The following is a 115,343-nucleotide window of genomic DNA, read 5'->3' on the forward strand; positions in this document are numbered from 1 at the left end:
CTCAAATTTAAGGGATGTACCACCAATTGGCGCTTCTAGTATGACGATCGTCGACAGCCGTTGGGGGAATGCCGAAAAGGTGGCTCATTTTTATACCGCCAATACCAATGTCCTACCAAGTAATAGTCTTCGTGTGCAGCTGAATGCGCTGCATATCCGTTTGGACGATGAAAACACCCGGAGTTTTGCAGCGAACACCCTAGTACCGATCAGCCACCGCTCGACGTTGAAATTAGCCAAGGGGACACTGTCGAAAACAAATGTTCGGTTAATTGAATCCGGTGTCACTGTCAGCGGACTGGTATGGGCGAGAACCAATCTAGTGTATGATGCGGCCAAGCTTTATGCAAGAGGTTATGTGGAAGGTAATTCCGATGCCTATCGTTTTCGTCCAGACAACAATTATGCATTCCCGAACCTCAATACCGAATACTGGAATTTTGGCACCACCACCCCGAAAGGGCACGACTACCATACTGTGGACCCTTGTAAGCGGGTGTATCCCGAACTGACCTGGCGGTCGCCACTGGAAAATAGCGCTTCTGCGGAAGAGTTTTCGAGACTCGGTCGGAATGCCAACCGCAGAACTGCATCCACCGCTGTTGCCGATGGTTTGAGACAAAGTATGATCTGGAATGGCAGTCAGCGGGTCAATCCGGCCTATCCCGACAATAATCTGATTCTTTCAGATTACGGATACCGTGACTCCGGCGGAGTCCGGCAGCAACGTCTGACGGCAACGTTCAGTAATGGCGGGTCCTTTCGCTATAAAAGTGGTACTTATGATCGCGCAAGCAGCGGGGCCAGAATTTTGTATGCAGAGATCAACAGAGGGAAAATTGAAGATTTCAGTATTCAGCAGGTGAATTTCAGCCAGGGTAACACTATCCGTTGTGTGCGTAATATTATCAATAATTAGCTGCTCACCGAACAAACTTTCACCGCAATGTTATGGCAAGAACGTAAACCAACAAAAGAGACCGAGTGTCTCTTTTGTTGGTTACAGTAGCCACATTTATCTGGTTATTGAATACTTTTGATTGAATTTTCGTTGATTATATATTGGATGAAGCTGTTCAATTTGGCGACTGAAACATCGCCTATTTTATTTAATTTTCTGAGTTCATGGGGTGAATAAAATAGGAGGTCTTCCAAGGTGTTGATGCCATGCCAATTTAATTTTTTAACTAGACTAGGGCCAAGTTTGTTTGCATAATATGCAAGTTCCGTTTTCAGTTCCGCAGATTTGAAGAGCTGAATATCGTGGAAGACTCCGCTGAGGTATTCAAAGATTTTATATTGTGTATGGTAATCAAGTGTATTTAACAAAACAGTTTTCTTGATTTTTTTATGGATGATGTCTATTTTAATCGATGTTGGATTTTTTGGTTTTGCCATAACGTGCAATTTTGAGGATTCAATATGGTGTAAGCTGGTGTCAATCAACTGGGCTCAATATAGTCAATGCGCGCAATAGGATAGTTCATGTGATTATTTATTCAGTATTCATTTTTACAGATTTTTTGTTCCAGATGAGAATTAGTTATCTTTTGTATTGACGCCGCTAAGTAGAAAGACATACCTGCATTATTATCGATTACGATAGCAGAAGGTGATAGATCCATCAGGTAAAGGCATCGTGAAAATGGTAATACGTACTGGAAAAGAAGTATCGATTAGTACTGTTTATCTGTTTTTATGTTGGATTAAAAAAAAAGGACGGCCACATACTGCCATCCCTTTTCACAAATAAACTTAATTGATACTAGATACTCGGGTGATGTATTTGAAAAAGCAATTGAGCTAACCCAGAGCACGCGTATGTGATTGTAAAAGTAGCGCTTTAATTCTGAGGTTTTGTTTACGTATTTATTCAATCGTTTTTTCTGATTATAAAAATATAAACCGGATTATAAAAATATAAATTCCTAAAGCATTGATACCTTCCATAAGTCTTGGTCTAATCTCGATAACGCTAATCCGCTATTCAAAAACGAAATTCGCAAACCAGTGCTGTAGGGACCCGTTCCCAGGTAAGTCTGGCGACATTAGTCATGCAGCTACATTCGGCTGCGGGTACCTTTATCAATCAGAAGCAAATGTCTGATCTTTTTAAAAAGCACAACCTCGAGTTGTTATGGCGGGGATCTATGCATCAGTAAGCGGAAATAGAGGTCAAAAGAGTACAGTTTATTACAGCTGAAAAGGTATATTTACCTTATGGAGTTTGTACTTTCAATCGTTATCGCCACTATTTTTATTTTTTTGGCTTCGTTGCATTTTTTCTGGCTGCTCGGTGGACATTGGGGAATGAACGTTGCTGTTCCGACAGATCTGAATGGCAGAAGGATATTTAATCCCACCCGGGTAGGCACTTTGCTGGTAGTCGTCGGACTATTGATTTTTGCGTTTGTAAATCTATGTGCCATCGGAGTTTTGGATGTTCCGTTAGACGCAAAGTATATCCGCTACGGAATGTCTATGATCAGTGGTATTTTCCTGCTCCGATTTATTGGCGATATGAAGTTTGTCGGCATCTTTAAGAAGTACAGAAAGTCTTCTTTTGCAGTAAGAGATACCTATTTTTATAGCCCATTATGTCTTTTTTTGTCGGTCTCTAATGGCTTTTTGGCGTTTGTATTATGAGAAAAGACAAGTGCTTTTTCTTAAGGTAGTTGGACGTGCAATCGTCTGGCAAATAGCTGGAGGTTGATCGATAACATTATTGGATAAACTACTTTAAGACCTTTTCACATGGTCTTAAAGTAGCCATTCGATTTAGCGAAATTAGTGATTGTCGGTATACAACCAGACCACTTTCTGTTGGGACTCATGCTGTTGGCCGATAATGTCACTATAGAGATCTGGCCTTCGAGCTTTTATGTAACGATATCCACCGGCTTGAATCAGTTTTTCGGGCGTAATGGTGGCTATTGTAAAACTATCTTCAAATGTACAGCATTCAGTCAGAATATCCCCGAAAGGATCTAGGATCATGGAACATCCGTTTTTTAACTGATCGTCATCCATGCCGATGGGGTTTGAAAAAACAACATAGAGCGCATTGTCATAGGCCCGGGCTGGCAGCCATTTCATCAGCCAGCTGCATCCTTTCATTCCGTCAAATTCTAAGCGTAAGCTTGTTGGATCGTTTTCGCGATTTTGCCAAAGCTGCGGATCAACAAAACCTGCGCCAGGTCGGGAAGAAGGGGTACACATGGTTACATGGGGCATAAAGATGATATCGGCACCCAATAATTTTGTTGCGCGCACATTTTCGATGACATTATTATCATAACAGATTAAAATACCACATTTCCAACCGTGAATTTCAAAAATAGTATAGGCTTGCCCTGCTTGCAAATGGGGGTTTATAAAGGGGTGGAGCTTGCGATGCTTTGCAATTAGGCCATTTTTGTCTACACAGATATAAGGTTTGTATAGGTTGTCGTCCTCATCCTTTTCAAACAGGCCCGCGAGGATAGTGATGTCGTATTTAGCGGCTATTGAAATCAGCTTTTGTGTACTTTCACCGTCTGGGACAAGCTCGGCGATCGCAAGCATTTGTTGTTTATTTAAATTTCGGGCAAAGGTATACCCCGTTATGGAGCATTCGTGAAATGCAATTACCTCAGCACCCTGTGCAGCGGCCTCTTGCGCAAGTCGTTCTATAATGGCTAGGTTATAAGCCTTGTCCGCACTCTTGTGCTCAAATTGTGCCGTAGCAATTTTTAAGTTGTCCATATTTCTTGAATTGATCTATAGACAAAGCTACAGGCTAGGCCTTAGCTGAAATTGTATAAACCCGACATTTCAGTAGATGCGTTTTTAAATTCCATAAAGTTGATTGCGAGCCGATTTGTACTATTTAAATATTCCGAAGGTGTGATGCCGGTATATTTTTTAAATGCCCTGATGAGGTGGGACTGATCAAAATATCCACTTTCGTGGCTGATCGTTGTTAAGCTCGTTTCAGCTGATTTGCTGCGTAGCAATTTCAAAAAGGAGTGGAATTGGACAATATTGCCAAATTTTTTTGGGCTCATTCCAACCTGTTCCGCAAATATTCTTTCCATATGCCGTTCGGTGTAACCGCTGTATTGCACAATTTGTCCTACGGTAACCAATCCCCTTTGCGCTGTGATATGTTGCAGAATTGCAGGGAGTGGTCCCCGATTTGGATACTTCTGCCGGACGGCATATGCATAAAAGAAGGTATTTAATGCATGTACTTTTTCAGTTGAGGACTTCGCGCGTATCAGGCTGTCATATAGTCTGATAACAGATGGTCCAAATACATCTTGCGTAACAATAATTTGATCTTTTAGTGCATGGGCAGCGATACCGAGTAACTTATAGAGCCCGTCGGGTTGGAAGACAATAATAACAAATGAAGTCTGTGTCAGCAGGGCGAGATCTTGGAAATGACTGATCTGACCATACAAAAATGAAGCGGGGAGCTGCTGACTTTCGTTGATGGACAGGTGGCCTTCATTAAGAAGAAAGACCATTCCAGTGTTCCCATCGGAAAATAACCGCAGTTTTTTATGCTGATTACTACCACTTTCCAAAAAAAGATAGTGCTTGATGTAGGGCGATAAAATTTCTGGAGGAAATAGCTGCATGATCTGATCGGTAATTGACTGCACTCAAATGTACATATTTTCGCAAGCTTTTCTTTACCAATTTACTCAATTTTTAGTGGAAGAAAAGATAGTTGAAAATAAAGTCTACTAATATTGTAGATTTTATTTTATGTTTACTATATTTGTTTTATCAACCTAGGAGATAAGCTTGCCTTTCTTACAAGCCACATCTTCCGCACGTAATGATCACAATGTTTAACTTAATTCATTATTTATGAACTGCAAATTTTATCTTAACCCTTCCCAATCGAGCGCAAGTCTGCGCAACTGTAAATCCTTTTGTTCTGATTTCAATAAGCGAATGTGTAGCTGCGGTTAAAGGAAAGTATTTCTTTCCATAAAAGCAGCTTTTCTGACAAGTAATCAATTGGCGTTGGCACTTGTAAATATTCACTGTTAAAATTTTACCTATGAAAAATAGCGTATGGAAGTACGCCGTGGCGATTTTTTTGTCACATGGTTTGCTATTGCCTGCATTTTCGCAGCAATCTGAGCCACTTATTAACGCGACCTTAAAAGGTATTGTATTGGATTCGATTACCAATCGACCTATTGAAGGCGTTACCATAAAGCTCGAAGGTGTTACCCATCAAGTAAAGACCGATGCGTCGGGAAGATTTCAGTTTGTCACGGGGCAAAGACTTCCGTTGACATTCTCAACTTCATTTTTGGGATACAAGGGTCGAAAGATAACCGCACGGGAGGCACAGATTCAGATCTTGCTTCAACCTAGCGTTTCTGATCTGGATGAAGTGGTCGTCGTAGGCTACGGTGTACAAAAGCGAAGAAATGTAACGGGAGCAGTTGCCAAGATAGACGCTGCCGAAGTCAACAAAATTCCGGTAGCAAGTTTTGATGCCCAGTTGCAGGGCAAGCTTTCCGGTGTGCAGGTTTCCACCAACTCGGGTGTCCCCGGCGAAAGTATCTTCCTGCGGGTTCGCGGAACGACATCCATCAATTCCAGTAGCGATCCCCTGTATATTATTGATGGCGTATTCTTAAATAATACTTCCCTCCAAAATATCGGGCTTGGTGGACGGACCAGTTCGCCACTTACGGATATCAACCCAGCAGATATCGAGTCTATTGAAGTACTGAAGGATGCTTCTGCAACCGCGATTTATGGCTCCCGGGGTGCCAATGGTGTCATCATCATTACCACAAAAAAAGGGAGCTATGGTAGCCGTACCAAAATCGACCTCAACCTGCAGGGGGGCTGGGCCGAAGCCAATAAATCCTTGTTGCCAAAATTGGCGACAGGTCCCGAAACGGCGACCCTCGCCAACGAGTGGTGGATAAACTCCGGATTGGACAATCCGGCATTGAAACAGACTTTCGCCAACAGGCCTTATCGTCCAGTTTCGGAAGGGGGGAAAGGAAATCCTGAAGATCAGCCTACCTATGATCGCCTTGGTTTCCTGTTGCGTCATGGGAAGCTGCAGGATTATAACATCGGTATCCAGGGGGGCGGCGACAAATCGAGGTTTTATATTGGCGCTGGCTACACGGGACAGGAAGCTTTTATTAAGGTCATCGACTTCTCCCGTACCAATCTCAAGTTTAATTTCGACCATCAGATCAGTAATCGTGTCAAGATCGGCCTAACAAATAATTTTTCCAGAACCTACCGCAATCAGGCACGTACAGGTGATGGTCCTCAGGTAAGTCTTTTCAATTCGGCCATTTCTTCGGCAACGAATGTTCCGATATTCAATACCGATGGATCACTCAATGGTACCGATAATACCTATACACTGGTGGACAACTACGATGTCAATACCACAAGTCTGCGTTATGTAGGAAGTGCTTTTGCGGAAATTGATCTTGTGAAGGGACTGAAATTCAAATCCAGTTTTAGTGCCGACTATAACCTATACGATGAATCACAATACTGGAACAGTAAAACCAGTATCGGTATCGCGAATAACAATCAGGCGACCTCGGGAATATCGAGAAATGCTACCTGGATAAACGAACAAACCCTGACGTACCAGAATACCTTCGGCAAACATAGCCTGAATGCTATTTTGGGAAACACCTTGCAGAGCAACGTACTTGATTACAAATACCTGGAGGGGAATGGTTTTGCCAATGATTCCTTTAAACAGATATCATCCGCTGCAAATATCATTGCATCCGACAATTGGACTAAATATACGATTGCTTCCTTTTTTGGAAGAGTAGGCTACAGCTATGCGGATCGGTATTTTGCAGAGGCAACCCTGCGGGCAGATGGCTCGTCCAAGTTCGGTACGAACAACCGATGGGGCTATTTTCCGGCTTTTTCGGTAGGCTGGCGGATTAGCCAAGAAGCCTTTTTGGTCGAACAAACCTGGTTAAACGACCTGAAAATTAGGGCTTCTTATGGATTGACGGGCAATCAGGCTGGAATCAGCAACTTCGCCGCCAGAGGTCTTTGGTCGGGCAATGAAAAATATGCCGACAGCTATGGCAAGGTGTTGCCAAGTACAGGTCCTTTCCAGTTGGGGAACGAAAATTTGCGCTGGGAGAAAACAGCGCAGGCAGATCTTGGGCTGGATGTGGCGCTATTCAAAAACCGCCTGTCCATTACCGTAGATCTTTATCATAAATATACCTCCGATCTACTCCTCGAACGACCTATTGTCGGCAGTTCTGGTTTTTCAAAATACTGGGCCAATGTGGGTGAGATCAGCAACAAAGGCTATGAGGTGTTGATCAACTCGCTCAACGTGAAAACAAAAGACTTTGCCTGGAATACAAGTTTTAACATTTCGGGAAATACGAATAAAATCGAAAAACTGCCCACGCAGATCACCCAGTATACCCGCGATTGGGTGATCCTGAAAGAAGGTTATTCGCTCAACTCATTCTGGCTTTACGAACAGCTGTCGGTCGATCCACAGACCGGAAAAGCTGTGTTTGACGGACAGCTGAGCGATGGTTCTTTGCCTACTTCGGCACGTAAAGTTTTTCGGAATGCTTATCCCAAGTTTTATGGGGGGATAGGCAATACCTTTACCTATAAAAACTTTGACCTGGGTGTAGACTTTAGTTTCCAATATGGTAACTATGCCGTTAACCTTAACCGCTACTTCAGGGAGCGTAATCCGAGCAGCGGTGGCGTATTTCAAAATGTGCTGAACAGATGGCAACAGCCCGGTGATATTACCGATGTGCCCCGCCTGACATCCGAAGGGCTCAACTATACCATCGATGCCAATAGCCGCTATCTGGAGGACGCTTCATTTTTAAAGCTCAGACAGCTGTCTTTTGGTTATAAATTGCCGAAAGAGCTGGTCGAGCGGGCAAAATTGACTGCTGCACGTATCTATTTTGTAGGGTCTAATCTCTTTGTGTGGAGCAAATACACCGGTGATCCTGAATCGAATGTGACCAGTAATCCAAACGCACAGGGGATAGGATCGTTCGGAACGCCACCACAACCGCGTACCTTTCAACTCGGTCTCAATGTCACCCTGTAAACGTTAACCTTAATCTGTAAAGCTCATGAAAAAAATTACATATTTCCTTTTTCCGCTTCTTGTCTTACAACTCAGTAGCTGCAGCTCGTTTTTGGAGGTGGAGCCCAAGAATTCAGTGTCTGATGAAGTGACCATCGTCGACGGGAGTTCTGCAGCAACAGCCGTGCGCGGTATTTACTCGGCACTTCGGTCCAACGATTACTATGGCTATAGTTTTCAGCTGCTAGGATTCTTTTCGGCAGACAACATCGTGTATCGGGGTAGCCAAACTGTCCATCAGACCTTGACCAATCATACGGTAAAATCTGATCTCGCTGTGCTGGCTACGTCATGGAACCAGATTTATGCCACTATCAACAGGGCCAACCATGTGATCACCAAAGTGCCTAACCTGGCGCTTACGACCACTTTTACTGAGGCCTACCGAAACCAGCTTGTTGGGGAGGCCTATTTCGTGCGTGCATTGGCCTATTTTGATCTGGCCAGAACCTGGGGTGGTGTACAGATCGTGTTGCAGCCGACCACTTCGGCCAGCAGCCTACCGCAGGTAAAAAGAAGCTCCTTGACTGACACCTACGCGCAGGTGTTGCAGGACCTGCAAAAGGCCGAACAGCTATTGCCCAATGAAACTAATCGCATCCGAGCGACCAAGAAGACTGCACGAGCGCTGCTGGCAAGATTCTACCTTTATCAGAAAAACTGGTCTGAAGCGATAAAATATGCCTCGTATATTATTGATGATAATACCAATTATAGTTTGGTGAGCCCATATCGCTCGTTTTATGCCAACAATACCTCCAATACCAAAGAATCGGTCTTTGAATTGGTCTATGATATCAACAATACCAGCGGTCAGGCAAGTCAATGGTTGTCGGGTAATAATGGGGGAACTGCCTGGATCAGACCTTCGCAGGCCATCTACGACCTGCTGGTAGATCCTGCTGTTGGTGGGGATCGTACGGCATTGGTATCCAAGACCTCTTCGTCCACAGATCCGAATATCCTGATCGGCAATCTGTATTACCGAACAGACCGTACCGATCCCGTTTTTTTGATCCGTACGGCCGAGCTCTACCTCATCCGCGCCGAAGCATTGGCGCAGCGGAATGGATCTGGCGATCTGACAGCGGCTTTGGCCGACTTAAATGCCATACGCTTACGCGCCAACATTAAACCCTTGCAAGGTCTCGGAGCGGCAGCGCTCCTGCAGGCCGTGGAAGATGAAAATCGCGTTGAATTTGCCCTGGAAAACCATCGTTGGTACGATCTGTTGCGGACAGGACGCGCGCAACAGGTGCTCAATATTTCCTCTGTGAATAGGCTACTGCTGCCTATACCGTACGCTCAGGTTTCGATAGACCCGGATCTACAGCAAAATCCAGGTTTGGATTGATCGGATGACTCACGTGTTTTTTTCCATTAAATCGTATTGAAATGACAACATTTGCAGACTCTCATTTTTTTAAGCGCTATCGCTCAGCTATTTTATACATCGGCCTGATCTTCTTTTTGATACTCAGTATCCCATACGACCCTAATCTTTTTACGGGGAGTTCATTTGCGGACCTGTTTTCATTGGAGAACTGGTTTGGATTGGCGACTTACCGCACTTCTTTTGTCGCCGAAAGCCCTTTCGTCGGTAGCGATGTGCGCGGATACTACAACTGGGCAATTGCCCTGGCGCTCGCACTCTTGCTATTTTGGGCCTTTGGCCGTAAAATCCGGCAGACTTTTAAGGCCGATGACGATCGTGTATTTTACTGGCTCCGCGTACTGTTGCGTTATCGTTTAGCATTGGCCATTATTTTTATAGGCCTTGTCAAAATCGTCCCTATACAACTTCCGGAGCCGACTATTAGCGAATTGCATACCGAATACGGTGATTTCCTGCTCTGGAAGCTCTATTATCTTACAAACGGTATTTCAACTGCTGGATATCTGCCTGTAATTGGCGCGCTGGAGATCTTTGGCGGACTATTTTTACTGAACCGACGCACGGCAATCATCGGTTCGGGATTACTCATCGCTTTATTGCTCAATGTTGTTATCGTCAACTATGTGTACGAAATCGGTGAACAGGTGTATAGTTCCTTTTTACTATTGCTTGCGGTCGTTATTTTCTTGTACGACTGGCCCCGTTTTTATCAGCTCCTGATCAAAAAGGCAGCGACTGTTCCCGATGGTTTTTGGCCTGTCTATGGCCGCAGGCTTGCTGGAATCCGCCCTTATCTGCAGGTCTTGTTCCTGCTGCTGATCGCTGTATTTAGCGTGCAGGCTTACCTGAGCTGGAAGAATTCCGATTACCCATTCCCCGATGAAAAGGGATTAGAAGGAGCAGCAGGCGTATACAATGTAAAAGACTTCGTCTGGAAAGGCGATACTATTCCGTATTCGCTGAGCGATACATTGCGATGGAAGGATGTCGTATTTGAAAAATGGAATACGCTCAGCATCCGTGGAAACCGTTCTGTAAAGGTCGATAGTCTCAAACCACGTATCGCTTTCAACCGCGAGCGTAACTACGAATACCTTGGTAATGGTGGCCGCGAATTCTTTGGCTATACGAGCAAGCAGGGAACTGATAAGCGCACAACCACAATCAAACTTACCGGAAAAGTGAGTAAAGGTCACACTTTTGCTTTTGTGGTCAATCGCCCAGACAAGCGTACGCTGATCCTTGATGGTATCAACCAGCTGGGCGACTCATTGCATGTACGGCTGGAGAAAGTGAACAAGAAATATCTGTTGCAGGAAGGCCGCAGAAAACCGATCCGTATTTATTAACGATTCAAATTTAGACTAAGTTTATGGCAACCATTCAATATTTGGAAAGCATTCCTACCAGCCAGCAGGAGCAGGGTTGGAAGTACTGGGAGAAAGTAGGATTTAGATTCACCTTTATTTTCTTTATCCTGATGGTGGTACCGCTGGATGGGGACTGGTACGAAAAAGTATTTAAACCAGAATCATTATATGATTGGATGGCAACGATCGCCGGTGGGGCGCGCACAGGTTGGATAGAAATAGACAGCGAAAGTGGCAAATGGGGTTTCGCATCGTATACGTCTTGGTGGCTCAATGGCCTGATAGCGGTGCTGGGTGCTTCCATCTGGACGATATTGGCCCGAAATAGTAAGGTGCAGCGCTATGATGCGCTGTACTATTGGTTGCGGGTATTGGTACGCTACCGCATTGCACTGGGGCTGATCGCTTTCGGATTTATCAAGTTCTTTCCCATGCAGATGCCATTTCCATCCCTTGCCAATCTGAATACCGATATCGGTGAATATGCCCCCTTTAAGTTGTATTGGCAAATCGTCGGTGTATCCTATAAATATGAGATCTTTTTAGGCTTTTTGGAGATAGCGGCGGGAAGCCTGCTCTTCTTTCGACCCACGGTCGTCATAGGAGCCATTATCAATGCTGGAGTCCTCTTTAACATTGCCCACGCCAATATTGCCTACGATGGAGCAGTTCATGTATACAGCTCATATTTTGTATTGCTTTCCCTTTTTCTATTGCTGCAGTATCTGCCTGCAATCTGGAAGCTTTTTATCCGGCGCGAACCAGTAAGTACCTATTACTATGTGCCCAAGTTTGTCAGGAAGTGGAATAAGCCATTTTACTTTGGCCTAAAGGCGACCATTGTGATCCTGTTTATTTTCGTTTACGGCTTTTATCGCTATGAGCGATTCTATGATGAAGGGCGTCTAAAAGAACCTGTACTTCCTGGGCTAGCAAAAGCTGCAGGACATTATGAGGTTTCGAGTTTTCTTTTGAATGGAAAGTCTCAGGCTTATTCACCTGCCGATTCAGTACGTTGGCATGAGGCCTTTTTCGAACGTTATTCGACCTTGGTCTACAAAGTCAATAAAGCCAATTCGATCGATCTTGGCAATGGTACCCCGGCTTTAAATGATGTGCTCAAAACTTACGAGTTTACAGGCCGGGCCGGAGGGAAGAACTACCTCTACTATGAAATAGACTCGACAGAACACGCATTGTATCTGATCGATAAAAATCAGAAATTCAGTAAGGAACAACGTAAGAAACTAGATGAAAAACTAGATGTGGGACTGAAAGCCCTGTATGGAAAAGCGCAGGGCGATAGCCTCCATGTGCTGAAATGGGCTTACGAACGACCAACAGCCGAACAGATCAAACTCAAGGGGCTGGATGCCAGTGGCAATAACCTCGAAATTACCCTCAATCGCGTTAAAGAATCCTATCTCACCGGTAAGGAATGGTATATGAAAAATACACTCTTTACTTACTAATTGTCTAAAAAATGAATGTTATGAATAGAAGATCATTTATCCACCGTTCAGCTGTACTTTTTACCCTTGCTTCGGCAGGTCAGGGCGTATCCTGTTTTGGAAATACCAATAATTTTGCGAATGGCTACAGCATCAGGCAGTTCGAAGATGAAGGCCTGGCACAGTTTTCCTATGCGATTTTGGCCGATAAGAAAATTGTACTTGTGGACCCTGCCCGCGATCCGAGGCCTTATTATGCTTATGCAAAGGAGCAGGGAGCGAAAATCATTGCGGTTGTCGAAACACATCCCCACGCTGATTTTGTGAGTTCCCATCTGGAGATTCATCAGGATCTGAAAGTTCCCGTTTATGTCAGCAAGCTTGTGCGTGCGACCTATCCCCACCATACTTTTGACGATGGCGATACCTTAAAGATTTCGGACCGAGTTGTGTTGCATGCCATCAATACAGCCGGACATTCACCAGATAGCATATCTGTTTTGCTAAAAGAAAATGGTCGCGATGTGGCGATCTTTTCGGGGGATGCGGTATTGATTGGTGGAGTTGGAAGGCCCGATCTGCGCGAGTATTCGGGAGAACAGGCTACGCAGCGCGAAAAACTGGCGCGGCAGCTCTACCACACCGTCCATGATATCTATGCAACGTTAGGCGATCAGGTGCTTTTGTATCCAGCTCATGGCGCTGGATCACTCTGCGGAAATGCAATAAAGGGTGCTAAGCAAAGTACCATTGGCGCTGAAAGAACCCATAATTTGGCCTTTCAGCAAAAATCGGAAGAAGCGTTTGTCCAGCAGATTCTGGCAGACCGTCCGCCTGTTCCGATCTACTTCCCCTATAATGTAGCATTGAATCGTCGGGGAGCAAAGCCATTATTGGCTTCTTTGTCGGGTATTTCAGTGGTTTCGGCAGCGGCGGTGCCCCAGGCGCTGAGCACTGTCCTCGATACCCGCCCCGCTTCAGAATTTAAGGCGTCACATTTTCCGGAGGCCATTAATATTCCCGAACGTAGCAAGTCAGAATCTTGGGTAGGGACTTTTATTGAACCGAAAGACGGCTTTTATCTTGTTGTCGATACCAAAGAACAGGGGCAGGTACAGCTTGAAAAGCTGGCTAAAATTGGCTATGAACAGTTTGTTAAAGGTGTCGTGTTGTATGGGGATTTCGCGGGACAGCCTTCGACAGCTTTTGATCAGGCTGCATTTGACAGGGCGCAAGAGCAATATTTTATAGTGGATGTACGTACGGCCGAGGAAGCTAAGACTGGACCAGTTTTCAAAGGAGCACATAACATTCCGCTGGCTGAATTGAAGGCACATATTGCCGAACTACCCGTGGATAAACCTATCGTTGTGCACTGCGCTTCGGGTTATCGCTCGGCCATTGCAAGCAGCCTCATCAGTGAATGGGCGCCAAAAGCGCAGGTCTGGGATATCGGTGAACATATTAAAAGCTACAAGCAATCGGTGAATTAACAAGAGGATTACACTTAAATGCATATATGATATGAAAGATTTAAAATTATTGGCTAGCATGTTATTAGCAGTGGCGGTGTTGCTCAATGTGACCAACTGCCAATCCAGGCAGGATACGAAGGAAGCCGTAAAAAATAGTCAGGTTTCGTTTAAAAAGCAAGAAGGGGTTCGCTTTAAGCAGGAACTTGAAAGCCTAAATAAAACGAACAAAGTGCAGGTACAAATTCCCGACAATCCGCGGATCGTCTATGCGACCGAACAGGATGTGCTGGAGCTTGAAAACGGTATTGTCCTTTTTGGATGGCCCAGCTGTCCCTGGTTTCGGAATGCCATAACGCCGCTGCTGGAATTTGCCCAGGAGGAAAAAGCGGCTATTTATTACCTCAATATTCACGATATCCGGGATCTTAAGGAGAAAGATAAGGACGGTAAAGTGATCACGACCAAGGCCGGTAGCCCGGGTTATGAAGCTATTTTGGCAAAATTTCACGACATCCTAAATCCTTATACAGCTGTGGGAATTGATTCCATTAAACGGATTTCTTCGCCGACGGTATTATTTATTGAAAAAGGTAAAGGTGTGCATAAGGTTGTTTCTACGGTCGTATCGCAGACCGATCCGAAAATCAAGCTTGATAGTATACAGCGACAGGAGTTAAAGCAACGGTATCGCGCATATTTTTTGGATGAACATATTATATAAATGATATTTCTTATAAAGTTGTTTGATAGGATTGTATATGAGTTCTAAAGATGGGGGCGGCCCGGAGAATAAATACTTTCAATGCAGGTAAAAGTTTGTATCCAAGGGCATAAGTTGTAGTAAGGGAATCAGTAGCTGAAAAAGCCATAAGGATACATTGTGTAAACATTATCGTAAATTAAATGGATAACATATGAAAAAAATAATCAATCTTGGACTTTTAGCGTTTGTTTTAACGACATTTACAATCTCCTGCGGATCTGCAGGTAAAAAAAAGGATAATAGCAAATCGTTGTCCGATTCTACTTCGTCAAAGCGTTCAAAAAAGGAACAACCCAATACAGGCTGCGACTAGGAGTGATTAAAAACTAGCTTATGCGAAAATTTGATGCAATTATTATTGGTTCGGGACCAAATGGACTGGCGGCAGCCATTACCTTTCAGCTGCAGGGGCTGAGCACGCTGCTAATTGAAGGTGCCGATACAATCGGTGGGGGAATGCGAACCAAGGAACTTACAATTCCGGGCTTCAAACATGACGTCTGTTCGGCAATTCATCCCATGGCTATGGCATCGCCATTTTTCAGGAGTTTGCCTTTGGAAGCATTTGGGCTATCTTTTGTTAAGCCTGAGTATGCGGCGGCACACCCATTGGAAGAGGGGGAAACTGGAATTCTTTACCATAGTCTTGCGGCAACGGTAAAGGGATTGGGGGCGGATGGCGAAAGCTATCGTAAGCTGGTAGAAAAGGTTGTGACACGTTGGGATAGCCTTGCGGCCGATATTATGGGACCATTATCCTTTCCGAAGCACCCTTTGTCTTTAGTCTCATTTGGGATGGATGCACTTCAGCCGGCAAGCTGGACGGCGAAGCGCTTCACTTCCGCGCAGGCACAGGCTTTATGGGCAGGCATGGCGGCACATGGAATTCAGCCACTAAGCAATTGGACAACTTCGGCAATTGCCATAGTGTTAGCTGCTGTAGGTAATAAATATGGCTGGCAAATTCCAATAGGCGGTTCGCAGTCTATTGCTGATGCCTTATTAAGTTATTATCAATCGCTGGGCGGGGAGATCCAAAAGGGCTTTTGGGTAGAGGACATTCGCGATCTACCATCCCATAAAGTCCTAATCTGTGATATCACGCCTCCGCAGTTGTTGCAGCTCAAAGGTATAGGTCTTTCTAGCGGCTACCGCAGGCGCCTCGAAGGCTTTAGGCAGGGAATGGGGGTGTTTAAAGTTGATTGGGCATTGTCTGAAAAGACGCCTTTTAAAGATCCGCGTTGCCAACAGGCCGCTACCGTACATTTGGGAAATACCTATGCCGAAATTGCGGAAAGCGAGCGGTTGAGCCATCTTGGAAAGAAAGTGGATAAGCCTTTTGTGCTGTTTGCACAACAGAGTGCCTTTGATTCCAGTCGTGCTCCCGAAGGAAAGCATACGGGATGGGCATATTGCCATGTCCCCAATGGAAGTAAGATTGATTATACTGAAGCGATCGAAAATCAAATTGAGCGCTTTGCGCCAGGTTTTAAAGAAACCATTCTGGCCAAGCATACCTTTTCTCCTACGGAGCTCGAAGCATACAATCCAAATTATATCGGCGGTGATATCAATGGCGGTATTATGGATATTTCGCAGCTGTACAGTAGGCCCATTTTGGCCCTAAATCCGTATCGAACCTCTGTTGACACGATTTATCTCTGTTCATCATCGACACCTCCAGGGGGCGGGGTGCATGGCATGTGTGGGTATCATGCTGCACGGACAGCGCTCAAAGAACATTTCGGCTTGTCGGTATAAACATCTTTTAAATATTTTTTATAAAAAATAAAATTGTAGGGTCGTATTTAATTTCGGCAGCATTTTTGCTAAGTAGAGCTACGAAAACACCCCAAATAATATGTTACATTAGGCCAAGATCATTTCTTGGCCTTTTGTCTTTCTAATTTGGACATATTTACCAAATGTTCTCCCATTTTCTGGTGTGTTTTTTTCAGTTATAGAAAAGCCCTGTCGGTCGGCGATATTTCATCCATTTTTCGATTTTAAAAAATAGGAGATAAGCTTAATTAAGTTCACTGAGATACAATTTTGAACAAACGTTTGCGTTTATGCGCCTATTGTATTTACTGATAATTCTACTTAACATCGTTATACGATTTGATGAAAAGAGGGGATTTTTACAGCATGTGAATTACTTTTAATACATGCTTTGCCATTGCCCTCCCTAAATATGATAGGTTATGAACCAAAATGATCAAGCAGATCTTGACTTAGTTGAAAGACTCAAATCTGGGGATACTTCAGCATTTAGGACCATATATTTAAAATATGTGGATAAGCTATTTTTGTTCGGTATGAATATTATCAAAGAGGAGGAAGATTGTACCGATACCATACAGGATGTCTTTGTATGGCTTTGGGAGAACCACGAAGAACTGACCATCTCACATTTAAAAAGCTACCTGTATGCTGCAGTTAAGTATAAGCTGACCCGAAAAATCCTGACAAGTCGCAGAAGAGAAGAAATACTCAATCACCGACCAGCGATAATCGATGTGGTCGAAGACGAAAGTCTTGCCCTCAAGGAATTGCAGGCTGTGATCCATGACTTTATTCGCACCTTGCCACCAAAGGCACGAGAAGTATTCGTGTTAAGTCGCGAAGATTACCTACCCCATCATGATATCGCTGAACAGCTCGGCATTTCCGAAAATACGGTACGGAATCACCTTGCTGTATCGCTCAGAAAACTAAGGGTTTACCTTTCTAAAAATTTTTATTGGACATTTTTTTTATTTTTTTTTCATTAAGACTAGTACATCCGCCGTCTTCATGTCCCTTAGTTATAAAATAAGGGGAAATTGGATTCATGAAAGATCTAACGAAGGAATTGCTGGAAATTTTGAAACGTATTGATGCGGGGGTAGCATCGGAGGATGACCTGCGTCAATATCATCAATGGTGTGAGATGCAGCAGAACCATAATCGAAGTGATTCTCTGGCTGCATTGGATCCTATTCAGAAGGATCGCCTTTTGGAGGTGATTGCAGGAAAAACTTTTAAGAAGAAAAGATCAATTACCAGTATCCGTGCTGTGGCTACGCTCGCAGCTTCCTTACTCTGCGTTATTGCAGCCGGTTTGTGGTTATATCAACGAAATAGCACGCTAAGTGATCATAACCTAGCAATAACCCATATGAAAATGCCGTCTGTTCAAAAAGGAACGATCCTGGTCATGGATAATGGGGATCAAATTGATCTCGAAAAACAGGGACAAGGATTGATCGCCGGGGGCACAGATTCGGAGATTTCTAAAAGTAACGACAGTTCCCTTGTCTATAGTAATAGGTTAAATGCGGCTTCTAATATCCCGGTTTTCAATACGTTGATGACCGCAAGAGGACATCAGTATCAACTCACCTTGGCCGATGGCTCCAAAGTCTGGTTGAATGCTTCATCCTCACTGCGTTTTCCTGTTAATTTCGCGGGGCAAAAGCAGCGTAAGGTGATTCTCGAAGGCGAGGCCTATTTTGAAGTTGCCAAAAACCCGGAAGTTCCCTTCGTTGTTGTGACTGATAAACAGGAAATCAAGGTATTGGGCACCCATTTTAATGTCAAAAGCGATCAAAATGCCAGCAGTAGCATGACGACATTATTAGAAGGGTCGGTCATGGTTAATAATAGTGTGAAATTAGTGCCTGGGGAGCAGCTTGTTGCTTCCAGTAGTGGGCTCAGCAAGCGGCGAGTTAATGTGGAGGATGTGATTGCCTGGAAAAACGGTTTTTTCAATTTTGAAGGTAAACAAATTCCAGAAATTATGGATGAACTTGCCCGCTGGTATGATTTTGAAGTCCGTTATGTCGGCACGGTACCGAAGGATAAAGTTGATGCGACCATATCGCGCAAAAAACGTGTGGACGAGGTTCTTGATCTTCTCGAAATGACCGGTTTAGCGAAATTTTCCAAAAGTGGAAACACAATTGTAGTGACACAAACAAAATAATAAATAACACATTCCTAAAAAATGCAAATTATGATACAGCATCGGGCCTTTGGCAATACTTCCTAAAAATCTACAAAAATAGGGGAAAAGAGCGTGAAAGTGTTGCAACCACCTCCACGCTTAGAATTATTGGAAATAGGTTCTGATAATCAATGATTATAGGAACCATAAACATGCTTAAATTTATGAATTTTAATCAACAAGCACAAAACCTGTGCCGCTGGACTATGCCTTCTAGTGTCAAAAAAGTAGTTCCAGCCTTTTTGCTGCTCTTTAGCAGTCAGTTACATGTGACGGCTAATGCGCAACGCATATCACTAAATTTGAATAAAGTTACCTTTCGGGAAGCGGTGGAGTCGATCAAGAAACAGAGTGGCTACGAGCTGGTGCTTGTACAGACACATCTTGGGGATACACATCCTGTGTCGCTAAACCTACAGAATAAAGGCCTGCGTGAAAGTCTGGAAGCCCTGACCAGGGATCAGCCCGTAGGTTATGAGATCAAAGGCAATACCATTGTGCTGCACCGTAAGAAACAACCTGCGGTAAACGCTGAACAGAATCAACAGCAAGAAACGATCAAGGGCAAAGTGCTGGATGCGAGTGGATCCCCGTTGAGTGGCGTGACGATCAAAGTGAAAGGTTCGGCGAAAGTAACACAAACAGACAACGCGGGTAATTTTAGCATCGAAGCAAAGGATGGAGCTATCTTGGTTATTAGCTCTGTCGGCTTCTCTACATCGGAAGTTGTCGCAACAAGTCAATCTCCTTTGACCGTCAATCTGAAAAAGGAGGATAATGCTTTGAATGAGGTTGTTGTTGTGGGGTATGGTACGCAAAAACGGAAGAGTTTGACGGGGGCGGTGGCATCGGTCAAAATGAGCGATGTGAACAATGCAACGAATACCAACTTTGCGCAGGGGCTTGCCGGAAGGGCTGCCGGTGTCAATGTCGTGCAAACATCGGGGCAACCTGGAGCGGGTGTGTCGGTGCAGATCCGGAGTAACGCATCGTTTGCTTCGATGGGGCCATTATATATCGTGGATGGTGTTATCATCAATGACGATGCGGGCGAACCCACGACAAATACAAGATATGGTTCGGGGGGTGTGAACCGTTCACCATTAAATTTTATCAATCCTAATGATATTGAGAACATTGACATTTTGAAAGATGCGAGTGCGACCGCAATCTATGGTGCCCGGGCTGCCGGTGGTGTGGTGCTGATCACGACAAAAAAAGGGAAGCAGGGGCTGCCGACAATTCAATATGACTTTAGTCATGCTGTTCAAAAGTCGTTAAAATACTACGATATCCTTGGGACCAAGGACTATATGACGGAACGTAACCGCATTCTTCGCGAAAAATGGATGCTGGATAATAAGATAGGTCCCTATGGAAATGTCGATCCAAATTCGGTCGGTGCTTTTGTGCCTAAATACACGCAGGATCAGATCGATAAACAGACTGTGTATCCAAGTGCGATTGACGCGATCATGCGTACGGGAAACACACAGCAGCACAACCTGTCCATGTCTGGCTCCAGCAATAAGACTAATTATTATGTGTCTGGAAACTATATGAACCAGGAAGGTGTGCTCCGCAATTCCGATTATTCGCGGTATTCGGGTAAATTCAATCTGGATCAGGGAATCGGTGAAAATATTAAGGTAGGAGTGAATGTGATCGCTACGGGCTCCAAAGCCAACAACGGTAGTATGGGGGATGGCGTATACGAAAATTCCGGTATGATTGGGGCGGCTTTTTACTATCCACCTACGATGCCGTTTCAAGACGAACAGGGGAATTATCCAATCAATCCCGATTACCAAAATACGCCCAATCCGATGTCGTTTCTAACGATTACGGACCTGACAAAGTCTAACCGCTGGTTAACTTCGGCTTTTGCGGAATGGAAGATTTTTGAAGGACTGACTGCAAAAGCTAGTTTTAGCTACGATCAGAGTACTGCCAAACGGAGCTTGTATTATCCGCGGACCTTTTTATATGGAGCGCGGGCTGAAGGTATGGCTGGCGTATTCGAAACAAATGCCTCTTCACAATTACGGGAATATACGTTGAATTACGCAAAGGATATTGGTAAGGGGCACCTGACGGCATTGCTCGGACATTCGTACCAGATTTCGGAACGCGATGGACTCAATACAGGAAATGATCATTTTCCAACCGATAACTTCCTTTATTACAATCTCGGACTTGGTACTGCCCAAAGACCTTATTTAGGTAGTTTTAAAGATGCAAATAGAATTTGGAAATCCTATTTCGCCCGTGTTGTCTATGAGTATGATGGCAAATATATTTTGTCGGGTACAGTGCGTAAAGACGGCGCATCCCATTTTGCGGCCAACAAAAAATGGGGAACATTTCCAGGGATATCTGCCGCATGGGTAGTGTCCGAAGAGGAATTTATCAAGGCAATTCCAGTCATAAGCTTCCTGAAATTACGTGCAGGTTATGGGGCTGTTGGTAATTCGGCAATCGGAGGTAGTGCATTTGAATACTATGACAACAATTCGCCTTATGTGATCGGTGGTGTCAACCTACCCGGTGTTAAGTTATCGCAGATCAGTAACCCCAACCTGACTTGGGAAACACAGACAGAATTTAACCTTGGTTTGGACTTCGGTTTTGTAAAGGGGCGTATTAGCGGTAGTTTTGATTATTTCAACCGTCAGTTTACGGATCTCCTGAGCACCATTAATCTGAACTCAGACTATGTGGTGCGTGAGGCAAGCATAAACGCAGGAAAGACACGTAGCCAGGGCTGGGAGGTAAATCTACAGACCAAAAACTTTGTACAGCAGGATGGCTTCAACTGGAATACGACAATAAATTTTTCCCACTATAAAAACTATTGGGTAAGTCGGGCGCCTGAAGCACTCAAGTCCCTGCCGCGTTATGAAGCCGAAAAAGGAAACTTTAACGCAGGCTATGGTTATTTGTCGGATGGGATCTACAATCCGGCAACGATGTCTGCACCGAGCTGGATGCCTGGAATTTTGCCCGGTGAAATTATCATAAAAGATGTCAATGGTTATGATGACAACGGAAACCTAACTGGAAAACCTGACGGCAAATTGTCTACCGCTGATATGGTGCAGTTACACACGAATAATGATCCGACAGGTAATGGTCGTCCCGTGCCGAACTATAGTTTCGGGATGAACAATCAGTTTAGCTATAAAAACTTTGATCTTTCGGTATATGTTTATGGCTTAATTCAGAAAAAAATCAATCGTGATTATTCCAACAATTCCGATGTGTATGCGAAACTAGGTGCCTATGGCTGGAATGTTCTTTCGGTAGCGAAAGATCGTTGGGCATATGACCATACCGATGGTACCATGCCGACAGGTTTGAACGGCAATTACAGCAGCTATGCCAGCAGTTCTGATTTTTGGGTAGAAAATGGAAACTTTCTCCGTGTGCGAGATATCACATTAGGCTATCGACTTCCGCTATCACTTATTCAAAAGCAAAAAACTGTTAAAAACATGCGGGTGTACCTAAATGTCCAAAATCCGTTTATCATTACAAACTACAGGGGAGTAGATCCAGAATTACAAAATCTATATGCATATCCAATGACAAGATCCTTTACCGTGGGCGCAAGTGTTGGATTTTAAAAAGACAAATATCATGATTACAAGAAGAAAATATATAAAACTGGTAGCTGCACTTATGGTGGCCGGGGCACTAACATCCTGCGAAAAAGCATTGGAAGAAGTCACTTACGATAAATTCAGTGAGACATCATTTTACAAAACAAAAGAAGATGCCAAATTAGCTGTTACGGCGGTATATTCTACGTTGAATCCTGATGATGGGTATAGTATCTGGGGCTGCGGTCTCGGGGGTATTGTACCGCAGTCGAGCGCGACGACAGATGAGCTCATCTGTTCATGGGGCTGGCCAGGCTGGCCTATGTTCAACAATCTGAATCTTTCTGAAACTTTTCCGGGCGATGCACTCTTCGTTTTCTATAACAATCTTATGCCGGCAGTGACCAATGCAACGATTGTAATGGATAGGCTTTCGGGCATGACCATCGATGACAAAGTGAAGCAGACTTACATTGGTGAGGTAAAAGCGCTGCGGGCACATTATTCTTGGATTCTGTATAGCTACTATGGACCAGTGCCTTTAAGATTGGATGCTGTAGCAGCTGCGGATCCCAATTCGCCACCAATTGCCCGGCCTACAAAAGCCGAAATGGTTGCCCAAATCGAAAAGGACTATAAAGAAGCCCTAGAAGTACTGCCTTTGGCGAGTGCATTGCCATCCTCAGAATATGGACGTTTTACGAAAGATGCCTGTATGATGGGACTGATAAAGCTGTATATGCAGGAAAAACGCTGGGATGATGTGATCAAGTATGGGCGGGAACTGCAAAAATTAGGACATTCGCTCAAAGCTAATTATGCCGATATCTTTACAATCGAGAATAATGGTGACAACAAGGAAGTTATTTTTGCGATACCGACCCGTATAGATGCCAAGAGCGCCAACTTATGGTTAGCACATGCCCTTCCTGGAAATTATGCCGACCCGACCGGCGTGGCATTGACCCAATGGGGCGGATATAAAATGCCGTGGAAGACCTACGATAAGTTTGAAAGCAATGACAAGCGTAAGCAGCGCCTACTGACCAAATGGACAACAACGGATGGTACAACCTATGATGCACGTGCTAACGGCGTAATTGGTGCGATACCAATGAAATATGGTGTTGATCCGAGTGCGACAGGTGAGAAGCATGGGGTTAATATCGTGGTATGGCGGTATTCGGATGTGTTGCTGTCAATGGCCGAAGCGATCAATGAATTGTCAGGTCCAACCCAAGAAGCCTATGATCTGGTGAAGACAGTACGTGAACGTGCTGGTTTGGCGGCATGGAGTCAAAATCTGACGAAAGATCAGTTCCGCAAAAAAATGATGGATGAGCGTCTTTATGAATTCTGGTGCGAAGGTGGGATCCGACGGGAGGACCTGATCCGCTGGGGGACATATATTGAGCGTGCGAAAGCGGATGGTTCTCAGTTTGCGAAACCCGAATTTGTGCTTTGGCCGATTCCGCGTAAGGCGATTAATGAAACGAATGGGGTAATTAAACAAAATCCGGGTTATAATTAATCCGGGTTGTAATAATCTAGGTGTAATTAATCCCGGTTATAGTGAATAAAAACAGACCATCAAGGTCTTTCTTCAAGGCGCCAATGTTCAGCTGCTGAGCTTGGCGCTTTTTTTTTAAAACAACTTACTATGCATAAACTATTTTTCATTTTTAGTTTTTTTTTAATTGTTATTTCCGACTCGCTGCTAACGTCAAATGCACAGGCACAAATTGTGGACTACAAGAAAGAAGGGATCGTCAGAATATTGCCAAAAGAAATCGACAGTGTATTGGACAATCCGGGGATAGGCTTTATGACTTTTCAGCGATTTAATGGAGATAGCTTAAACCGCGACCTGACCTGGACGGAGGGCAAGCCAATAGCATATCAAGGTGAGGTTCGGAACCTGAAAAATAAGGATTATCCAAATACCACAATCGCATACTTCCGTTTGTATTGGCGCTTTTTAGAGCCCAAGCAGGGAAAATTCAACTGGGCATTGATCGATGAAGCTTTAAAAACCGCACATCAACGAGGGCAGACCTTACTTTTACGGATCGCACCCTATGGGGAGGGCGAGGATAAAGGCAATGATGTACCTGACTGGTATCGTACAATGGTCGGTAAGAAAAATGAGTGGTTTGTGGATTCTGCGGGCTGGCGGGTTGACCCCGAAGATGCCCGCTACGCAAAATACTTTGGAAATATGATTACGAAACTCGCGCAACGCTATGATGGGCATCCTGATCTGGAAGCGGTCGATCTATCTATTGTGGGTTTTTGGGGCGAGGGCCGGGGTACGATAGAGCTATCTAAGGCTACGCGTGAAAGCCTGGTCGATGCGTACACCGATAATTTTAAGGAAACCCCCTTAATCACCTTATTGACCGATCGTAAAACCCAACAATATACTCTTTCAAAAAGACCTGTGGGCTGGCGTATCGATTGTTTGGGTGATTTGGGCGGTTTTGACGACAACTGGTCCCATATGTACGACTATTATCCACAGGGAATTGTTGGTTTCGGTATGCAGGATGCCTGGAGAAAGGCCCCAATAAGTCTGGAGGTCTGCTGGGTTATGCAGAAGTGGAAAGATGAGGGCTGGGATATCGATTATATCATCGATCAGTCGCTGAAATGGCATATTTCAAGTTTCAATGCGAAGTCTTCGGCCATCCCAAGCGAATGGTGGCCCCATGTGAATAGATGGCTCAATAAGATGGGCTACCGCTTTGTGCTTAAAAGGATGACTTATCCAAAGGAGGTGGTCCGCGGACAAAAAATGGATTTTAGCTCATGGTGGGAAAACAAAGGAGTAGCGCCGCTGTATAAAAAGCAATTTTCATTGGCTATACGGCTTAAGAATGAGCAAGGGGAGATTAGTCGGCTTACTGATGCAGACTTGACAACATGGTTGCCTGGAGACATTCTGTATGACAAGGATATTTTTATTCCTTATGAATTAAAAACTGGAAGATATAACGTGGAGGTGGGGATAGTCGACCATAATACAGGTGAGGCAAAAGTTCGTCTTGCTATCGCTGGGCGAACTGCCGACGGATGGTATGCGATGGGCAACGTTGATGTTTTGTAAAGAGAATAATGTGTAATTATCTGTTTATGTGATTTTGTTTAAATATATTATTAGTAGATCTTTATGGTTTATTTTTTTTTGATTTTTGCCATTTTGTCAGTTGCGTGCTTAGGCACTCCATAGATCTTACAGGAGTGATGTAATTCGAAAAAAATAGCGTTTGTAACTAGAGCTATCCTACACTTTCTCACAGGATAATGCGATCTGTTTGTGCGTTATCTTGACCAATAAGATAAGAGGGTTCGCCTACTTCGTTGCATTTGTCTGCTGAGCGCCTCGATTTAGCTTCTGCGAGGATGGATTAGGATATTGTTTTTGACGTGGCAATGTCGATGGTACGCTATTATTTTTTAAGGATGTCGGTATGGCTCGATTTGGAAATTATGAGCCGTACAACAAATAGATTAGTGCGGTTTTATTTCTGTAAAATTTTCTAATTGTTTATATACAGAGTTTTGTGTGTTTTATATCAATTAAAAGTGCAGATTGCATTTTGCCTCATAAAGGTAGTTAAGGTCGCTTTTGAAAATCGATATGTGGGATGAAAGGATCAAATGATTGTGGAAAAAAATCCATAAATTAGGGGAACTAAACAAGCTGTTTTATGAATGTAAAATTTATCCTAAGAGCTTTCTTACTATTTACGCTTTGCCTGATCCATGTAATCGGTCATACCCAGGAAAGCAACAACAATAAGAAATTGTGGGCAAAATCAATTTTGAATCAAAAGGCACCGAAACTGGAGGTGGAGCAATGGCTGACTGATATGCCTGAAACAAAGGATAAGTTTATCCTCATTGATTTTTGGGCTACCTGGTGTGGACCTTGCCGGAAAGTAATTCCCGAACTCAACGAGTGGCATAAGAAGTATGGTGATAAACTCGTGATCATTGGCCTTTCGGATGAGAAAGCAGAAGTCATTAAAAAGGCAAAGGAAATTAAGATAGACTATTTCTCAGCGATCGATACGAAAGGGAAGTTGAAGAAACAGCTCGAAGTACAGGGAATTCCACATTGTATTTTAGTGGATCCGGATGGCATTGTACGTTGGGAAGGTTTTCCTACGTTAGAGGGGCATGAGCTTACCGATGATGTTGTTGTTGATATCATCAAAAAGTATTCGAGGAAGCGTGGGAGATTCAAAGATAACAGTCCATATTTTCTGCGACAGGAAGAAGTGATGTTGGCTGGATTGTAAAAAGTCTTCCATATGCCAGACTGATAAATCGTCCGATTTTTTGCGCTACTTGGGTATGGAATGGATAAAAAAAAGTGTAACGGTTGCCCGTTACACTTCGCAAGAAGATAAATAAATTATCTTCTTGTGTGTTTACTTAATTATGCGATACGTACGTTAACTGCATTAACGCCTTTTTTACCATTTTCTACATCAAATGTTACACTGTCATTTTCGCGTACTTCGTTGATTAAACCAGATACGTGTACGAAAATGTCGTCTCCACCACCAGCAGGCGTGATAAAACCAAAACCTTTTGTTTGGTTGAAGAATTTAATAGTTCCTTCTTGCATTGTTTTATAAATTATATTAAAGTAATCTGTACTGCACTATTGTGATAAATGAATATGAACAATAGTTAATCGATTTTTGCAAGAAATAGGAATTGATTTTAATGATCTTGGATTGACTCAAGTCCAAAAAGGTCTTTACCTCCGTTTTGCTAACAAAAAAGCTTCTGAAAATGCGAAAACTGAGTGTTAAGTATAACTTGACAATTTCAGATAAGCAAAGGCGGAGCCGATTATAAGACAAATTTAAGTATAAAATATTGATATATACAGTGTTTTGTTATTTTTTATGAAATAAATCCTATGCAGGCTCTGTGTTAGCCTAATAGCTACACGATATAGTCGCAAAATTACATTAAACCCGATAAGTAAAAGCATTGATATTCATACCGGCGCCAACAGATGCAAATAGGATGATATCGCCTTCTTGCAGGGATTGATTGTCTAATTGACCACGGGCAATGAGATCATAGAGCGTAGGAATGGTTGCCACGCTGCTATTTCCTAATGTATGGATGGTCATTGGCATAATATCGGGCGGGGGTACTTTACCGTATAGTGCATAGAATCTCATCAGAATGGCTTCGTCCATCTTCTCGTTGGCCTGGTGGATCAATATTTTTTTGATTGCCGTGATATCAATATCCGCTTTTTGAAGGCAAGCCTGCATGGCTAAAGGAACTTTGCTGAGTGCAAACTCATAGATTTTACGTCCTTTCATTTTAATATACCGTATATCGGGGTTCTGCTCTTGTTGATAAGAGCTCCCGAAATTGAGATAGTTCGCTTCTTCAAGCGCATAAGTAGCACTTTCATGTGATAGGAGCCCTTGCTCTGTCGTAGTGGCTTCGATGATTACGGCGCCAGCGCCATCCGCATAGATCATCGAATCTCTGTCAAAAGGATCGACAACACGCGACAAGGTTTCTGCGCCAATGACCATACAGCGTTTTGCCATCCCTGATTTTATGAAAGCGTTGGCATGCAATACGCCTTCGTTCCAACCGGGACAACCAAATAACAGATCATAAGCCACACATTTTGGATTGCTGATCCCGAGCTTTTTCTTCACTCTGCTTGCTAAACTTGGGACCGTATCCGACTGAATTTTACCATGTGGAATATCGCCATAATTGTGGGCTACAATTATATAATCCAATGTTTCGGCATCAATGCCTGCATCGTCAATCGCAAGTTGGCCAGCCTTAAAAGCCAGATCTGAAGCCACCTGGTTAGGGTTGGCGTAACGACGTTCCTCAATGCCGGTAATTGCCTTAAATTTTTCAATGACCGAAGCCGGCTGATTGAAAGGCAGTCCGTTTTCATCTAAAAAAAGATGGTCCTTAAAGTATGCGTTCTTTATGCGATTCGAAGGGATGAAACTGCCCGAACCAATGATCCTAATGTTCATAATTTTTGCTCTGTACCCAAATGAAAGGGCGTAAATGTGTTAAATATATCGACGATCATCCCCTTATGCTATGCTGATTCCTTGTGGTCGTATACATTCACATTTTTAGTGGCTTGTTTCCTTCTTGCCTTCAATTTACTAAATATTATCGGGATGGTGCTAATTTTCTTTCTCGCACCAGTCTAACAATGGCTTGTATAGGCTCTGGATATCTTTGTTTTTACTTTCCTTATAAACACGGAACAATTCAGCATTAAATTCATCTGCTTTGGGAAATCCTTTTTTATTGACCATCATATCGTTGACGTTTTCAACAATCTGGCCAAAAAGATCATGATCATCTCCAAACTTATCGTAACAATATAAGATGAAAAGTCCCCAGGTTAAATACTCATCAAATACTTTTACCGGACTTGGATAATGAACCGTACTTTTGTTTTCTACATCGACCCATAAGTCCCTATTATTGAATATTGTATCAATCTGTTTTTTGTTTTTTTCGCTCAATGGACCCACGTAGTTGTGGTCTATCTCCGTAAAAATAATGCGTGTATTGAGTGCTTTTTTGAATTTGGGGCTCCAGGATTCGTCTTCGCGGAGGGTGGGTAAAAAAAGCAAAATTTCTTTGAAACCTTTGTACTTGAAGGTGTGGGTCGCATTCATCCCGGCAATCAGCGGGGAAGTCAATACACGATAGCTATTGATTGTATAATCGAATTTCTTTTCTAACCATTCTTTTTGCTCGGCAATCGAAGCATACTCCTCATATGCTGTACGAAGGCTGTCGTAGTAGGCTTGATGCTGTTTGTAGAATGCGCGGTATCCTGTCTGTCTGGCAAATTCTTCCAGCTCTTTTTTATAGCCGGGAATGGGATTAGATTTGATCTGATGTTTTCCGACCCCTTTTGCTGGAAAAATATAGATGTTTGTCGGCATTAGTTCATCCTTCTTGAATCTAAAGCCATAGACATTGGCCGCCAGGAGGAAATAGTTGGTAAGATTCTCCCGTAGTTGCTGGTCAAATTTCTTTACGATAGGCAGATTGGAAAATGGGGTAAAATGCGATTTGACCTCTTCAAAATACGCCGTATTCTGTTTGGTCATGTTCGGATTTTCTTTTCCAAAATTCGTTATTGCAAAGATAATATAGATGAGTTCCTGTGCCTCATTGATTTCAATAGTTGTCTTGCCGTCATTTTGGGCAATATAGGCTTTGCTGAAATCGACATCCTTCTCTTGGCAAAGGGCTATATTTAGGGTTAAGACAAAACTGGTTAAAATTAAAAAGATGTTTCTTTTCATAGTATTGTTGATTTCATGCGATTATTGATGGATACCGTAAATACGACATTCTTACTTCAGTTGATTACGTTGTTGTTTCGGATTGGGTAATTTCATTATTCGATGAAATATTCCAGAATGCAATTATAGGGAGATTTCTGCTTGTTTTATAATAAAATTTGCTCAAACAGGAATGATTTTTTAAGGTGAAGCGGTTGTGTATTCGATTCGTTCAATTTGATATTGAGCTTAACTTAATACTGAGGAAATCTTTCGCTTTTATGTTTAATAGCGCACTATATGGGCTGGTTTGAGCGAAAAATTTCGTCGCATCTTTCCGGTGTCAGCAACAGTCTTAAGGGTAGACACGCACTGGCACAGAATTCTGTGCTATTAAAATTTATCGAGTGAGACGCAGAACTTTTATGAAAAATTCCCTGGGAAAGGCAATTACAGCCGGTCTGTGAGGAATTTCTATCAGTGAAGAAATGTTATGTCAGGTTATCAATCATAAAAGATTGGTACCTGATTCGTACCTTATTCGCCCCTTGTTCGGAAGCAAGCAGATATTTTACAAATTTTGACCAGCTTTCGACCAGACCCTAAACAGGAATTTTCTGGTGAAAAGCTGGTCAATAATTGTTGCAAGTCTGTTCATCTCCGAAGGTGGTACGAACACAATACGAACGCAAGCCGAAGACATTAGCCCACGACATAAAAAAACAACGGGTTAGCCTGCAGCAAAAAGTGTATTGGATTGGAAAAGCTCCGATAGAATTGAAGCCTTCATCTGGCGCCCTTTTTGAGCGTTAGATGAAGGCTTCATGTTTTAGTTAAATAGATATGCTGCAGGATTTCGCTGCGAAAAAGAATACAGCGAGCCATACAAGTCCTTTGGCCAGAAAGAAGAGAAATGCTCCAATTCCGGCACGCTTAAGCCATTTAGATTTGTTATCTTTTTGCTCCATTTATGGGATTAAACACGAACACTCCAATTTTAGTTCGCACTGGCAATAGGAGTGAATACTTCGCCAAAGTTATAAAAAGTTTGGTTTGCAATCTCTACTGCGCGATCATAAGTGGCAGGATCTTCTGAATATTTGTTTAATACGGCTGTAAAACCAGCCCACATCTCACGGCTATTTTCGCCATAACCTTCGAAGAAAGAAGTTCCTTTGGTAACGCCATATTTGTTGAGCATCTGCACGATATACGGACCACCCATGATTGAACCTTCCAAAACATATAATGATGCAAGTGCTTCCTGTACATTTGCTACAGCTGGAGCATTTGCTTCCGGCAGGTTATCTACGTTGCCACCCAGAGCTTCGATGTCGCTTTTGATGTAAGATGAGTTGCGGCGTTCGGCCAAATCTAGCAATACTTCTGCGGTTACAAAAGGAGCGATATTATCTTCTACGGCGCGGAAATAAGCATAAAAGCCTTTCAATACTTCGGCGTAATCTGCTTCTGAACGAATATTTTTCAATTGGCGCACGATCGTTCCTTCTACGTTTTGGTGAGCTGCGTGCGTTTGCTCTTTGATATGTTGACTTAACATGTTTCTATTTTTATTTATAACGATTCTATACAAAGATTCGTATTTATTTCCACAAATTTATGCTGTTTTCTGCTTTATCATCTATGAAAAATGGTTTTAATTTAAACATAAGTATGATAAAATCCAGCTGCAATAAGTTTTTTACTTTAACCTAAAGTTTGTTTTAAGTAGCAAATTTTCGTCTGCTGGCATCGAAAAATTAGTAGCCGACGAAATTGCTGTGCGGTTTTCGTCTTTTACAATGTCCTTTAGCGCTGCTGCAAGCCAGGCTTCCTTTGGATCCCCGGGATGGCGGGAGGTTTCTACCGGAGCTAAGGCCAGGTCGACGGGTATGCCATCAAAATAATCACACCAGCCATTGGCATTCCGGATGAGAAATGAAGCTAGGTATACATCGAAATCTCCTATGTGGACTGAAAAAAAACCTACGGGTTTGCCAAATGTCTGCTGACCGATGAGGCGTATGGGAATATAAGGTTTGAAACTGCTGATCAGGAGTTCACTTGCCGAAGCCGTGCGTTCTGATACAATGCATGACAGCTGCTGTAATGAATTGAATTGTCCCTTTTTGATAAAGTAATGTGTATTGGCTTTTTCACTATAATCCACATCGGCGAGGGTGGCAGGGCGGCCTTTGTATTGGACCACTTTGCCATTGGCATCCAGATAGGGTTGTTTAAGGAGTAGGTTTGCTTTGCCTTGCTGTACATTCGGATGGAATTGCTCGCTGAACATAACTTTTTTATCCAGTTTGGCTGGACTAATGAGGTTGGCTAAATATTCTGCGGTCTCCACATAACCACCGCCGTTATGACGTAGATCGAGGATGAGATGTGTAACTTGCTTTTGCGCCAGTTCGGCTGCAAGCTGATCAAGTTCGGCCTTCACTGTCTGGAGCTGGGGAAAGGAGGGAATGTAAACATAAGCAATCCGTTTGTTTCCCGCAGACCAGTAGGACAGGTGTGTAGCATACCTGTAGGTTGTTTCTATACTGGCCATGTGACCACTACTTTTCTTGTCGTTACGACGACGCTCCAAATATGAATATTTGGGTTTATTGGGAATGGTCGACAATTCGTAAGGTCTATCTTTCTTGTGTAAAGCGTATTGGCTGAGGGCAAAAAGTGCCCGCTCATAAGCCGTTTGTTCGGGGTCTATCTGTGCATATTTCGTCCGCGGATCAAATGTGGTATATGAAGGGAGAGATTCCTGCCAGCGGTATAGCTGTTTGGCATACAGGTAGATTGAGTCGAGCGTCAATTCCTTTTTTGTTCCTGTTTTTGGACTAATAAGTTCATCGGGCAGAGTTGTTGTTTTACTGCCGTTCTGACAAGCTGTTATAGCAGTTATTGTAACTAATAGACCAACTATTTGGCGGATTCGACTCATTATTTGATGCGCATTTTGTTCCTCATCCCTGTAGTTGATTCGCTACAAAATGGATAATTATCTGAAATTTAATACTTTTTTACTTTTTTATTTAATATCAAAGCCTAATTTTGTGCCAATTTATTTAATTTTTGATGCCTCCGCTACTGTGGAGTATTCAAAATGTCCCAAAGGTATCCCCTTTGGGATTTTTTATTTTAGGGCAATACAGGTCGCTCTGTTTTGCTTGGCACACTGGATAAACTTTCCAAAAAAGCCAAGATATTTTCCTGTTCTTTACTGCTCAATCGGACATTTTGGATATGCGGCGATAAGGTGCCATTGATCTGTTGTCCCGCCTTTTGGGGCATGCCCTGACTCAGCAGGTTGATCAGTTCAGCTAAGCTCGAAATACTACCATTGTGCAGGTAGGGTGCAGTATGGATCACATTGCGCAGACCCGGCGTGCGAAATTTACCTTTGTCTGTTTCCAGTCCTGTTGCCTCAAAGCGACCATTGTCCAAGGCACCTTTGCTGGTAACAGCATAACCCAGGTTATGAAAATCAAGATCGGTAAAGAAGGCACCATTATGGCAGTTGATGCATTTCCCTTTTGTGCGAAACAGATGGAGGCCTTCGAGCTGTGCATCGTTTAATGCCAGGTAATTTCCTTTGATAAAACGGTCAAAGGCGGTTTCACCACTGCTAATTGATCTTGAATACGCTGCTATGGCATCCAGCAATCCTTCGACGCTCATCGTCTGGCTCGAGTAAGCCGCCTCATATAAACTGAGGTAGCCTGGTATAGCTTGCAGCTTAGCGGGTAAAGCAGCTGTATTGCCGCCCATTTCGATGGGGGAGTTGATGGCTTCGGCAATCTGCTCTCGATAAGTCATTGCGCGGCCATCGTGGAAGAGTTTGCCTTCCAGGTACCAGACATTTTCCATAGAAGGTGTATTGCGGTGATGCAGTGCGATACCATCTGCCGTTGTTTTTTGGTCGATCCAGTAGGTGTCCGGATTATGACATGAAGCGCAAGTCTTCATACCATTACCGGTGCGGGGGTCGAAAAATAAGGCTTTGCCAAGTGCTATTAGCTCGGCCTTATCTTTCGATGGGTTTTCGGGTAAAGCGGCCAGTTCACGTACCTTGATAGTGTTGTACCAAGTGGCAGCTGGCCATTGCGTTAACGATTTACTATATTGTTGACGTAAGGTTTCTTCTGGGAAAGTAGGAGCTGTAGGCTCTTCTGGGACAGAAGCGCTCTTGTTGCAACTGCATACTGCCAGTGCCGCGAAACATGCTGTTATTAAAGGTTTTGTACGATAGCGAAAATATGCGGCCAAAAATATCTTAGGCAAGGTATTAATTAATTTAAAGAGATGTTAAAATCACCTTCTGATAATAAGTTCCCGTTTTTATCCATCATCTTCAAGGATTTAATTGCGTTTCCCTGTACAGATACGGGAATGGATAGCTTTATCGTCATCGTTGCAACATCAAAGACTACATTGTTGATAGTATATTCGTTATTGAGGTTATCAATCGCTATAAAATGGTCAAAATCTGCCTTGAAATAAAGTTCATAAGTCTCTTTACTGTTTATGTTCAGCACCAGGTCGCCGCCCTTTTTGCCAGTATAATCCTGCCATTTTATGACATTGTATAATGTTGGTAAGAATACCTCAAAAGCATCGGTGAGTTTCGTGTAACGTCCGGAGATCAGTTTGATGTGGTATTTGCCTGGTTTGAGATCTTCAGGAGTATTAAATTGTGCAATGAAAGATGTTGGAGGTTGAGAAAAAGAAAGTAAGGTCTCTTTTCCATCCTTATCGACCAGATAGCCCTTGGTTTGCGCCTCGTCTGGCAAAATATTTTCTCCTCGTACTACCAAATCCTCATTTTTTGGGTAACTAAGGTAATATTTGCCTTCAAGCAGATTCATTTCTGCCTGTACCAGCGGCTGGTTGTACTGGAATACCAATGTATAATTTTTGCTGGAACCATCTTGTGCCCGCACAATATAGGTAATTGGTTTGTCGAATTGTAACTGTATTGCTGTCCCAGATGCAGGAGTAATTGTCGCTAATTCCGAAATTTTAATAGTGGGCGTAATGCTTTCGGGCTGCTCCACCAAGGGTGGCCAATATAAGATAATCTGGTCATTCACAATACTGGCTGACAAGGTTTTGCCATCAGCATCCTGAATGCTAAAGGATTCGATGTCGTTGTAGGGTAGGCTGGGGTATTCGGTTTTACAGGACCAGCATGTTAATGCTAGCATAAAAATAGCTAGAAATTGAATGATATGTATTTGTTTTTTCAAAAATGAGTGTTGCATAATTTTTTTTGGTTAAAAAATCGTTATGCGGATGATGATTAGGTTATAAAGATCCGCAACCCATCCACCAGGTTGCGGAATCTTTCATTCATTAAATAGGAAGGACTATAATGCCTTAACTTCGATATTGGTATCTGCTTTTACTTGTAATTGACCTGCCACTACTTGTTGGCCAACATTTGTAAAATTAATTAACTTAACAGCATACGAAGCTCCGGAAGAATTTCCGACCAACACTGTCAAAGGTTGGATTGCTTGGTTTGCATGGCTATCTAAATCATATTCATACCATTCGCCACTACCCTGTGATGATACTGGAGTCGCTGTTGCCCAATCTGATGCTGTAACGGAAGCGATGTCTTTTGCTACCGTTCTGATCGAATAAGATCCATTAGCCTTGATTGAACCATTTACATGGCTAAAGAATGCAACTTGGCCAGAGCTACTTAAGCTTTGTGCACCTGTAGCAAGGTCGACATAGACTGCAGGCCAAGTTGCTGCAGCTGCTGGGCTCCACCATTGACCTACAACAGTGTAGTTACTATTTGCTTTAGCTTGGGTCAGCGCCAAAGGAGCTGCTGCTGATTCTGTTGTTGGGGCTCCTGCCCATACTGCTGCCGATAGCACAGTCACGGCCATCGCTGATTTTAAGATAGTTTTGATGTTTGAGTTCATATTGAGATCTCCTCTTGTTTTAATTTATTTAATTTTGATGCCACCATGGCATACTGTGGATGCTTGTTTATGATTCCGTTATTGTACTTGGAGACAACTGTGTCTTTACAACATTGGCCCAGTCTTTAAATTGGAATTTGATCTGTAAGTTATCAAAGGTTCCGATTGGAAGATTTGTTGGTAAGGAAACAGTCATTTCGGTACGGTTATAAGATTTAATGGTCAATGGATAATCCTTTCCATTGAGTGTCATAATAACAGCTGTCGGATCTAAAATCACTTTATCTAAGTTGGCTTTAATGGTCCAGTCTTTATTTTTTGCCAAATTTAGACCCGATAAGCTAACAATTACATCCGGTTGACGATATGTAATTTTGAGCGGATTGGCTAATGTAATGGTATGGTTGATGTTGGTCACCTCTACATCATAAGTGCCTGCTTTAATATCGGATGGAATGCGGTTTTCCCGTTCGGTACCCGTATAGCTTAATTGGTATCCAATCACCGAAACTTTCAAGCTATTGGGCGTAGCCATCTTAAATCGCTCCTTGGTTTCTTGATTGATCAATGCAATACTCACCAATGAAGGATTGGTATGCATAAAGGTTCCATTAATGGCTGGAAAAGCACCTCCAGGGCCTTTTGTAAGCGAAATAGAAGATGTCGATGCAAAAGTCGCTTCAAAAGATGGTGTACTTTGTAATTCAATCTTTAAGCTATAGGTTCTTGTGGTACCTGTAGCGGACTTTACAGTATACGTCTGTTTTTTTTCATCTGTTTTAACAGGTAAAATTTCTTCGGCTATACTCGCTCCATTGGAGAGTTTAATGCTCGGATCTATCACCAATAGCCCATAGTAATAAGGGACATATACCGTAATGGTATTGGCCTCATTGTCGATGGCTCCATAAATAACTTCATCATTTGGAAGATTGGTGACTTTGTATTCCAGTATTTTATCTGCTGGAAGTAAGGCTAGTTCTTCCGTTTTGGTGCAGCGGGTTAGCAGCAATCCTACAAAAAGGAAGCTTAAAATGCTGTATATTCTTTTCATGTTAGTTTAGTGTCTAATAAGTAAGCTATGCTTATTTTTTTAGTTAGTGATTGTAAATTTGGTACTGCCAGCTTTGGCAAGTACATATTGGAAAGAAAAGTAGGGTGTTGGTGAATCTTTAAACCAATCTTTTGGATCCAAGAGGTCTTTATAGATACTTTGTATCTTGATCTTGGCATAGTTTCCCTGGGCTGTACGGACGATCAATGTATTGCTTTCAATTGGATAGCAAACGTGTTTTTTGTTTTCCGCTCCACCACCTTTGATTACGCCATCAAAATCATATAAATACCAACCCAAGCCTTCACCAAAAGCTCCTGAATCATCCGTACCATATGCTTTTTCACCTTTGCGGAACTCGGCATCTGAAGGGATATCGATTACATCTTCGAACTTTTTCTTGACAATTAGGATACCGCCTTTCCCTGGACCACCTTTTCCAAATCCGTTTGCTGTATTGTTGCAATTGATAAAACTGCGGTATATTTCTGAGCAAGAGATATCCCATCGTGCGGTTAGTTTATAATCCGGTGTCACAGCTTTGTTCTGTTCCAGGCTGTAATATATTGGTGATTGCGCCGTGGTTGGTGCACTTCCAGCAGGTAAGTCTTCGCCAAAATTCTTAACAGTAATCAAGCGGTTGAACATAGCTTCTGGTGCAACAGGATCTGGTTCAGGCTCTACTACTGTGGGCTCGCTTTTGCTACAGGACCCCAACACAATTAAAAATGCCAATACCGGTATGAATTTTAATAGGTTGCTGCGTTTCTTTATTTTCATTGTTACTAGTTTTTTTGTGTTAGTTGATACTTTGTCCCTTTTCTATACATGTAGTAGGGTTGTTAGTATCTTATTTTTATTTAAATTTATTCTAAATAATAGTAAAGATAAAATCTTTTGCTGATAAAGTGTGTATGAAAATTGGTATTTAATATATTTTTTTCGGTTTTTGATTTTTGGTTAACAAAAGCCGCTGGAATTTTAACCAGCTGCTATGTTGATACTATTTAAATTCTTGGTAATCGATGGAGTAGAAAACATAATTATCTGACGCAATTGCTTTATTAGGCGTTTCATCCGAGTATACGTTATTGACTCTAAATTTAAAATATGGCTTTCCATCTTTTGAAAGAATAAACGTACGGTCCTTAACAGCTATAACATGGTGTGTAGTCATATTATAACCTGCCCATCCAATACCAGTAGAACCTATTACAATTCCAGCTTTGTTGTCGGTCAATGCTACAAATTGATCAGCTGAATTGACGGTCTCATAAGCCTTATCTATATAGGATAGTGTAAATGATTTCGTGGTGTTTGCAATCACATCCATGACGCGTTGTTGTGCTATAAGGGTCAATGGAGCATCAGTCGTTTGTAGTCCATCGTTCTCTTTAAAATCAAAATAATAGGTTTGCGCAGCAGTTGTTGTTGCTTTTCCATCTTCATCGATTGTAAATTGTTTGAAGTTACGAAGTGAGTAGGTATTGCCTGTACGCTTGATTGTTCCTTGTGAATTGATGGTTTTGGAAACCTTTGTTAAATCAACAGTTTCACCGTCTTTGACCATAACCTTAGCTTGGTATTCCGGCTCGACTTGCTCCACCTTATCATCATCCTTGCTACAAGAAGTAAAACCTAAACTCAATGCACATAATAGTGCTGCTGTTGTAAATAATCTATTCATCTTTAGTTTAATTGTGTAATTTTTCCTTATTATAATGTGTTTGTATTTAAATCTTTGCTACCATCCTGCTGTACATAATATTTAAATGTATAGTATGGAGCAGGCCAATTGAGGTTGGTTACCGCCGCTGGATTTCCCTTATAGGCATTGATCAGCTGTAATTTGGCATATTTGCCATCGGGTAAGCGAATCGCATAGGTACGATTGGGGAGCGCCTGCATAATATGGGTGCTCAAACTATAGCGAAACCAGCCATCCGAACCATCGGTTGCTGCCCAGCCAATTTTGTTTACTTCACTTTTATTAAACTCTTCATCCGAAGGGGCTACAGTGACACTCTGATAGGCTTGTCGCAGTAAAACCACAGCGGTATTATTTGCCTGGCCGCCATAACCCGGATTGTATTCATGCTGGGAATTGTTCACATAGATCTCTGAATTATAAGGACCTGTAAAGGCAATATCCCAATCTTTTGTTTTAAGCCACTGCGCAGAATCGGCTTTGGTCTTAACCCATATTTGCTTTTGATCTTTAAAACGAAAAAGAAATATAAAAAATGGTCTTTGCTCTTTTCCTTCAGTACCTTCGCCCATGGCTGCATCGGTATCGCCAGCAAGATCTTTGATCAAGGTACTTTTGCCATCTTCTAATCCGATCGTATAGTCTCTGTCTTTCCCACAGGATACGACTGTCAATAATAATAGTGCTGAAAAAATACAACGGCCAATCTTGTGAAAGGAAAGCCAGATGCTACATTCTCCAATAATCATGCGAATCGTTCTCATCTTTTATCTTGTACTTTGTGTGCTAAATTCTTGTTCATTAGTCCTTATTATTCTTTTATCCAACGGTAGCTCACGCCGCCCATAATAACCCGCCCAGGTTGCCCAAGTAAATAACGGCTTGTAAAATTGAATAAATTGTCACCGATCAGACGCAGTGTCAATCTGCGGTTCATCAGACTCTTTTCTACCGTCATATTCACCAGTGTGTGATAGGGGATAAAGATGTCATATTTGTCGATAAACTGGTTGCCATTATATTCCTGAAAAGGTGTAGCACTTCTGAAATTGACACGCGCATTGACATTGACGCCCCAGGGTTTATATTCATATTGGGCTTTTGCATTGAACATGTGTCTCGAACGGTCCTCAATACCCCAATAATCCGATTTCTTACTCTGGCGATATTCGCCCGTAGCGGGATCGTTGATCTGGTTATAGGGATAACTTCCCTTGGCAATACTATCCAAAACACTCAGGTCTTTGGCAATCAGGTATTGATAGCCCATCGACAATTGCAGATCTTTGGTCGCCTGATAGGTCAATGAAACTTCAAAACCTTTGTTCATGGCTTTGGGCAGGTTGCGGTAGCTATAGATCTGTGCTACTTTGGTCCCGTTACCTACACTGACTGTGTTGATCTGATTGTTGATCCGATGGTAGAAGACCGAGAAATCGGCCTGAAATCTATTGGACGGACTCCAGGTAAGTCCAATATTGTTTGAAATGCTGGTTTCGGCTTTGAGGTTACCCGCCACCAAATTGAGCATATAACTGTTTTTATAACTCAGCTCTCCGGCTTGATCCATGGCTGCAATCACATCGGCTACGCGCTCTGAACCGACGACCAAATAGTTGGCTGCTGGATTGAAAAAGACCTGATAGCGCATCTTATAGTCGGGTGCCTTAAATCCTGCTCCGATACCACCTTTGATCAAAAGCTTAGGGCTGAGATGATATTGCAGGCCGAAACTTGGACTCAGATGGCCATTGTAGACATTGGTCTGATCGTAGCGTAGACCCAGCGTCGTCAATAAGCGGTCTACAGGTTTCCATTCGGTCTGCAAATAGGCGAATGCGCTGTTCAAAGAGCGCTTGGCATCCAGATCCTGGTTGTCCATCAGTTCAAGACTACCACCTATACCACCGGTAAGTTTGACCTGCTGTGCGGGGCTATACGCAAATTGCTGTTCAATGCGGTGTACATTTTGACCAAATTGCTCGGCACTTGCAACAATACCTTGTTGCAACCATTGTGCGGCAATCTGGGAGTGGAAACGCGAGAAATAGTAACGCGTCATACTGCGCAGTCCCGACTCGAAATTATGGTCGTAACTCGCCGAAAGATTGATGTCCTGATCTTTTTGTTTATCCTGTAGTGTGGCCGATTCGGACCATGCATTGATCATTTCAGATTCTCGGGCTGCATAACGCCCTGTAACGCCCAAAGTGCCATTTTTGCTTGTACGATAACGCACTCGCCCCTGGAAACTATAGTTGGTATAGGGCGGAAAAGTGGTACTCTTGGAGTCCAGATACTGCTTGTCGGTATTAAAACCATCCGTGCGGTAGTAATTGCCCGAAAAGACGGCGCTCCCGCGTTGATTAGCAAAAGGTGTTTCGGCTTCCAGCGTTGCACCAACGGTATTGAGACTGCCATAAAGAAGCGATGCCTGTGCCTGTGGTGTGATTGCACCATGGCGCGTAATGATATTGATCGCACCACCTAATGCGTCACTGCCGTATAAGCAGGAGGATGCGCCTTTGATGATTTCGATACGTTCGATGTTGGTCACCGAGATACGGGACAGGTCAAAATTGCCACTGTTGCGCCCCAGCATGGGTTGACCGTCTACAAGGACCATCACGTAGTTGCTGCTGAATCCCTGGATCTGTACACCGACGGCTCGGGAGCCCCCGGCAATATCGTTGACGATAGCTATACCCGTCTGTTCTTTTAGAACTTCATCCAGTCGGCGGCTGCCCATAAGCTCAATTTCACGTTTGGTGATGACTTTAACGGGCATGGCGGCATTTTCGGCCTTAACGAGATTGTCTACAGCCTGCGCTTTACCCTGCACATCAACTACATCCATCTGCCTTTCTTCAGCTTTTAACACAATGTTCAACTGCTGATTTTTGTCTTCCAAATTGATAACTTGGCGGTATTGCTGATAACCCATAGCCTGTACCTGTAATTCGTAGCGTCCAGCATAGAGCTGAGTGAATTGAAATCTTGCTGCAGTATCTGTTTTAAAAGCATATTTGTCCGGATAAAGATATACGGTCGCATTGGCTACGCCTTTATTGGATTCGTTTTTCAATACACCGGAGATTTTCCATTTTTCCTGTGCTTGCAGGGTATAAACCTGGCAGGCACATAAGGCGATCAGGGTGCTTGTTCGAATAGATGATATGCTTCTAAACACTATTTTTATTTTTACTAATTCTAAATAATGTTACAAAAAACGGTAATCCCTCTGAATTTTTCTCTATGCAAAATGTCATAAATTCTATTTAATCCGTTTTTTGCAGACTGAAAAGCAGTGTATTTTAAGGGGTATATTGTTGTTTATTAGTATTTTATACTTCTTTTTACGTTGTGGTGTGCTATTCTAAAAGATTCGGTATAATTTGTATTTAGACTGATTATTGATTTGTTTTGTACTCAAGTTGAAAGGCGAGATGCGAAAACCATTCCTGGAAATCCGCTATCGCTATCATGGAGATAATGAATTACGATGAGTAGATTTTATGTTGTTATACTGTGTTTTGTGATGCAAATCGGTGGATGGGCGACGGCACAGCAGAGAATCATTACGTTAAACAGTTCGTTGACCGAAACGATCTACGGACTGGGAGTAGGCGAGCGCATGGTCGCTACCGATGTGACAAGTATATCGCCCAAAGCGGCTGCAGCCTTGCCGAGGGTAAGCAAAAATCGGTCGGTTTCGGCCGAAGGTCTGTTATCTTTTAAACCGAGCATCGTCATTGCGAATGAAGGCGATGTATCCAAATCGGTCATTCAGCAAATCCGTGCGGCTGGTGTGAAGTTCGTCTCCATTAAACCAAACTATTCTGTTCCGGGGGCGCTTCGTTACATCCAGGAGGTCGCAGATGCCATCGGTGAATCTGCCGCCGGTAAAAATCTGGTTTCCCGCACGAAAGTAAGCTTGGATCATACCATGGAATTAGTAAAGAAGGAAAATCAGGGTAAAGCAGCTCCCAAAGTATTGTTTTTATATGCGCGTGGTACAGGTACCATGAGTGTGGCAGGTAAGGGCAGTAGCCTGGATGCGATGATTAATCTGGCTGGTGGTAAAAATGCGGTTCAGGAATTTTCGGATTTCAAACCCTATACGACGGAAGCGCTGGTGCAGGCCAATCCAGATATTGTGTTGCTATTTGATTTTGGCGCGAGTAGTCTTGGCGGAGAGGATGCTATCCTCAAATTGCCGGGCATGCGTATTACGAATGCGGGTAAAAACGGCCGTATCTTGGTGATGAATGCCTCACTACTGGTAAATTTCAGTAACCGGCTGCCAGACGCAATCTTAGAATTGCACCGTGGATTTGGAAAAGTGATGGATTCAAAATAAAGCCGGTGCAAAAGAAACAGAAATTTATCCTATTGGCTTTGGGCCTGGTATTGGGTGTTGTAAGTATTGTTGCCTTGGGGATGGGGGCCTACCATATTCCGTCCGCTGACATCTTAACGATGTTGACGCAAAAATTGCACTTGGGAAGTGCCGAAGCTGTGCACAATATGCAAGGAGATGTTCTTTTTGAGATTCGTATGCCGCGTCTTTTGCTCGGGCTTTTGGTGGGGGCAGCACTTGGTATATCGGGTGCTGCGATCCAGGGTATATTTCGCAACCCATTGGCAGAGCCCGGATTGATCGGGATTTCTTCTGGAGCGTCCCTTTTTGCAGTACTGATCATTGCCTTTGAAACTTTTCTCTTCACCTCTTTAGCGGCCTGGATTGGATATTATATATTGGCTTTTGGTGCTTTTGTGGGCGCTGGTTTAACCGCTTTTTTGGTTTACCGTATCGCCAGTAAAAATGGCCGTCCAAATGTGACGACGATGTTGTTGGCGGGTATTGCCATCAATGCCTTTGCTGGTGCGTTGACGGGTTTGATGACTTATATGTCGACGGAGCAACAATTGCGTACCATCACATTTTGGATGCTGGGCAGTCTTGGCGGGGCTACTTGGGATAACCTAAGGGCGTTGGCTCCCTTTATTTTGATCCCGGTGCTGATCTTGCCTTTTTTTGGAAAGTCATTGAACGCTTTTTCACTCGGGGAGTTGCAGGCGGATCTTTTGGGTATGCGTACCGATCGCGTCAAACGCTGGGTGGTTGTCTTATCCACGCTTGCTGTGGGAGCATCCGTTGCGGTGTCGGGCATTATTGGTTTTGTGGGATTGATTGTTCCACATACAGTTCGCCTGATGGGTGGGGCGGATCACCGATTTGTGCTTCCTGGTTCATTACTATTAGGGGCACTGGTGTTGACATTGGCAGACGTGATTGCCCGGGTCGCCGTGGCACCCATCGAATTGCCCATTGGCGTGATTACAGCTTTACTGGGTACACCGGTATTCTTGTATATTTTAATCAAAGATAAATAGTCTTTAGGCAGAGGCTTAAAAAATAATCGCATTATGCTACGTGTAGAGAAGATCAACTACGAAGTGAACGGACGAAAGCTCCTAAAGGATATTACCTTTCAGGTGCGCAAAGGGGAAATTCTGGCAATCCTAGGAGCCAATGGCGCTGGTAAATCGACGCTGATGGGGGTGCTTTGTGGTGAAAAGAAGCCGGATTCGGGAGCTGTTCATCTCAATGGCAAGGCGCTGTCGGCGTACGAGCCTGCGACTTTGGCCAAATGCAGGGCTTTACTGAGTCAACAGCAGCAGATGACATTGAGTTTTAGTGTAGAAGAGATTGTGCTGATGGGACGGTATCCGCATTATAAGAATAGCCCCAAGCAACATGACTATAAGATCGTGGCCGAAACCATGGAACTTTGTGGGGTATCTGCTTTTGCTGAACGGGATTTTTTGAGCCTTTCTGGTGGTGAACAGCAGCGTGTTCATCTTGCGCGGATCCTGGCGCAGATATGGGATAATCCGGATGCGTTGTTGTTATTGGATGAACCGATTTCGGCATTGGATCTGCACTATCAGCAGAAAGTACTGGCCATTGCACGGGCACTTGCCCGAAAAGGATTTATGGTGGTGCTGATTGTGCACGATGTCAATTTTGCCGCCATGTATGCCGATCGTATTTTAATGCTCAAAAATGGCCGAAAGCTCTTTCATGGTACCCCGGTGGAAGTATTGGCCCAAAAGGAGATCTATACCATCTTTTCGGTTGAGTCCAATGTCATTATGAATCCAAGAACATTGAAACCTTATGTTCAGTTGGAGGAAATGGATATTGACTTGGATTAGACATGTTATTTAGAAAGATTATAAATAATTTTAGAATACCATCTTATTTCGTTAATTTTAACTGCTTCAGGCTTATTTAGGATTTGTAATCATGTTGGTGAAAAGTAAAATAGTAGAGTTGGCAGATTGGCTTTTTGAAGAAGAAATTCCGGATGGCTATGTTCCCGACAAACCTTTGGTCGAAAATAGGATATCCATATCCAAAGATCCTGTCCATATGGAGAATTTTCAGCTATCGACTTCAGGATTGTTTATCTTGCATTCGAAAATGCAGTTTGATAGGCCAGTGCAGGTGCTTACGGAGATCGAGGGCGAGACCATAACCAGCCAGTTTATCTTTTTTAAGCCGACAGATAGCAAGTTGCCTTACGGCATGAGCCGGCATAATATACGCTACATTCCTTCGGTAAAATCCATTCATGAAGTGGAACCTGGTATTGAATACACGTATTTTATAGCCGTTATTTCCAAAGAGTATTACCTCAATCTGATCAAACGCGATTCGTTATTGCATCAGCAATTTGTGCATGAGATCGAAAAGGGAGAGTATGTGTCGTTTTCGGAGGAGGATCTGATGGCAACCTACGAGATGCAGCATACCATAACTGAGCTGATTGAATCTAAAAAGAAAGGGGAGATCCGTCGATTACATACCGAGTCACGTGTTGTTGAGCTGCTGATGTATCAGTTTGAGCAATACAATGAGAAAACGGAAAGCACTGATTCGCTCTTTCATGAGGAGGATGTGCAGCGACTGGAGATGGCGCGACAGATTCTTGAACAGCGTATTGCCAATCCACCGACGCAAAAAGAACTGGCAGCAGAGGTGCTGACGAGTGAAAGTAAACTACGTAAGGACTTTAAGGAATATTTTTCAGTGACCATTCACGACTACCTCACACGGGTGCGTATGGAAAAAGCCAAAAGTTATCTGCTCGAAGATAAAATGACGGTCTATGAGGTGGCGCTGTTGACGGGCTATGGTCATCAGAATAATTTTAGCAGTGCATTTAAAAAATATTATGGGATCTCGCCAGGTGAACTCAAAATGTAATGGTGAATTCAAAATGTCATAAAACTTTTTTATAATCTGTTTTTTTGGATCGGAAAGATCAGGTCATCTGTGATTGCATAACTTTGATACGCTGTAGATAATTCCCGACTGTCTAGCCCTGTAAACTTACTAAATGCAGGCAGGATAATTTGATGATCAGAAACCATAAAACAGGGTAAGCGTAACTGCCGTCTCGGTGGTATGACAAGACTGACTCCTGGATGCAGATGGCCGCTAATCCTGAAGGAAGATTGATCTTCCGCATCGATGGGGTGGTGTTTAAATTGTATCTGCTGCAGTTCAAAAATTTCGTCATGTTGGTGGATGTTAAATCGATCGGTCATTTGTTTCGACAGGCGATCATGGTTTCCTTTGACCAAGTGGAGAAGAAGGGTTGGATATCTTGTTTTGAATTGTTCCAATAGCAGCACTTCTTGATTGATACCTGCATGAACCAAATCTCCAACAACAATAACCTGAACGGGTTGATAATAATCCACTAGGCGCTCGAGTCGATTGAGATCGGCTATTGTGGTGTCCATGGGGATTGCAATACCGTGCTTTCTGAAATGTGCTGCTTTGCCCAGATGCAGATCGGATAGAATCAATGTTTTTTCTGATTTCCAAAATATAGAGCGTTGATTGTTAAGGATTAATTGCTGCTTATTAAAGGTAATTGTTTGCTCTTTGATCTTCATTTTCTACGTTTCTTTTTTTGCATGTTGGCCTTTTCCATCCGTTGGATACGCTCGATCAGTGCTTCACTCGACAGCGACTGCCGCAGGCTATCGACCTTGATCGGAAAGCTCAGTGGCGTGTACTCTTCGACAAAGGTATAACGTATTTTACTATTGTTTATCCTGTCGAATGCTTTTATTAAACGATATTCTTCCAATTGTTGGTTGAACACTTCGCTAAAAGCTTGTTTGAGGAGTAGGTTGCTCGGGTCGTGCTCCATTAATACCTTGAAAATAATTCCGGATGAAGCCTGTAGGGATTTGTTGTTTTGCTGTGTACCCGGATAATTTTGAACCACCAATCCCGAAATGACAGCAATATCTCTAAATTTACGGCTGGCCATTTCTGCGGAGTTGATGCTGCTGATCACATCTTCCATCAGATTTTTACGGCTCAAGACCTCTTCGAGCTGTGATTGGCTCAGTTGGATGTCCTTGTCGGAATAGAGTTCAAAACCATAATCATTCATGGCCATGGAAAAACTGATGGGGTACAATTTGCTGATGCGATAGGCGACGAGCGCCGCCATGACCTCATGGATCAGTCTACCCTCCAAAGGGTAGAAAAAGAGATGATGTCCTTCTCTTGTTTTGATATGTTCGACAAGAAATTCCGCTTCGCTAGGCACGGCCGAAAGTTCGGTCTGTTTTTCGATCAATGGTGCTAGGAAATGAAGCTCTTTTTCACTGGAAGAAGCTCCTGTTGCTGCAGCCAATTTTTTACGAAGGAAATGGCTTAAATTGGACGATAAGGGGAGTCTGCCCCCGAGCCAGCTTGGAGTAATGGCTTTACCCGACGAGTTTCTTACGAATACGGTCATTTCCTTGACCATCACAAGTTCCAGGACACGTCCCGCAAGAATAAATCGCTCGCCTTTTTTGAGTTTACTGATAAAATATTCTTCGATCATGCCGATATAACCACCGGAGAGGAACTTCACGCGCATCATGGCGTCCCCTACAATAGCGCCTATATTGAGTCGATGCAGAAGTGCCAGGCGACGATTTTTGATGATCCATTTACCTTCTTCATCTTGGATAACCTTGTGAAATTCTTCGTAGCGTTTGCCAATTTTTCCCCCTGCGGTAATAAAATACATGCACCATTGCCATTCTTCCGGATCCATATAGCGAAAGGCATGGGTATTGGCGACGATCGCATGCAGTTCTTCCGAACGAAATCCCCCACCCAGCGCGATGGTTACCATGAATTGAACAAGCACATCGAAAGTTTGAACCATAGGATCCCGGTTTTCGATCGTCTGCGTTTTTACGGCCTCCTTCAGTGCGGCGACCTCGATGAGCTCCAGGGAGTGCGTAGGGACGAAATAAATCGTAGAGGTTTCGAAAGGGCTATGGCCGCTTCTTCCAGCGCGTTGCATAAACCGGGCTACACCTTTACTCGAGCCAATCTGGATGACTGTATCAACGGGTTTGAAATCTACCCCTAAGTCCAAGGAAGAGGTCGACACGACTGCTTTAAGTTTGCCGCTGCTGAGATTATCTTCGATCCATTCGCGGATATTGGCATCAATAGAGCTGTGGTGTAAGGCGATTTGTCCGGCAAAATCTGGATGTGCCTGTAAAAGGAGCTGATACCACATTTCGCTTTGGCTGCGTGTGTTGGTAAATAGGATTGTGCTTTTGCTCTGGAGTATAATGGGGACGACCTGGTCCGCTAGGTTGCCACCAAGGTGTCCTGCCCAGGGCAATAGTTCCACTTTGCTGGGGTAAATTGGTTTGATCGCTATCTTCTTTTTCTCTTTAGCGACAATTTGGATACGTTTTTTTTCTGTTGGCAACAGAACCTCCATAGCTTCCTCGAGATTGCCTATGGTGGCAGTGATCCCCCAAACGCGCATCTTTTTATAGTGCGATTTGAGGAAGGCGAGCGCCAGTTCGACCATAACACCACGTTTGTTGCCCATCAGTTCATGCCATTCGTCCACGGTGATACACCGGAGATTTTTGAAATACTTATCCCGTTGTTTTTGTGCGAGCAGCAAATGAAGACTTTCGGGTGTGACGAGCAGAATATCGGGCATCGATCGCGTCTGTTGCGCTTTTACTTTCGGATTGGTGTCGCCATTGCGAACCTGAACGACCCAGTCCAGCCCAATATCGTCTATGGCCTTTTGCATTGCTCGTGCAAGATCTTTAGCCAATGAGCGTAAGGGTGTTACCCAAAGTAGCTTCAAACCCTTTTGGTGCTGATCCGGGTTATTAAGAAAGTCTATCAGTACCGCCATAAATAACGAAAAGGTTTTTCCAAATCCTGTTGGTGCAATAACTAGTCCGCTATATCCCTGCGCGTATTTCTCCCAGGCCTTGGTCTGAAAGCTAAAGGGAACATTTCCCTGGGATTCGAAATAATTGTTGACAATTCGAAATCCTTCACTATGTGCTATCTTCTCGTTCACGCTGTTTTATCGTCTCAAATTTTTATTGAATCAATTGTTTTATATCGTCAAGGGTGTCGATCTCTGCCGCTGTTTTGTCCTTTCGCCAGCGTAAAATCCTTGGGAAGCGTAATGCTACGCCAGATTTGTGTCTTTTGCTGTATCCTATCCCTTCAAAGGCAATCTCAAAGACAAGTTCGGGTCTAACCGTTCGTACGGGGCCAAATTTTTCCAGTGAATTTTGTTTGACAAACCGGCTTACTTCAAGGATTTCCTTGTCTGTAAGCCCCGAATAGGCTTTAGCGATCGTGACCAACTGATCTCCATCTTTTACGGCAAAGGTATAATCTGTGTAATGTGCACTCCGGCGACCGCTACCTTTTTGTGCGTAGATGAGTACAGCATCTATACTCATCGGATTGACTTTCCACTTCCACCAGCCTCCTTTTTTGCGACCGGCGTAATAAGGTGAGTCCATTTTCTTGAGCATGATGCCCTCACTGTTAAGCTCGCGTGCTGCAGTTTGGATTTGTTGAAGGGCTGTCCAGTCCTCGGCATGTATCAACGGTGATAGTTTTAATACGGTACGCGGATTGGCTGCATGAAGTTCTTCCAGCTGTACACGCCTGTATGCAAGTGGCTCCTGGCGGAGATCTATTCCATTCAGTTCCAAGAGATCATAAAGGTAGACTGCAATAGGTACTTCCTCACGCAAAGCTTTTGGGATTGTTTTGCGATTGATCCGTTTTTGTAGTTCTGAAAAATTAAGTACACGATCGTCTTTAACCGCGAGAATCTCCCCATCAAGCACAAAGCTTCCGCTCCATTGACTGAGCGCCGTAGTAATTTCGGGAAACTGGGCTGTAACAAGTTCTTCCCCGCGTGACCAGATGTGTATGTCCCCGCTGCGCTTGATAAGCTGACCGCGTATTCCATCCCATTTATATTCGATTTGCCATGTCTTAATTGGACCTAGTTCTTCTGGTTCTTTTTCAATAGGATAGGCGAGGCAGAAAGGATAAGGTTTGGATAAGTTGGTGTCACTATATGTGCCACGAATAAGTTTTTCAAATTCGACTTCATGTGGATTCCAATCGCCCATGATGCTGTGCGCTACCGCACTCGCCTCAGTACCTGTATATTGAGCAAGGGCATTGATTAAGCCTTTTGCTGAAATGCCCAAACGGAAGCTTCCGCCCAGAAGTTTGTTAAAAATAAAGCGCTCGACGGTGCTTAGCCCGTTCCAGGATCGAAGAACGAAAGCTTTTTTCTCTGCAATGGATGCATTTTGTAAGGCAATGATTTCATCCATCCAGTCGCTAAGGCTTTTTTCTATCAGTTGCGATGCCGATGGCAAAAGTAGAGCCAAGGTTTCGGATAGATCACCTACGGCAGCATAGGATTCAATAAATAACCATTCGGGAATTTCTGTTATTTCTAAAGTCCAGTTTTTGAGGTCTTTAACCGCGATACTCCGTTTCGGTCTTTTCCCTGTCATCAAAGCGAGAAACCAAAGTTTATCTTTTTCAGAGGCTTCCCTGAAAAAATGCAAAACAGCCTCTTTTTTCAAATTGGTCTTGTTGCTGCTGTCGAGAGCATGTATCAATGTTGCAAATTCTTTCATAAGCTATCTTAAGTCGTTTGGACTTGGGGATCTTCTTCATCACCATACTGTGTGGTGACCTCTTCCGCTTCAATGCCGATTTCATTGAGATATTTGGCAAAGGTAGCTGTTTGCCCGTGGGTCACATATACTTTTTCGGCCGAACTGCCACGTACTGCCTGCAATAAACCTGACCAGTCGGCGTGGTCACTGATCGCAAAACCAGCATCTGCGCTGCGCCATCGTCGCGCCCCACGGATTTGCATCCAGCCCGAACAGATGGCATAGGCAACATTGGGTATTTTTTGAAGGAGCTGGCTGTCCAGCAGTGCTGGCGGAAGCAATACAATCTGCTTGTCTAGTTCTTTTGGAGCTGATTTTACGTCCGCAATCTGATAGGGTGGTAGTTTTATACCTGCCTGGCTGTAGGCCTCATTTAATTTAGCAATACTGTAATGTACATATACTGGACCCATTTCATGTACAGCATTTAGAATACGCTGCGATTTTCCAAGCGAATACCCTATAAATACGGATGTCTTATGATTGCTTTGGTTGTTCTTAATCCAAGATTGCAGTCGTTCATTTTGTACCGCTACAGACTCCCATCGATAAATCGGAAGACCGAAAGTACTTTCTGTAATGAGCTCATGGCATTTCATCGGCTCAAATGGTGTACATAAGCCATCCTCCTGAATTTTGTAATCGCCAGTAAATACGACGACTTTACCTTTGTACTCCAGGCGAATCTGGGCAGAACCAATGATATGTCCGGCGGGGTGCAGGGAAACTCTGACACCATTGATGTGGACAGGTTCATTGTAAGCGATTCCCTGGATTTGAATATCTGGACCGATCCGGCTCCGAAGAATATTGACTGTGAAATGATGACAGAGGTACTTCTTCATTCCCCAGTGGGCATGATCTGCATGGCCATGAGAAATAACAGCCAAATCAACAGGCTTCCATGGGTCGAGATAAAACTTACCGGGAATGCAGTATATGCCTTTTGATGTAAAACGTATCATATTTGTTAAAACAGGCTTTGACAGACTAAAGTTTTACTTATTTCATGCGCTTTTTTTTGCCAGCGGTTTTCCGCAATTCGATTGGTGGTATTCAGTTAATTTTTTTAGATTTGTTAACCTTGATGCTAAGTTTTAATACACTATGATATTAATTGTTGATGATAATCCGGATAATATTTACTCTTTGCAAAAATTACTGGAATCCAAAAATTTTAAAGTTGATACCGCTCAATCAGGGGAAGAAGCTTTAAAAAAGATCTTAAAATATAATTATGCATTAATCATATTGGATGTTCAGATGCCAGATATGGATGGCTTTGAAGTCGCTGAAAATATAGCGGGATTTAGCAAAACAAAGGAAACTCCGATCATATTTTTGTCTGCTGTAAATACGGATAAACGCTTTATCACCAAGGGTTATGATTCGGGGGGATTGGATTATGTGACCAAGCCTGTGGATCCCGACATCCTGATGTTGAAAGTTAAGACATTTTATCGGTTGTATGAACAGACCCAAGCGCTTAAAGATATTCAACAAACTTTGGAACTTGAGGTAGAACGTCGCAAGCAGGCACAGCAGGAACTGCGGTCTAAGGTGGACTATTTGCATACGCTTTTGGAGTCTTTGCCTCAAATTGCTTTTACCTGTGACAGTGCAGGAAATATTGATTTTGTGAATGGACGCTGGTTTCAGTTTTCTGATGATGCCTCAAAATTCCCACAGATCTATCCCGGCGATCAATCAATCGAAAAAGAGCTTCAGGCGAGTCTTCGTTCTGGAGAACCCTTGGAAATGGAAGTACGTATTCAAAGGAGGCCATGTGGGGAATACCTATATCAGCTTTTGCGTGTGTGGCCAATTTTGGAGAATGGAGCGAGTAAGTGGGTCGGGACTTTTACAGATATCGATGCACAAAAAAAAGCGGAAAAGGAAAAAGATGAGTTCCTGAGTATCGCGAGTCACGAGTTGAAAACACCTTTAACAAGTATTAAAGCCTATATGCAATTGCTCGACCGGAAACTTAAGTTGGAGGAGGAAAGTGCTGAGGCAAAGTATGTTACCCGGGTTCAGGGCCAAGTTGACAAACTCAACAGTCTTATTTCTGATCTTTTGGATCTGTCAAAGATCGATAATGGGAAGCTGCTGATCAATAAAAAGGTATTTTCTCTCGAGCATATGGTCAAGAGTGCCGTGGACTCCATTGTTCAAACGCATGACCAAAGCAGCATGAAGCTTTTCCGGCAAGGGGATATTACCGACATACAGATTTATGGTGATGAGATCCGTCTAGAGCAGGTATTGGTCAATTTTTTGACGAATGCATATAAATATGCTGCGGGAACGGAAAAAGTAATTGTTGACTGCTCTATTGTAGACAGCAACGTGAAAATAAGTGTAATAGATTTTGGGATCGGTATTCCAGAAGAGAAGCAAGGTGATGTGTTTGAGAAATTTTATCGTGTGGAAGAAACGTCGTTCGATTTTCAGGGGCTTGGGATAGGACTTTATATCTGTGCTGAAATTATTCGCGCCCATCATGGAACCATTGCTGTTGAAAGTTCGGGTGGACAAGGGGCGACATTTTATTTTACCTTACCTTTAAATTTACCTCTAGATGCCAAATAGCAAGACACTCAATAATCTAACGGTCGGAATAGGTTTTTCCTTAGTCATATTGCTGATAAGTTCTACTGCATCTTATGTTGGTATTCAGGAACAAAATAAATACCGTGAGGAGCTTGGTGTGACAAGGAAGATTATCAGTACATCCAATAATTTACTCAATGCATTACAAGGAGCTGAGACAGGAAATCGGGGTTTTCTTCTGACCGGAAAGGAAAGCTATTTAGAACCTTTTAATAAAGCATTAGAAAGCTTGCCCACAGAATTAAAGGCTATAGAGACGCTGACCAGGATGGATCCGGTGCAAAAAGTTCGTGTTGATAGTCTGTTAACTGCTGCGCAATGGCGAATAGAAGTCTTAAAGGGGGCCGTCGCTACTAAAAGAAACGGTGGTGTGGTTAGCTTGGCTCAGTTGGATGTTAGTAAATCGGCTATGGATAAATGTCGCACGATTATTAATGACATTATCCAAAATGAAGATGATACAATCAATCAGAAATCTACCAATCTGGACAATTCGTCGTTTATCACGACACTTTTTATCGTTATCAGTGCATTGCTTTCTCTCATTATTACCAGTTATTTTTATTTCAGGTTACGGGCAGATTTCAAAAAGCGCGCTTTGCTAGAAAAATCGCTTCGTGACAAGGATGAAGCGATTTCAAGACGATTAAATCTAGTTCAAAAAATAACCAATCGCATCGCATTGGGGGAATATGACGTCAAAGCAGAAGAGGTAGAGGATGATGATTTGGGAGCAATAGCCAAATCGGTCAACCGAATGTCCAAATCGTTGAAGAAATCTTTTGACCAACTTAAAGATAACGACTGGTTGCATGCCGGTTATGCAAAACTCTATACAGGGTTGGTGGGGAATAAGAGTGAAGAAACGATTGCGGTCGATTCTATCAAAACCCTGATCGGATATATAGGGGCTGTTAGTGGTGCAATCTATATCTTTAATGATGAAAGGTTGGAGCTGGCAGGAACGTATGGACTGGATAAACAGGTACAAAAATATTTTTTACCTGGCGAAGGATATATCGGTCAGGTATTTACGGATCGTGAACCAAAGACCTTGAATAATTTAAATACGGCAGACTATCTCGTGAGTTTTGCCAACGGAAAAATCAATGTACCTCATATTCAGCTTTTACCAATGCTGGTTGATGATCAGGTGCTGGGTGTATTGGAGGTTGGTCAAATGGAGAGTTTTACTGCAGTGGAAAAGACATTTTTGACTGAATGTTCCCGACAGATTGGGATTGCCCTAGTTTCAGCAAAAGGAAGGGCGAAAATCCAGACCTTATTGGAGGAAACTCAGGTGCAGTCTGAAGAGCTATTAACGCAACATGCCGAGCTTGAAAGCTTAAATACTGAATTGGAGGCGCAAACATTGCGTTTGCAATCTTCGGAGGAGGAACTTAGAGTGCAGCATGAGGAACTGATGCAGTCCAATCAAGAGCTGGAGGAGCGCTCGCGTTTGCTTGAAGATAAGAATCTGATGATTGCGGAACGGAATCAGGAGATCCAACAAAAAGCTGAGGAGCTGGCACTAAGTACCAAATATAAGTCGGAATTTTTGGCTAATATGTCCCACGAACTGCGTACGCCGCTCAACTCGATCTTGTTATTGTCGCGCTTATTGTCCGAGAATGTGGAGGAAAATCTGAATTCAGATCAGATTGAGTCAGCCAAAGTTATACAAAGTTCGGGAACAAGTTTGCTCACATTGATTGATGAGATTCTGGACCTTTCCAAAATTGAATCGGGTAAGATGATCTTGGAATATACAAGGTTGAACCTGAATGATATTTTGGCGGATTTGAATAGTCTGTTTTCGCCTGTTGTACAGGAAAAGGGTTTAATTTTCAGAACAAGTATCAGTGATTCGGTTAACCGGAGCTTTCAAGGTGATCGTTTGCGGATAGATCAAGTACTACGGAATCTAATTTCTAATGCCATTAAATTTACCAAAGAAGGTGAAGTGCGTCTAGATATTTACGAAGATTCCCAAGATATGGGTAAGCTGGTGTTCGCTGTAGTCGATTCGGGTATAGGTATTCCGCTTGATAAACAAAAAATCATTTTTGAAGCTTTTCAACAGGCGGATGGATCAACCAGAAGAAAATTTGGTGGTACAGGACTGGGGCTGTCGATTAGCCGGGAGATTGCACGTCTCTTGGGTGGAGAGATCAAGTTGGAGAGTGAAGAAGGGAAAGGCAGTACATTTTTGTTTATTATTCCAAAAGATAAAGTCGAGGTCGGTGAGCTATTAACCAAGGAAGAGCAGCTCGTTGAAGAGATTTCTTCGGAGGTGGAGGAGGTCAATGAAATCGTTAAAGAGGAAACTTACAATCCGCTTACGATTCGCATTCCGGAGGAGGTGCCGGATGACAGGGATACAATTAAGGACGGTGATAAAGTGATATTGATTGTCGAGGATGATGTTAATTTTGCCAAGGCGCTATTGAAATATACGCACACACAAAATTATAAGGGGGTTGTTGTTGTACGTGGGGACCAAGCGCTACCCGCTGCACAAAAATATCGTCCTGTTGCCGTTTTATTGGACATCCAATTACCAGTAATGGATGGATGGGCCGTGATGGATCAATTGAAGGGAAATAAGGAAATACGACATATCCCTGTGCATATCATGTCCTCGCTCGAGGTGAAAAAAGAAAGTTTATTAAAGGGGGCAATTGATTTTATCAATAAGCCTGTTGCCTTGGAGCAAATGACAAGCGTATTTCAAAAGATTGAATCTGCGCTAAGCCGTTCACCCAAGAAGGTGCTTATCGTTGAAGAGAATCCAAAACATGCAAGTGCATTGTCTTATTTTTTAAGTAGTTTTAATATTTCACTTGAAGTAAAAGACAATGTCGAAGATAGTATTACAGCTTTGCGCACAGCCGATGTAGATTGTGTGATTTTGGATATGGGAGTACCGGATGAAATGGGCTACCATACGTTGGAAGCAATCAAACAGCATGAAGGTCTTGAAAATTTGCCCATCATCATCTTTACCGGCAAGAACCTGTCTAAATCTGAGGAACTTAAGATTAAGAAATATGCCGATTCGGTTGTGGTGAAAACAGCACATTCCTATCAACGGATTCTGGATGAAGTTGGCCTGTTTTTGCATTTAATAGAAGTAAATAATTCAGATGAGGCGGGGAGAAAAAACAATGGTCTTGGTACGTTGACCGATGTGCTGAAAGGTAAGAATGTACTTGTTGCAGACGATGATGTTCGTAATATCTTTTCCATGACAAAAGCTTTGGAGAAATTTCAGGTGAAGGTCATTCCAGCAATGGATGGTAGAGAGGCCCTGGAGGTACTTGCTTCGGCTGAATCTATTGATATCGTACTGATGGATATGATGATGCCCGAAATGGACGGTTATGAGACCATCAAAAATATTCGACAAAATGCAAAATATGCAGGACTACCAATCATTGCTGTAACAGCGAAGTCGATGATCGGAGATCGCGAAAAATGCATTCAGGCCGGGGCGTCCGATTATATTTCCAAGCCAGTGGATATTGATCAGCTGTTGTCTTTATTGCGTGTGTGGCTATATGAAAATTAGGGGTAACTGATATATGGATCAGAATAAAGTGATATTGATCGTCGACGACGATCAGCGTAATATTTTTGCCTTACGACTAACTTTAAAGGCTAAGGGGTATCAGGTTTTGAGTAGTGCCACTGCCCGCGAAGCAATTACATTATTGGAGTCGGATAATGACATTGCACTGGTTTTGCTGGATATGATGATGCCGGAGATTGATGGTTATGAAACGATTCGATTGATCCGAGATTCGGAACGAATTAGTGAACTTCCTATCATTGCTGTGACGGCACAAGCAATGAGCGGAGATCGGGAAAAATGTTTGGAAGCAGGAGCGCAATCGTATGTTTCCAAACCGATTGATGTCGATAAATTGATGTATGAAATTGAACGATTGATCTAGATGCTGGGCTACAATATTATAAAGGACCATGAAATAGATATCTTGCTTGAAGATATTTATCGCGATTATGGCTATGATTTTTTGCAGTACAGCCGTGCTTCGATTAAGAGGAGGATCAATCGGATTATGACAAACGATCGATTGGCGAGTTTTGCTGAACTTAGATTTGCCTTAAAAGACAATCCCGAATTTCTACAGCACTTTGTTGAGGAGATTACGGTAAACTTGACGGAAATGTTTCGGGATCCCTTATTTTTTCGGGAACTACGGGAAGAAATCCTTCCTCAATTGGGTACCTATCCATTAATACGGATCTGGGTAGCGGGCTGTTCGACGGGAGAGGAAGCATATTCGATGGCTATATTATTGAAAGAGGCTAATTTGTATCATAAGTCATTGATTTATGCAACTGATATTAACCCAAGGGTTCTTGAAATTGCAAGAAATGGTGTTTATCCATTAAGCCAAATAAAAACATTCTCTGAGAATTATATGGAATCTGGCGGAAAACAGGATTTTTCGAAGTATTATACGGCAAATTATGAATGGGCAAAATTTGACGCTGATCTGAAACGAAAAATGATTTTATCTACCCATAATCTGGTGTCGGATACCTCTTTTAATAGCTTTCAGTTGATCCTTTGTCGCAATGTTTTGATTTACTTTAATAAAGATCTGCAGGAACGTGTGTTTAAATTGTTTGACGCAAGTCTAGAAAATTTAGGATATTTGGCGCTGGGGAGTAAAGAAACGATACGATTTTCAAGTATTCAGCATAACTTTACAGCGGTTGGGAATCAAAAAATTTGGAAGAAGCTTTACCCGTTGTAAGATAATCCATTTGGCAGTACACGTATGTCACATGGTATAATTGAATGAGAACACGGTATATAAACTAAAAAATATGAGTAAAACAAAAACTGTATTGATATTTGAGGACGATACCATCATATTGGAAGTCATAACAGTTGTATTAACGGATTTGGGGTTCCATGTTGAAGTATCAGAAACTTCGCATGATATTATCCAACGGGTAGAATCTACTGAACCCGATCTGATATTGATGGACAACTGGATTCCAAATATAGGCGGAGTGGAAGCAACGAGGCTGTTGAAAGCGGATAAGCGTTTTAACCATATTCCAGTCATTTATGTGTCGGCCAACAATGACATTCAATCCTTAGCAGACCGTGCTGGAGCAGATGATTTTCTGTCCAAACCATTTGATTTAGAGGATTTGGAAAGTATCGTAAATAAATATACAGCCTAATAAATCGAAGTATCGAGCAGCATGTTGTGTTTGCTGTTTTTTTATTGAATGCCTATGGCGGCAATCAGCTTAATCTGGAAAGAGGTGATATATTTTATTAGTCGAGTTTTGAGGCGGCATCTGGATTCCTTGTTTTCGGTCAGTAGGAGCCTGGGGAAGAACTACAATTACCACGTGTTTGCCCCTTCCTTTAAGATGCTGTTATATATATCCTGATTAAATTTATAAAGGTCGGGCGCTTTATGAGCTCCACCTTTTCGCTGTTCGTCCAGTTTCTCGAGGATCGCCATATTTTTCATTTTTCGATAGAAATTGCCTCGATTGAGCTTTTTTCCTAAGACTGTCTCGTACAGCCGTTGAAGGTCGGGGAGCGTGAACTTATCCGGCAATAAATTGTAACCAATAGGTTTGTAGGACAGTCTTTCACGCAATACCTGTAGGGCCCTGTCAATTATGTTGCGGTGATCCATCGTAATAGCCAGTGATGCTACCTCCTTAAAATCTACCCATTGGCAGGTTTCGCTTAGTGCATCGGGCTGAGGAATAACATAGGTATAGTTGACCAGCGCATAGTAACCTATGGAAATAAACCGTTGTTTGTTCCAAAGTGTATCCGGGAAGTCAGCAAAAGATTGTTGGTTACGCTGGGGGTTTCCAAAAACAGCAAACTCTTCTAAAAAGATATCTTTTACGCCCGAACGTTCATAAAGAACACGTTTGACAGCCTCGTCTGTGTCTTCATTCTTTCCAACATAACCCCCGGGGAGAAACCATTCTTTGTTGTAATTCATTTTTAACAGGAGGATTTTCAAGGTACCTTGGTTAAATCCGAAGATGACAGTGTCTACAGAAATATGTGGTAGGAATTTTTCATAACTCTCTGCCGATGCATTTATGATCTGTGTTCTGAAATCCATATCCTGTTGTCTTTGGATTAATATTACAAAAAAATATCACAATCACAGGTAAATTGATCGATAAAATAATTTCAATTCTTCGGTTGAAAATTACAAAGAGCGTACTCATGTTAATGTATTTAATTGGATATGAGTTTTTTGTATTTATTTTGTGATTTTGTTTTTTGTATTCGATTAAAAAGATTGTAGTATTGTAATGCTTCTTTACGAAGCATTAATAATAACTGATTATAACTATTTTTTTCCGCCAATAAAGATGCGAGATTCATCATATTATTTGTTTACCAAAATAATGTCCTATATGAAATCAGGGAAGCTAATTTTTGCATTATCTTTCAGTCTGTCTTTAACGCAGGTGGCTCAAGGTCAGGCTTATCAAAAAGTTGAGAATAAACAGGGGCCGGCATTGGGTTATTCAACAACATCAGGAGTGAAAATTCTGACTGTAGCTGGCAAGAAGTTTAAGGATTTAAATCGAAACGGAAAATTGGATCATTATGAAGACTGGAGATTAGGACCCGAGGAAAGGGCCAGAGACCTTGCTTCGCAATTAACGATTGATCAAATCGCTGGACTTATGTTGTATAGTAGGCACCAAGCTTTGCCGGCTCCTGCTATTGGGTTTATGGCCGGTACTTATCGCGGTAAAAACTATCCTGATGCGGATGTTTCGCCTTGGGAGTTGACTGATCAACAGCGCGATTTTCTCCATAAAGATGGAGTAAGGCATGTGCTATTGACAGCGGTAAAGGACCCGGAGACAGCCGCTCGTTGGAACAATGAACTACAAGGTTTTGTGGAAGGGATAGGATGGGGTATTCCCGCAAACAACAGTTCTGATCCGCGGCATAATGCGGTGGTAAGTGCAGAATTCAACGCAGGAGCGGGTGGTCAAATCTCCATGTGGCCGGACGGGCTTGCAATGGCAGCGACTTTCGACCCAGCGATTGTTAGACGGTTTGGTCAAGTCGCTGCTTCGGAATACCGATCGCTTGGGATTACAACTGCATTATCACCGCAGATTGATCTCGGTACTGAACCTCGTTGGTATCGTATTGGAATGACTTTTGGAGAAAGCCCGGCGCTAACTACTGCAATGGCTAGAGCTTATATTGATGGTTTTCAAACTTCTGTGGGGAAAGATGAAATTGCCTTAGGTTGGGGCTACAAAAGTGTCAATGCAATGGTTAAACATTGGCCTAGTGGTGGCCCGGAAGAGGGTGGTCGAGATGGCCATTGGGCGATCGGTAAGTTTGCTGTTTATCCAGGGGATAATCTCAAGCAACATATAGGACCCTTTGTGAATGGGGCTTTTCAGCTTGCAGGAAAAACAAGTAAAGCAGCGGCCGTGATGCCCTATTATACCATTTCCTTCGATCAGGATAAGAAAAATGGTGAAAATGTTGGAAACGGCTACAGTAAATATTTATTAACAGACCTGCTGCGTGGCACTTATGGATATGATGGGGTGATCTGTTCAGACTGGCTTATTACGGGGGATGAAGCACCTATGCCCGATGGATTTGCGGGTAAGCCTTGGGGAGTGGAACGATTGTCTATAGCTGAACGTCACTACAAGGCTTTAATGGCAGGTGTGGATCAATTTGGAGGAAACAATGATAAAGTCCCTGTGCTTGAAGCTTACGCGTTGGGGGTAAAGGAGCATGGTGAAAAATTCATGCGACAAAGGTTTGAGGCCTCAGCGCGAAGGCTACTGCTAAATATTTTCCGCATTGGACTTTTTGAAAATCCGTATCTTGATGTTACTGAAACTCGTAAGATTGTCGGGAATCCGAACTACATGAAGGAGGGGTATGAAGCTCAGGTGAAGTCCGTTGTATTGTTGAAGAATATCGATCAGCAAATGCCTATTCGTGGCCGAAAGAAAGTGTATGTTCCTAAAGTATACACTCCAGCGATGAAAGATTGGTGGGGTAACTACATACAGGCGCAGTTGGAATATCCTGTCAATATTGAGGTTTTGCGAAAATATGCTGATGTGACCGATAATCCCAATGATGCTGATCTGGCATTGGTGTTTGTTCGGAGCCCCATTAGTGCCGAAGGAGGGTATAGTGAGCGGGATCGTGTAAGTGGTGGAAATGGCTATGTGCCAATTTCTTTGCAATATGGCACTTATACTGCTTCAGCTGCCCGTGCGGAAAGTATGGCAGCAGGTGACCCCGTAATCGATCCTTCCATAATGAATAGGTCTTATAAAGATAAAACTACAACTGCTGCCAATGTGATGGATCTTCAGACTATTTTGGATACAAAAGCAATGATGAAGGGCAAACCAGTTGTGGTATCTGTGACTGCGAACAAGCCAATGGTCTTTGCTGAATTTGAAAAAGAAGTTTCTGGTATTATTTTAAATTTTGGTATATCCACACAGGCGGTACTTGATATTATGTTTGGGAAATATGAGCCTTCGGGTTTACTACCCGTACAAATGCCCGCAAATATGGTTACGGTGGAGAAACAAGCTGAGGACCTGCCTTTCGATATGGAAGTATATATTGACCAGGCGGGGCATGCTTATGATTTTGGTTATGGTCTGAACTGGTCGGGTGTGATTAAAGATGAACGTGTACGTGAATTTGTGAAAAAATAAAAATGTTCAAGCATTTTATCAACCAAAAATCAAGTTCATAAAAAAGGCCTTTAAAATGAATTAAAGGCCTTTTTTGTACGCCAATCAGGATTCGAACCTGAGACCGTCGGTTTAGAAAACCGATGCTCTATCCAGCTGAGCTATTGGCGCGTCGCTTTCGGTAATGCAAAAGTAGACATTTGTGTTATATTTCCAAAATATCACCAGCTTTTTTTTGTGGTTTTTCAATAACTGATTGCTTTTCAATAAGATTATTTTATTGATCTAGGTCAAACAAAATGAATAAAACTGCTGTTACCTTTGTGTTATTAAACAAATAGAAAAAACATAAAATTATGGCACAAGGAAAATGGGAACTAGACGCTGCACATAGCGAGATAGAATTCAAAGTAAAACACATGATGATTACGAACGTTAAAGGAAACTTTGACGGTTTTAAAATAGATGTTGATGCCGAAGGCGAAGATTTTAAAAATGCGCTTGCCAAAGTGGTTATTAATACAGCATCTATCAATACACGTAATGAACAACGGGATGGACATCTAAAAAGTCCTGACTTTTTTGACGTGGAAAAATATCCTACCATTACTTTTGAGGCGACGAGTTTAGAAAATGAGCAAATTAAGGGAAATCTGACTATTCGTGACGTCACTAGACCGGTCGTATTTGATTTGGAATTTGCAGGAATACAAAAAGATCCTTGGGGAAATACGAAAGCTGGTTTTATTGTGGAAGGCAAAATCAAACGTTCAGAATTTGGCCTTAATTGGAACGCTGCTTTAGAAACAGGAGGCGTTATGGTGAGCGACGATGTAAAATTTAGTGCTGATATTCAGTTGATAAAAGCTCAATAGATACAATATATAAAATAAAATTTGGCAGGAGAGTAAAAATTCGTACTTTTGTCGCGGAGAGTTGGCAGAGTGGTCGAATGCGGCGGTCTTGAAAACCGTTAACTGTCACAGGTTCGGGGGTTCGAATCCCTCACTCTCCGCCAGGTGCAAATTTAAAGTTTTTAAAAAGCACTAAAAAATAGATAAATCCTGCAAAATCAATGATTTGCAGGATTTTTTTGTTTATGGGAATTGCTAAAATTTTCAAAAATACGCCAAAAGTTTGTGGCACATTCGTGGCACTTTTAGGGATTTCTAGAAGGTGTCACAAAATTGTTTTTAAGTGGTTGATATTCAGTGTTTAAAATCACTTGACTTCTTGACTACTTTAAGCTTCGGTTCGAAATTTATACCTGCAATCCGTGGAATCTATATTTTTTCTAATTGCCTGACATAATATCTTTTAGCATTTTCTATAGAATCTATTTTCTAATTTGGTTAATTGCGTATATTTGAGAGTTGCCTGCTATTTTTAAAACGATAGGAATATACAATGACCGAAGAAGAAATATTAAATACACTTGACAATTCCAATGACGGATATTACTGCTCGTTTGTTGATCTTGGACACGTTTACTCATTCCTCATTGACACACGACTAAATGTTTTTCGTGCCGACAACGACTATTGGGCAATTGCAGTTGAAAGACTTGGTTATAACCCAAGAGCCGGAGCAATTGTTCTTGACATTAATTACTATGGTAACTGTTTGACTAATCTGGAGTTTTACAATGAACGACCGACAGGCTATTACAGCATTCACCCAATTGACTTTGACAATTTCAACGACACTATTGAAGGTGAAAGTTTAAAATCAGATGCAAAATTTTGGTTGGTTCGTGGACAACAAGTTTCATTAAGTCACAATAAACAAGACTATTTGAACGCTGGTATTGAACTGAAAGAATATGAACCAAATGAAATACGTGCTGAAGAAGTTGGAAGACTTGTCGTTTTGCAAAATCGCAACTTATTCCGTGCAACGGAAAATGAACTATACAAGTCCATTCCGACTGATTTAAAAAAAGTATTAGTGCTTGACGAATGGCATCATAAAGACTTCCAATTACAAATTTCACCTACAATGACAGACGAGCATTTACGTCAGACTTTTGAGTTCAATAAAAATTTAACCGGACTCGGTGGAATGACCTTTGAGCGTTTTGCACAATCATTCAGACAGCAGGAAATACTAAGTAATGATTGGAATAAAGAAATTTGGGAAAACAATAGACCCAGTTCCTATGAGACTTGGCAACTAATTGCTAAAGTCATTGTAACAAATGACCAGAAACAATATAAACCTACTTTAGAACCCAATACTCATTGGACAAATTGGCCAGACTCAGGAAGTATGTAATGGACGGACAAAAAAACAACAGCAGGTAACATGGGTTTGCATCAGGCGGGCTGACGTGCAAACTTTGAGTTTTGTACTTCTACGTAACCTCAGTGCAAAACTCAACTGAGGGTTCGTTATTACCGTTCCGTCGCAAAGCCGCCAGACGTTAGCTGTAATGCTGAGGATTGCAATTCCGGCTGTGTGAATTATGGAGGTTTTGTTGAGTTCAACCGTCTTTTCTAATGCAATCAATGGGCCGTCATCTGGGGCGAAGGTATAGCTTGTTGCTATCTCTTGATTGACCATGCACAGTTTGGTCGTTTGCGCTCTAAAATCCTTCTTTCACGAGTTTGTAAGTATCATATAAAAATCTAATTTTCCCTTCTGCTAGCATCAGCTCCTTCGGTATTTTAACATTTGATTGATATCTTTGATGGTCGAAATTAGACCGTTCTTCAGTTGCAAACGATCACATGTTTGGAGGATTATGAGCTGTCAACTCAGCGAAGTTGGTTAATGTAAGAACAAAGTGATTCAGAGATAGGTAATATTCTATTAACTTTTGTAAATTAGGAAAGTGGCAATAGGTTTGTTTTTGCGGCATAAGTCTTTCGCTATGCAGTTAATTACTTCTTAGGGGTGAAAGGATAAAATATGGGTGGAAAATTGATTTTAAATCTCTCGTTTCTGTTTGCGCAGGTGCTTCTAGTACAGGGCTGTTTGTACAAATCGCAGCAGACAATAACGGATAATACTAAAAAGGAAATTACAGCGGTTTCAATTTCTGCTATTGGCGGATTTACTGCAGTACCCTCAAACGGTTATACGATGAGGATAACAAGAGATAGTGTATATTTTCTGTTTTCAGCAATTGATACAGCCCACAGTGCTCTAAAATCATATAGCAATACGGAGGAAAAATGGAACTTACTATTGAATAAAATTGAATTAGAGAAATTTGCTGATGCTAAAGAAGGGGAATCGCGCCAACCATACGATGGAATAGATATTAAAATAAGCATTGAGACAAAGAGTAGAAAATATAGCAAGCTGAATGCTGATAATAGTCCAAGTTGGGATAGCTTGTATAGACAATTGGAAGGATCTTTTTCCCCACAGTCACTTGAAAACGAAAAAAGTAAACATTAAACAAGGGAATTAATTAAAAAAAATTTACTTACAGGAGCTTTTCGTAACTTAGGATATTTTGAAAGTTCTCAGATTATAATTATCCGTAAAAAGGTTCATAAATAGATACTTATGTCAACGGTATTAATGATAAGAAATGTCGGAAGTAATCTGTTTTCCAGTCTCTTTACTGTTAATAAAAAAAACGGCGGGTAAAAACCTGAGCTATTAGCTCAGGTATTCCTCATTATTAAAAGTTTCGGGACAATACTGTTTTATGCTATCGCACTGTATATAGCTGTAACCAGTAAGAAATAGACTGCAAAAGCGGCTACAGTGATGCCGATCACCTTGAAGTATTTAACAGCTGCGCTGTCTTCATTTCTAAATATCTGCATATTAAGCATCGCTGCAATTGCTCCGGCGCCGCCACCCAAAGCTCCGCCATATAAAAGTAAAAGTGGAAGAAGTGCTAAGACAAGCTGATACCAAGGGAGTTTTGCAACTATTCTGTGTTTCTCACCATTGATTATCAATATGGGGGCAAAGTCGGGAAGGGATGGCTTTGGATAGGCCTTTACAATCGTTCCATGATCATCAGGTATTAAAAAAGGCTTACCTTTTTCTCCGGATTGCTCAACAAGAGCATCGTTTTTGAACAATATTTGCTTACCCGTCCAGAATGTGATCTGCATGACGAAGCTTGAATCTGGAAAGTCTGGTAAATTAAAAAGGTACTTCATCTAATATGGTCTTTTTTCTTTGTACTTGCTGCAAAAGTGCAAAAAAATTGGATAATTAATTAAAACAATATCTGTTTAAGCTCAAATATTCTATCACTCAATTGACTAAGTTTTTTTGTACTGTTAATGTGTTAGACATTGCCACAAACAACAATAGTAATTGATTTCCCTTTAATGTGCGTTGAATCTGTAACATTCAATCCAATTCCTGGCTGAGGAATAATGTCGGATTATAGCGTGAAGTATCATCCCCAGAACCTCATAGAAAAGACATTCACAAGGGTAAAGTATATTAACGATGAACATGATAGATTAGCTTATTGAAACGGTGTTTTTTGTATCTTTATTTGGTTCTAAAAATAATAGGCGGGATATTTTCCGAAAAATGAAATCATAATATCGTATGGACGAAATCTTCAAAAAACAGGTTTATGAAGTGGCTAAACTCATTCCGAAGGGTCGAGTAACGACTTATGGAGCCATAGCAAAAGCTTTGGGTTTTCCTAACCACTCAAGGCACGTCGGGAAAGCCATGGGCGGATGCCCGAAAGATGTTCCTGCTCATCGCGTAATTTCAAGTGGTGGGATGCTAGCAGTGCCTGAGTTTCAGGAACGGCTTGAAAACGAGGGGCTTGTTGTGGATAATTTACGGATCAAGGATTTTAGAAAGTTGTTTTGGAATCCAATGGACGAATTAATCGATTAATTTAATAACATGAAATACTGTGCTTTTCTACGCGGCGTCAATGTGAAGGGAACCAATATGAAGATGGTAGATGTCTGTCAAGTTTTTAAGGACGCTGGAGTAACTGATGTCACTTCGGTACTGGCTTCTGGAAATATTGTTTTTTCGTCGGACAAAGCGGCCGACCCGCTCAAGCGGCTATTGGAGGAGTCCATGTCGGCATATTTTTCTTATGAAGCTTTTTTATTCATCCGGTCGCAGGAAGAGGTGGAGTTGCTGCAGGCAAACATTCCGTTTGAAATGCATACGGACTTCCATGTATATGCTTTTGTAGGGACAGAGGGTGTCGAAACAATACTGATGGATGCATTCATCAATTCGACGCAGGCGCAAGGGGAGAAGGCCGAGATTGTCGATACGGTCTTTTATTGGCGTGTGCCCAAGGGAAATACGTTGGATTCCAGCTTTGGAAAGGTATTAGGAAAAAAGAATCTTAAAGATAAGATGACAAGCCGGAATATCAATACCTTTGAAAAGATATTGAAAAAAATGGGTTAATCAACGGCAAGAGCCCGGATAGTGACGGGCTCTTTTTTGTTTTATGGAATTCAACCGGGTGCGATGCGGGTTCCCCGGATGAAAACTTCTGTGGCATTGATCTTAATCGATCTCAGCCGATTTAGCCCAGATATTAATATGGCCATCTTTTGCGTAAAGATCAATTTCGTGAATTTCCTCCGGACTAAACGACAGATTCTTCAAGGCACCAACACAATCAACGACCTGTTGTGGTCTTGACGCACCAATGAGTGCCGATGTAACCTCCTTCTTGCGTAAAACCCAGGCAATCGCCATCTGCGCGAGCGACTGTCCTCTACGCTGTGCAATTGCATGTAAAGCCTGGATATTCTTTTGATTTTCTTCGTTAAGGAATTTCGTCTGAAGTGATTTAGACTGCGAAGCACGACTGTCCTCCGGGATATGTTGTAAATATTTATCGGTGAGCATGCCCTGTGCTAAAGGGGAGAATACGATGGAACCAATGCCTATCTCATCCAACGTGTCAAGCAAACCATCGGTTTCTACCCATCTGTTTAACATGGAGTAGCTGGGCTGGTGAATAATAAACGGTGTGCCCAAAGATTTCAGGATCGCATAGGCCTCTTTTGTGCGTTGTGAGTTATAGGATGAAATACCGACATAAAGTGCTTTTCCGCTGCGGACTAGCTGATCCAGTGCCAACATGGTCTCCTCCAAAGGGGTATTGGGGTCGAAACGATGTGAATAGAAAATATCGACGTAATCGATACCAAGGCGCTTGAGTGATTGTTCACAGCTTGATATCAGATATTTACGGCTTCCCCATTCTCCATAAGGCCCATTCCACATGTGATATCCTGCTTTTGATGAAATAATCATTTCATCGCGTAAACCGTAAAATTGTTCTTTTAATATTTGTCCGAAGGCCTTTTCGGCGCTCCCAGCAGGAGGGCCGTAATTGTTTGCGAGGTCAAAATGGGTAATTCCCAAGTCAAACGCGGTTGTGCAAATATCAACTTTGGTTTGATGGGGTGTGTCGTCACCGAAATTATGCCACATTCCCAATGAGATGGCAGGCAATAGAAGACCGGATTGACCACAACGATTATAGATCATATCTTGATATCGGTCTGGATTTGCTGTATACTGCATAGTCTTGAATAGTTTTAATCCAAACTAAGATAAATTTATGCTTATTTGCAAGTTTTAACTAGACACTTTATATGTAATTTTTTAGTACAGGGCAACTTTCGAAAGGATCTCGAACAAATGTCTTCAAGAGCATTTGGAAAACTGTAGGGTAATGTCTTTTATAAATCGAAATTTAATGTATTTTTATATGAAATCTAAGAAACTGATTCATTCGTACTATGAGGAAAATTCTGACCATCCTATGCTTTGTTTTTATTGTATTTGGGAATTGTTATGCACAATCAAAACATTTGCTTTTCAAAACTGATTTTGGCGATTTTAAAGTTGCACTTTATGACTATACGCCCAATCATCGCGATTTGATGTTGCGATCTATTCGGGATACTGTCTATCAGGGTGCATTGTTTAATCGCATTATCGAAAATTTTGTCGTGCAGGGTGGAGAGCATGATATTGATATTGAAAAACGTGAGGCAGCAGATCCCCTTCATAAAAAACCACGACTGGCAGCAGAATTCGATGACCGCGCTTTTCATAAAATGGGTGCTCTGGGTGCAGGACGGGATGGAAATCCCGCGAAGGCATCTTTTTTGAATCAGATCTATTTCGTGGTTGGAAAGAAAATCACGGCAGCTGAGCTTGATAGTCTGGAATTAAAGAAAGGCATAAAATATACTGCAGCACAACGTAAGGAGTACTTAGCTCGCGGAGGACAGCCAAGACTCGATCATGATTTTACCGTTTTTGGCGAAATTTATGAAGGCTTTGAAGTGATCATGAAAATAAGTCGTGTAAAAACGGATAAACAAGATTATCCACTTCATAAAGTGCCTTTTAAGATTGTTGAAATAAGTAAATAACCTTGACCACCGAATTAATATTGATAAAAAAAAGGGCTTAATTGCCCTTTTTCTATTTACGATGTTGATCAAATTCTTCTTTAAGCTTCCGATAACGCTCTTTCCACTCGTCTGGTAGCTTTTTCGGGATATCTTTGAGACTTTTCAGCTGAAATGCAAATACACAGGCTGCGAAACCAACCGTACTAATAGCCATTCCTGTCCAGATCACCAGTGAAAAACCGGCAAATAGTGGATTCCAAAGCAAGATAAAGCTGAAAATAATGCCTAAAATGGCAAATAACAAATTCCAACCCCAAGATTTACTACCGTAATTTTTGAGATCAAAGGAAAAGGACAGCAGTTGGAAGGATTTAAAAAGTGCATAAAAACCCACGATAAATGCCAAGGTGCTCGCTGATAACAGCGGATTGGCAATCAGCAATATGCCGAATAGGGTATAGAGGATGCCCCCGGTGAGGTACCAGCCCCAACCATCCACTTCATCTTTATTCTGCACGGCAAAAATGATTTCCAAAATACCGGAAATAATAAATGACCATGAAAATAGAATTGCTAATGTGAGAAATGCAGCAACAGGTGTGGAAATGGTGTAGAAACCCAAAAGAATTAATAGAATACCGATAATCAATGGGATATACCAGTGCTTGAAGGATGTCCGGATCGTTTTAAAAAATGAATTTGCCATAATAATGAGTTAAAATATTGCAGATAAAAAAGCCCCATTAATTTCTTAACGAGGCCTTACATATATAAAACTGATTAAATTAGGCAAAAGGAAAATGTACTAGATCTTTCCAGTCTCTTTTAAAAGTTTGTAATATGCATACACGATATTGATTTCAGCATTTGTGTATTTCAATTCCGCTTCAAGTTTTGAGTTTGATGCATCCATGATATCGACGATCAACGCCAATTGGTTCAAATACTTTTTCTCAATAATACGATAGTTCTCATCTGCAAGCGCTTTATTGTACTCCAAAGTCTTGCGTTGTGAGTAGGCCTCATTGTATTTAATGTATGCAGTATTAACAGCTACGCTGGTTTTTTGTTTCAGAGCGCTTGCGTATTTCTCGTTTTTTTCAATTTGTAGATCATTTAGCTTAAGCTTTTTTCCGGTGGTGTAGACTGATGAAATCGTATAGCTTAGCGAGATACCCGTATTCCAGGTATTCATGTATTTGTCGATCACCGGCATCACATTGGTGATAGGTTTCACAAGACTGTTTCCCGCGAATACGCTAAGGGCAGGGGATCGTTCTGATTTTGTAATAGCCTTTTCTGTCTGCAGAAGCTCGGTCTCTTTGGCCGCAAGTTGAAGGCCCGGGCTGGACCCATAAGCATCTTGTTTCAAGCTCTCGAGGTCTGCCAGCTGAAATCTGCTATCTAATAGTTTATCATCCGGCTCAATTACTGTGCCCTCCTGTAGTCCTAACGCGACTATAAGCTCGTCATTCAGGATTTTCCGATTGTTTTGAATGACCTCTTTCGCTAGTTCCAATTCAGATATTTGTAATTGGTTTCGGATGACATCATTTTTAGTGATCATGCCCTGTTTATATAATTTTTCCGTCAGGTCTAGCCTTTTGTGGGCAAGCTCAATATTTTGATTATAGACAGCTTCTTGATTTTTCAGTTTAAATAGATCAAGGTAATAGCCTAAAACCAAAATTTTAATGTTCTGTTCTTCATTCTTATGATCTAATTCAGCCAGCTCCTCACCCAAGGAAGAGGCTTTGATGCTATTTTTTACCACACCTCCTTTCCAGATAAGTTCTTTCGCCTCCAAAGCATAATTATTGCCGAAATGGGGTAGAGGTACATTTTCCGATCCTGATAAGTCTTTGTCGATCAACGCAGCATTGCCGAGGTAAAAGGCAGATGCCGAAGCGCTGATTTCGGGAAGCCTTCTTAATTTTGCAACTTCTGTTTTTTGTTGGGCGATACTTACAGCTGATGCCGAAACGATAAGATTTGGGTGGTTATGGATAGCAAGTTCGAACAGTTTTTCAATTGTTATTTTCCGGCTGTTTATGCTGTCTTGACCGTATGTTTGATTGCAAAAGAATGTAAAGAAGCATAACGTCAAGTAAAAACCTGTTTTTCGGGCTCTTGACTTCGTATTCATGGTATTTAACGTTGTTTATATATGTGATACAAAGTTAGTATGCCTTGGGGGGGCAAAAAATGTTTGATTCCTGCTTTATGATGTTCAATTGGTAACAAGATTGGCTTGCTGTTCACGAAATAGCTTGGGTGTTATCCCGACATGTTTTTTGAAAAACTTGCTAAACGCATATTGATCTGAAAAATTAAATTCCTGTGAGATTTGATTGATTGTTTTGGTAGAAATGGTGAGTTGCGCTCTAGCTTCTGTGACTAGCCAGTTACTAATAATTTCAGAGGGCGATTCTTTTGTAATCTCCTTGACGCTGATCGACAGGTATTTGATGGAGATGTTGAGGCGGTCGGCGTAGAATGCTAGATCGCGCTGTTCTTTGTAGTGATCGGCTATAAGCTGTAAAAAATGAACGGTAATTTCTTCCTTTCTTTTATTGTGTGTCTTTCTGGAGCTTTCGCCGGCGGTATAGATCACATCGGCCAAAAGGTAAATAATCGCCATAAAAATATTGATATTGGCTTTTTGGAGAAAATCCTTCTTCGGATCGATCGGTTTTTTACGGTTGCTATGCAAAGTGCATAACAATGTCCAGATCGCTTCAAAATCGTTGGGGGCGGGAGTAAAAGGTGTGGAACGATTGGCATTGATTAACCGATACGCATCGTATCGACTGATCGACAATCGTATTCGGTTGGAAAAATTCCGGTCATAATGAAGTATTTTAAATATAGCATCGGTACTAATTGTCGTAAAGCTGTAGTACTTATTGTATCCGATAAAGAGGATATTGCCAGCTTGGAGATCGGTGGGCGTACCATTGCTATTGACCTGAATAGAGCCTCTATAAAGCAGGATACAAGTCGTCCATAAGGGGTGATAGTAGTAGTCTTCTCCCTGTGCAGAAAGTTCTGATTGATCTATAAGTTCTATTTCATTCATTTTTTCAATAAAAAAGTAAGGAATAGCGTAGGCAACTTTACCGCTATAATAGCAAAAAATTGTTATATACTGTTTAGGAAAAAAGGGCAATCAGTTTCTTTTATGCTAGAAGCTCTGCAATATAGGATTGATTTATGGAGCAGCCTTAGAGCGACTCCATAAATTTTGTATTACCGTCCTTAAAAAGCGACTTTTTTAGGGTCTGACCCGGAAAAACCCATTTGAGGGAGTTCGAGGATAGTTTTGATATCGCTTGCTGTCAGCTCAAAATCGTCGATAGCTAAATTTCGTTTTATATTATCGGGATTGGTTGATTTTGGCAACGGCAAGATGCCCTGAGATAAGGCAAATTTGATACAGAGTTGTCCAACACTTGTATTCTTTTCCTTAGCCAGTGCAACGAGTGTTTCATCCTGCAATATTCTGCCCGAACCCAGCGGTGACCAAGCCTGAACAAGGATGTCATTGGATTGGCAGAGTGCCACGGTATCTTCCTGAAGATAACCCGGATGAAATTCAATTTGGTTCACAGCAGGTACGATTGTCGCTGACTCCAATAATTTGGCGAGATAGTCTTTTGGAAAATTACTCACACCGATCGCTTTTATTTTTCCCTGTTGATATAGAAATTCAAAAGCGCGCCAGGTATCGGCGTTGATGTCAGCCCAGTTTTCAAATTGTGTTTCGTTGGCTGGCCAGTGAATCAGGTAAAGATCGAGGTAATCCAATTGCAGATCATTGAGCGATTGTTCAAATGCAGCAATTGTCTTATCGTACCCACGTTCGGTATTCCAGAGTTTTGTGGTAACAAATAAAGAATGACGGTCGATACCGCTGTCTTTTATGGCTTTTCCAACACTCTTTTCGTTGCCATAGATAGCAGCGGTGTCAATATGTGTATATCCTGCGATAAGTGCTTCTTTAACGGCCTGATAAGCTTCTTCGCCCTCGGGAATTTGCCAAGTTCCAAATCCAATTGCCGGAATTTCAACTCCATTGTTCAATTTGAATGTTTTCATTGTCAGTTGTGTTTTTTAATTTGAGCTAAAATAGGATTTCGCCTGTAGTATCCCGTCACTGAAATGTCAAGAGGAATACTTTTGGGTGGAGGTGAAGCGACTTATTCTCTATTGCCAAAATATATTTATTTTCACAATTTTATTGTCAAAAGGGGTGCAATTCCTCGTTAATTATGGCATTAATTCTTATCTTTAGGCGAATTTTTGAGAAATTCAGATTTTTCAATGATTTCACATAGCATTAAAAATTAAACATATTTCTAATAGATTACTATGTCAAACAAATCAAAAATTGTTTGGACAAAAACAGATGAAGCTCCCTTATTAGCGACTTATTCGTTTTTGCCTATCGTTCAAGCGATTACAGCTACAGCTGGTATCGATGTTGAATTGAGAGATATCTCTTTAGCAGGCCGTATTCTTGCTAGCTTTCCAGAATTTTTAAAAGAAGATCAAAAAATTGCTGATGCATTGGCTGAGTTGGGTCAGTTGGCAACAACTCCTGAAGCAAACATCATTAAATTACCGAATATCTCCGCATCAATTCCGCAGTTAAAAGGTGCTATCGCTGAATTACAGCAAGCAGGATACGCTGTTCCGAACTATCCTGATGAAGCGGCCACAGATGAAGAAAAGTCAGCCAAAGCTAAGTATGCAAAGGTATTGGGTTCTGCTGTAAATCCTGTATTACGTGAAGGAAACTCAGATCGCCGTGCACCTAAAGCAGTTAAGAATTATGCAAAAGCAAATCCACATAAAATGGGTGCTTGGGCGAAAGATTCCAAAACAAAGGTGTCATCCATGACTTCAGGTGATTTCTACGGTTCAGAACAGTCGGTAACCGTTGAAAATGAAGGCCAATTCAAAATTGAGTTTGTTGATGAGCAAGGTGCAGTAACAGAATTAAAAGGACTTTCTGCATTGAAAGCGGGTGAAGTTATTGATTCTTCAACGTTGAGCTTAACTGCATTGAAAGCTTTTGTAGCTGATGCTATCGCTGAAGCGAAAGCCGCAGGGGTATTGTTGTCTGCACATTTAAAGGCAACAATGATGAAAGTTTCTGATCCGATTATATTTGGTGCTGTTGTTGAAACTTATTTTGCGGATGTTTTTGCGCAATATGGCGATTTGTTCAAAGAACTGGGTATCAATAAAAATAACGGTTTAGGCGAGGTTTATGCTAAAATCGCAGGTCATGCAAAAGAGGCTGAAGTGAAAGCTGCTATCGACGCTGCTATCGCAAATGGTCCTGCTTTAGCGATGGTAAATTCGGATAAAGGCATTACAAATTTCCACGTGCCTTCTGATGTAATTATTGACGCTTCTATGCCAGCAATGATCCGTATCGGTGGTAAGATGTGGAATAAAGACGGTCAAGAAGAAGATACGATTGCTATGGTTCCTGATCGTTGTTACGCTGGCGTTTACGAAGCGACAATTGAAGACTGTAAGGAACATGGTGCTCTAGATCCAAAAACAATGGGCTCTGTGCCAAACGTTGGTTTGATGGCGCAAAAAGCTGAGGAATACGGATCCCATGATAAAACTTTTCAAGCTGCAGGAAACGGAGTTATTCGCGTTGTTGATGCGGAAGGAAATGTTTTCATGGAGCAAAAAGTAGAGACAGGAGATATCTTCCGTATGTGTCAAACGAAAGATGCTCCGATTCAGGACTGGGTGAAATTGGCTGTGAATCGCGCTCGTTTATCGGAGACACCTGCTGTATTCTGGTTGGATGAAAACCGTGCACATGATAGAGAAATCATTAAAAAAGTAGAAAAATACTTGCCAAACTTTGATACAACTGGTTTGGATATTCGTATTTTATCTCCGATTGATGCGACGAAATTCTCTTTGGAACGTATTCGTAAAGGCGAAGATACTATTTCCGTGACTGGTAACGTATTACGTGATTATTTGACGGATTTATTCCCGATCTTAGAAGTGGGTACATCAGCTAAGATGTTGTCGATCGTTCCATTGATGAATGGTGGTGGTTTATTTGAAACAGGTGCTGGTGGTTCGGCTCCGAAACACGTAGAGCAATTCCTGCAAGAAGGTTACTTGCGTTGGGATTCATTGGGTGAATTCTTGGCACTTGGTGCTTCTTTGGAACACTTGTCTCAAACACAAAATAATCCAAAAGCGCTGGTATTGGCGGAGACATTGGATGAGGCAACGGAGAAATTCTTGGCTAATGACAAATCTCCGGCACGTAGAGTTGGTCAGATCGATAACCGTGGGTCGCATTTCTACTTGACATTATACTGGGCGCAGGCTTTGGCAGCGCAAACAAAAGATGCTGAATTAGCTGAGAAATTTGCGACCGTTGCAAATGTGTTAACAGAAAATGAAGCGAAAATCAATGAAGAATTGATCGCGGCTCAGGGGCATGCACAAAACATCGGTGGTTATTATTTCCCGAATGATGAATTGGCTGCGAAAGCAATGCGTCCTTCTGAAACATTGAATAATGCAATTTCTAGCATTTAAGCAGTAATTGTTTTCATAAAAAAGAAGCCCAGTTCGTTTGATCTGGGCTTCTTTTTTGTTGTTTGCAAAAAGTGTAGCAATTCCACTAGTTTAATGGATGTTTGACACCTGTAAAGGTCATCTTAACAGGTATGATATGTCCGTTTTTGTCAAATTTCATTTCTTCGATGCAAGTTACTCGCTCGTTCGCTCCATCTTTGCCAAGCGGTCTACGGTGATAGACAATAAAATATTTGTCCTTGTTGGGTACTTTGATAACCGAATGATGACCCGCGCCAACGGCTACCTCGGGATCCCGTTCCAATATTGTCCCGATGCGCTCAAAAGGGCCAAAGGGCGAGTCGGCGATGGCATAAGCGACTTTGTAGTCGGGGCCTGTCCAGCCGCCTTCCGACCACATGAAATAATATTTTCCATCTTTTATAAACATAAACGGTCCTTCGACGTAATCCTTAGGGGTGATTTCCTTGTAAAAGGTACCATCATCAAAAGGGAGCAAACCTGTGAAATCTGGTTTGAGTTTGACCATATTGCAGTGCTTCCAACCGCCATAATACATGTAGAAAGTGCCGTCTTTATCTTTGAAAACAAACTGATCTATCGGCTGAGCGCCATTGATAATATCGTTGATTAGGGGTTTGCCCAATAGGTCGGTATAAGGGCCTTCTGGCTTGTCAGCCACAGCGACCCCAATGCCTCCGATCTCTCCCTGATGCACATCATTGGCTCCGAAAAACAGATAATATTTGCCCTTGTTTTCCAATACTGCAGGTGCCCACATGGCTTTTTTCGCCCATTTAACGTTGCTGTTCTCCAAGATGCGGCTATGTTTTGTCCAGGTGGCCAAATCGGAAGATGAAAACGCGTCAAAGAATATCTGCTCTTCATAAGGCGCCGAATAGGTTGGGAATATCCAATATTTATTGCCATAGATAATGCCTTCAGGATCAGCGTAGTTTCCCGTGATAACAGGATTCTTCTGGGCAAAAAGTGTCGCGGTTAAAAGTAAGGTTGTCGATGTTAAAAATGTTTTAATCATTATGTCGGTTTAAACTTGTAAGGTACGGGATAGATTTGATTGGGATATGACTAAATGAATCATTTATATGACCATTTGTCTCATTGTTTTTTGAAATGTTAAAATTTTGTTAAAATATTATTATGCTTTCGATTGTTTCCGATTTATTTCACATATTTGTTTATGTCATTTCCAAATGGCATAAATACTTTTCATAAAATAGGTTAATAATATGGCTAAGATACCCAAAGTCTCCCAGACTTTGGGTGTTTTTTTATTCTCGCTCCAACCCAAAAATCATTACTAGTTTTCTGTCGTTATATAAATTTAAGGTTTGTTCGGCTATGTCAAATTGAATTTGTTTTTGTTCAAAAATTTGAAAAAAGTCATTTTCGATATTTATCCCATTGCAGGCGCGCATGGTGCTTGCTAGATGTAGAAAGCTGATTTTATCGTCTTTAATGGCAAAATTTCCCCAAAAATTATTGCATCCCGTTGTGCCGGTAATCGTGCTATTTTTGGCATCGAACCCGATACTTGCTTTGCTGGAGCTGACATCCTTTCCATTTAGCTGAAGTAGATTCCATTTAAAACGAGCAAGAAATGCGGCCACACTGGGCAGTTCATTTGCACGTTCTTTCGACAGGACTTCAATTAAACTATAACTGACGGAGTCTGTATCTTTTTGTTTCGTTTGTTTTACACGAATACGGTAACGGTAGCCTTCCTTGTAATCGAAACCTTGAATTGTTGACGTGAGGTATTCCCAATTATTCCTTTTGTCAGATTTTACCTGCAGACATTTCAGTTTGCCAAGGCTCTGGGCATTCACGTAGTTTTCTCCAACTTCCCATGTGGCCACCGCTGTATTTTCCGATAGTGATTTTGTAATCGTTTTGGCTAAGGTATATGTCGAATGTGAACCGTTTTGACGTTTGAGGATCCTGATGTCGTAGTCAAATTTGGGGTCATAATCAAATTGCAAGATTTCGGCATAGAATTTCTCCCAATCTTTGCTGTTGTAGTATTTGACAAGATACGGCGGTGTTTGCTGAAGACCTGATTTTACTTTTACGCGAAATGAAGAGCTCTGGGCAAGTAAGCTTTGACAGGGGAGTAAGAGTGTTAAAAAAAGGAGCAATGAACTGTATGTGGAAGGCTTCTTCATAATTAGAATGTAAATATCAATAAAAACGTATCTTTAAACATGAATATTGCACGGGTGAATCTGTGCCTGCTACTTGTATTTTCTCTGTTAAGTCTGCAGGTTTACAGCCAAAATAGGAAGGATTATTTTAAAACGCAAATTGCCCTTGGGGAATTGACGGATCCCCAACTGAAAGAGGTGTCGGGTATCACACCGGCTTATCGGGAGGGCAATTTTTGGGTGCATAATGATAGTGGTGATGGTGCAACTATTTATTTAATCGATCGTCAGGCCAAACTACTGAAGACGTTTTCACTCGAAGGGGTATCTGTCGTCGACTGTGAGGATATCGATCGGGTGAAAATTGGGGACACCTATTTTCTCGTCCTTGCGGACATCGGAAACAATACCGGGAAAAGAACCTGGACATGCCTGTATGTATTTCCTGAGCCCCAGGCTGATGATCCTGGGCTTATTCCGAAAAAGTCAATTCGGCCTATCTTTCTTAAATTTCCGGGCCAGAAACGTCTAGATGCCGAATCGATTATGATTGATCCAATAGACAAAATGTTGTATGTAATATCTAAACGTGAATTTCGATCGACTGTTTATTCCGCAGCGGTATTTACAAATTCTAAACAGCAGTATTTTACCTTAAATAGCGTAGCGGAGCTCCCATTTACTTTTGCTACTGCTGCCGCTATAAATCCGACCGGTACACAGTTGCTTGTAAAGAATATTACCCATATTTTCTATTGGCAGAGGAACCGGAGTGAATCCTGGAAACAGGTACTCCAACAAAAGCCAGCTATTCTGCCTTATCAGGTGGAGCCACAAGGGGAAGCGATAGCTTTCGATAGCAAGGGAAATGGATTTTATACAATTAGCGAGCGTCCATTTGGTTTAAAATCCTATCTTTATTTTTTTGAAAGAAATCAATAAATTTATGATAAACACTAGACCTATTTTCAGTTATTCGCTGCATAATTTTCATCAAACCGAGCCTATCAAAAACTGCCTATTTTGTTCAAGAGGTATTAGGCTTATGTTAATTGCCTTCGTTTTATTTTTATGTACCCTCACGAACGCCTTTGCTGCCAAAGTGGACACCTTGTCCATTCAGAGCCCATCCATGGGAAAGGCAATTAAGACTGTCGTAATTCTTCCTCAAAGTTACTCGAACAAAGTCAGCTATCCCGTCCTCTACCTGTTGCATGGTTATTCCGGTAATTACAGTAATTGGGTCAAGAATTCCAGTATAAGCACATTGGCAGATCAATATGGTTATATGGTGGTATGTCCTGACGGTGGTTTTGGAAGCTGGTACTGGGATGTTGCGAATAATAAAAATTACCAATATGAAACTTTTGTGTCCAAAGAGCTGATCGATTATATGGATCAGCACTATTCGACGATCAAGGATCGGAGCGGAAGGGCAATTAGTGGTTTAAGTATGGGGGGGCACGGTGCGCTGTCTCTGGCCATAAAACATCAGGATAGCTACGGCGCTGCAGGAAGTACAGCTGGTGGAGTAGATTTTAGACCTTTTCCCTTAAACTGGGAAATTAAAGATCGCATTGGAAATTACGCTGATGTACCGCAAGAATGGGATAATCGTGTTGTTATTAATATGGTTCCTAAATTAGTCAACAATAAACTTCGCTTAATCATCGACTGCGGTAAGGAAGATTTTTTCTACACTGTTAATGTTGCATTGCACGATAAATTAATGTACCATAATATAAATCATACTTTTATTACAAGTGAAGGCGGGCACAATTGGGAGTACTGGTCACGTTCAATAGTTTATCAAATGGCTTTTTTTAAAGGATATTTTGATCAAGCAAAGAAAAGTGAAAAGAAAAATGGATAAAAATTTGGCATAAATGAATAAAATGCTATTTTTGTTAAACAGAGACCTTAACTAACAAATTATAAACTTATTATTAAGCCTTACAAATTGTAAGGCTTTTTTATTATTTTCAGCAAAATTTTTGACTTCACTCGATTATGTTTAAGCCTATAAAGGTTGTATTTTGTTTTTCTTCCATTTTGTTCTGCGCGCAGCAAGCGTATAGTCAACAGTCTAAATCTATTTCTGGGTTTGTTAGGGACAGTATCAGCGGTGAGAATATCATTGGCGCCGTCATAAGAAACGATACAGAGAAAAAATCCACCGCTTCAAATAAATATGGTTTTTTTAGTTTGTCTGTACGTGATGCCAGCAAAGGGATGGAAGTATCATCTGTAGGTTACCGAACGAAAGCATTTTCTGTCCACCTTGACAAGGACTCCACTTATATTATTCAGTTGGTACCTGAGGAAAATCAGCTCGCTGAGGTTACCGTAACTGGAAATAGGCGCAAATCAATAAAGGATCTAACCCCTGGGTTGACACAATTTAGCCCTAAGGAAATCGAAAAAGTTCCTGTACTATTTGGAGAAAAGGATATTCTCAAGACTATTCAACTATTTCCGGGAGTGACCAGTGGGGGGGAAGGAAGCAGCAACTTTTATGTGCGCGGCGGCGGTGGCGACCAAAATCTGATTTTGCTGGATGAGGCTCCTGTCTATAACAGTTCCCATTTGTTCGGTTTTTTCTCGACCTTTAATTCCGATGCGATCAAAGACGTGAATTTCTACAAGGGAGGTGTTCCAGCCCAATATGGAGGCAAAATATCATCGGTCATGGAAATTACCACCTTGGATGGAAACAACCAGCATTTCAATGTGGAAGGTGGGCTGGGGCTTATCGCTTCGAGGCTTAAACTGGAGGGGCCGATTCAAAAAGGCAAGAGCTCATTTATGATCTCCGGTAGACGTACCTATGCCGATCTTTTCTTAAAGCTTTCAAGTGATGAGAATATTAAGAAGAGTGCGCTCTTTTTTTATGACCTCAATGCAAAATTAAATTATCGCATCAATGATAAGAATACACTTTACTTGTCTGGATATTTCGGCAAGGATGCGATGGCTTATCATGATTTGTTTGACTTCAATTGGGGAAATGCGACTGGAACCATGCGCTGGAACCATGTGTGGAGCAATAGGTTGTTTAGCAATACTACGCTTATTTTTAGCAAATTCAATTATCAGGTTAAGATTGAGGATGATAACAACTTTAAAATCCGTTCAGACATCTTTAATTATAATTTTAAACAAGATTTCCAATACAATCTTTCGGACCGTCACAATCTAAAATTTGGATTGCAGGCAGCCTTGCAGGAAATCCGACCGGCAAGTATCGAAGCTGGCGAAGATTCGAAGGTGAATTCATTGCAAATTCAACATCGCAAGGGTGCTGATGTTGCTGCTTATTTAACCGATGACTGGTCTATTACCGATCGTTTAAAATTAAATTACGGACTGAGGGCATCCGCTTACGCAACATTGGGGCCGGGTACATTTTATACCTTCGATTCTGCAGGTGAGGCCGTAGATTCTACCTATGTGGGAAATGGCAAGTTGGGTAAAAAGTACTTCTATCTGGAACCTCGCGTTTCCTTAAACTACGCTATCAATGATTTAACGACGTTAAAGGCTTCTTTTAATACCAATGTTCAGTATCTGCATCAATTGAGCAATACAACCAGTAGTCTTCCTACAGATCAATATGTACTGAGCAATAATACGATTAAACCCCAACTATCCAATCAGTATTCGCTTGGTTACTTTCGGAATTTTGCATCCAACAGATATGAATTCTCTGTTGAAGGTTATTACCGAGATTTAAAGAACCAGATTGATTATAGGAATGGTGCCGATCTACAGGCAAATGAATTGCTGGAAGGAGAATTGCTGTTTGGAAAAGGTAGAGCGTACGGTATTGAATGGTTTCTGAAAAAGAGACTGGGAAGATTTAGCGGCTGGCTCAGTTATACATTATCAAAAAGTGAACGGCAATTTGAACAGATTAATGATGGTCAATGGTTTAATGCACGTCAGGACAAAACGCATAATATAGCTATTGTGGGACAGTATCAATTAAATCCGAAGTGGAATTTAAGTGCGAATTTCGTCTACTATACAGGCGATGCTGTGACGATGCCAGCGGGCAAATATTTTGTTGATGATCGTACGATCTTCTATTACGATAAAAGAAATGGGCAGCGGATGCCTGCTTATCACCGCCTGGATTTGGCAGCAACTTATGATATTAAGCGGACAAAGAATAGCTACTCGAGCTTGTCTTTTGGTCTCTATAATGCCTATAATCGAAAAAATGCCTATTTGATCGACTTTAGAGAAAAAGAAGGACAATCCAATGTCACCGAAATTTATCGGATAGCATTGTTTGGGACGATACCATCGATTACTTGGAATTTTAAATTTTAGCAAAGAATGAAGAAGATATTAGGTGTTATAGCTGTTTCAATAATTACTTTATGGGGCTGTGAGGATAAAATAGACCTGGAACTGCCGGAAAATACAGGCCAATTGGTTATTACTGCCGATCTGATGGTTTCGGATCAACAGCACGAAATTAGTATTCAGAAGGTTGTAAGCATTAAAGATTCTCTATTTTCTCCGATAACAGATGCTGAAGTAATTGTTAAGAATATGCAGAATAATCGGACTTATACGTTTCAGGCTGGCCACGACGGGGTTTATAGCAATAAGACATTGCGTTTGCAGGAGAAAGTCACTTACCAGTTGCAGGTTAAGACTGCCGATGGGAAGGAAATACAGGGAACATCAACGGTGCCCAGCTATGTCGACGTGGATTCTATAGGGCTTTCGGAGCGGGTTATATTTACAGATACAATTTACTATCCAACGCTGGTATTCATTGATCCACCGGAAAAAGGCAATTATTATAAGTATAAAATGTCGGTCAATGGGGGCAAATTACGTTTCATCGATGTATTTAATGATAAATATAACAACGGTCTAGAAGTACAGCATGATATTATTGACCGCGATCGTGATTTAAAAGTTGGTGATCGCGTGCGCATCCTACGGCAATGTATCGATGTGGGGGCTTATAATTACTGGAATAGTTTTCAGATGATTAATCCCGGTGCAGCTTCACCTGCTAACCCGATTTCAAATCTGACCAATAATGCGCTGGGATACTTCAGTGTCAGTGTTGGCAAATATTATGAATCTGAAGTGACGTTTGATCGAAAAAAACCTTAATCTATCCTTGCAAGCTGATAGTGATTTTTTAATAGAAACTCTATTGTTTTAGGTAGAACATATTCGACACGCGGAATGGCTTTGATATTATCATGAAAAATGATAACAGAGCCATTTTTAATGTTGGGCAGAACGTTTTCCAGGCATTTCTGGGGACTTAAATTCGGATCAAAATCACCAGACATAATATCCCACATGATCACTCGGTATTTTTTATAGAGTTGACGGAGTTGGGATTTTGTTGCTCGGGCATAAGGCGGACGAAAAAGATCGGTCTGGGTCAGTTCCTGGCATTTCGCAACATTTGCCAAATACTGCTCATCATTTGTTTCCCAGCCTTTGAGGTGGTTGTAAGTATGGTTGCCTACCTGATGCCCTTCATCTAAAATTCGTTGAAACAAATGTGGATTTTTTTTAATATTTTCACCAACACAAAAAAATGTTGCCTTTGCCTGATATTTTTTTAGGATATCGAGTATAAAAGGTGTAATTTCAGGAATTGGACCATCGTCAAAAGTAAGATAGACTTTTTTTTCATGACGTGGCATATTCCATATTGATTTGGGATATAGCCATCTAAGGAAAAATGGAGATTTGACAAAATACATAACCGATAAATGAAGTTCAAATCTAAAAAAAAATGTATGGTTCTACATATGGACATGAAAAGATTTTATTATTCTGCAGTAGTATTTACTGGGTTATTTCTAGGAACTAATGATTTGGTTCAAGCCCAACAGGTTGTGGGGGTGGCAGAAGCCATTCGTATGACATTGGAACGGAACGTACAGATAAAACAAGCGGCGCTGAACAAAGATCTTGCTGAGCAGGACTTGTTTCAGGCAAAAAGTAATTTATTGCCGAACCTGAGTGCTAGCGTGGATCAAAGTTTTCGTTATGGCTTTGGTTTCGATTTAACTTCCGGACGGATCGTCAATAACACCTGGACAAAAGGAACCAGTGGCTCGGTGGGATCAAGTGTCAATTTATTTCAGGGCTTTCAACAGATCAATCAGATCAAAGCGAATAAGTTGCAACTGGAGTCTACGGCGACTCAGGTGGATAAGATCAAGAATGACCTTGTGCTCAATGTGTTGGTTAATTATTTAGAAGCTATTACCAATCATGAGATGATGGTTGCGAGTGAAGACCAGATCGCTTTGTCGAAACAGCAATTTTCACTGGACTCCATCCAGTTTGCAGTTGGTAATAAAACGATTGCCGATCTTGCCAAATCAAAAAATCAGGTTGCTACAAATGAATTGAACAAAGTTAATTTGAAAAATTCATACGAAATGTCTTTGTTGACCTTGAAGCAGCTGATGGAAATGCCTCCTGAAACGCCTATTTCCTTGGAACGTCCAAGCTTGGAATCTATATTGGTTCATGCAGTGGATAAAAATGCGGTGGATGTCTACCAGAAAGCGCTCACATTGCAGCCGGATATTCATAAGTCTGCATTGGATAAAGAGGTCGCATTGAAACAAATCGATATTGCAAAGGGGGGCTATTATCCGACACTCAATTTGAATGTGAGTTATGGAACGAATTACTCATCTGCGACAACAAGGCAAACAGATCCATTGGATCCTGCGACCCTTTTTAGAGTACCTTTTGGCCAACAAATATCGGATAACAAGTCTTTTTTTACCGGTTTATCTCTTGCTATTCCAATTTTTTCAAGAAATCAGAATAAAGTAAATGTGGCCAAGGCAAAGATCGGTTTGAAACAGGCTGAAGCCTCTGAGCAATTGGCAAAAAATAACTTAAACAAGGCCGTTAATCAAGCTGTATTGGATGTGAATGCGGCCAAACAACGCTATAGCTCGGCTACCGTAGCATTTGAAAGTGCTGAAACAGCATTTAAGGCGACAAAAGAACGTTACGATATTGGTATGGCGAATTCACTGGAGTTGTTTACTGCTCAAACGGAACGAAATAAGGCGGAATTTGACCTTATTCAAGCAAAATATAATGTAATATTCAGATCAAAGATCATTGATTATTACCTCGGAAATCCAATTCAATTCGATAACAATTAACCTATTTGATTTAACAAAAGAAATGGCAAAGAAAAAACGTAGCATTGGAAAAATTATATTAATAATAGTTGTGCTCTTGGTAGTCCTTGGTTTTATAGGTTTTAAAGCAGGCTGGTTTGGCAAAGGAGAGATTACCAAAGTCGCTGTGGATGTAGTAAAAGAGATGGATGTTGATGAATTAGTTTCTGCAAGTGGGAAGATTCAGCCTGAAGTGGAGGTTAAACTGAGTTCAGAGGTATCTGGAGAGGTTGTTGAGCTTAACATTAAAGAAGGTGATTTTGTTAAAAAAGGACAAGTACTCTGTCGGATCAAACCAGATATTTTGCAATCTGGTTATGATCGATCTGTTGCAGCAATGAATTCACAGCGAGCCAATTTAGCCGCTGCACAACAGCAATTAAAACAACAGGAAGAAAACTTCAAAAATGTAGCTGCTACCTATAAACGGAATCAGGAACTTTTTGAAAAACGTGTTATTTCTGCCTCAGAAATGGATAAAAGTTCGGCAGAATATCATGCAGCACAGGCTTCTATCCAAGCGCAAAGAGAGACTGTTCGTTCTACAAAGTATGGAATTGACCAATCGCAGGCATCAGTGAAAGAAGCACAGGACAATTTAAATCGGACGACAATTTATGCTCCATCTGATGGTATCATTTCCTTGTTGTCTATCGAAAAGGGAGAGCGTGTGGTTGGAACGGCACAGATGGCCGGTACAGAAATTATGCGTATTGCCAATATGAGTTCGATGGAGGTAAATGTCGATGTAAATGAAAATGATATTAACAATGTAAGAGTAGGGAATCAGGCTGAGATTGAAGTCGATGCTTTTAAGGACAGAAAGTTTAAAGGTGTTGTGACCGAAATCGCTAGCTCGTCTAAAAACATCGCAACGACAACTACGGCGACATCATCGACAGATCAGGTGACAAATTTTAATGTAAAAGTTCGCATCAGCGCAGAATCGTATCAAGACTTGATGAAAGAGAATGTGGCATCGCCATTTAAACCGGGTCTGTCTGCAACAGTTCAGATATTTACAAAACACGATAAAGGACTGGTTGTACCGATTCAATCGGTAACCGTGCGCTCTGATGATAAAGACTCTACAAATACAAATAAGAAAGTTGATGAATATGTATTTGTCCTAAAAGATAAAATAGTTAAGCAGGTTTTGGTTAAGACAGGTATTCAGGATGATAAAAATATCATTGTTACTTCAGGACTGAAAAAAGGAGATGAGGTCGTTTCTAGACCATTTGATGCGATTTCCAAAACCTTAAAAGACGGTAGTCAAGTTGAAAAAGTTGATAAGTCAAAGTTATAAATCTCTTTGTAGATAATAATTAATAAAAAGGGAATTGTTTTTTAATAATTCCCTTTTTATTTTCCTTATAATTTATTAAATTTAAACAACCCAATTGTTAGCGGCTTATGAAAAGGCTATTGGCTTATTTTAAATTTAGTAAAACAGAACAAAATGGATTTTTCATTATTTTGGTGATTATCGTTTTGTTTGCGACGATTTATACGCTGATTAAACGTAATACGAGAGAGCCTATTCCAAATCAGGCCAAACTTTTTGAACAGTCCTTTCACGATTCTATAGAGATTTCCAGTACACCCAACAAACAGGAGTTTAATAGCCCCTATGTGAATAAAAACGAAAGTGTTGTATCCATCTCGCCGACTACAGATTTAGATGATGAAAAGCTATTTTATTTTGATCCAAATAATTTACCTCACGCTGATTGGCATAAGTTGGGACTTTCTGATAAACAGATTGCAGTACTGAAAAATTATGAAAAAAAGGGGGGGCGTTTTAAGGTAAAAACCGATCTAAGGAAAATTTACTCCATTAATGAGCGACTTTACAAGAGATTAGAGCCTTACATCCAAATAAAAACAATTCCCGATTCGGAACGAACGAAACAACAGGACAGAGCACCTTTGCTATATGATAAATTTGAAAGAAATAAAGCTGAACTTATCGATATTAATACCTGTGATACTACGGCATTAATCAGTCTGAAAGGGATAGGCTCAATTCTATCCAAACGCATTTTGAAATATAAAGATGTTCTTGGTGGTTTCTATCGTATAGAACAGTTAAAGGAGGTTTATGGAGTTACGGCTGAAACGTATGATCTAATTAAAGACTATATTGTTGTAGCTAATTTAGATGGAATCAAAAAAATCAATATTAATAAAGTTGATGCAAATTCATTGGCTAAACATCCGTATCTTAGCCCTAAAGATGCGAAACTAATCGTCAATTATCGGGATCAACATGGAAGTTATGTCAATATAGAAGATTTGACAAAAATAGGAACACTTTCAGATCTTGCGATTGCGAAGATTGCGCCTTATTTAATATTTGAGAATGATTCAAGATAAATTGAAACTGGAAATCCGGGATATTGTGGATTTTCCTAAACCTGGTATTGTCTTTAAAGATATTACCCCTTTGTTGAAAGATGCGGCATTGTGTAGCGAAATGGTTGATGCGATTATTGATCAATTGCAAGGAATAGAGATAGATGCTATTGCTGGAATTGAGAGTCGGGGTTTTCTATTTGGATTTTTACTTGCCAATAGGCTGGGCTTGCCTTTTATTCCAATTCGAAAACAGGGTAAATTACCTTTTAAGACTGTATCTGAATCTTATGCACTGGAATACGGCCAGGCAACGATTGAAATCCATGAAGATGCTTTTGAAAAAGGAAGCCGCATATTGGTTCACGACGATCTTTTAGCAACAGGGGGTACCGTCGTTGCTGCCAGTAAACTTATTGAAAGACTTGGTGGCGAGATCGTCGCTTATAGTTTTATCATCTCTTTAGACTTCCTAAAGGCGAAAGGAAGATTATCCCGGTTCAGTGATAATATCTTTTCATTGGTAAGTTATTAATTTAAAAATATACGATTTAGAGCATTTCACATGATACTTTTTGCAAACGCTAAACTAAACATTGGACTGCAAGTAATTGCCAAGCGTACGGATGGTTATCATGAGCTGAACAGTGTTTTTTATCCACTTCCAATTTATGATATTATCGAATTATTGGATACGACTGCTACGGAGACAACACTAAATATTCAGGGAGAACATATCCCGGGAAATCTCCGTGATAACCTTTGTATTAGAGCTTTTGAATTGTTGGAAAAAGATTATGGCATTCCGCCCGTTTCAATTGATTTGATCAAACAAATTCCCATTGGAGCAGGCTTAGGTGGTGGTTCTGCGGATGCGTCTTTTGTATTGAAAGGACTCAATACATTCTTTCAATTGAATCTTACAGAAGAGCAACTAGCGGGGTATGCCGCAAAGCTAGGGGCCGATTGCCCTTTTTTTATCGCAAATAATCCGGTATTTGCAACAGGAATTGGAACCGACTTTAAAGATTTAAATCTAAATTTGGACGCCTATCATATTGCAGTTATCATGCCTAACCTTCATATTTCTACGGCTGAAGCTTATGCTGGCGTGCAGCCTAAGGCTCCCGAAGTTAATTTGGAAGAAGCAATTCGTTTACCTATACAAGAATGGAAGTTTCATATTCGAAATGATTTTGAGGATGGTATTTTCGAGAGTTACCCATTGTTGAAAGAAATCAAAGAAACTTTATATCAAAAAGGAGCGATATATGCTTCTATGTCGGGTTCCGGCGCGGCTATATATGGTATATTTTGGGACAAAACAGATTTAAGCGAGCTTGCAAAATATGGCAAGATCTATCATCCAACCAAGCTGTAAGAGTATATCAGTTCCTAAAAATGCGTTATGTATATTTGTCCAAACAGGTACACATAACGCTTTTTTTAGGATGTTATTAATACTCTTCTTCCACCTTGTGGTTTATAAGTTCGCGAGCCTCATTTAAAACCTTTTCTTTCCGTTCTTTTGATAGGTTTAGGAGATCTAATTTTTCGGGACTGCTGACAATATCTTTCACTAAAATAAGCTGGTTTTTGAGTAGTTGCTGTTCCTCCAGGTCTGAAAGCGTTGTTAGGCAGGTGACTGGATAGAAAACTGCTTTGTCTACTCTTTTTTTGATGCTATTATCTTTTGGGTAATCCCAAGAGAGCAGATTGATCTTATAATATTTGGCAAAATCAATCGAATCGGAGGTGAAGTAAGCATTGGTAATCAGCCAACCTTCTTGGAACTGCAGCTGCTTCCCAAAGAACTGATAATTGATACCACTGATATCTTTGAATCTGGAAAGGTAATACATCGGTGTTGTGACCGATATTTTAGCGTCAATATCGTTTCGAAATTTGCATTCCGCGGTAATCAGTTTTCCGTCCTTATAAGCTACAACGTCCAATTCATGCGAAACAGCATGCCCCTGTACGGTCTGTCCCGTGGTGCTTTCATAGCCGATGGATCGTAATAGGTGAGCAATGTATTTTTCGAAGTAGAAGCCTTCCGGTCCTAGTTCACGTAAGGCTTTTTTTAGGCTATAGCGTGCGGCGAAGGAATTTCGTACTGTTTTCAACGTGTCAAAGGCCAGCTGATAGAGCTCTCTTGTTGAAATGCCATCATATATTTCGTTGAGTACCTTATCGTAGACCTGGTTGACCTGGTCGGCATTGGCACCCGAACGAGAAAGCGAATGGCGCAGCGAGTCACCATTAAATGGAACTAATTCACCGGAATATTTTTTGATTTGCATGTATTTCTAATTTGATAAATACGAATATAAGAGATGTCGTCGGAGAAACAACATAAAAAACTATTATTCTATTCCTAAACTTTTTTAGGAGACCATTTGTTTATAAGATAGACGATAAAAAAATAGAGATAATTATGAGTAACCTACTAAACTTTGCATTTGATAAGATAAAAACGAAGATCGAAGACGATTGTATCGAAGAAAATATTGGCACCTCTGAGCGTGTTTTGTCGGTGATTGCCGGTGGATTCATATTGGGCTTGGGTGTTAAAAAACTGTTTAAATCGCCACTTACCGGATTGTCTGGCCTAACGCTCGGTGGCGCTTTGATTTATCGTGGCGTAACGGGGCATTGTGATGTTAAGAAAGTATTGGAAGATAAGGATATCAAAAAAGTAGAGGTGATTGAGCATCGCTATTTTGTTAAATAACAAGCAGTGTAACCCTTGCTTAACGTAAAAGTGTTTTAAGTAGAGGCTTCTATGGGGCTGCTTAACAACGGTGAAGTGTTTACTTCGCCCTGTGAGCGGGGTTCGACTACGGTGAGAGCATGGTGACTGTACAATAAAACGGTGGACTCAACGTGGACTCATGGTGGACTCACTGTGCTTACAGGGCGAATTTGATAATAGCCCGTCCGCTGGGTGGGGCATAGTTTTGACAATAAAAAAGGAGATGATAAAGCATAAAAAAGAGGCGAATACTTTTGAAGTGTTCGCCTCTTTTTTATGTTTACCTGTTTGAACAGGCGGGATGGTTATACGTTAAAACGGAAGTGCATGATATCGCCATCTTGGACAATATATGTTTTTCCTTCCACTGATAATTTTCCAGCTTCTTTTACTGCATTTTCGGAGCCAAGCGTGACGAAATCGTCATACTTAATTACTTCCGCGCGGATAAATCCTTTTTCGAAATCTGTGTGGATGACACCTGCAGCCTGAGGAGCTGTAAATCCGTTCTCAATCGTCCAAGCGCGGACTTCTTGTACACCAGCAGTAAAATAAGTTGCCAGATTTAAAAGCGAATATGCGGCACGGATCAGCTTGTGTACCCCAGATTCTTCAAGGCCAAGATCATCTAAGAACATTTTGCGTTCTTCGTAGCTTTCCAGTTGTGCAATTTCGGATTCGATCTGCGCAGAGATAATCAATACTTCAGCTTTTTCGTCTTTTACAGCTTCCTTAACACGTTCGACATAAGCGTTTCCTGTGTTGACGGAGCCTTCATCTACATTACATACATAAAGTACAGGTTTAGCGGTCAATAATGCTAAATCCTGAATAAACTCAAAATCTTCAGCTTCTATCGCTGCAGTCCGTGCAGATTTGCCTGCCTCAAGATGATCTTTAACGATCGATAGGATGTCAAATGTTCTTTTTGCGTCTTTGTCGCCGCCTGTTTTAGCCATTTTTTCAACCTTTTGGATACGTTTTACAACAGTGTCCAAATCCTTAAGCTGTAATTCGGTGTCAATGATTTCTTTATCTCTGATCGGGTCTACCGAACCATCAACGTGGATCACGTTTCCGTCGTCAAAACATCTTAAAACGTGAATAATAGCATTGGTTGTACGAATATTTCCTAAGAATTGGTTGCCTAAGCCTTCACCCTTTGAAGCTCCTTTCACAAGACCTGCGATGTCGACGATCTCGATTGTATTTGGAACAATTCGTTGTGGGTTGACTAATTCAGCTAATTTATTGAGACGGGCATCCGGTACGGTAATTACCCCAACATTTGGTTCAATTGTACAAAATGGAAAGTTTGCCGCTTGCGCTTTCGCGTTCGACAAACAGTTAAATAATGTTGATTTACCGACGTTTGGTAAACCTACGATACCGCATTGTAAAGCCATATATAGTGCAAATTTTTGAAATTGCACAAAGATAGAAATTTCACTGTAATTTTTAGCTATCTTGTCGAATGGTTCATTGGTACAAAATTGAACATGCCGATTTTCTTAAAAGTCAGGGCATCAGCGAACATAAATTCGGTGGGAAAATTATATGCATTACCTGGTTTGAAGACCAACTCTATGCTTTCTCCCGAAAATGCCCTCATGCTGGAGCACCACTGAAAAATGGCTGGTGTGAGCGTGGAAAAGTAATCTGTCCTTTTCATCGCCACGAATTTGATTTAATTTCAGGTAGAGGTAATCCTGACCAGCATGATTTTATTACTGTTTACCCCGTAAAATTAGAAGATAAAGAATATTATGTCGGTTTGAAAATAGGCTTTTGGCAACGCTTATTCACTTAGAAAGTAACGAAAGTATCATATCTCACCGTGTGAATCGTATATCTAAGGAGTAAATAAGTATATTTGCTATCGAAAACAAATTAAAGACATGCAGGGGAAAAAGATTGGTATAATTGGTAGCGGAAGTTGGGCTACGGCTATGATCAAGATGCTATGCGAAAATGACCAAGATAAGCATATTTTTTGGTGGGTAAGAAAGGAAGAAGATGCGGAATATATTCAAAAATTCAAACACAACCCGACTTATCTGAGTAGTGTTTCAGTTGATCTTAGTATAACAACGATTGATACCGATGCAAAAAATGTAATTACGAATTCGGAAATTGTCATTTTAAATACGCCTGCGGCTTATTTGAAGGATGCACTGGCAAATGTGACGAAGGAAGATTTTAGAAATAAAATTGTTGTTTCCGCCATTAAGGGGATTATTCCCAAAGATAATTTGATTATCGGTGAGTTTTTGGAGCAACGTTATGAGGTAGATATTGAACAGATTTGTGTGGTTGGTGGTCCATGCCATGCGGAGGAAGTTGCCTTAGGCAAATTGTCTTATTTAACGTTCGGCTGTAAAAACCTGGATAGTGCTGCATTGGTTGCTTCCTTTTTATCTTCGAGGGTCATTAAGACGATTCTGTCGGAAGATGTTCTAGGGATAGAATTTGGTGCAGTATTGAAAAATATATATGCTTTGGCGGGTGGTATCTGCCATGGCTTAGGTTACGGAGATAATTTTCAAGCTGTGCTGGTATCCAATGCAATTCGCGAAATGCGTCGTTTCGTCGGTAAAGTGGATGGTGATACTTCCCGGGATGTGAATACTTCGGCTTACTTAGGGGATCTTTTGGTAACAGCCTATTCCCAATTCAGCCGAAATAGAACCTTTGGAAATATGATTGGAAAGGGGTACAGTGTACAATCTGCTCAATTGGAAATGAATATGGTGGCTGAAGGGTATTACGCTTCGGCATGTATTCAGGAATATGCAAAAAAATATGCAGTGGAATTACCTATATGCGATGCCGTGCACCAAATTTTGTATGAACACCTTCCTGCATCTAAAATTATTCAAGCATTAAGCGAAAAATTAACATAATAAAGTAGCAATAGAGTAGATGATAACAAAAGAAGCGATTGCTTTAGCTTATAAAGAAATTCAGGACGAAATATGTCAGGCGCTGGAGAAATTAGATGGATCGGCGCGCTTTGAAGAAGAATTGTGGGAACGTGAAGGTGGTGGCGGAGGTCGTACCAGGATCATTCAGAATGGTCAAATTTTGGAAAAGGGAGGTGTTAACTTTTCGTCTGTCTATGGCAAATTACCCGAAGCGATCAAGAAATCATTTGCTGTAGAAGAAGATGATTTTTTTGCGACCGGAGTATCCATCGTCATTCATCCCAATAATCCCTTAGTCCCTATTATACACATGAATATCCGCTATTTTGAACTAAACGATCAGATTCGTTGGTTTGGTGGTGGAATCGATTTAACGCCGCATTATGTCGATGAAGAGGATGCCCGTTATTTTCATCAGCAGCTGAAAGATGTATGTGATCGTCATGATACTACTTTCTATGAAAAATTTAAAAATTGGGCGGATGATTATTTTTATATCAGACACCGCCAGGAAACACGGGGAATAGGAGGTGTATTTTACGATAAGTTGAATACTGAAAAAACAGGGATGAGCATGGAGGATATTTTTGCTTTTTCGTGTGATCTTGGCCGTACGTTTGCACCAACCTACACCGCTTTGGTCGAGAAAAATCGACATAAAACCTTTACTGATCAACAAAAAAATTGGCAGTTAATCCGTCGCGGACGCTACGTCGAATTTAACTTGGTATGGGACTCGGGGACTAAATTTGGACTTGAAACGAATGGTCGAATTGAGTCGATACTGATGAGTCTACCTGCCCAGGCCAATTGGGTGTACGATTATCGTCCTGAAGAAGGCTCAGAAGAAGCCAAAACCTTAGCTTTACTACGAAAAGGTATAAACTGGATTTAAAAACATCGAAGAAAAATCAGATGGTTTCTTATCAAAAATTTACGTTAGAAAACGGCCTGCGTGTATTGGTACACGAGGATCATAATACGGCCATGGCTTGTGTCAATATCTTGTATGACGTCGGCGCGAGGGATGAGTCTCCGGAACAGACCGGATTTGCACACTTATTTGAACACCTGATGTTTGGTGGAAGTATCAATATTCCGAACTTCGATACCGAATTGCAAAAAGTAGGTGGTGAAAATAATGCTTTTACAAGCAACGACATCACAAATTACTACATTACCTTGCCTTCCTCAAATCTCGAAACAGCATTGTGGCTTGAGTCGGACCGGATGTTAAGTCTGGCTTTTTCAGCACAGAGCCTTGAGGTGCAACGAAATGTCGTGAGCGAAGAGTTCAAACAGCGTTATTTGAACCAACCTTATGGCGATGCCTGGCTCAAATTGCGACCATTAGCGTATCAGGTACATCCTTATCGCTGGGCGACCATCGGAAAAGAGTTAAGCCACATTGAAGAGGCTACCATGGAAGATGTAAAAGCTTTCTTCAAATTACATTATAATCCACAGAGTGCAATTATGGTTGTTTCGGGAGATGTACACTTTGAAGAAGTAAAGGCTTTGACCCAAAAGTGGTTTGGCGATATTGAAGCTGGCGAGAAATATAATCGTCAATTGCCTAAAGAGCCGGTGCAAACGGAGATAAGGCGTGAGACGACTTGGGCAGACGTGCCTCTAGATGCACTATACATGGCATTTCATGGCCCCGCAAGATTGGAAGAAGGGTATTTCGCAATGGACCTTTTGTCCGATATTTTATCAAGAGGATCTTCCTCACGTTTGTATCGTCGATTGGTAAAAGAGGGGCAGTTATTTAGTGAAATAAACGCCTATGTCATGGGAAGTATCGACAATAACCTCTTTGTCATTGAAGGAAAACCATCGGAAGGCATCTCGCTAGAAGAAGCTGAACGTGCGGTTTGGGCCGAATTGGAGGTCATAAAATCCGAGTTGGTACCTGCAGCTGAATTGGAAAAAGTAAAGAATAAGATCGAATCGACAAATGTTTTTGCGGAACTATCTATTTTGGATAAAGCCATGAACTTGGCTTTCCATGAGTTGCTGGGTGATGCAGATGGCATTAACACGGAGGTCTCAAAATATTTATCGGTGAGTGCCGAGGAAGTTCAACAGCAAGCTCAGGCTATTTTTAGACCCGAGAATGCTTCTATATTAATGTATAAATCAAAAGAAGAGGAGGCTGTACATGTTGGATAGAACAAAAGCACCTGAGTTCCGTGAAATTGGAAATATAAGTTTGAAAGAGCCAATCAAGAAGCAGTTTGCAAACGGATTGCCTGTCTATGTTTTCCATTCGCCCGAGCAGGAGCTGGTGCGGATAGAATGGATCTTTGAGAATACCTATCTTGACGGGCAGATTGAAAACCCGTTGTTAAATAGTGCTTTAAGCGCCTTACTTAAAGAGGGGACACATACCATGTCCAGTGCAGAGATTGCAGATAAAGTAGATTTCTACGGTGCATTTCTTGTCCCTGAATACTCTTTTGACGTAACTTCTTTGTCGCTTTATACATTGAACAGGCACAGTCAGGTCCTCTTGCCGCTTGTAAAAGATATTCTGACAGCGGCATCTATTCCGCAACAGGAGTTAGATACCTATTTGCGTAATAACAAGCAAAAGTTTCAAGTTTCTATTCAGAAAAATGATTATTTGGCGCGACGTAAATTCTATAACTTGATCTTCGGTAAGAATAATCGTTACGGGCGTACACCAAAACTGGAAGATTATGATGCGATTACACGTGCGCAGTTGATCGAATTGTACCAGCAGGAAATTGTTCCTAGTAACTGTACCTTAATTGTTTCAGGTAATGTTTCGGAAGAGCTATTGCAAGAACTGGAACAAATTTTTGGTGTAGATTGGAAAGGAGCAGCTATTGACTCTTCTTTGAATGGGCCTGTTTTGGCGCAAGGATCTAATGATCTGGTTTACGAAGAAAAAGAAAATGCATTGCAGTCAGCCATTCGTTTAGGTTGCCAGACGATTGGAAGGACACATCCTGATTATCCTGCACTACAGTTTGTCAATACTTTATTAGGTGGTTTTTTTGGTTCCCGTCTGATGCGCAATATTCGTGAAGAAAAAGGGTATACCTATAGTATCGGTTCGGCGGTCGCAACCTTGAAGCATACTGGTTTTATGACCATTGTAACCGAAGTAGGGGTAGATGTAACGCATGCAACCTTGACAGAAATAGAAAAGGAGATTAATTTGTTGAAAACAACATTGGCCTCCGATGAAGAGGTGAATCTCGTTAAAACCTATATGGAAGGTTCTATGTTGGGTTCATTGGAAAGTATCTTTTCGCATGCAGACAAGTTTAAAAGTGTTTTGTTAAATGGGATGACATTATCGTATTATTCCTATTATATGGAACAGATCCGAAACATGTCGCCAGAGAAGGTGCGTGATCTTGCCAATAAATACCTGGACTTTGATGCAATGGTGAAAGTTGTTGTTGGGAAAATCAGTCAAGCTGAATCAGTTCATCAAGCGGTTGTAAATTAAATTTCTTAGACTACAAAAATCGAATACTACTTTGTATTTTTGGTTTTTGATAAAAAGCGTATTATCCAGCATGGAATTAAAATTAAAAAGACCATTGGTATTTTTCGATTTGGAAACTACAGGTGTTAATGTGGCGACCGATCGTATTGTGGAAGTATCATTTTTGAAAGTGATGCCCAATGGTGAAGAAACAGTCTATACAAAGAAGATCAATCCAGAAATACCTATTCCCGCAGAATCCTCTTTTTTTCATGGTATTTATGATGAAGATGTGAAGGATGCTCCTAATTTTAAAGCAATTGCAGTGGAGCTTGCGGCTTTTATTGCGGATGGAGATCTGGCGGGATATAATTCCAATAAATTCGATGTCCCTATGCTTATGGAAGAGTTTTTGCGGGCGGGCGTTGATTTTTCATTGGAGGGAAGGGCATTTGTAGATGTTCAGAACATTTTCCATCAAATGGAACAACGAACGTTGAAAGCGGCATACAAGTTTTACTGCAATGAAAATCTTGAAAATGCACATACGGCTGAAGCTGATGTTCGCGCAACATATGAAGTATTGAAAGCGCAGTTGACAAAATATGAAGGGGCAGCATTTGAAGATAAACATGGTGTCGTATCTTATCCAGTAGTGAACGATGTCGAAGCCCTTCATGCGTTTACCAACCTAAGCAAGCCGGTAGATTTTGCCGGGCGTCTCGTATATAATGCAGAAGGATTGGAAACAATCAATTTTGGTAAACATAAAGGAAAACCTATTATTGAAGTATTTGAGCAGGAGCCTAGTTACTACGCTTGGATGCAGAATGGTGATTTTCCATTGTATACCAAGAAGGTCTTAGAGAATATCTGGAATCGGTATAAAAAGGAAAAGAGTGAGCAAAAAGCAAAAGCAGCAGCCACCCATTCTGTAGAAGATAAAAAACTTGCGAAAAAGGAATTCAATCAGCAAAAAGAAGAAGCGTCACAGAACATTTCTTTAGATATGTTGAAAGGATTGCAAGATAAATTTAAAAAATAACTTTAATTAATAGCTTAGAAAAAGGATTATGGAATTCAAACAAGAAGTGGAGCATGTACAGTGTTTGATTATTGGTTCAGGGCCAGCAGGTTATACTGCAGCAATTTATGCTGCACGTGCGGATATGAAACCAGTCGTTTATACCGGTATTGTACCAGGAGGACAGTTGACTCAAACAACTGAAGTGGACAATTTCCCTGGTTATCCAAAAGGTATTACTGGACCGGTGATGATGGAAGATTTGCGTGAGCAAGCTGAACGCTTCGGAACTTCAGTGCGTTTTGGATATGTGACTAAAGTAGATTTTACTGGTGAGGTACACCGTGTTGAGATCGATGGAACAGTACAAGTTACCGCAGATACAGTGATTATTGCAACAGGAGCTACAGCAAAATGGTTAGGCTTAGAATCTGAACAAAAATACAACGGCTTTGGTGTTTCGGCATGTGCTGTATGTGACGGGTTTTTCTTTAAAAACCAAGAAGTTGCTATTGTTGGTGCTGGGGATACAGCGGCAGAGGAAGCAACATACCTTGCAAAACTATGCTCAAAAGTACATATGTTGGTTCGTCGGGACGAGTTTCGTGCCTCAAAAGCAATGGTACATCGTGTGATGAATACGCCAAATATTGAAGTTCACTACAATTCTGAGGCAAAAGAGGTTTTAGGAGATGGTCAAGTGGTGACCGGAATACGTGTTATTAACAATAAAGACCAGTCCGAAAAAGATCTAGAAGTAACAGGTTTCTTCGTTGCTATTGGGCATAAGCCTAATACCGAGCTTTTCACAGGTATTCTGGATATGGATGAAACAGGTTATTTAATCACAAAACCAGATAGTACTGCGACAAATATACCGGGTGTTTTTGCTTGTGGTGATGTTCAGGATAATATTTTCCGTCAAGCAATCACTGCTGCAGGTACAGGTTGTATGGCAGCCTTGGAAGCTGAAAGATACTTGGCAGCTAAAGAAAGCGACGAATAATCGCGATAAGAATAAACCAATAACTTGTTCAAAAAATTATTTTTCAAAAAGACGACCTATCTAGTAGTCTTTTTGAAAAATAATTTTATATTTGTGTAGTCGTTAACAATTGGCGTTGGCAACGATTACTCAACTATACTACTAAATTTTGAACAAGTATGAAAAACGACCACTTTACAGTTCGCGAGAACAATTCAAATCCCACCTTTCTTTTTAATTCCTTTCTCATTAATTGTCGAATGTGCATGTGCTGAAAAGCATACAATTCCTCCATGTTTATATATCATTAAACATGCAGTAAAGTTTTTATAACAAGAGTACCAATGGCGTTGGCACTTGTTTGCATTTTCACATTAAATTGAACAGACAATGAAAAAATTTGGAGTACTGCGGTATTCTGCTTTAGTCGTGCTTTTTCTGTACGCATTCGGAATCGTACAAGCACAAGAACCAAAACCCATTATTAATGCATCCTTAGTTGGAAAGGTTATTGATGCGACAACCAAGGAGCCCATTCAGGGTGTTACCGTACAATTGGAGGCTGTTACCCATAGCGTACAGACAGACAATCAGGGTAATTTTCAATTTGTTACTGGACAGAAGCTTCCTTTTACTTTAATTTTAAGTTTCTTAGGTTACGAAAAAAAACGATTGGTTGTCAACTCGTCGCCAGCTGTTATTGAGTTGACCCCTGCATCAGCGGACCTCGATGAGGTTGTCGTCGTTGGCTACGGTACGCAGAAACGTCGAGATCTGACAGGTTCGGTAGCCACATTGCCTGATAAGCTTCTAAAACAGCCTGTTTCATCACTTGATCAAACGTTAAAAGGTGGGATATCGGGAGTGCAGGTCACGCAAACCTCTGGACAACCAGGAGGTGGTGTCAGTATCCGAATTCGCGGGGGGGCATCCATCCAGGGAGGAAATGAACCGCTTTATGTCATTGACGGATTTCCGGTGTATAACCAAACCGAAAGTACGGGGGTAGGAAGCGGTACGCCAGTGAATCCACTGGCCAGTATCAGTCCTACGGATATTGAGAGCATTGAAGTCCTTAAAGATGCGGCTGCGACGGCTATTTACGGGTCCAGAGGAGCTAATGGTGTCATCCTGGTAACAACGAAGAAAGGTCGGGCAGGGCATGTACAATTAAGCTATGATGGTAGTTTTGGCGCACAAAATGTACTTAAACAAATAGACGTGTTGAATGCCCATGATTTTGCAGTTTTAAGAAATGAGGCATTGTATGATGCAAATCCAGGCTTAGGGGCTTACCAATACCGCACAAAGACTGAAATCGATCAATTAGGTGATGGCACTAATTGGCAAAAAGAGGCCTTTCAAAGCGGTAAGGTTTATAATCAGCAGCTTTCGCTGTCTGGGGGAGCGGAAAAAATACAATATTATCTGGGAGCAAATTATTTCGATCAAGATGGTGTTATTATTAACACAAATTTTAAGCGTATAGGGTTTCGATCAAATATAGATGCTAATCCTTTCGATCGATTACAGGTCGGTGCAAATCTATCAGTTAATAAAACAAATGCGCAGATAGCTCCCACGGGTATTGTCAATGCCTTACTCATCATGCCTTCGACAGCGACCGTCTATGAAGCCAACGGTGCGTATACGTTACGGAACCCTTTTGAAAACATATTTGCCAATCCAATAGCAACCTTAAAAGAAACGACTAACAATTCTAATGGACTTCGGATATTGGGGACATCATTTGCTCAATATCGGATTTTAAAAGGTTTACAGGCAAAAGTATTGGTCGGTGTTGATTTAAATAGCAGAGACGATAAATATTATTTGCCATCTTATATTTATGAGGGAGCTGGTACTAAAGGAAAAGCGAGCTTAGGAAATTTTGACGGAACTTCCTGGTTAAATGAAAATACCCTGAACTATACGGGTTCAATTGGTCAACATAATTTTAATGCTTTGTTAGGATTTACCCAACAGGAGTCTAAAAATGAGATCTTTAATGCCGGTGCTGAAAATTTTGTAACCGATGAACTGTTATTCAACAGTTTGCAGAGCGGCTCTACTATCGTTCGGCCATCTTCTGACAGCTATTCCTGGGGCTTGCATTCTTATTTGGCGAGGATCAATTATAACTACGCAAATAAGTATTATGTTTCTGCAAGTTTGCGCCGCGATGGCAGTTCCCGCTTTGGTGCGGACAATAAATGGGGTAATTTTCCCTCTGTAGCATTATCGTGGCGTGTTGCAAATGAATCTTTTTTTAAGGAGATTTTTCCCGCTGTGAATGATTTTAAAATACGTACAAGTTTTGGTACCACTGGTAATCAGGAGATTGGGCAATACCAGTCGCTGTCGACCTTATATAGCTTGAATTATCTCTTTGGAAATAATGTTGTCGCCGGTTTTGCCCCACAACGTATTCCCAACAAAAATCTGGGCTGGGAGAGTACGTTGCAATACGATGGCGGCTTTGATATCAGTCTCTTTAACAATCGCCTTCAATTTACAGCCGATTACTATTATAAGAAAACCAAAGATCTCTTGCTGAATGTCGAAATACCGTGGACTTCAGGGTATGCCACTTCCCTTCAGAATTTTGGTTCCGTATCGAATAGGGGATTGGAATTGAGTTTAAAATCACGGAATTTACAGGGGAGAGTCAGCTGGAATACAGACTTTAACTTTTCCTTTAATCGCAACAAAGTGTTGACTATTGGTGAAGGTGCTAGTTCCTATATCTCTGGAAACTATATTATTAAAGTGGGCGAGCCAATCGGTACATTTTATGGAACGGTAACCGATGGCATTCTGCAATTGGGCGAAGAGAATAATAAGGGCAAGTTTACAGGAAATGCTACACCGAAAGCGGGAGATCGCCTATATAAAGATATCGATGGTGATGGTCAATTTACCACGGCAAATGATAGAACGATTATCGGTAATGCGCAGCCCGATTTTATTTTTGGGCTGACCAATAGTATTTCCTACAAAGGTTTTGATCTGTCATTTCTTATACAGGGAACAGTTGGTAATGATCTGCTTAATATCAATAGACAGAATCTAGAGATGTTTACCGGTCAGCAAAACGCATCAAGTGATGCATTGATGCGCTGGACACCTTCAAATCCAAGTCAGTTATATCCGCGGGCAAAATTAGACCCGGCACCAGTATTTTCCAATCAATTTGTAGAGAGCGGTTCCTTTGTCCGGCTGAAATCATTGCATTTTGGATACAACTTCCCAAAGGAATGGCTTGAAGGGGCCAGTATCAAGAGTCTTAATCTCTATTTAACAGCACAAAATCTTTTGACATGGACAAAATATAAAGGTTTTGACCCAGAGGTGACGTCGGGAAGTAACGTGCAGATAGGGACCGATTCGGGAATTTATCCTGCAGCTAGATCTATTTCCGCAGGGATTTCTTTGACTTTTTAATATACCTGTAAATGTATTGAATAGGGATTTTGTGATAAGCCCATTCGTATTGACAAGCAATTTATTCAAATGAAAAAAATACATCTTTTATCCACTGTCTTTTCGATCTTTCTAACAACAATTTCGTGCTCGAAATTGTCGGAAGATCCCGCAGGTGCTTTGGTGTCAGAACAGTTTTACCTTAATCAAGATCAAGCAATCGCGGCTGTGACCGGGACTTATAGAAAATTATATGAAACTGGTCAATCATTGTATAACAGCCTATTCCAGATCGGTGTTGAGATGGCTACAGATGATTATGAAGCAGGACCAAGAGCCAGAAATGCACATGTCCGGGCGATTAGCAATCTGACACATGATGCATCCAATGATCGGATGGAGCAGCTTTGGAAGCAGAGTTACGATGCGATCAATGCTTCGAATGTTAACATTGCGAAGATTGGTGCAATGTCTTCGGGGCAAATTGAACCTACTATACAGCTGCGCTTGATTAATGAAGCAAAATTTCTGAGAGCTTTGCATTATTTTAATTTGGTACGCTGGTTTGGGGCCGTACCGTTGGTAACAAGTCCTGTTGAGACCTTGTCTCCGCAGGAACTTTATGTAGCTAAAGCTCCAGAAAATGACGTATATGAGTTGATTATCGCTGACCTAAAAGCTGCATCGGCGCTCCCGAATTACAAAAATTACAGTGACGCAGATAAAGGCCGCGCAAGCTCGGGAGCCGCCAAAAGCTTATTGGCAAAAGTCTATCTGACGCGAAGCGATTGGAGCAACGCAAAATTATTAGCCAGGGAAGTTATTGATAAGGAGGGGTACGCGCTTTTTCCGGAATTTGCTGATGTCTTTAATATTGATAAGAAGAATGGCAGCGAACATATCTTTTCGGCTCAATTTAAGGGAAACAGTGGTTATCAGGGAAATTCTTTGGCGAGCAGGTCTGCACCCGCGGATATTCCGGGGATCAATGGCGATTATGCCGACGCACTGCACGTAGAAGGCGGATTGTACAAGAGCTTTGCCGCAAATGATAAACGTCTGACGGTAACCTTTACCACGGGGATGCTGTCGCCTACAGATGGCAAATATTATCCATTGGCTAAACCGCAATTCAATAAATATTATGATGAAACCGTTGTTGGGAACCAAGGGCAGTCTTCTAAAAACACACCAATCATCCGTTATGCGGAAGTACTGTTAATTTTTGCGGAAGCCGAAAATGAGTTGAATGGCCCAACGTTAGAGGCTCGTAATGCACTAAATGCGGTGCGTCGCCGAGCCGGTGTGGAAGAGGTTTTAGCTTCGGAAACGAAGGACGTTTTTAGAGAGTTTGTTTTTGAAGAACGAAGAAAGGAGCTGGTCTACGAATATCAGCGCTGGTTTGATCTGGCGCGAAGGGGAGCTGTATATTATGTCGCTAAGCTGAAAGCTGCTGGAAAGACTAATGCTACTGCCCGCCATATTCATTTTCCGACGCCACAACGCGAACTGAATCTCAATCCAAATCTTTCACAGCATCCCGATTGGATAAATAAATAATAGACGAATAAAATTTTAAGTAAATGAAAACGAAACTTTTATATCTTATACTGTGTCTGTGCAGTTTGCCGGCGGCAAGCTGGGGACAAGATAGCCGTCCAAATATTGTATTGATTTTGGTGGATGATTTGGGGTTTTCGGATATAGAGCCCTATGGAGGGACAGACTTTCATACACCGAATTTAGCCGCCTTAGCCAAAGAAGGGACGAGGTTTCAGGAATTTTATAACAATTCCATTTGCGCTCCTACACGTGCATCCTTATTGACAGGACAGTATGCGCATCGTGCCGGCGTAGGGTATTTTAATGTTAACTTAGGCCTTCCTGCTTATCAAGGCTTCTTAAATCGTGAATCAAGGACCTTAGCTGAAGTTCTTAAAGAGGCTGGTTATTCAACCATTATTTCGGGCAAATGGCATGTGGGTGATGATTTCGATCAATGGCCAGCACAACGTGGATTTGAACGTTCTTTTAATTTTGTAGGTGGCGCGTCCAATTTTTATGAAATCAACGGTCCAGAACGTCCGACGGTGCCTTTATATCGGAACAACAAACCTTTCTACCTGCCAAAGGGGCGTTATTTGACTGATGAGATTACCGATCAGGCCATTGGTTTTCTCAAAGAACAGCAAAGCGAGAAAAAGCCCTTTTTCTTGTATTTAGCTTTTAACGCTCCGCACTGGCCTTTACAGGCGCCAGAAGAGGAAACACAAAAATACAATGGTGTATATCGTCAGGGATGGGATAGTCTACGCATCAAACGTTATGAAAATGCGCAACGAACTGGCGTTTTCCCTTCAGGACAGACTATTGCGAAAAAGGATTCGGCTGTACAGTCCTGGGAGAAATTGACTTACGATGAGAAGCAGTATTGGCAGCGCCGGCAGCAGGTTTTCGCTGGTATGATTGATCGAATGGACCAGAGTGTTGGACGCATTAGGAAAACACTGAGAGAGTTGAAAAAAGACAAAAATACACTAATCATTTTCTTATCGGATAATGGTGCTCAGGGTGGCGATCGGGCCCGGATTTATACCGCAAGGAATACCGAAACCGTTGGTTTGCCCGGATCCTATGAGGTGCAAAATGGCAATTGGTCCCAAACCGGTAATTCTCCACTGCGTAGTTATAAAGATAATCCTTATGAAGGAGGCATCGGTGCCCCATTTATTGTATGGTATCCTAAGGAAGTAAAGGCGAATGCTATTAAGAAGGGAGTAGGGCATCTTATCGATATTGCTCCCACACTATATGACTTTGCTGGTGCTCATTATCCAATCCATATTGGAGATACTGCAATAAATGCGCTCCCTGGCTTAAGCTTAAGAGCTGTTTTTCGTTCAGACCTTAATCAGGTCGATCGCAATGTTCCGCTGTTCTGGGAGCGGGCCGGAAATCGTGCTGTTCGATATGGAAAATGGAAACTAGTCTCCCTATTTAGGAAAGAAAACAAACCAGAGCTATACAATATTGATGAAGATCGGGGGGAAAACAACAATTTGGCTGATCGCTACCCAGAGATTGTGAATGATCTTGAAAAACGCTATGAGAAGTGGGCTAAAGAGAATGCTGTAGTGGATTTCAATCGGTTAAAGACAAACAATCAATTTCGCTAGTAATAAAAGAAGGTAATATGAAAAAGATAATTTTTACATTATTTACTTTGCTTGTCTTGATGGGGATAGGCAATGCACAGCAGAAGAAGCCCAATATCATCTTAATTTTGGCGGATGACCTGGGCTATTCAGATTTGGGAGCATATGGATCAGAAATTTCGACACCTAATTTGGATCGTTTGGCCAATGAAGGGTTACGGCTGAAGCAATTCTATAACAATTCTATTTGCGCACCTACACGGGCTTCTCTAATCACAGGACAATATCAGCATAAAGCTGGTGTCGGTTACTTTTCGAACGATCTTGGTCTTCCTGCCTATCAAGGCTATATCAATACTGAATCCCTCACTATTGCTGAAGTGCTCCGGTCTAATGGGTATATTACTGCAACTTCCGGCAAATGGCATGTTTCGGGAAATGGGAAAAGTCTACCATGGGATCGTGGCTTTGATCTGGTATTCCCCAAACAGGAAAAAAATGCAGATTCAGGAGCTCCGACATTTAAAGCGCAAACGGACCCAGAAGGATACCCTTTGGAATCGTCGTTTTCAACAGAGTTAATCAATCGTGAAGCGGAAGGGTTTTTAGATCAGATTAAAACCCAAGAGAAGCCTTTTTTTCTCTATCTGGCCCATACTGCACCACATTGGCCATTGGTGGCCTTGCCACAAGATATTGCAAAGTACAAAGGACGTTATGATAAAGGATGGGAAGCTATTCGACAAGAACGTTTTGAACGGCAGAAACAATTGGGACTTACGCCGATAAAGACAGAAGCATCGATTCCTGATGAAGATATTTACGATTGGTCAAGATTATCATACGATCAACGACAGCTATGGGCAAAAAAAATGGAAATCTTCGCGGCAATGGTTGATCGTCTGGATCAGACTGTAGGTAAATTACTGAAGAAGCTGAAAGACAACGGGCAATTGGACAATACGCTTATCGTGTTTCTCTCAGACAATGGAGCTCCAGCGGAAGATTTGGTGCGATGGTTTCATGGCGCTCGGTTGAATACGGGGCCTGTGGGAACAGAGGGCTCGTTTGAATCACAGAGCAAAAATTGGTCGTACGCTTCCAATACACCTTTCAAGGCATTTAAAGATTATACCTATGAAGGAGGGATCAACGCGCCATTTATAGCATGGTTTCCGGGTAAGGTCGCGAAAGGCATCAGACAGGGGACCGGGCATGTGATTGATCTGGCGCCTACCTTCTATGACTTGGCTGGCGCTGTATATCCGAAAGATTATAAAGGAATTAAGTCGAACAAATTGCCCGGGAAAAGCTTGCTCCCAGTGTTATTTCAAGGTCAAGATACTGTGTCGCGGGCAGAGGGCTTGTTTTGGGAACGGGCTGGCAACCGTGCTGCACGTATCGGGAAATGGAAGCTTGTATCAACCTGGCCTTCCTATAAATGGGAACTCTATGATTTGGAACAGGATCCTACTGAACGCAAAGATATTGCTGGACTGCATCACGATGTTGTTTCTCGCTTATCTACAGCCTATTTTCGTTGGGCTAAGGATAATGGTGTTGTGGATTTCGCTGAATTAGAGGCTAGAGAACCCCAAAGCATGAAGGATTTTAGAGAAAGTAAAGTACAGGAGATTGCTCCACCGGCATTTCGCTTTAAATAGAAAAGGGAGCATGTATTAAAATGCTCCCTTTTCTATTTCCCTTCTTCAATCTCAAAAACACTGTCGATTTTCCAATTTGCCTTATCTTTGGAGGCTGCTACAGCTAAGCGATCACAGCGCTCATTTAACGGATGCCCAGCGTGGCCTTTTACCCACACAAGACGCACATTATGCAGTTTATAGGCACTCATTAGACGTAACCAAAGATCTTTATTCTTCTTGCCGGCAAAACCCTTTTGTATCCAACCATATACCCATTTCTTATCAATGGCATCAATGACATATTTGGAATCAGAATATACGGTAACTTGTTGCTGCAGGTTTTTCAGCGCCTCGAGACCAACGATCACAGCCATCAATTCCATCCTGTTGTTCGTTGTTTTGCGGTAACCGCCCGAAAACTCTTTTTCGATAAGTTTGCCTTTAAAGGCTTCATTATCGCCTGTATAAATAGTTCTTAAGATGGTTCCGTAACCTCCAGGGCCCGGATTCCCACTTGAAGCCCCATCTGTATATAATTCGATCATACCTGCCAAATATACATGAAGTTTTTGTAAGCACATACAAATGGATAAAAATGATCGAGACAGTTGATATTTTGATGCTCGAAGTGGAAGATTTTTGTACCGTTGCACCTTCAATAAATTCAAGGATAGGGCATAGCGCTATAAGCGTCAAATTTATTAAGTACTCACAACTGATTTAATAGGCATTAAAAAGGGACTTTACACGGTTTTATCCGAATAAAGTCCGAATGAGGTCCCTATAAAGTCCCTATTAGATCCGTTTAAGTTATAAGAATATTCCCTGCGTGTTTTAAGTTTGAGTTAAAGAAAAATATAATGTTAGATTTCAACCGCTATCCAACGTAATTTATCCCTTACACAATTGGATTTTGCTGATTTATGTGTATTTTGCCGGCTTAAACTCGTTATGTAATCGATAAAATAGCTTATGAAGTTTCGAAAGATTTCTCTTTTTGTTCTTTTGGCGTCTGCGTGCTTAAACGTTTCAGCTCAGAACAATGTATCAACGCAAAAAATGGATTGGTTTGAAAATGCCAAATTGGGTATTTTTATTCACTGGGGTATTTACTCTGTAGATGGAATCTCGGAATCTTGGTCATTCTTCAATAATTATATTAACCACGACAATTATATCAAACAGCTTAATGGGTTTACAGCAAAGGATTATAAACCCAAGGAATGGGCCAAATTGATTAAAGAAGCTGGTGCTAAATACACGGTGATTACGACCAAACACCATGACGGAATCTCGATGTGGAATACGAAGGCTGATAAAGCGATCACTACATTACAAGACGCGGCTGCTAAACAGGATGTAATCACACCGTTTGTGAAAGCAATACAAGAAGAGGGCTTGCACACTGGACTGTATTATTCGTTACCCGATTGGAGCCACCCATATTATGATGTTTTTACGCGCAATAGAAAGCGTTATGAATTGAAAGGTGAGCCTACGCGTTGGGATAATTATGTGAAATATTACCAAAAGCAATTGACCGAGCTATCCGAACAATATAAGCCAGAATTACTTTGGTTTGATGGAGATTGGGAACATAGTGCCGAAGAGTGGAAAGCGAAAGAGACCTTAAATCTTTTGCGGAAATATAATCCGAATATTATTATAAACTCCCGATTGAATCATCATGGAGATTACGATACACCTGAGCAAGGGATTCCGGTCACGCGCCCTGATGCTAAATTTTGGGAACTCTGTTATACCATGAATGATTCTTGGGGCTACCAACCCTTTGATAAAAAGTACAAATCACCCAATATGATCATCCGAACGTTGGTCGATTGTATTTCTATGGGTGGAAACTTATTATTGGATATTGGTCCAAAAGCAGACGGTACAATCCCTGATGAGCAATTAAATATTCTGAAACAGCTGGGGCGATGGACGCATAAGCATGCGGCTGCGATCTATGGTACAAGAGCCGGTATTCCTTTTGCGAATTACGGTGGGAAATCTGCTTTATCAAAAGACGGAAAAACACTTTATCTGTATGTGTATGAACAGAAACCCGAATTGCAACTCAAAGGTTTAGTCAATCATTCGGCTATTAAAGGCATTTCAGTTGTCGGTGATGCATCCGCGAAAGTAAGTCTTAAGTCGGAAAATGGAACCGTTCGAGTAGATTTGACGAAAGTAAACTTTGATCAGGATATTACCGTGATTGCACTGAACTTTGCGGAAGCGCTTCGTTGGACTGCGCCTCAGGACACTGAAGTTACGTTGAAATCTGTGTTGGATAATAAGTTGATAGATCGTGCTTTAGGTCAGATCGCTTCAACACTGCATGCAGGAAAAAATATTTTTGATAATTCGGGATTAACCGTGGATGGCTTAGATACCAAATTGCCGAGCAGTAACGCGACTAATCCGACGGTATTAAAGTGGATTAAGGACCATGCCGAAGCACTTTATGAGACTGGAAAAGGCTTGCCTGAAGGACATTATGAAGGATTAAGTGCACTCTCCAAAGATCGCCAGACCTTGTATTTGTTTGTTGAGGGAAAACCTACAGGTCCAATTGCATTAAAAGGTGTCAAAAATGGAGTCGCTAGGATCCGGGTAGTCGGTGACGGTTCCATGATCAACCATGAAGTTTTCAATAAGCTTTATTGGAGTAGCATACCTGGTATTATCTACATTCAGGCACCTGCGGAGCGCTTGGATAAAAATATGACCGTTATCGCTGTGTTGTTGGATGCGCCAATACAACTATATCGCGAGAAAGTGGGTGCTATCGAAAATAACCTTTAAGAGGTTGGATAGTGCTTAGCATTGAAAAGAAGCCTAGGATAACAACATATCCCGGGCTTTTTTACGTAGGATATAAACCATTCTGATCAATTTCGGAGGTATTCGATGCATTTTCTCCTGAATTGTGGCAAGGAAGCATTTTTTATTATAACTTAGACCTATGAATCTAATCAAAACTGTTTTGATCCCAATTATTGTTTTTCTATGTATTTGTTGTTCTTCAGGTGACGGAAGTAAAACTGAGCGGTTGCGGGCAGATTCGTTAGTGAATGAAGTTGTCGATGGTAAGTTAGATATTACAACATTAGCAGAGTCGAATGAATTTATGTATTTCAATGATAAATACTTTCATGAACCGGCAGATTTAAAGGTCATTCCAAAATTTGATAAAGTACAGATTCAAGTTGTTACTTACCGAATTTATCAGCATGTCAGACTGAAAAATAATCGTTATGAGTTCAAGGTGCAGAAAGCCAGTGAACTGCATATTCCAAATAGCGCTTTTGTGTATTACCAACGTTCTTTTGATGATATGAACCGAAAGGCTGCCTTGAGTAAAGATTCTATCCGACTTGAGCTGCCGGATAACTATGCATCCTTGTTGATAAATGAATGATCCAGATCTACAGCCAGGATGAAAGTCATATAAAAAGTCAAACTTAACTATAGTATGGATTAACAAACAGCCTTAAGATGAAAAAGAAAAATATTGTTGTATTGACGGGGGCCGGTATTTCGGCTGAAAGTGGTATACCTACATTTAGGGATGCCAATGGATTGTGGGAGGGGCATGACGTCATGGAAGTTGCTTCAATTGAAGGTTGGCACAAAAACCCAGCCTTAGTCCAGGAGTTTTATAATCTGAGACGGAAAGCCGCTTTGGTGGCACAGGCAAATGCAGCTCATCATGCGCTAGCAAGATTGGAATCAGCGTACGAGGTGAGTATTGTAACGCAGAATGTAGATCTACTGCATGAACAGGCGGGATCATCTCATATTGTTCATTTGCATGGCCGCTTGGATCAGGCTAAGTCGTCTATAGATGATCGCTTGGTATATCCCATTGTCGGTGATGAGATTAAGATGGGCGATCTTTGCGAGAAAGGTAGTCAGCTGAGGCCAAATATAGTCTGGTTTGGAGAAGCTGTGCCAGCTATTGAAGAGGCTATAAGCCTGGTTTCGAATGCCGATATTTTGATTATTGTTGGAACCTCTTTACAGGTTTATCCTGCTGCAGGACTTAAAGAATTTGCGCCTAGTCACTGTCAAACATTTTTAATTGACAAAAAAATACCTAGTGACAGGGCTTTACGTAATATACAGTGTTTTGAGGAGTCAGCGACAATAGCTGTTCCTAAGTTGGTAGAACAATTACTTTATTAAGTATTGTATAGTAGTATATAAAATAGAGGTTTATGAAAAAAATATTAGGGATTATTTGCCTATCCGTTGCTTTTGCTGCATGTCAAAATAATTCGGAAATCAACGTAAATACGAGTTCAAATGATCAGCCTTTAACCTTGGATAGTGTCCAAGCCAGGCATTTGCTCAGTTTGCCATTGCATTGCATCGAAGTGGAATATCCCAATAAGTTAGGGCAGGTACTCGGTGGTGATAGTGATCTAAGAGCACCACGCACATTGCATCCAATTTTTTACGGTTGTTTTGACTGGCATTCTTCTGTACATGGATATTGGTCAATTGTACATATTTTGAAGGAATTTCCAAATTTGGACAGTTCGGGTGAAATTCGGCGCCAATTGAACCGAAATATTACGGCGGAAAATGTGGCCGTTGAATTAGATTTCTTTCAAGATAAGAACAATAAGAACTTTGAGCGCACGTATGGCTGGGCCTGGTTGTTGCAGCTGCAGAAGGAGTTATTAACTTGGGAAGACACTGATGCAAAACGCTGGGCTTCGAATCTTGAACCCTTGGTGAAACAGATCGTAAAATCTTATCAAGAATATCTGCCCAAATTAGTCTATCCGATTAGAACAGGGTATCATGATAATTCGGCATTTGGCCTTTCTCTGTCCTTGGACTATGCAAGAAGTACGGGAAATGTGACGTTTGAAAAATCATTAATGACGAATGCCTCCCGTTTATATAGTCAGGATAAGAGCTGCAATATTGCTTTTGAGCCAAGTGGAAGCGACTTTCTTTCCCCTTGTCTTGAAGAAGCCCTTTGTATGAGTTTGGTGCTGCAACAGGAGGATTACCGTAAATGGTTAAAGGATTTTATGCCAGATCTGTTTAATCCCGATTTCAATTTAGAACCAGGTATCGTAAAAGATCGAACAGACGGACATTTGGTCCATCTGGATGGACTTAATTTTAGTCGTGCAAACTGTTTAAATGGTATCGCAAAAGCGCTGCCTGAGTTAAGTTACTTGCATAAGTTGGCGAATAAACATTTAAAGTACTCTTTGCCCAATATTACCACCAAGGATGACTATATGGGGTCACATTGGTTAGGTACATTTGCACTCTATGCACTATCAAAGCATTGATTCGGGGAGATTATCTTCTCCCCATTTATCCATTAGTGTTAATATTTCCTCGAGCGAACGGCCGAGCGCAGTTAATTCATATTCTACCTTTGGCGGGACTTGCTGATATACTATTCGAGTGATCAGGTTGTCCTGCTCAAGTTCCTTTAATTTAGCAATCAGCATACGCTCTGAAATGCCTACGAGCTTTTTCCGCAACTCACTATAGCGGAGTTTACCTTCATTTAACAGATAGGAAAGAATGTTGATTTTCCATCTGCCACCTATGGTGGCTAAGGTAAATGCAATACCACAACGATCTTTCCAGTATAGCTCATTGATATGATTGGTTGAATTCTCTTTTCGCGTGTTCATACGAACTTTTTTGTTGGTATCATACAATCTTGTACGTACTGTTATTCATGCAAATTAATAAAGAAATTTGTAGGAAAACAAAAAGTATAAAATGGAAATGATTAAATCGGTCGCTCATTGGTTGAGCTATGCATACTACCTTTATGTATTTGGTTATGCATCATTGTTTAAAGTGTTTCAGAAAGGCTCCATGATGCAAAGCATGCAGTCTCTGGGTTTTAATAAGACTTGGACGGTCATTATTGGAATTGGAGAGCTTATGGGAGTGGTGTTGCTCTTAATAGGTTTGTATAATCCGCAATTTAAGAATGGGGCAGTACTGGTATTGTTCCCCTTTGCAGTAGCAGCATTTACAGCCCATATGGCACATCAGGAATATCATCATTTCTACAACTCATTGCTTATGTGCATACTCAGTATTTTGCTGCTGGCCACAGACAAAACCTTTAAAATCATACTTTAACTCCGCATCCGCTTAAGCAAGATCGTCAGAAAATTTAGGTCATTTCTGCGGCTTAATTTTCTGATGATTGTGTGTTTATTCCGATGCAACTAGCGCTTGAGTTGCAGGGGGGGTATTTATGGCCGATAGCCGCAAAATAAATGAATAATAGGATAGGATAAAAAAAATCGTGATTTGTGCTAATTTAAGCCTGTTGATTTATACTTATAAATCTCGTTTTTTATCTTATATTGCTTTTTTGTTGGTTTAAATGAGGTTTTTATCTTGTTTATTTAGCTGCCTGTTTTTTTTGCTAGGTTATAAAAAGGTTATAAAATTCAAGATTTGTGCTACTCTGCAAGGGCAAACTTATAATAAATTTGATTCATCAATCCCATAGGGATGCGACATGCTATGTATAGGTATATAAGACATCTTTTAAGGTTAGTACCCATTGTTTTTTTCTGTATGTTTATTACAGGTAAAATAAACAAGGATGTCTGTTCACATGCTGCCTATAAAAACGCTTCAAAACCGTCAATAGCTTCATCACAATCCCATTTCGATTTTTATCTCGGATCGATCGAAGAATGCTCATTCGAATTGAGTTATGATCAACATTTAGCATATGCCGTTCGGCACTGTGCCTTGGGACTGATTCTGCCTATTTTCTTGCTATTTACGGATAAGAAGTCGTGGCATAGTTTTTATGAACTCCAAAATAAATATTTGTCTAACAGACTGCCAGACAAGTGTATCCTATACCATTCCTTTAAAATTTTCGGTTAATTCCCTTTTTCTTTTGGTGAATATCATTGGTTGAGTCAATACACGACTATATAACCTATGTAACAAATCATTGCTTGAAGAAAGCAGCTTAATCATCTGCTTTGCTATTAAATCATTTATATGAACACAACACTTTATGCATTAGCTATTACAGCTATTACGATCAGTTTTTTTCATACTGCATCGGGGCCAGACCATTATCTGCCCTTTATTGTATTGTCCAAATCGAAAAAATGGTCGTTGGGAAAAACTATATTATGGACAATTATATGTGGACTCGGACATGTTTTCAGTTCGGTCATACTAGGGATTATTGGCGTTTATCTCGGATGGCAGCTCAATAAAATCAGCTGGTTACAGGACGTGCGTGGCAATGTTTCGAGTTGGGCACTATTTATTTTTGGACTTGGATATTTGATTTATGGGATCTGGAAAATGTCAAAGAAGCATTCCCATAAGCATTTTGATGTAATGGGCGATGAAGTTTATGTGCATGAACATACCCATGGGAAAAGCGCATCGGGGCATCATCACCATCATCAAAAAACAAAGGTAACGCCTTTGGTATTATTTGCAATTTTCGTCATGGGGCCATCGGAGCCATTGATACCACTCTTATTTTTTTCAGGTGCACACCGCTCAATAACGGAGGTGATTACCCTAATTAGCACTTTTACCATTACGACAGTGGTAACCATGGTCGGAATGGTCTTGTTGGGAATTTATGGTTATAACTTGTTCGATACCGAAAAACTTGATCGATATGTACACGCCATTAGTGGCGCTGTCCTGTCAATTTGCGGTGCGGGGATGTTATTTCTGGGATGGTAATTTTTAACTATTATATGAACAAACGTCAAATCACCTTTTTTATAGGCCTACTGGCTGCGACCCACAGTTATGCACAGCAACATGTAATTCAGGGAACTGTGAAAGATAAGGATAGTAAACAGCAATTAGAAGAAGTCAATATACGCTACCAACGTGGAATAAAGCATAGTCATACTGCATCGAATGGTGCTTTTTCCGTACAGCCGGGAACATTTCCGGACATCTTACTGTTGAGCCGGATAGGCTATCTCGATCAGATGTACATCTTAAAAGAAGCAAAGTCTCCTATTGAAATCGAGATGCAAAAAAACGAAGTGCAGTTGAGTCAAATTCAGGTGGATGCATTCAATAGCAGTAAAACATTGAGCAAAGTTGATTTAAGTAAGATTCCTGTTAATTCGGCGCAAGATCTATTGCGGAAAGTTCCTGGGCTCTTTATAGCACAGCATGCAGGCGGTGGAAAGGCTGAGCAGATATTTTTACGTGGATTTGATAATGACCACGGTACAGATATTGCCGTTACTGCAGATGGTATTCCAGTTAATATGGTCTCTCATGCGCATGGTCAGGGATATGCAGATCTTCATTTTATTATTCCAGAAACGGTTAAAGATATTGATTTTGGCAAGGGGGCCTATTATGCAGACAAAGGTGATTTGAATACATCGGGTTATGTTAATTTTACAACCTTGGATCATTTGGATCATAATCTTTTTAAGGTTGAAGGGGGTTCTTTTGAGTCCTGGCGTACGGTAGCCATGCTTAATCTGGTGAATAATCATGAGCAGAATAAGTATGCCTATGCCGCAGGTGAGTTCAATTATTCGAATGGTCCTTTTGACATCAAGCAAAATTTTAGTCGTGTCAATCTATTTGCGAAGTATAATCAGTGGATCGATGGGAAACATTATAT

General features: G+C 41.5%; 95 protein-coding genes and 2 tRNA genes (2 of these 97 only partly in view). 62 read left to right on the top strand and 35 right to left on the bottom strand.

Annotated elements, in window-relative coordinates; translation table 11 throughout:
* On the top strand, positions 1-919 hold the 3' portion of the coding sequence (locus ACLCDV_RS11380; protein WP_411973754.1) for a hypothetical protein. It extends 1,022 nt beyond the left edge of the window; 919 of the gene's 1,941 nt are visible here — the last part of the coding sequence; the start codon falls outside the window, past its left edge; the stop codon is at positions 917-919.
* 104 nt (positions 920-1,023) lie between these two features.
* Here ACLCDV_RS11380 and ACLCDV_RS11385 read toward each other — a convergent pair whose 3' ends face one another.
* Positions 1,024-1,398: a hypothetical protein gene (locus ACLCDV_RS11385; RefSeq protein ID WP_343570536.1), complete on the bottom strand. Its 375-nt coding sequence runs from the start codon at positions 1,396-1,398 to the stop codon at positions 1,024-1,026.
* Positions 1,399-2,220: 822 nt separating this feature from the next.
* Here ACLCDV_RS11385 and ACLCDV_RS11390 point away from each other — a divergent pair.
* Positions 2,221-2,646 carry a DUF3995 domain-containing protein gene (locus ACLCDV_RS11390; RefSeq protein WP_411973755.1) on the top strand — a complete coding sequence of 142 codons (426 nt, stop codon included), beginning with the start codon at positions 2,221-2,223 and terminating at the stop codon, positions 2,644-2,646.
* Positions 2,647-2,787: 141 nt separating this feature from the next.
* Here ACLCDV_RS11390 and ACLCDV_RS11395 read toward each other — a convergent pair whose 3' ends face one another.
* Together ACLCDV_RS11395 and ACLCDV_RS11400 are read right to left on the bottom strand one after the other, a co-directional pair.
* Positions 2,788-3,744, bottom strand: coding sequence for a nitrilase family protein (locus ACLCDV_RS11395; protein ID WP_411973756.1), 957 nt, complete (start codon positions 3,742-3,744; stop codon positions 2,788-2,790).
* A gap of 41 nt (positions 3,745-3,785) precedes the next feature.
* The gene (locus tag ACLCDV_RS11400; RefSeq protein ID WP_411973757.1) at positions 3,786-4,649 is read right to left on the bottom strand and encodes a DUF6597 domain-containing transcriptional factor; all 864 of its coding nucleotides are present in this window, start codon (positions 4,647-4,649) and stop codon (positions 3,786-3,788) included.
* A gap of 407 nt (positions 4,650-5,056) precedes the next feature.
* Here ACLCDV_RS11400 and ACLCDV_RS11405 point away from each other — a divergent pair, with 407 nt between their 5' ends.
* From ACLCDV_RS11405 to ACLCDV_RS11470, 14 genes are all read left to right on the top strand, one after another.
* Positions 5,057-8,110 (top strand): SusC/RagA family TonB-linked outer membrane protein, encoded by a 3,054-nt coding sequence (locus ACLCDV_RS11405; RefSeq protein WP_411973758.1) that lies wholly within the window; start codon positions 5,057-5,059, stop codon positions 8,108-8,110.
* Positions 8,111-8,135: 25 nt separating this feature from the next.
* Positions 8,136-9,503: a RagB/SusD family nutrient uptake outer membrane protein gene (locus ACLCDV_RS11410; protein ID WP_411973759.1), complete on the top strand. Its 1,368-nt coding sequence runs from the start codon at positions 8,136-8,138 to the stop codon at positions 9,501-9,503.
* Positions 9,504-9,544: 41 nt separating this feature from the next.
* Entirely contained in the window at positions 9,545-10,894 is a 1,350-nt protein-coding gene (locus tag ACLCDV_RS11415) for a beta-carotene 15,15'-monooxygenase (protein ID WP_411973760.1), read from the top strand.
* Positions 10,895-10,917: 23 nt separating this feature from the next.
* Positions 10,918-12,387 carry a hypothetical protein gene (locus ACLCDV_RS11420; protein WP_411973761.1) on the top strand — a complete coding sequence of 490 codons (1,470 nt, stop codon included), beginning with the start codon at positions 10,918-10,920 and terminating at the stop codon, positions 12,385-12,387.
* Positions 12,388-12,407: 20 nt separating this feature from the next.
* A complete protein-coding gene (locus ACLCDV_RS11425) occupies positions 12,408-13,859 on the top strand; it encodes an MBL fold metallo-hydrolase (protein ID WP_411973762.1) in 1,452 nt (483 codons plus the stop codon).
* 31 nt (positions 13,860-13,890) lie between these two features.
* A complete protein-coding gene (locus tag ACLCDV_RS11430; protein WP_411973763.1) occupies positions 13,891-14,562 on the top strand; it encodes a hypothetical protein in 672 nt (223 codons plus the stop codon).
* Between the two features lie 193 nt (positions 14,563-14,755).
* Positions 14,756-14,917, top strand: coding sequence for a hypothetical protein (locus ACLCDV_RS11435; RefSeq protein ID WP_317667068.1), 162 nt, complete (start codon positions 14,756-14,758; stop codon positions 14,915-14,917).
* Between the two features lie 20 nt (positions 14,918-14,937).
* Positions 14,938-16,365, top strand: coding sequence for a phytoene desaturase family protein (locus ACLCDV_RS11440; RefSeq protein WP_411973764.1), 1,428 nt, complete (start codon positions 14,938-14,940; stop codon positions 16,363-16,365).
* Positions 16,366-16,808: 443 nt separating this feature from the next.
* Entirely contained in the window at positions 16,809-17,378 is a 570-nt protein-coding gene (locus ACLCDV_RS11445; RefSeq protein WP_411973765.1) for a sigma-70 family RNA polymerase sigma factor, read from the top strand.
* Between the two features lie 59 nt (positions 17,379-17,437).
* Positions 17,438-18,571 carry a FecR family protein gene (locus tag ACLCDV_RS11450; protein ID WP_411973766.1) on the top strand — a complete coding sequence of 378 codons (1,134 nt, stop codon included), beginning with the start codon at positions 17,438-17,440 and terminating at the stop codon, positions 18,569-18,571.
* Between the two features lie 185 nt (positions 18,572-18,756).
* Complete coding sequence (locus tag ACLCDV_RS11455; RefSeq protein ID WP_411973767.1) at positions 18,757-22,218, top strand: SusC/RagA family TonB-linked outer membrane protein; 3,462 nt, start codon at positions 18,757-18,759, stop codon at positions 22,216-22,218.
* Positions 22,219-22,231: 13 nt separating this feature from the next.
* A complete protein-coding gene (locus tag ACLCDV_RS11460) occupies positions 22,232-23,725 on the top strand; it encodes a RagB/SusD family nutrient uptake outer membrane protein (RefSeq protein ID WP_411973768.1) in 1,494 nt (497 codons plus the stop codon).
* A 129-nt stretch (positions 23,726-23,854) separates the two neighbouring features.
* Positions 23,855-25,300: a DUF4832 domain-containing protein gene (locus ACLCDV_RS11465; protein WP_411973769.1), complete on the top strand. Its 1,446-nt coding sequence runs from the start codon at positions 23,855-23,857 to the stop codon at positions 25,298-25,300.
* Positions 25,301-25,904: 604 nt separating this feature from the next.
* Entirely contained in the window at positions 25,905-26,498 is a 594-nt protein-coding gene (locus ACLCDV_RS11470; protein WP_317667058.1) for a TlpA disulfide reductase family protein, read from the top strand.
* Positions 26,499-26,638: 140 nt separating this feature from the next.
* Here the strand turns inward: ACLCDV_RS11470 and ACLCDV_RS11475 are convergent, their stop codons facing one another.
* The 13 genes from ACLCDV_RS11475 to ACLCDV_RS11535 form a co-directional block, all read right to left on the bottom strand.
* Positions 26,639-26,830, bottom strand: a complete 192-nt coding sequence (locus ACLCDV_RS11475) for a cold-shock protein (protein WP_070566486.1) — start codon at positions 26,828-26,830, stop codon at positions 26,639-26,641.
* Positions 26,831-27,182: 352 nt separating this feature from the next.
* Positions 27,183-28,238: a ketoacyl-ACP synthase III gene (locus ACLCDV_RS11480; RefSeq protein ID WP_317667057.1), complete on the bottom strand. Its 1,056-nt coding sequence runs from the start codon at positions 28,236-28,238 to the stop codon at positions 27,183-27,185.
* Positions 28,239-28,397: 159 nt separating this feature from the next.
* A complete protein-coding gene (locus tag ACLCDV_RS11485) occupies positions 28,398-29,540 on the bottom strand; it encodes a DUF4932 domain-containing protein (protein ID WP_411973770.1) in 1,143 nt (380 codons plus the stop codon).
* A 976-nt stretch (positions 29,541-30,516) separates the two neighbouring features.
* The gene (locus ACLCDV_RS11490; RefSeq protein ID WP_411973771.1) at positions 30,517-31,080 is read right to left on the bottom strand and encodes a biliverdin-producing heme oxygenase; all 564 of its coding nucleotides are present in this window, start codon (positions 31,078-31,080) and stop codon (positions 30,517-30,519) included.
* Between the two features lie 141 nt (positions 31,081-31,221).
* A complete protein-coding gene (locus ACLCDV_RS11495) occupies positions 31,222-32,469 on the bottom strand; it encodes a S41 family peptidase (RefSeq protein WP_317667052.1) in 1,248 nt (415 codons plus the stop codon).
* A gap of 197 nt (positions 32,470-32,666) precedes the next feature.
* On the bottom strand, positions 32,667-33,809 hold the full coding sequence (locus tag ACLCDV_RS11500; RefSeq protein WP_317667051.1) for a cytochrome-c peroxidase: 1,143 nt from the start codon (positions 33,807-33,809) through the stop codon (positions 32,667-32,669).
* Between the two features lie 8 nt (positions 33,810-33,817).
* On the bottom strand, positions 33,818-34,789 hold the full coding sequence (locus ACLCDV_RS11505; protein ID WP_411973772.1) for a hypothetical protein: 972 nt from the start codon (positions 34,787-34,789) through the stop codon (positions 33,818-33,820).
* Between the two features lie 105 nt (positions 34,790-34,894).
* Positions 34,895-35,464 carry a hypothetical protein gene (locus tag ACLCDV_RS11510; protein WP_411973773.1) on the bottom strand — a complete coding sequence of 190 codons (570 nt, stop codon included), beginning with the start codon at positions 35,462-35,464 and terminating at the stop codon, positions 34,895-34,897.
* A gap of 67 nt (positions 35,465-35,531) precedes the next feature.
* The gene (locus ACLCDV_RS11515) at positions 35,532-36,518 is read right to left on the bottom strand and encodes a hypothetical protein (protein ID WP_411973774.1); all 987 of its coding nucleotides are present in this window, start codon (positions 36,516-36,518) and stop codon (positions 35,532-35,534) included.
* Between the two features lie 39 nt (positions 36,519-36,557).
* Complete coding sequence (locus tag ACLCDV_RS11520; RefSeq protein WP_411973775.1) at positions 36,558-37,298, bottom strand: HmuY family protein; 741 nt, start codon at positions 37,296-37,298, stop codon at positions 36,558-36,560.
* 223 nt (positions 37,299-37,521) lie between these two features.
* Complete coding sequence (locus ACLCDV_RS11525) at positions 37,522-38,205, bottom strand: hypothetical protein (protein ID WP_411973776.1); 684 nt, start codon at positions 38,203-38,205, stop codon at positions 37,522-37,524.
* Between the two features lie 29 nt (positions 38,206-38,234).
* Entirely contained in the window at positions 38,235-38,990 is a 756-nt protein-coding gene (locus ACLCDV_RS11530; protein ID WP_411973777.1) for an HmuY family protein, read from the bottom strand.
* A 47-nt stretch (positions 38,991-39,037) separates the two neighbouring features.
* Positions 39,038-41,416: a TonB-dependent receptor domain-containing protein gene (locus tag ACLCDV_RS11535; RefSeq protein ID WP_411973778.1), complete on the bottom strand. Its 2,379-nt coding sequence runs from the start codon at positions 41,414-41,416 to the stop codon at positions 39,038-39,040.
* A gap of 312 nt (positions 41,417-41,728) precedes the next feature.
* On the opposite strand from ACLCDV_RS11535, the gene ACLCDV_RS11540 reads away from it, so the two are divergent.
* From ACLCDV_RS11540 to ACLCDV_RS11555, 4 genes are all read left to right on the top strand, one after another.
* The gene (locus ACLCDV_RS11540) at positions 41,729-42,586 is read left to right on the top strand and encodes a hemin ABC transporter substrate-binding protein (protein WP_411973779.1); all 858 of its coding nucleotides are present in this window, start codon (positions 41,729-41,731) and stop codon (positions 42,584-42,586) included.
* A 5-nt stretch (positions 42,587-42,591) separates the two neighbouring features.
* Entirely contained in the window at positions 42,592-43,623 is a 1,032-nt protein-coding gene (locus ACLCDV_RS11545) for a FecCD family ABC transporter permease (RefSeq protein ID WP_286849486.1), read from the top strand.
* A gap of 33 nt (positions 43,624-43,656) precedes the next feature.
* The gene (locus ACLCDV_RS11550; RefSeq protein ID WP_411973780.1) at positions 43,657-44,448 is read left to right on the top strand and encodes a heme ABC transporter ATP-binding protein; all 792 of its coding nucleotides are present in this window, start codon (positions 43,657-43,659) and stop codon (positions 44,446-44,448) included.
* 91 nt (positions 44,449-44,539) lie between these two features.
* The gene (locus tag ACLCDV_RS11555) at positions 44,540-45,502 is read left to right on the top strand and encodes a helix-turn-helix transcriptional regulator (protein ID WP_411973781.1); all 963 of its coding nucleotides are present in this window, start codon (positions 44,540-44,542) and stop codon (positions 45,500-45,502) included.
* A 29-nt stretch (positions 45,503-45,531) separates the two neighbouring features.
* On the opposite strand, the gene pdeM is transcribed toward ACLCDV_RS11555, so the two are convergent.
* The 4 genes from pdeM to ACLCDV_RS11575 are packed head-to-tail and all read right to left on the bottom strand — an operon-like array spanning position 45,532 to position 51,269.
* On the bottom strand, positions 45,532-46,200 hold the full coding sequence (pdeM, locus tag ACLCDV_RS11560; RefSeq protein WP_411973782.1) for a ligase-associated DNA damage response endonuclease PdeM: 669 nt from the start codon (positions 46,198-46,200) through the stop codon (positions 45,532-45,534).
* Positions 46,197-48,659 (bottom strand): ligase-associated DNA damage response DEXH box helicase, encoded by a 2,463-nt coding sequence (locus ACLCDV_RS11565; RefSeq protein WP_411973783.1) that lies wholly within the window; start codon positions 48,657-48,659, stop codon positions 46,197-46,199. The genes pdeM and ACLCDV_RS11565 overlap by 4 nt, the downstream gene beginning before the upstream one ends.
* Before the next feature lie 22 nt (positions 48,660-48,681).
* Positions 48,682-50,262 (bottom strand): ATP-dependent DNA ligase, encoded by a 1,581-nt coding sequence (locus ACLCDV_RS11570; protein WP_411973784.1) that lies wholly within the window; start codon positions 50,260-50,262, stop codon positions 48,682-48,684.
* Between the two features lie 8 nt (positions 50,263-50,270).
* Complete coding sequence (locus ACLCDV_RS11575; protein WP_333624444.1) at positions 50,271-51,269, bottom strand: ligase-associated DNA damage response exonuclease; 999 nt, start codon at positions 51,267-51,269, stop codon at positions 50,271-50,273.
* Positions 51,270-51,411: 142 nt separating this feature from the next.
* On the opposite strand from ACLCDV_RS11575, the gene ACLCDV_RS11580 reads away from it, so the two are divergent.
* The 5 genes from ACLCDV_RS11580 to ACLCDV_RS11600 all read left to right on the top strand — a co-directional run bounded on the left by ACLCDV_RS11580 (position 51,412) and on the right by ACLCDV_RS11600 (position 58,143).
* Positions 51,412-52,896: an ATP-binding protein gene (locus ACLCDV_RS11580; RefSeq protein ID WP_411973785.1), complete on the top strand. Its 1,485-nt coding sequence runs from the start codon at positions 51,412-51,414 to the stop codon at positions 52,894-52,896.
* The gene (locus tag ACLCDV_RS11585; RefSeq protein WP_411973786.1) at positions 52,886-56,488 is read left to right on the top strand and encodes a response regulator; all 3,603 of its coding nucleotides are present in this window, start codon (positions 52,886-52,888) and stop codon (positions 56,486-56,488) included. The genes ACLCDV_RS11580 and ACLCDV_RS11585 overlap by 11 nt, the downstream gene beginning before the upstream one ends.
* Before the next feature lie 13 nt (positions 56,489-56,501).
* Positions 56,502-56,873 carry a response regulator gene (locus ACLCDV_RS11590; protein ID WP_317667031.1) on the top strand — a complete coding sequence of 124 codons (372 nt, stop codon included), beginning with the start codon at positions 56,502-56,504 and terminating at the stop codon, positions 56,871-56,873.
* On the top strand, positions 56,874-57,704 hold the full coding sequence (locus ACLCDV_RS11595; RefSeq protein WP_411973787.1) for a CheR family methyltransferase: 831 nt from the start codon (positions 56,874-56,876) through the stop codon (positions 57,702-57,704).
* Positions 57,705-57,777: 73 nt separating this feature from the next.
* A complete protein-coding gene (locus ACLCDV_RS11600; protein WP_317667029.1) occupies positions 57,778-58,143 on the top strand; it encodes a PleD family two-component system response regulator in 366 nt (121 codons plus the stop codon).
* A gap of 167 nt (positions 58,144-58,310) precedes the next feature.
* Here ACLCDV_RS11600 and ACLCDV_RS11605 read toward each other — a convergent pair whose 3' ends face one another.
* Entirely contained in the window at positions 58,311-59,060 is a 750-nt protein-coding gene (locus ACLCDV_RS11605; RefSeq protein ID WP_411973788.1) for an NUDIX hydrolase, read from the bottom strand.
* A gap of 301 nt (positions 59,061-59,361) precedes the next feature.
* On the opposite strand from ACLCDV_RS11605, the gene ACLCDV_RS11610 reads away from it, so the two are divergent.
* Positions 59,362-61,674 carry a glycoside hydrolase family 3 N-terminal domain-containing protein gene (locus ACLCDV_RS11610; RefSeq protein ID WP_411973789.1) on the top strand — a complete coding sequence of 771 codons (2,313 nt, stop codon included), beginning with the start codon at positions 59,362-59,364 and terminating at the stop codon, positions 61,672-61,674.
* A 76-nt stretch (positions 61,675-61,750) separates the two neighbouring features.
* On the opposite strand, the gene ACLCDV_RS11615 is transcribed toward ACLCDV_RS11610, so the two are convergent.
* Positions 61,751-61,824, bottom strand: a tRNA-Arg gene (locus ACLCDV_RS11615).
* Positions 61,825-62,009: 185 nt separating this feature from the next.
* Here ACLCDV_RS11615 and ACLCDV_RS11620 point away from each other — a divergent pair.
* The 4 genes from ACLCDV_RS11620 to ACLCDV_RS11635 all read left to right on the top strand — a co-directional run bounded on the left by ACLCDV_RS11620 (position 62,010) and on the right by ACLCDV_RS11635 (position 65,058).
* A complete protein-coding gene (locus ACLCDV_RS11620; RefSeq protein ID WP_411973790.1) occupies positions 62,010-62,528 on the top strand; it encodes a YceI family protein in 519 nt (172 codons plus the stop codon).
* Positions 62,529-62,583: 55 nt separating this feature from the next.
* Positions 62,584-62,671, top strand: a tRNA-Ser gene (locus ACLCDV_RS11625).
* A gap of 389 nt (positions 62,672-63,060) precedes the next feature.
* A complete protein-coding gene (locus tag ACLCDV_RS11630; protein WP_317667024.1) occupies positions 63,061-63,927 on the top strand; it encodes a DUF7003 family protein in 867 nt (288 codons plus the stop codon).
* Positions 63,928-64,563: 636 nt separating this feature from the next.
* The gene (locus ACLCDV_RS11635; RefSeq protein WP_411973791.1) at positions 64,564-65,058 is read left to right on the top strand and encodes a hypothetical protein; all 495 of its coding nucleotides are present in this window, start codon (positions 64,564-64,566) and stop codon (positions 65,056-65,058) included.
* Positions 65,059-65,312: 254 nt separating this feature from the next.
* On the opposite strand, the gene ACLCDV_RS11640 is transcribed toward ACLCDV_RS11635, so the two are convergent.
* Entirely contained in the window at positions 65,313-65,780 is a 468-nt protein-coding gene (locus ACLCDV_RS11640; protein WP_317667021.1) for a hypothetical protein, read from the bottom strand.
* A gap of 403 nt (positions 65,781-66,183) precedes the next feature.
* Between ACLCDV_RS11640 and ACLCDV_RS11645 the strand changes: the two genes are divergently transcribed.
* Complete coding sequence (locus ACLCDV_RS11645; RefSeq protein ID WP_317667020.1) at positions 66,184-66,486, top strand: MGMT family protein; 303 nt, start codon at positions 66,184-66,186, stop codon at positions 66,484-66,486.
* A 9-nt stretch (positions 66,487-66,495) separates the two neighbouring features.
* Positions 66,496-67,023 carry a DUF1697 domain-containing protein gene (locus ACLCDV_RS11650; protein WP_411973792.1) on the top strand — a complete coding sequence of 176 codons (528 nt, stop codon included), beginning with the start codon at positions 66,496-66,498 and terminating at the stop codon, positions 67,021-67,023.
* 102 nt (positions 67,024-67,125) lie between these two features.
* Here ACLCDV_RS11650 and mgrA read toward each other — a convergent pair whose 3' ends face one another.
* Positions 67,126-68,157 (bottom strand): L-glyceraldehyde 3-phosphate reductase, encoded by a 1,032-nt coding sequence (mgrA, locus tag ACLCDV_RS11655; RefSeq protein WP_317667016.1) that lies wholly within the window; start codon positions 68,155-68,157, stop codon positions 67,126-67,128.
* A gap of 218 nt (positions 68,158-68,375) precedes the next feature.
* Between mgrA and ACLCDV_RS11660 the strand changes: the two genes are divergently transcribed.
* Entirely contained in the window at positions 68,376-69,017 is a 642-nt protein-coding gene (locus ACLCDV_RS11660) for a peptidylprolyl isomerase (protein WP_411973793.1), read from the top strand.
* Between the two features lie 52 nt (positions 69,018-69,069).
* On the opposite strand, the gene ACLCDV_RS11665 is transcribed toward ACLCDV_RS11660, so the two are convergent.
* The 4 genes from ACLCDV_RS11665 to ACLCDV_RS11680 form a co-directional block, all read right to left on the bottom strand.
* Positions 69,070-69,705 carry an HdeD family acid-resistance protein gene (locus ACLCDV_RS11665; protein WP_411973794.1) on the bottom strand — a complete coding sequence of 212 codons (636 nt, stop codon included), beginning with the start codon at positions 69,703-69,705 and terminating at the stop codon, positions 69,070-69,072.
* A 99-nt stretch (positions 69,706-69,804) separates the two neighbouring features.
* A complete protein-coding gene (locus tag ACLCDV_RS11670; protein ID WP_411973795.1) occupies positions 69,805-71,145 on the bottom strand; it encodes a TolC family protein in 1,341 nt (446 codons plus the stop codon).
* An 84-nt stretch (positions 71,146-71,229) separates the two neighbouring features.
* On the bottom strand, positions 71,230-72,078 hold the full coding sequence (locus tag ACLCDV_RS11675; RefSeq protein ID WP_336835087.1) for an AraC family transcriptional regulator: 849 nt from the start codon (positions 72,076-72,078) through the stop codon (positions 71,230-71,232).
* Between the two features lie 179 nt (positions 72,079-72,257).
* Complete coding sequence (locus tag ACLCDV_RS11680) at positions 72,258-73,097, bottom strand: aldo/keto reductase (RefSeq protein ID WP_411973796.1); 840 nt, start codon at positions 73,095-73,097, stop codon at positions 72,258-72,260.
* 273 nt (positions 73,098-73,370) lie between these two features.
* Here ACLCDV_RS11680 and ACLCDV_RS11685 point away from each other — a divergent pair, with 273 nt between their 5' ends.
* Positions 73,371-75,590: an NADP-dependent isocitrate dehydrogenase gene (locus ACLCDV_RS11685; RefSeq protein ID WP_411973797.1), complete on the top strand. Its 2,220-nt coding sequence runs from the start codon at positions 73,371-73,373 to the stop codon at positions 75,588-75,590.
* Between the two features lie 85 nt (positions 75,591-75,675).
* Here ACLCDV_RS11685 and ACLCDV_RS11690 read toward each other — a convergent pair whose 3' ends face one another.
* Both ACLCDV_RS11690 and ACLCDV_RS11695 read right to left on the bottom strand, forming a co-directional pair.
* Positions 75,676-76,629: a glycoside hydrolase family 43 protein gene (locus tag ACLCDV_RS11690; RefSeq protein ID WP_317667008.1), complete on the bottom strand. Its 954-nt coding sequence runs from the start codon at positions 76,627-76,629 to the stop codon at positions 75,676-75,678.
* 253 nt (positions 76,630-76,882) lie between these two features.
* Positions 76,883-77,776 carry a DUF4377 domain-containing protein gene (locus ACLCDV_RS11695; protein WP_411973798.1) on the bottom strand — a complete coding sequence of 298 codons (894 nt, stop codon included), beginning with the start codon at positions 77,774-77,776 and terminating at the stop codon, positions 76,883-76,885.
* Positions 77,777-77,815: 39 nt separating this feature from the next.
* Between ACLCDV_RS11695 and ACLCDV_RS11700 the strand changes: the two genes are divergently transcribed.
* The 4 genes from ACLCDV_RS11700 (at position 77,816) to ACLCDV_RS11715 (ending at position 82,894) form a co-directional block, all read left to right on the top strand.
* Positions 77,816-78,697 carry a hypothetical protein gene (locus ACLCDV_RS11700; protein WP_317667006.1) on the top strand — a complete coding sequence of 294 codons (882 nt, stop codon included), beginning with the start codon at positions 77,816-77,818 and terminating at the stop codon, positions 78,695-78,697.
* A gap of 103 nt (positions 78,698-78,800) precedes the next feature.
* On the top strand, positions 78,801-79,628 hold the full coding sequence (locus ACLCDV_RS11705) for an alpha/beta hydrolase family protein (protein ID WP_317667005.1): 828 nt from the start codon (positions 78,801-78,803) through the stop codon (positions 79,626-79,628).
* Positions 79,629-79,765: 137 nt separating this feature from the next.
* The gene (locus ACLCDV_RS11710; protein WP_411973799.1) at positions 79,766-82,090 is read left to right on the top strand and encodes a TonB-dependent receptor domain-containing protein; all 2,325 of its coding nucleotides are present in this window, start codon (positions 79,766-79,768) and stop codon (positions 82,088-82,090) included.
* 6 nt (positions 82,091-82,096) lie between these two features.
* Positions 82,097-82,894, top strand: coding sequence for a DUF4249 family protein (locus tag ACLCDV_RS11715; RefSeq protein ID WP_411973800.1), 798 nt, complete (start codon positions 82,097-82,099; stop codon positions 82,892-82,894).
* On the opposite strand, the gene ACLCDV_RS11720 is transcribed toward ACLCDV_RS11715, so the two are convergent.
* Positions 82,891-83,442, bottom strand: coding sequence for a polysaccharide deacetylase family protein (locus ACLCDV_RS11720; RefSeq protein WP_411973801.1), 552 nt, complete (start codon positions 83,440-83,442; stop codon positions 82,891-82,893). The two genes, ACLCDV_RS11715 and ACLCDV_RS11720, sit on opposite strands and share 4 nt — an antisense overlap.
* Positions 83,443-83,556: 114 nt before the next feature.
* Between ACLCDV_RS11720 and ACLCDV_RS11725 the strand changes: the two genes are divergently transcribed.
* The 5 genes from ACLCDV_RS11725 (at position 83,557) to ispE (ending at position 88,693) form a co-directional block, all read left to right on the top strand.
* Entirely contained in the window at positions 83,557-84,936 is a 1,380-nt protein-coding gene (locus ACLCDV_RS11725; RefSeq protein ID WP_172840684.1) for a TolC family protein, read from the top strand.
* Between the two features lie 22 nt (positions 84,937-84,958).
* A complete protein-coding gene (locus ACLCDV_RS11730) occupies positions 84,959-86,263 on the top strand; it encodes an efflux RND transporter periplasmic adaptor subunit (protein WP_075992476.1) in 1,305 nt (434 codons plus the stop codon).
* Between the two features lie 107 nt (positions 86,264-86,370).
* On the top strand, positions 86,371-87,333 hold the full coding sequence (locus ACLCDV_RS11735) for a helix-hairpin-helix domain-containing protein (protein ID WP_333577237.1): 963 nt from the start codon (positions 86,371-86,373) through the stop codon (positions 87,331-87,333).
* Positions 87,320-87,847, top strand: a complete 528-nt coding sequence (locus ACLCDV_RS11740; protein WP_046676245.1) for an adenine phosphoribosyltransferase — start codon at positions 87,320-87,322, stop codon at positions 87,845-87,847. The genes ACLCDV_RS11735 and ACLCDV_RS11740 overlap by 14 nt, the downstream gene beginning before the upstream one ends.
* Positions 87,848-87,877: 30 nt before the next feature.
* The gene (gene ispE, locus ACLCDV_RS11745) at positions 87,878-88,693 is read left to right on the top strand and encodes a 4-(cytidine 5'-diphospho)-2-C-methyl-D-erythritol kinase (protein ID WP_333577236.1); all 816 of its coding nucleotides are present in this window, start codon (positions 87,878-87,880) and stop codon (positions 88,691-88,693) included.
* A gap of 76 nt (positions 88,694-88,769) precedes the next feature.
* On the opposite strand, the gene ACLCDV_RS11750 is transcribed toward ispE, so the two are convergent.
* On the bottom strand, positions 88,770-89,615 hold the full coding sequence (locus tag ACLCDV_RS11750) for an ATP cone domain-containing protein (RefSeq protein WP_411973802.1): 846 nt from the start codon (positions 89,613-89,615) through the stop codon (positions 88,770-88,772).
* Positions 89,616-89,749: 134 nt separating this feature from the next.
* Here ACLCDV_RS11750 and ACLCDV_RS11755 point away from each other — a divergent pair, with 134 nt between their 5' ends.
* Positions 89,750-90,046, top strand: a complete 297-nt coding sequence (locus ACLCDV_RS11755; protein WP_046676248.1) for a DUF2892 domain-containing protein — start codon at positions 89,750-89,752, stop codon at positions 90,044-90,046.
* 326 nt (positions 90,047-90,372) lie between these two features.
* Here ACLCDV_RS11755 and ychF read toward each other — a convergent pair whose 3' ends face one another.
* Entirely contained in the window at positions 90,373-91,473 is a 1,101-nt protein-coding gene (gene ychF / locus ACLCDV_RS11760; protein ID WP_112374692.1) for a redox-regulated ATPase YchF, read from the bottom strand.
* A gap of 68 nt (positions 91,474-91,541) precedes the next feature.
* Here ychF and ACLCDV_RS11765 point away from each other — a divergent pair, with 68 nt between their 5' ends.
* From ACLCDV_RS11765 to ACLCDV_RS11815, 11 genes are all read left to right on the top strand, one after another.
* Positions 91,542-91,877 carry a Rieske (2Fe-2S) protein gene (locus tag ACLCDV_RS11765; protein ID WP_411973803.1) on the top strand — a complete coding sequence of 112 codons (336 nt, stop codon included), beginning with the start codon at positions 91,542-91,544 and terminating at the stop codon, positions 91,875-91,877.
* Between the two features lie 88 nt (positions 91,878-91,965).
* Positions 91,966-92,970, top strand: coding sequence for an NAD(P)H-dependent glycerol-3-phosphate dehydrogenase (locus ACLCDV_RS11770; RefSeq protein WP_411973804.1), 1,005 nt, complete (start codon positions 91,966-91,968; stop codon positions 92,968-92,970).
* 19 nt (positions 92,971-92,989) lie between these two features.
* Positions 92,990-93,886 (top strand): oxygen-dependent coproporphyrinogen oxidase, encoded by an 897-nt coding sequence (gene hemF / locus ACLCDV_RS11775; RefSeq protein WP_317666995.1) that lies wholly within the window; start codon positions 92,990-92,992, stop codon positions 93,884-93,886.
* A gap of 20 nt (positions 93,887-93,906) precedes the next feature.
* Entirely contained in the window at positions 93,907-95,166 is a 1,260-nt protein-coding gene (locus ACLCDV_RS11780) for a pitrilysin family protein (protein ID WP_336835070.1), read from the top strand.
* Positions 95,156-96,478: a M16 family metallopeptidase gene (locus ACLCDV_RS11785; protein ID WP_411973805.1), complete on the top strand. Its 1,323-nt coding sequence runs from the start codon at positions 95,156-95,158 to the stop codon at positions 96,476-96,478. The genes ACLCDV_RS11780 and ACLCDV_RS11785 overlap by 11 nt, the downstream gene beginning before the upstream one ends.
* Before the next feature lie 70 nt (positions 96,479-96,548).
* On the top strand, positions 96,549-97,502 hold the full coding sequence (locus ACLCDV_RS11790; RefSeq protein ID WP_317666992.1) for an exonuclease domain-containing protein: 954 nt from the start codon (positions 96,549-96,551) through the stop codon (positions 97,500-97,502).
* Positions 97,503-97,530: 28 nt separating this feature from the next.
* Positions 97,531-98,487 (top strand): thioredoxin-disulfide reductase, encoded by a 957-nt coding sequence (gene trxB / locus ACLCDV_RS11795; RefSeq protein ID WP_411973806.1) that lies wholly within the window; start codon positions 97,531-97,533, stop codon positions 98,485-98,487.
* A 369-nt stretch (positions 98,488-98,856) separates the two neighbouring features.
* Complete coding sequence (locus ACLCDV_RS11800) at positions 98,857-101,910, top strand: SusC/RagA family TonB-linked outer membrane protein (RefSeq protein ID WP_411973807.1); 3,054 nt, start codon at positions 98,857-98,859, stop codon at positions 101,908-101,910.
* 69 nt (positions 101,911-101,979) lie between these two features.
* A complete protein-coding gene (locus tag ACLCDV_RS11805) occupies positions 101,980-103,449 on the top strand; it encodes a RagB/SusD family nutrient uptake outer membrane protein (RefSeq protein WP_411973808.1) in 1,470 nt (489 codons plus the stop codon).
* A 23-nt stretch (positions 103,450-103,472) separates the two neighbouring features.
* Positions 103,473-105,065 (top strand): arylsulfatase, encoded by a 1,593-nt coding sequence (locus ACLCDV_RS11810; protein ID WP_411973809.1) that lies wholly within the window; start codon positions 103,473-103,475, stop codon positions 105,063-105,065.
* A gap of 17 nt (positions 105,066-105,082) precedes the next feature.
* Complete coding sequence (locus tag ACLCDV_RS11815; protein WP_411973810.1) at positions 105,083-106,708, top strand: arylsulfatase; 1,626 nt, start codon at positions 105,083-105,085, stop codon at positions 106,706-106,708.
* 32 nt (positions 106,709-106,740) lie between these two features.
* Here ACLCDV_RS11815 and rnhA read toward each other — a convergent pair whose 3' ends face one another.
* Positions 106,741-107,235, bottom strand: a complete 495-nt coding sequence (gene rnhA / locus ACLCDV_RS11820) for a ribonuclease HI (protein ID WP_075992491.1) — start codon at positions 107,233-107,235, stop codon at positions 106,741-106,743.
* A gap of 427 nt (positions 107,236-107,662) precedes the next feature.
* Here rnhA and ACLCDV_RS11825 point away from each other — a divergent pair, with 427 nt between their 5' ends.
* The 4 genes from ACLCDV_RS11825 (at position 107,663) to ACLCDV_RS11840 (ending at position 112,014) form a co-directional block, all read left to right on the top strand.
* Positions 107,663-109,501 (top strand): alpha-L-fucosidase, encoded by a 1,839-nt coding sequence (locus ACLCDV_RS11825; RefSeq protein ID WP_411973811.1) that lies wholly within the window; start codon positions 107,663-107,665, stop codon positions 109,499-109,501.
* A 160-nt stretch (positions 109,502-109,661) separates the two neighbouring features.
* Positions 109,662-110,117: a hypothetical protein gene (locus ACLCDV_RS11830; RefSeq protein ID WP_317666985.1), complete on the top strand. Its 456-nt coding sequence runs from the start codon at positions 109,662-109,664 to the stop codon at positions 110,115-110,117.
* 77 nt (positions 110,118-110,194) lie between these two features.
* The gene (locus tag ACLCDV_RS11835) at positions 110,195-110,884 is read left to right on the top strand and encodes an SIR2 family NAD-dependent protein deacylase (RefSeq protein ID WP_317666984.1); all 690 of its coding nucleotides are present in this window, start codon (positions 110,195-110,197) and stop codon (positions 110,882-110,884) included.
* Positions 110,885-110,916: 32 nt separating this feature from the next.
* Positions 110,917-112,014 (top strand): DUF2891 domain-containing protein, encoded by a 1,098-nt coding sequence (locus ACLCDV_RS11840; protein WP_317666983.1) that lies wholly within the window; start codon positions 110,917-110,919, stop codon positions 112,012-112,014.
* On the opposite strand, the gene ACLCDV_RS11845 is transcribed toward ACLCDV_RS11840, so the two are convergent.
* Complete coding sequence (locus ACLCDV_RS11845) at positions 112,003-112,368, bottom strand: winged helix-turn-helix transcriptional regulator (protein ID WP_153845908.1); 366 nt, start codon at positions 112,366-112,368, stop codon at positions 112,003-112,005. The two genes, ACLCDV_RS11840 and ACLCDV_RS11845, sit on opposite strands and share 12 nt — an antisense overlap.
* Before the next feature lie 91 nt (positions 112,369-112,459).
* Here ACLCDV_RS11845 and ACLCDV_RS11850 point away from each other — a divergent pair, with 91 nt between their 5' ends.
* From ACLCDV_RS11850 to ACLCDV_RS11860, 3 genes are all read left to right on the top strand, one after another.
* Positions 112,460-112,831 carry a DoxX family protein gene (locus ACLCDV_RS11850; RefSeq protein ID WP_333577227.1) on the top strand — a complete coding sequence of 124 codons (372 nt, stop codon included), beginning with the start codon at positions 112,460-112,462 and terminating at the stop codon, positions 112,829-112,831.
* Positions 112,832-113,719: 888 nt separating this feature from the next.
* A complete protein-coding gene (locus ACLCDV_RS11855) occupies positions 113,720-114,430 on the top strand; it encodes a hypothetical protein (protein ID WP_317666981.1) in 711 nt (236 codons plus the stop codon).
* A 14-nt stretch (positions 114,431-114,444) separates the two neighbouring features.
* Positions 114,445-115,343: the beginning of a TonB-dependent receptor gene (locus ACLCDV_RS11860; RefSeq protein WP_411973812.1), read on the top strand. It continues 1,336 nt past the right edge of the window; 899 of the gene's 2,235 nt are visible here — the first part of the coding sequence; the start codon lies at positions 114,445-114,447; its stop codon lies beyond the right edge, outside the window.

The sequence above is a fragment of the Sphingobacterium sp. Lzh-3 genome, from assembly GCF_046764375.1.
Lineage (GTDB): Bacteria > Bacteroidota > Bacteroidia > Sphingobacteriales > Sphingobacteriaceae > Sphingobacterium.

What these genes read in the sequence shown, in the direction of transcription:
- ACLCDV_RS11600 (WP_317667029.1), top strand. Translation starts at nt 57,778, where the DNA reads ATGAGTAAAACAAAAACTGTATTGATATTTGAGGACGATACCATCATA.
- ACLCDV_RS11710 (WP_411973799.1), top strand. Translation starts at nt 79,766, where the DNA reads ATGTTTAAGCCTATAAAGGTTGTATTTTGTTTTTCTTCCATTTTGTTC.
- ACLCDV_RS11840 (WP_317666983.1), top strand. Translation starts at nt 110,917, where the DNA reads ATGAAAAAAATATTAGGGATTATTTGCCTATCCGTTGCTTTTGCTGCA.
- ACLCDV_RS11730 (WP_075992476.1), top strand. Translation starts at nt 84,959, where the DNA reads ATGGCAAAGAAAAAACGTAGCATTGGAAAAATTATATTAATAATAGTT.
- ACLCDV_RS11385 (WP_343570536.1), bottom strand. Translation starts at nt 1,398, where the DNA reads ATGGCAAAACCAAAAAATCCAACATCGATTAAAATAGACATCATCCAT.
- ACLCDV_RS11715 (WP_411973800.1), top strand. Translation starts at nt 82,097, where the DNA reads ATGAAGAAGATATTAGGTGTTATAGCTGTTTCAATAATTACTTTATGG.
- ACLCDV_RS11510 (WP_411973773.1), bottom strand. Translation starts at nt 35,464, where the DNA reads ATGAACTCAAACATCAAAACTATCTTAAAATCAGCGATGGCCGTGACT.
- ychF (WP_112374692.1), bottom strand. Translation starts at nt 91,473, where the DNA reads ATGGCTTTACAATGCGGTATCGTAGGTTTACCAAACGTCGGTAAATCA.
- ACLCDV_RS11675 (WP_336835087.1), bottom strand. Translation starts at nt 72,078, where the DNA reads ATGAATGAAATAGAACTTATAGATCAATCAGAACTTTCTGCACAGGGA.
- ACLCDV_RS11835 (WP_317666984.1), top strand. Translation starts at nt 110,195, where the DNA reads ATGAAAAAGAAAAATATTGTTGTATTGACGGGGGCCGGTATTTCGGCT.
- ACLCDV_RS11470 (WP_317667058.1), top strand. Translation starts at nt 25,905, where the DNA reads ATGAATGTAAAATTTATCCTAAGAGCTTTCTTACTATTTACGCTTTGC.
- ACLCDV_RS11740 (WP_046676245.1), top strand. Translation starts at nt 87,320, where the DNA reads ATGATTCAAGATAAATTGAAACTGGAAATCCGGGATATTGTGGATTTT.
- ACLCDV_RS11690 (WP_317667008.1), bottom strand. Translation starts at nt 76,629, where the DNA reads ATGATTAAAACATTTTTAACATCGACAACCTTACTTTTAACCGCGACA.
- ACLCDV_RS11480 (WP_317667057.1), bottom strand. Translation starts at nt 28,238, where the DNA reads ATGAACATTAGGATCATTGGTTCGGGCAGTTTCATCCCTTCGAATCGC.
- trxB (WP_411973806.1), top strand. Translation starts at nt 97,531, where the DNA reads ATGGAATTCAAACAAGAAGTGGAGCATGTACAGTGTTTGATTATTGGT.
- ACLCDV_RS11680 (WP_411973796.1), bottom strand. Translation starts at nt 73,097, where the DNA reads ATGAAAACATTCAAATTGAACAATGGAGTTGAAATTCCGGCAATTGGA.
- ACLCDV_RS11405 (WP_411973758.1), top strand. Translation starts at nt 5,057, where the DNA reads ATGAAAAATAGCGTATGGAAGTACGCCGTGGCGATTTTTTTGTCACAT.
- ACLCDV_RS11695 (WP_411973798.1), bottom strand. Translation starts at nt 77,776, where the DNA reads ATGAAGAAGCCTTCCACATACAGTTCATTGCTCCTTTTTTTAACACTC.
- ACLCDV_RS11455 (WP_411973767.1), top strand. Translation starts at nt 18,757, where the DNA reads ATGAATTTTAATCAACAAGCACAAAACCTGTGCCGCTGGACTATGCCT.
- ACLCDV_RS11630 (WP_317667024.1), top strand. Translation starts at nt 63,061, where the DNA reads ATGACCGAAGAAGAAATATTAAATACACTTGACAATTCCAATGACGGA.
- ACLCDV_RS11420 (WP_411973761.1), top strand. Translation starts at nt 10,918, where the DNA reads ATGGCAACCATTCAATATTTGGAAAGCATTCCTACCAGCCAGCAGGAG.
- ACLCDV_RS11475 (WP_070566486.1), bottom strand. Translation starts at nt 26,830, where the DNA reads ATGCAAGAAGGAACTATTAAATTCTTCAACCAAACAAAAGGTTTTGGT.
- ACLCDV_RS11755 (WP_046676248.1), top strand. Translation starts at nt 89,750, where the DNA reads ATGAGTAACCTACTAAACTTTGCATTTGATAAGATAAAAACGAAGATC.
- ACLCDV_RS11735 (WP_333577237.1), top strand. Translation starts at nt 86,371, where the DNA reads ATGAAAAGGCTATTGGCTTATTTTAAATTTAGTAAAACAGAACAAAAT.
- ACLCDV_RS11620 (WP_411973790.1), top strand. Translation starts at nt 62,010, where the DNA reads ATGGCACAAGGAAAATGGGAACTAGACGCTGCACATAGCGAGATAGAA.
- ACLCDV_RS11505 (WP_411973772.1), bottom strand. Translation starts at nt 34,789, where the DNA reads ATGCAACACTCATTTTTGAAAAAACAAATACATATCATTCAATTTCTA.
- ACLCDV_RS11785 (WP_411973805.1), top strand. Translation starts at nt 95,156, where the DNA reads ATGTTGGATAGAACAAAAGCACCTGAGTTCCGTGAAATTGGAAATATA.
- ACLCDV_RS11430 (WP_411973763.1), top strand. Translation starts at nt 13,891, where the DNA reads ATGAAAGATTTAAAATTATTGGCTAGCATGTTATTAGCAGTGGCGGTG.
- ACLCDV_RS11525 (WP_411973776.1), bottom strand. Translation starts at nt 38,205, where the DNA reads ATGAATAGATTATTTACAACAGCAGCACTATTATGTGCATTGAGTTTA.
- ACLCDV_RS11395 (WP_411973756.1), bottom strand. Translation starts at nt 3,744, where the DNA reads ATGGACAACTTAAAAATTGCTACGGCACAATTTGAGCACAAGAGTGCG.
- ACLCDV_RS11665 (WP_411973794.1), bottom strand. Translation starts at nt 69,705, where the DNA reads ATGGCAAATTCATTTTTTAAAACGATCCGGACATCCTTCAAGCACTGG.
- ACLCDV_RS11450 (WP_411973766.1), top strand. Translation starts at nt 17,438, where the DNA reads ATGAAAGATCTAACGAAGGAATTGCTGGAAATTTTGAAACGTATTGAT.
- ACLCDV_RS11765 (WP_411973803.1), top strand. Translation starts at nt 91,542, where the DNA reads ATGGTTCATTGGTACAAAATTGAACATGCCGATTTTCTTAAAAGTCAG.
- ACLCDV_RS11415 (WP_411973760.1), top strand. Translation starts at nt 9,545, where the DNA reads ATGACAACATTTGCAGACTCTCATTTTTTTAAGCGCTATCGCTCAGCT.
- ACLCDV_RS11670 (WP_411973795.1), bottom strand. Translation starts at nt 71,145, where the DNA reads ATGAATACGAAGTCAAGAGCCCGAAAAACAGGTTTTTACTTGACGTTA.
- ACLCDV_RS11790 (WP_317666992.1), top strand. Translation starts at nt 96,549, where the DNA reads ATGGAATTAAAATTAAAAAGACCATTGGTATTTTTCGATTTGGAAACT.
- ACLCDV_RS11440 (WP_411973764.1), top strand. Translation starts at nt 14,938, where the DNA reads ATGCGAAAATTTGATGCAATTATTATTGGTTCGGGACCAAATGGACTG.
- ACLCDV_RS11830 (WP_317666985.1), top strand. Translation starts at nt 109,662, where the DNA reads ATGAATCTAATCAAAACTGTTTTGATCCCAATTATTGTTTTTCTATGT.
- ACLCDV_RS11485 (WP_411973770.1), bottom strand. Translation starts at nt 29,540, where the DNA reads ATGAAAAGAAACATCTTTTTAATTTTAACCAGTTTTGTCTTAACCCTA.
- ACLCDV_RS11700 (WP_317667006.1), top strand. Translation starts at nt 77,816, where the DNA reads ATGAATATTGCACGGGTGAATCTGTGCCTGCTACTTGTATTTTCTCTG.
- ACLCDV_RS11605 (WP_411973788.1), bottom strand. Translation starts at nt 59,060, where the DNA reads ATGGATTTCAGAACACAGATCATAAATGCATCGGCAGAGAGTTATGAA.
- ACLCDV_RS11810 (WP_411973809.1), top strand. Translation starts at nt 103,473, where the DNA reads ATGAAAACGAAACTTTTATATCTTATACTGTGTCTGTGCAGTTTGCCG.
- ACLCDV_RS11750 (WP_411973802.1), bottom strand. Translation starts at nt 89,615, where the DNA reads ATGCAAATCAAAAAATATTCCGGTGAATTAGTTCCATTTAATGGTGAC.
- ACLCDV_RS11855 (WP_317666981.1), top strand. Translation starts at nt 113,720, where the DNA reads ATGAACACAACACTTTATGCATTAGCTATTACAGCTATTACGATCAGT.
- ACLCDV_RS11530 (WP_411973777.1), bottom strand. Translation starts at nt 38,990, where the DNA reads ATGAGAACGATTCGCATGATTATTGGAGAATGTAGCATCTGGCTTTCC.
- ACLCDV_RS11800 (WP_411973807.1), top strand. Translation starts at nt 98,857, where the DNA reads ATGAAAAAATTTGGAGTACTGCGGTATTCTGCTTTAGTCGTGCTTTTT.
- pdeM (WP_411973782.1), bottom strand. Translation starts at nt 46,200, where the DNA reads ATGAAGATCAAAGAGCAAACAATTACCTTTAATAAGCAGCAATTAATC.
- ACLCDV_RS11705 (WP_317667005.1), top strand. Translation starts at nt 78,801, where the DNA reads ATGTTAATTGCCTTCGTTTTATTTTTATGTACCCTCACGAACGCCTTT.
- ACLCDV_RS11555 (WP_411973781.1), top strand. Translation starts at nt 44,540, where the DNA reads ATGTTGGTGAAAAGTAAAATAGTAGAGTTGGCAGATTGGCTTTTTGAA.
- rnhA (WP_075992491.1), bottom strand. Translation starts at nt 107,235, where the DNA reads ATGATCGAATTATATACAGATGGGGCTTCAAGTGGGAATCCGGGCCCT.
- ACLCDV_RS11515 (WP_411973774.1), bottom strand. Translation starts at nt 36,518, where the DNA reads ATGAAAAGAATATACAGCATTTTAAGCTTCCTTTTTGTAGGATTGCTG.
- ACLCDV_RS11815 (WP_411973810.1), top strand. Translation starts at nt 105,083, where the DNA reads ATGAAAAAGATAATTTTTACATTATTTACTTTGCTTGTCTTGATGGGG.
- ACLCDV_RS11635 (WP_411973791.1), top strand. Translation starts at nt 64,564, where the DNA reads ATGGGTGGAAAATTGATTTTAAATCTCTCGTTTCTGTTTGCGCAGGTG.
- mgrA (WP_317667016.1), bottom strand. Translation starts at nt 68,157, where the DNA reads ATGCAGTATACAGCAAATCCAGACCGATATCAAGATATGATCTATAAT.
- ACLCDV_RS11390 (WP_411973755.1), top strand. Translation starts at nt 2,221, where the DNA reads ATGGAGTTTGTACTTTCAATCGTTATCGCCACTATTTTTATTTTTTTG.
- ACLCDV_RS11645 (WP_317667020.1), top strand. Translation starts at nt 66,184, where the DNA reads ATGGACGAAATCTTCAAAAAACAGGTTTATGAAGTGGCTAAACTCATT.
- ACLCDV_RS11640 (WP_317667021.1), bottom strand. Translation starts at nt 65,780, where the DNA reads ATGAAGTACCTTTTTAATTTACCAGACTTTCCAGATTCAAGCTTCGTC.
- ACLCDV_RS11465 (WP_411973769.1), top strand. Translation starts at nt 23,855, where the DNA reads ATGCATAAACTATTTTTCATTTTTAGTTTTTTTTTAATTGTTATTTCC.
- ACLCDV_RS11550 (WP_411973780.1), top strand. Translation starts at nt 43,657, where the DNA reads ATGCTACGTGTAGAGAAGATCAACTACGAAGTGAACGGACGAAAGCTC.
- ACLCDV_RS11445 (WP_411973765.1), top strand. Translation starts at nt 16,809, where the DNA reads ATGAACCAAAATGATCAAGCAGATCTTGACTTAGTTGAAAGACTCAAA.
- ACLCDV_RS11520 (WP_411973775.1), bottom strand. Translation starts at nt 37,298, where the DNA reads ATGAAAATAAAGAAACGCAGCAACCTATTAAAATTCATACCGGTATTG.
- ACLCDV_RS11490 (WP_411973771.1), bottom strand. Translation starts at nt 31,080, where the DNA reads ATGTTAAGTCAACATATCAAAGAGCAAACGCACGCAGCTCACCAAAAC.
- ACLCDV_RS11725 (WP_172840684.1), top strand. Translation starts at nt 83,557, where the DNA reads ATGAAAAGATTTTATTATTCTGCAGTAGTATTTACTGGGTTATTTCTA.
- ACLCDV_RS11850 (WP_333577227.1), top strand. Translation starts at nt 112,460, where the DNA reads ATGGAAATGATTAAATCGGTCGCTCATTGGTTGAGCTATGCATACTAC.
- ACLCDV_RS11825 (WP_411973811.1), top strand. Translation starts at nt 107,663, where the DNA reads ATGAAGTTTCGAAAGATTTCTCTTTTTGTTCTTTTGGCGTCTGCGTGC.
- ACLCDV_RS11720 (WP_411973801.1), bottom strand. Translation starts at nt 83,442, where the DNA reads ATGCCACGTCATGAAAAAAAAGTCTATCTTACTTTTGACGATGGTCCA.
- ACLCDV_RS11590 (WP_317667031.1), top strand. Translation starts at nt 56,502, where the DNA reads ATGGATCAGAATAAAGTGATATTGATCGTCGACGACGATCAGCGTAAT.
- ACLCDV_RS11460 (WP_411973768.1), top strand. Translation starts at nt 22,232, where the DNA reads ATGATTACAAGAAGAAAATATATAAAACTGGTAGCTGCACTTATGGTG.
- ACLCDV_RS11650 (WP_411973792.1), top strand. Translation starts at nt 66,496, where the DNA reads ATGAAATACTGTGCTTTTCTACGCGGCGTCAATGTGAAGGGAACCAAT.
- ACLCDV_RS11425 (WP_411973762.1), top strand. Translation starts at nt 12,408, where the DNA reads ATGAATAGAAGATCATTTATCCACCGTTCAGCTGTACTTTTTACCCTT.
- ACLCDV_RS11805 (WP_411973808.1), top strand. Translation starts at nt 101,980, where the DNA reads ATGAAAAAAATACATCTTTTATCCACTGTCTTTTCGATCTTTCTAACA.
- ACLCDV_RS11585 (WP_411973786.1), top strand. Translation starts at nt 52,886, where the DNA reads ATGCCAAATAGCAAGACACTCAATAATCTAACGGTCGGAATAGGTTTT.
- ACLCDV_RS11495 (WP_317667052.1), bottom strand. Translation starts at nt 32,469, where the DNA reads ATGAGTCGAATCCGCCAAATAGTTGGTCTATTAGTTACAATAACTGCT.
- ACLCDV_RS11770 (WP_411973804.1), top strand. Translation starts at nt 91,966, where the DNA reads ATGCAGGGGAAAAAGATTGGTATAATTGGTAGCGGAAGTTGGGCTACG.
- ACLCDV_RS11435 (WP_317667068.1), top strand. Translation starts at nt 14,756, where the DNA reads ATGAAAAAAATAATCAATCTTGGACTTTTAGCGTTTGTTTTAACGACA.
- ACLCDV_RS11570 (WP_411973784.1), bottom strand. Translation starts at nt 50,262, where the DNA reads ATGAAAGAATTTGCAACATTGATACATGCTCTCGACAGCAGCAACAAG.
- ACLCDV_RS11410 (WP_411973759.1), top strand. Translation starts at nt 8,136, where the DNA reads ATGAAAAAAATTACATATTTCCTTTTTCCGCTTCTTGTCTTACAACTC.
- ACLCDV_RS11575 (WP_333624444.1), bottom strand. Translation starts at nt 51,269, where the DNA reads ATGATACGTTTTACATCAAAAGGCATATACTGCATTCCCGGTAAGTTT.
- ACLCDV_RS11580 (WP_411973785.1), top strand. Translation starts at nt 51,412, where the DNA reads ATGATATTAATTGTTGATGATAATCCGGATAATATTTACTCTTTGCAA.
- ACLCDV_RS11845 (WP_153845908.1), bottom strand. Translation starts at nt 112,368, where the DNA reads ATGAACACGCGAAAAGAGAATTCAACCAATCATATCAATGAGCTATAC.
- ACLCDV_RS11660 (WP_411973793.1), top strand. Translation starts at nt 68,376, where the DNA reads ATGAGGAAAATTCTGACCATCCTATGCTTTGTTTTTATTGTATTTGGG.
- ACLCDV_RS11610 (WP_411973789.1), top strand. Translation starts at nt 59,362, where the DNA reads ATGAAATCAGGGAAGCTAATTTTTGCATTATCTTTCAGTCTGTCTTTA.
- ispE (WP_333577236.1), top strand. Translation starts at nt 87,878, where the DNA reads ATGATACTTTTTGCAAACGCTAAACTAAACATTGGACTGCAAGTAATT.
- ACLCDV_RS11595 (WP_411973787.1), top strand. Translation starts at nt 56,874, where the DNA reads ATGCTGGGCTACAATATTATAAAGGACCATGAAATAGATATCTTGCTT.
- hemF (WP_317666995.1), top strand. Translation starts at nt 92,990, where the DNA reads ATGATAACAAAAGAAGCGATTGCTTTAGCTTATAAAGAAATTCAGGAC.
- ACLCDV_RS11685 (WP_411973797.1), top strand. Translation starts at nt 73,371, where the DNA reads ATGTCAAACAAATCAAAAATTGTTTGGACAAAAACAGATGAAGCTCCC.
- ACLCDV_RS11540 (WP_411973779.1), top strand. Translation starts at nt 41,729, where the DNA reads ATGAGTAGATTTTATGTTGTTATACTGTGTTTTGTGATGCAAATCGGT.
- ACLCDV_RS11780 (WP_336835070.1), top strand. Translation starts at nt 93,907, where the DNA reads ATGGTTTCTTATCAAAAATTTACGTTAGAAAACGGCCTGCGTGTATTG.